The sequence below is a fragment of the Janthinobacterium sp. GW821-FHT03C10 genome (assembly GCF_059420865.1).
Window position 1 is genome coordinate 230,135 of the sequence record NZ_JBWKUN010000007.1, and the last position, 113,109, is coordinate 343,243.

General features: G+C 63.3%; 109 protein-coding genes (2 of these 109 only partly in view). 66 read left to right on the forward strand and 43 right to left on the reverse strand.

The features are described 5' to 3' along the window. Positions 1-314, forward strand: partial view of a methyl-accepting chemotaxis protein gene (locus AC07VH_RS23025; protein WP_494787691.1) — the 3' end only. It extends 1,435 nt beyond the left edge of the window; the window shows 314 of its 1,749 coding nt (coding positions 1,436-1,749); the start codon falls outside the window, past its left edge; the stop codon is at positions 312-314. Between the two features lie 142 nt (positions 315-456). Continuing rightward, on the forward strand, positions 457-1,632 hold the full coding sequence (locus AC07VH_RS23030) for a tetratricopeptide repeat protein (RefSeq protein WP_475416858.1): 1,176 nt from the start codon (positions 457-459) through the stop codon (positions 1,630-1,632). Here AC07VH_RS23030 and hemW read toward each other — a convergent pair. The 3 genes from hemW to rph form a co-directional block, all read right to left on the reverse strand. Next, on the reverse strand, positions 1,629-2,903 hold the full coding sequence (hemW, locus tag AC07VH_RS23035) for a radical SAM family heme chaperone HemW (RefSeq protein WP_494787692.1): 1,275 nt from the start codon (positions 2,901-2,903) through the stop codon (positions 1,629-1,631). The genes AC07VH_RS23030 and hemW overlap by 4 nt on opposite strands. Beyond that, positions 2,900-3,484, reverse strand: coding sequence for an RdgB/HAM1 family non-canonical purine NTP pyrophosphatase (rdgB, locus tag AC07VH_RS23040; RefSeq protein WP_475416856.1), 585 nt, complete (start codon positions 3,482-3,484; stop codon positions 2,900-2,902). Before rdgB ends, hemW begins: the two co-directional genes overlap by 4 nt. 138 nt (positions 3,485-3,622) lie before the next feature. Next, positions 3,623-4,351, reverse strand: coding sequence for a ribonuclease PH (gene rph / locus AC07VH_RS23045; protein ID WP_046685905.1), 729 nt, complete (start codon positions 4,349-4,351; stop codon positions 3,623-3,625). Positions 4,352-4,653: 302 nt separating this feature from the next. Between rph and AC07VH_RS23050 the strand changes: the two genes are divergently transcribed. Further along, positions 4,654-5,544, forward strand: a complete 891-nt coding sequence (locus AC07VH_RS23050; RefSeq protein WP_494787693.1) for a YicC/YloC family endoribonuclease — start codon at positions 4,654-4,656, stop codon at positions 5,542-5,544. An 11-nt stretch (positions 5,545-5,555) separates the two neighbouring features. On the opposite strand, the gene AC07VH_RS23055 is transcribed toward AC07VH_RS23050, so the two are convergent. After that, positions 5,556-5,966: a DoxX family protein gene (locus tag AC07VH_RS23055; protein WP_475416855.1), complete on the reverse strand. Its 411-nt coding sequence runs from the start codon at positions 5,964-5,966 to the stop codon at positions 5,556-5,558. A gap of 211 nt (positions 5,967-6,177) precedes the next feature. Between AC07VH_RS23055 and gmk the strand changes: the two genes are divergently transcribed. The 3 genes from gmk to AC07VH_RS23070 all read left to right on the forward strand — a co-directional run bounded on the left by gmk (position 6,178) and on the right by AC07VH_RS23070 (position 9,443). Next, positions 6,178-6,816, forward strand: a complete 639-nt coding sequence (gene gmk, locus AC07VH_RS23060) for a guanylate kinase (RefSeq protein WP_080753685.1) — start codon at positions 6,178-6,180, stop codon at positions 6,814-6,816. A gap of 58 nt (positions 6,817-6,874) precedes the next feature. Further along, positions 6,875-7,078 (forward strand): DNA-directed RNA polymerase subunit omega, encoded by a 204-nt coding sequence (gene rpoZ, locus AC07VH_RS23065; RefSeq protein ID WP_010400723.1) that lies wholly within the window; start codon positions 6,875-6,877, stop codon positions 7,076-7,078. A gap of 82 nt (positions 7,079-7,160) precedes the next feature. Beyond that, the gene (locus AC07VH_RS23070) at positions 7,161-9,443 is read left to right on the forward strand and encodes a RelA/SpoT family protein (RefSeq protein ID WP_494787694.1); all 2,283 of its coding nucleotides are present in this window, start codon (positions 7,161-7,163) and stop codon (positions 9,441-9,443) included. Between the two features lie 49 nt (positions 9,444-9,492). Here the strand turns inward: AC07VH_RS23070 and AC07VH_RS23075 are convergent, their stop codons facing one another. Then, complete coding sequence (locus AC07VH_RS23075; RefSeq protein ID WP_494787695.1) at positions 9,493-10,134, reverse strand: transposase; 642 nt, start codon at positions 10,132-10,134, stop codon at positions 9,493-9,495. A 70-nt stretch (positions 10,135-10,204) separates the two neighbouring features. Continuing rightward, on the reverse strand, positions 10,205-10,771 hold the full coding sequence (gene greB / locus AC07VH_RS23080) for a transcription elongation factor GreB (RefSeq protein WP_475416853.1): 567 nt from the start codon (positions 10,769-10,771) through the stop codon (positions 10,205-10,207). A gap of 95 nt (positions 10,772-10,866) precedes the next feature. On the opposite strand from greB, the gene AC07VH_RS23085 reads away from it, so the two are divergent. The 13 genes from AC07VH_RS23085 (at position 10,867) to AC07VH_RS23145 (ending at position 24,722) form a co-directional block, all read left to right on the forward strand. Then, positions 10,867-11,454, forward strand: a complete 588-nt coding sequence (locus AC07VH_RS23085; RefSeq protein ID WP_099408922.1) for a hypothetical protein — start codon at positions 10,867-10,869, stop codon at positions 11,452-11,454. A 17-nt stretch (positions 11,455-11,471) separates the two neighbouring features. Next, positions 11,472-12,962, forward strand: a complete 1,491-nt coding sequence (locus tag AC07VH_RS23090) for a sensor histidine kinase (protein ID WP_494787696.1) — start codon at positions 11,472-11,474, stop codon at positions 12,960-12,962. Between the two features lie 52 nt (positions 12,963-13,014). After that, positions 13,015-13,662, forward strand: coding sequence for a response regulator (locus AC07VH_RS23095; protein WP_034753998.1), 648 nt, complete (start codon positions 13,015-13,017; stop codon positions 13,660-13,662). Between the two features lie 198 nt (positions 13,663-13,860). Then, entirely contained in the window at positions 13,861-15,432 is a 1,572-nt protein-coding gene (locus tag AC07VH_RS23100; protein ID WP_326456714.1) for a diguanylate cyclase, read from the forward strand. A gap of 226 nt (positions 15,433-15,658) precedes the next feature. Beyond that, a complete protein-coding gene (locus tag AC07VH_RS23105) occupies positions 15,659-16,315 on the forward strand; it encodes a PEP-CTERM sorting domain-containing protein (RefSeq protein ID WP_489630065.1) in 657 nt (218 codons plus the stop codon). Positions 16,316-16,795: 480 nt separating this feature from the next. Continuing rightward, positions 16,796-18,265 (forward strand): flagellin N-terminal helical domain-containing protein, encoded by a 1,470-nt coding sequence (locus tag AC07VH_RS23110; RefSeq protein ID WP_475417961.1) that lies wholly within the window; start codon positions 16,796-16,798, stop codon positions 18,263-18,265. Positions 18,266-18,349: 84 nt separating this feature from the next. Further along, positions 18,350-18,721, forward strand: a complete 372-nt coding sequence (locus tag AC07VH_RS23115) for a flagellar protein FlaG (RefSeq protein WP_494787697.1) — start codon at positions 18,350-18,352, stop codon at positions 18,719-18,721. 230 nt (positions 18,722-18,951) lie between these two features. Next, on the forward strand, positions 18,952-21,627 hold the full coding sequence (gene fliD, locus AC07VH_RS23120) for a flagellar filament capping protein FliD (RefSeq protein ID WP_494787698.1): 2,676 nt from the start codon (positions 18,952-18,954) through the stop codon (positions 21,625-21,627). A gap of 22 nt (positions 21,628-21,649) precedes the next feature. Continuing rightward, positions 21,650-22,096 carry a flagellar export chaperone FliS gene (gene fliS / locus AC07VH_RS23125; RefSeq protein WP_489630063.1) on the forward strand — a complete coding sequence of 149 codons (447 nt, stop codon included), beginning with the start codon at positions 21,650-21,652 and terminating at the stop codon, positions 22,094-22,096. Between the two features lie 3 nt (positions 22,097-22,099). Then, the gene (locus AC07VH_RS23130; protein ID WP_475416606.1) at positions 22,100-22,426 is read left to right on the forward strand and encodes a flagellar protein FliT; all 327 of its coding nucleotides are present in this window, start codon (positions 22,100-22,102) and stop codon (positions 22,424-22,426) included. 26 nt (positions 22,427-22,452) lie between these two features. After that, on the forward strand, positions 22,453-23,634 hold the full coding sequence (gene fliK, locus AC07VH_RS23135) for a flagellar hook-length control protein FliK (RefSeq protein WP_494787699.1): 1,182 nt from the start codon (positions 22,453-22,455) through the stop codon (positions 23,632-23,634). Then, positions 23,627-23,950 carry an EscU/YscU/HrcU family type III secretion system export apparatus switch protein gene (locus AC07VH_RS23140; protein ID WP_494787700.1) on the forward strand — a complete coding sequence of 108 codons (324 nt, stop codon included), beginning with the start codon at positions 23,627-23,629 and terminating at the stop codon, positions 23,948-23,950. The genes fliK and AC07VH_RS23140 overlap by 8 nt, the downstream gene beginning before the upstream one ends. A 25-nt stretch (positions 23,951-23,975) precedes the next feature. Beyond that, positions 23,976-24,722, forward strand: a complete 747-nt coding sequence (locus AC07VH_RS23145) for a flagellar brake protein (RefSeq protein ID WP_475416608.1) — start codon at positions 23,976-23,978, stop codon at positions 24,720-24,722. A 143-nt stretch (positions 24,723-24,865) separates the two neighbouring features. Here the strand turns inward: AC07VH_RS23145 and fliE are convergent, their stop codons facing one another. Then, positions 24,866-25,168 (reverse strand): flagellar hook-basal body complex protein FliE, encoded by a 303-nt coding sequence (gene fliE, locus AC07VH_RS23150; protein WP_474295863.1) that lies wholly within the window; start codon positions 25,166-25,168, stop codon positions 24,866-24,868. Between the two features lie 337 nt (positions 25,169-25,505). On the opposite strand from fliE, the gene fliF reads away from it, so the two are divergent. From fliF to fliR, 13 genes are all read left to right on the forward strand, one after another. Beyond that, complete coding sequence (gene fliF, locus AC07VH_RS23155; protein WP_058049019.1) at positions 25,506-27,221, forward strand: flagellar basal-body MS-ring/collar protein FliF; 1,716 nt, start codon at positions 25,506-25,508, stop codon at positions 27,219-27,221. Continuing rightward, positions 27,214-28,212 carry a flagellar motor switch protein FliG gene (fliG, locus tag AC07VH_RS23160; RefSeq protein ID WP_034754023.1) on the forward strand — a complete coding sequence of 333 codons (999 nt, stop codon included), beginning with the start codon at positions 27,214-27,216 and terminating at the stop codon, positions 28,210-28,212. The genes fliF and fliG overlap by 8 nt, the downstream gene beginning before the upstream one ends. 43 nt (positions 28,213-28,255) lie before the next feature. After that, positions 28,256-28,957 (forward strand): flagellar assembly protein FliH, encoded by a 702-nt coding sequence (locus tag AC07VH_RS23165; RefSeq protein ID WP_494787906.1) that lies wholly within the window; start codon positions 28,256-28,258, stop codon positions 28,955-28,957. Between the two features lie 89 nt (positions 28,958-29,046). Beyond that, a complete protein-coding gene (gene fliI, locus AC07VH_RS23170) occupies positions 29,047-30,363 on the forward strand; it encodes a flagellar protein export ATPase FliI (RefSeq protein WP_227742184.1) in 1,317 nt (438 codons plus the stop codon). A gap of 32 nt (positions 30,364-30,395) precedes the next feature. Continuing rightward, complete coding sequence (fliJ, locus tag AC07VH_RS23175) at positions 30,396-30,836, forward strand: flagellar export protein FliJ (protein WP_494787701.1); 441 nt, start codon at positions 30,396-30,398, stop codon at positions 30,834-30,836. Between the two features lie 19 nt (positions 30,837-30,855). Next, complete coding sequence (locus AC07VH_RS23180; RefSeq protein ID WP_494787702.1) at positions 30,856-32,118, forward strand: flagellar hook-length control protein FliK; 1,263 nt, start codon at positions 30,856-30,858, stop codon at positions 32,116-32,118. A 186-nt stretch (positions 32,119-32,304) separates the two neighbouring features. After that, the gene (gene fliL / locus AC07VH_RS23185; protein ID WP_475416610.1) at positions 32,305-32,817 is read left to right on the forward strand and encodes a flagellar basal body-associated protein FliL; all 513 of its coding nucleotides are present in this window, start codon (positions 32,305-32,307) and stop codon (positions 32,815-32,817) included. Between the two features lie 6 nt (positions 32,818-32,823). Further along, positions 32,824-33,810, forward strand: a complete 987-nt coding sequence (gene fliM / locus AC07VH_RS23190; protein ID WP_034754035.1) for a flagellar motor switch protein FliM — start codon at positions 32,824-32,826, stop codon at positions 33,808-33,810. Between the two features lie 50 nt (positions 33,811-33,860). Continuing rightward, positions 33,861-34,295, forward strand: coding sequence for a flagellar motor switch protein FliN (gene fliN, locus AC07VH_RS23195; protein ID WP_034754038.1), 435 nt, complete (start codon positions 33,861-33,863; stop codon positions 34,293-34,295). Beyond that, positions 34,292-34,870, forward strand: coding sequence for a flagellar biosynthetic protein FliO (gene fliO, locus AC07VH_RS23200; protein ID WP_489630059.1), 579 nt, complete (start codon positions 34,292-34,294; stop codon positions 34,868-34,870). Before fliN ends, fliO begins: the two co-directional genes overlap by 4 nt. After that, positions 34,860-35,636, forward strand: a complete 777-nt coding sequence (gene fliP, locus AC07VH_RS23205; protein WP_086140146.1) for a flagellar type III secretion system pore protein FliP — start codon at positions 34,860-34,862, stop codon at positions 35,634-35,636. Before fliO ends, fliP begins: the two co-directional genes overlap by 11 nt. Before the next feature lie 10 nt (positions 35,637-35,646). Continuing rightward, on the forward strand, positions 35,647-35,916 hold the full coding sequence (gene fliQ / locus AC07VH_RS23210; protein WP_034754044.1) for a flagellar biosynthesis protein FliQ: 270 nt from the start codon (positions 35,647-35,649) through the stop codon (positions 35,914-35,916). Between the two features lie 22 nt (positions 35,917-35,938). Next, complete coding sequence (fliR, locus tag AC07VH_RS23215; protein WP_475416612.1) at positions 35,939-36,799, forward strand: flagellar biosynthetic protein FliR; 861 nt, start codon at positions 35,939-35,941, stop codon at positions 36,797-36,799. On the opposite strand, the gene AC07VH_RS23220 is transcribed toward fliR, so the two are convergent. Continuing rightward, complete coding sequence (locus AC07VH_RS23220; RefSeq protein ID WP_494787703.1) at positions 36,800-37,453, reverse strand: LysE/ArgO family amino acid transporter; 654 nt, start codon at positions 37,451-37,453, stop codon at positions 36,800-36,802. A 73-nt stretch (positions 37,454-37,526) separates the two neighbouring features. Between AC07VH_RS23220 and AC07VH_RS23225 the strand changes: the two genes are divergently transcribed. Next, positions 37,527-38,429 carry a LysR family transcriptional regulator ArgP gene (locus AC07VH_RS23225; RefSeq protein WP_494787704.1) on the forward strand — a complete coding sequence of 301 codons (903 nt, stop codon included), beginning with the start codon at positions 37,527-37,529 and terminating at the stop codon, positions 38,427-38,429. A 9-nt stretch (positions 38,430-38,438) separates the two neighbouring features. Here AC07VH_RS23225 and AC07VH_RS23230 read toward each other — a convergent pair whose 3' ends face one another. The 13 genes from AC07VH_RS23230 to flgB all read right to left on the reverse strand — a co-directional run bounded on the left by AC07VH_RS23230 (position 38,439) and on the right by flgB (position 51,429). Then, entirely contained in the window at positions 38,439-39,698 is a 1,260-nt protein-coding gene (locus AC07VH_RS23230; protein ID WP_494787705.1) for an MFS transporter, read from the reverse strand. A 48-nt stretch (positions 39,699-39,746) separates the two neighbouring features. Continuing rightward, the gene (locus AC07VH_RS23235) at positions 39,747-40,208 is read right to left on the reverse strand and encodes a MarR family winged helix-turn-helix transcriptional regulator (protein WP_494787706.1); all 462 of its coding nucleotides are present in this window, start codon (positions 40,206-40,208) and stop codon (positions 39,747-39,749) included. 168 nt (positions 40,209-40,376) lie between these two features. Further along, positions 40,377-41,618 carry a flagellar hook-associated protein FlgL gene (gene flgL / locus AC07VH_RS23240; protein ID WP_494787707.1) on the reverse strand — a complete coding sequence of 414 codons (1,242 nt, stop codon included), beginning with the start codon at positions 41,616-41,618 and terminating at the stop codon, positions 40,377-40,379. Between the two features lie 51 nt (positions 41,619-41,669). Beyond that, entirely contained in the window at positions 41,670-43,637 is a 1,968-nt protein-coding gene (flgK, locus tag AC07VH_RS23245; protein WP_494787708.1) for a flagellar hook-associated protein FlgK, read from the reverse strand. 87 nt (positions 43,638-43,724) lie between these two features. Beyond that, positions 43,725-44,651, reverse strand: a complete 927-nt coding sequence (flgJ, locus tag AC07VH_RS23250; protein WP_494787709.1) for a flagellar assembly peptidoglycan hydrolase FlgJ — start codon at positions 44,649-44,651, stop codon at positions 43,725-43,727. 10 nt (positions 44,652-44,661) lie between these two features. Then, positions 44,662-45,777, reverse strand: a complete 1,116-nt coding sequence (locus AC07VH_RS23255; RefSeq protein ID WP_475416620.1) for a flagellar basal body P-ring protein FlgI — start codon at positions 45,775-45,777, stop codon at positions 44,662-44,664. Between the two features lie 2 nt (positions 45,778-45,779). Beyond that, entirely contained in the window at positions 45,780-46,430 is a 651-nt protein-coding gene (locus AC07VH_RS23260; protein WP_494787710.1) for a flagellar basal body L-ring protein FlgH, read from the reverse strand. Between the two features lie 50 nt (positions 46,431-46,480). Beyond that, positions 46,481-47,263 carry a flagellar basal-body rod protein FlgG gene (flgG, locus tag AC07VH_RS23265; RefSeq protein WP_071322383.1) on the reverse strand — a complete coding sequence of 261 codons (783 nt, stop codon included), beginning with the start codon at positions 47,261-47,263 and terminating at the stop codon, positions 46,481-46,483. A gap of 72 nt (positions 47,264-47,335) precedes the next feature. Next, positions 47,336-48,079: a flagellar basal body rod protein FlgF gene (locus AC07VH_RS23270; protein WP_046685936.1), complete on the reverse strand. Its 744-nt coding sequence runs from the start codon at positions 48,077-48,079 to the stop codon at positions 47,336-47,338. A gap of 182 nt (positions 48,080-48,261) precedes the next feature. Next, a complete protein-coding gene (locus tag AC07VH_RS23275) occupies positions 48,262-49,809 on the reverse strand; it encodes a flagellar hook protein FlgE (RefSeq protein ID WP_475416622.1) in 1,548 nt (515 codons plus the stop codon). Between the two features lie 52 nt (positions 49,810-49,861). Then, positions 49,862-50,557: a flagellar hook assembly protein FlgD gene (locus tag AC07VH_RS23280; protein ID WP_475416623.1), complete on the reverse strand. Its 696-nt coding sequence runs from the start codon at positions 50,555-50,557 to the stop codon at positions 49,862-49,864. Positions 50,558-50,572: 15 nt separating this feature from the next. After that, positions 50,573-50,974: a flagellar basal body rod protein FlgC gene (flgC, locus tag AC07VH_RS23285; RefSeq protein WP_071075845.1), complete on the reverse strand. Its 402-nt coding sequence runs from the start codon at positions 50,972-50,974 to the stop codon at positions 50,573-50,575. Between the two features lie 2 nt (positions 50,975-50,976). After that, positions 50,977-51,429, reverse strand: coding sequence for a flagellar basal body rod protein FlgB (gene flgB / locus AC07VH_RS23290; protein ID WP_152254610.1), 453 nt, complete (start codon positions 51,427-51,429; stop codon positions 50,977-50,979). A gap of 191 nt (positions 51,430-51,620) precedes the next feature. Here flgB and flgA point away from each other — a divergent pair, with 191 nt between their 5' ends. From flgA to AC07VH_RS23310, 4 genes are all read left to right on the forward strand, one after another. Next, positions 51,621-52,328 (forward strand): flagellar basal body P-ring formation chaperone FlgA, encoded by a 708-nt coding sequence (flgA, locus tag AC07VH_RS23295; protein WP_489630050.1) that lies wholly within the window; start codon positions 51,621-51,623, stop codon positions 52,326-52,328. Positions 52,329-52,439: 111 nt separating this feature from the next. After that, entirely contained in the window at positions 52,440-52,748 is a 309-nt protein-coding gene (gene flgM, locus AC07VH_RS23300) for a flagellar biosynthesis anti-sigma factor FlgM (RefSeq protein WP_034787161.1), read from the forward strand. A gap of 8 nt (positions 52,749-52,756) precedes the next feature. After that, positions 52,757-53,224, forward strand: a complete 468-nt coding sequence (locus AC07VH_RS23305; protein WP_494787711.1) for a flagella synthesis protein FlgN — start codon at positions 52,757-52,759, stop codon at positions 53,222-53,224. 363 nt (positions 53,225-53,587) lie between these two features. Continuing rightward, complete coding sequence (locus AC07VH_RS23310; RefSeq protein ID WP_475414556.1) at positions 53,588-54,151, forward strand: FxDxF family PEP-CTERM protein; 564 nt, start codon at positions 53,588-53,590, stop codon at positions 54,149-54,151. A 59-nt stretch (positions 54,152-54,210) separates the two neighbouring features. Here AC07VH_RS23310 and AC07VH_RS23315 read toward each other — a convergent pair whose 3' ends face one another. The 12 genes from AC07VH_RS23315 to AC07VH_RS23370 form a co-directional block, all read right to left on the reverse strand. Further along, positions 54,211-55,068: a hypothetical protein gene (locus AC07VH_RS23315; protein ID WP_494787712.1), complete on the reverse strand. Its 858-nt coding sequence runs from the start codon at positions 55,066-55,068 to the stop codon at positions 54,211-54,213. Between the two features lie 72 nt (positions 55,069-55,140). After that, the gene (locus AC07VH_RS23320) at positions 55,141-55,503 is read right to left on the reverse strand and encodes a translation initiation factor Sui1 (RefSeq protein WP_489630048.1); all 363 of its coding nucleotides are present in this window, start codon (positions 55,501-55,503) and stop codon (positions 55,141-55,143) included. Positions 55,504-55,608: 105 nt separating this feature from the next. Next, positions 55,609-57,219 carry a CehA/McbA family metallohydrolase domain-containing protein gene (locus tag AC07VH_RS23325; protein WP_494787713.1) on the reverse strand — a complete coding sequence of 537 codons (1,611 nt, stop codon included), beginning with the start codon at positions 57,217-57,219 and terminating at the stop codon, positions 55,609-55,611. 99 nt (positions 57,220-57,318) lie between these two features. Then, positions 57,319-58,089, reverse strand: coding sequence for a flagellar motor protein MotD (gene motD, locus AC07VH_RS23330; protein WP_475414606.1), 771 nt, complete (start codon positions 58,087-58,089; stop codon positions 57,319-57,321). A gap of 16 nt (positions 58,090-58,105) precedes the next feature. Next, a complete protein-coding gene (locus tag AC07VH_RS23335) occupies positions 58,106-58,852 on the reverse strand; it encodes a flagellar motor protein (RefSeq protein WP_494787714.1) in 747 nt (248 codons plus the stop codon). Next, entirely contained in the window at positions 58,834-59,565 is a 732-nt protein-coding gene (locus AC07VH_RS23340; RefSeq protein ID WP_010400804.1) for an RNA polymerase sigma factor FliA, read from the reverse strand. Before AC07VH_RS23340 ends, AC07VH_RS23335 begins: the two co-directional genes overlap by 19 nt. Before the next feature lie 45 nt (positions 59,566-59,610). Then, entirely contained in the window at positions 59,611-60,471 is an 861-nt protein-coding gene (locus tag AC07VH_RS23345; RefSeq protein ID WP_494787715.1) for a MinD/ParA family ATP-binding protein, read from the reverse strand. Beyond that, on the reverse strand, positions 60,464-61,792 hold the full coding sequence (flhF, locus tag AC07VH_RS23350; RefSeq protein ID WP_475414562.1) for a flagellar biosynthesis GTPase FlhF: 1,329 nt from the start codon (positions 61,790-61,792) through the stop codon (positions 60,464-60,466). Before flhF ends, AC07VH_RS23345 begins: the two co-directional genes overlap by 8 nt. A 304-nt stretch (positions 61,793-62,096) precedes the next feature. Further along, the gene (gene flhA / locus AC07VH_RS23355; RefSeq protein ID WP_475414563.1) at positions 62,097-64,193 is read right to left on the reverse strand and encodes a flagellar biosynthesis protein FlhA; all 2,097 of its coding nucleotides are present in this window, start codon (positions 64,191-64,193) and stop codon (positions 62,097-62,099) included. Continuing rightward, positions 64,190-65,383, reverse strand: coding sequence for a flagellar biosynthesis protein FlhB (flhB, locus tag AC07VH_RS23360; RefSeq protein WP_493042504.1), 1,194 nt, complete (start codon positions 65,381-65,383; stop codon positions 64,190-64,192). The genes flhA and flhB overlap by 4 nt, the downstream gene beginning before the upstream one ends. A 263-nt stretch (positions 65,384-65,646) precedes the next feature. Beyond that, positions 65,647-66,645 carry a fumarylacetoacetate hydrolase family protein gene (locus tag AC07VH_RS23365; protein ID WP_494787716.1) on the reverse strand — a complete coding sequence of 333 codons (999 nt, stop codon included), beginning with the start codon at positions 66,643-66,645 and terminating at the stop codon, positions 65,647-65,649. An 86-nt stretch (positions 66,646-66,731) separates the two neighbouring features. Then, complete coding sequence (locus tag AC07VH_RS23370; protein ID WP_070289165.1) at positions 66,732-67,442, reverse strand: pseudouridine synthase; 711 nt, start codon at positions 67,440-67,442, stop codon at positions 66,732-66,734. Between the two features lie 244 nt (positions 67,443-67,686). Between AC07VH_RS23370 and AC07VH_RS23375 the strand changes: the two genes are divergently transcribed. Then, positions 67,687-68,052, forward strand: coding sequence for a hypothetical protein (locus AC07VH_RS23375; protein WP_475414566.1), 366 nt, complete (start codon positions 67,687-67,689; stop codon positions 68,050-68,052). 377 nt (positions 68,053-68,429) lie between these two features. Here the strand turns inward: AC07VH_RS23375 and AC07VH_RS23380 are convergent, their stop codons facing one another. The 4 genes from AC07VH_RS23380 to AC07VH_RS23395 all read right to left on the reverse strand — a co-directional run bounded on the left by AC07VH_RS23380 (position 68,430) and on the right by AC07VH_RS23395 (position 71,591). Further along, positions 68,430-69,431, reverse strand: a complete 1,002-nt coding sequence (locus AC07VH_RS23380; protein ID WP_489630043.1) for a S49 family peptidase — start codon at positions 69,429-69,431, stop codon at positions 68,430-68,432. Between the two features lie 41 nt (positions 69,432-69,472). After that, the gene (locus AC07VH_RS23385; RefSeq protein WP_475414568.1) at positions 69,473-69,850 is read right to left on the reverse strand and encodes a Rieske (2Fe-2S) protein; all 378 of its coding nucleotides are present in this window, start codon (positions 69,848-69,850) and stop codon (positions 69,473-69,475) included. Then, a complete protein-coding gene (locus AC07VH_RS23390; RefSeq protein WP_475414569.1) occupies positions 69,847-70,506 on the reverse strand; it encodes an HAD-IA family hydrolase in 660 nt (219 codons plus the stop codon). The genes AC07VH_RS23385 and AC07VH_RS23390 overlap by 4 nt, the downstream gene beginning before the upstream one ends. A gap of 89 nt (positions 70,507-70,595) precedes the next feature. Next, entirely contained in the window at positions 70,596-71,591 is a 996-nt protein-coding gene (locus AC07VH_RS23395; protein ID WP_034785281.1) for an RluA family pseudouridine synthase, read from the reverse strand. 696 nt (positions 71,592-72,287) lie between these two features. Between AC07VH_RS23395 and AC07VH_RS23400 the strand changes: the two genes are divergently transcribed. The 6 genes from AC07VH_RS23400 to AC07VH_RS23425 all read left to right on the forward strand — a co-directional run bounded on the left by AC07VH_RS23400 (position 72,288) and on the right by AC07VH_RS23425 (position 81,942). Continuing rightward, the gene (locus tag AC07VH_RS23400) at positions 72,288-75,452 is read left to right on the forward strand and encodes an Rne/Rng family ribonuclease (RefSeq protein ID WP_494787717.1); all 3,165 of its coding nucleotides are present in this window, start codon (positions 72,288-72,290) and stop codon (positions 75,450-75,452) included. An 89-nt stretch (positions 75,453-75,541) separates the two neighbouring features. Then, positions 75,542-76,882, forward strand: coding sequence for a chromate efflux transporter (chrA, locus tag AC07VH_RS23405; RefSeq protein WP_494787718.1), 1,341 nt, complete (start codon positions 75,542-75,544; stop codon positions 76,880-76,882). 29 nt (positions 76,883-76,911) lie between these two features. After that, positions 76,912-78,033, forward strand: a complete 1,122-nt coding sequence (gene moaA / locus AC07VH_RS23410) for a GTP 3',8-cyclase MoaA (RefSeq protein WP_494787719.1) — start codon at positions 76,912-76,914, stop codon at positions 78,031-78,033. 62 nt (positions 78,034-78,095) lie between these two features. Then, entirely contained in the window at positions 78,096-79,943 is a 1,848-nt protein-coding gene (gene moeA / locus AC07VH_RS23415; protein WP_494787720.1) for a molybdopterin molybdotransferase MoeA, read from the forward strand. After that, the gene (locus tag AC07VH_RS23420) at positions 79,943-80,731 is read left to right on the forward strand and encodes a hypothetical protein (RefSeq protein WP_494787721.1); all 789 of its coding nucleotides are present in this window, start codon (positions 79,943-79,945) and stop codon (positions 80,729-80,731) included. The genes moeA and AC07VH_RS23420 overlap by 1 nt, the downstream gene beginning before the upstream one ends. A 299-nt stretch (positions 80,732-81,030) precedes the next feature. Then, on the forward strand, positions 81,031-81,942 hold the full coding sequence (locus AC07VH_RS23425) for an MHFG family PEP-CTERM protein (protein ID WP_494787722.1): 912 nt from the start codon (positions 81,031-81,033) through the stop codon (positions 81,940-81,942). Between the two features lie 9 nt (positions 81,943-81,951). Here the strand turns inward: AC07VH_RS23425 and AC07VH_RS23430 are convergent, their stop codons facing one another. Continuing rightward, positions 81,952-83,328 carry a DNA recombination protein RmuC gene (locus AC07VH_RS23430; RefSeq protein WP_494787723.1) on the reverse strand — a complete coding sequence of 459 codons (1,377 nt, stop codon included), beginning with the start codon at positions 83,326-83,328 and terminating at the stop codon, positions 81,952-81,954. Between the two features lie 5 nt (positions 83,329-83,333). Next, the gene (locus AC07VH_RS23435) at positions 83,334-83,729 is read right to left on the reverse strand and encodes a group II truncated hemoglobin (RefSeq protein ID WP_034785429.1); all 396 of its coding nucleotides are present in this window, start codon (positions 83,727-83,729) and stop codon (positions 83,334-83,336) included. 132 nt (positions 83,730-83,861) lie between these two features. Between AC07VH_RS23435 and AC07VH_RS23440 the strand changes: the two genes are divergently transcribed. Genes AC07VH_RS23440 through AC07VH_RS23455 form a run of 4 tightly spaced genes read left to right on the forward strand, consistent with a single transcriptional unit; the run spans position 83,862 to position 86,543 of the window. Continuing rightward, on the forward strand, positions 83,862-85,130 hold the full coding sequence (locus AC07VH_RS23440; protein WP_494787724.1) for an MFS transporter: 1,269 nt from the start codon (positions 83,862-83,864) through the stop codon (positions 85,128-85,130). A 12-nt stretch (positions 85,131-85,142) separates the two neighbouring features. Next, positions 85,143-85,490: a GIY-YIG nuclease family protein gene (locus AC07VH_RS23445; RefSeq protein WP_475414578.1), complete on the forward strand. Its 348-nt coding sequence runs from the start codon at positions 85,143-85,145 to the stop codon at positions 85,488-85,490. Between the two features lie 57 nt (positions 85,491-85,547). After that, positions 85,548-86,018: a GIY-YIG nuclease family protein gene (locus tag AC07VH_RS23450; RefSeq protein ID WP_494787725.1), complete on the forward strand. Its 471-nt coding sequence runs from the start codon at positions 85,548-85,550 to the stop codon at positions 86,016-86,018. A gap of 57 nt (positions 86,019-86,075) precedes the next feature. Next, positions 86,076-86,543 (forward strand): MarR family winged helix-turn-helix transcriptional regulator, encoded by a 468-nt coding sequence (locus AC07VH_RS23455; RefSeq protein ID WP_475414579.1) that lies wholly within the window; start codon positions 86,076-86,078, stop codon positions 86,541-86,543. Between the two features lie 6 nt (positions 86,544-86,549). Here the strand turns inward: AC07VH_RS23455 and cqsA are convergent, their stop codons facing one another. Beyond that, positions 86,550-87,794: an alpha-hydroxyketone-type quorum-sensing autoinducer synthase gene (cqsA, locus tag AC07VH_RS23460; RefSeq protein ID WP_494787726.1), complete on the reverse strand. Its 1,245-nt coding sequence runs from the start codon at positions 87,792-87,794 to the stop codon at positions 86,550-86,552. Between the two features lie 164 nt (positions 87,795-87,958). Here cqsA and AC07VH_RS23465 point away from each other — a divergent pair, with 164 nt between their 5' ends. Together AC07VH_RS23465 and AC07VH_RS23470 are read left to right on the forward strand one after the other, a co-directional pair. Beyond that, on the forward strand, positions 87,959-89,314 hold the full coding sequence (locus AC07VH_RS23465) for a sensor histidine kinase (protein WP_475414581.1): 1,356 nt from the start codon (positions 87,959-87,961) through the stop codon (positions 89,312-89,314). Between the two features lie 3 nt (positions 89,315-89,317). Then, positions 89,318-90,325 (forward strand): response regulator, encoded by a 1,008-nt coding sequence (locus AC07VH_RS23470; protein WP_475414582.1) that lies wholly within the window; start codon positions 89,318-89,320, stop codon positions 90,323-90,325. Here AC07VH_RS23470 and AC07VH_RS23475 read toward each other — a convergent pair. Together AC07VH_RS23475 and AC07VH_RS23480 are read right to left on the reverse strand one after the other, a co-directional pair. Continuing rightward, the gene (locus AC07VH_RS23475; protein ID WP_494787727.1) at positions 90,322-92,853 is read right to left on the reverse strand and encodes an ABC transporter permease; all 2,532 of its coding nucleotides are present in this window, start codon (positions 92,851-92,853) and stop codon (positions 90,322-90,324) included. The two genes, AC07VH_RS23470 and AC07VH_RS23475, sit on opposite strands and share 4 nt — an antisense overlap. A 22-nt stretch (positions 92,854-92,875) precedes the next feature. Continuing rightward, positions 92,876-93,907, reverse strand: a complete 1,032-nt coding sequence (locus AC07VH_RS23480; protein ID WP_494787728.1) for an adenosine deaminase — start codon at positions 93,905-93,907, stop codon at positions 92,876-92,878. Between the two features lie 569 nt (positions 93,908-94,476). Here AC07VH_RS23480 and AC07VH_RS23485 point away from each other — a divergent pair. From AC07VH_RS23485 to AC07VH_RS23550, 14 genes are all read left to right on the forward strand, one after another. Further along, the gene (locus AC07VH_RS23485) at positions 94,477-96,399 is read left to right on the forward strand and encodes a PrkA family serine protein kinase (RefSeq protein ID WP_034754154.1); all 1,923 of its coding nucleotides are present in this window, start codon (positions 94,477-94,479) and stop codon (positions 96,397-96,399) included. Between the two features lie 72 nt (positions 96,400-96,471). After that, positions 96,472-97,740, forward strand: coding sequence for a YeaH/YhbH family protein (locus AC07VH_RS23490; RefSeq protein ID WP_326456430.1), 1,269 nt, complete (start codon positions 96,472-96,474; stop codon positions 97,738-97,740). Next, a complete protein-coding gene (locus tag AC07VH_RS23495; RefSeq protein WP_475414585.1) occupies positions 97,740-99,341 on the forward strand; it encodes a SpoVR family protein in 1,602 nt (533 codons plus the stop codon). The genes AC07VH_RS23490 and AC07VH_RS23495 overlap by 1 nt, the downstream gene beginning before the upstream one ends. Before the next feature lie 539 nt (positions 99,342-99,880). Beyond that, positions 99,881-100,537: an energy transducer TonB gene (locus tag AC07VH_RS23500; protein ID WP_034754161.1), complete on the forward strand. Its 657-nt coding sequence runs from the start codon at positions 99,881-99,883 to the stop codon at positions 100,535-100,537. Positions 100,538-100,623: 86 nt separating this feature from the next. Beyond that, the gene (locus AC07VH_RS23505) at positions 100,624-101,553 is read left to right on the forward strand and encodes a MotA/TolQ/ExbB proton channel family protein (RefSeq protein ID WP_232251050.1); all 930 of its coding nucleotides are present in this window, start codon (positions 100,624-100,626) and stop codon (positions 101,551-101,553) included. 5 nt (positions 101,554-101,558) lie between these two features. After that, positions 101,559-101,987: an ExbD/TolR family protein gene (locus tag AC07VH_RS23510; RefSeq protein ID WP_034754165.1), complete on the forward strand. Its 429-nt coding sequence runs from the start codon at positions 101,559-101,561 to the stop codon at positions 101,985-101,987. 105 nt (positions 101,988-102,092) lie between these two features. Next, positions 102,093-102,524: an ExbD/TolR family protein gene (locus tag AC07VH_RS23515; RefSeq protein WP_176741207.1), complete on the forward strand. Its 432-nt coding sequence runs from the start codon at positions 102,093-102,095 to the stop codon at positions 102,522-102,524. A gap of 78 nt (positions 102,525-102,602) precedes the next feature. Next, positions 102,603-103,814, forward strand: coding sequence for a tetratricopeptide repeat protein (locus tag AC07VH_RS23520; protein WP_076568168.1), 1,212 nt, complete (start codon positions 102,603-102,605; stop codon positions 103,812-103,814). A 190-nt stretch (positions 103,815-104,004) separates the two neighbouring features. Beyond that, positions 104,005-104,976, forward strand: coding sequence for a bifunctional riboflavin kinase/FAD synthetase (locus AC07VH_RS23525; protein ID WP_494787729.1), 972 nt, complete (start codon positions 104,005-104,007; stop codon positions 104,974-104,976). Positions 104,977-105,043: 67 nt separating this feature from the next. Next, complete coding sequence (ileS, locus tag AC07VH_RS23530; protein WP_494787730.1) at positions 105,044-107,944, forward strand: isoleucine--tRNA ligase; 2,901 nt, start codon at positions 105,044-105,046, stop codon at positions 107,942-107,944. 183 nt (positions 107,945-108,127) lie between these two features. Further along, the gene (gene lspA, locus AC07VH_RS23535; protein WP_034754175.1) at positions 108,128-108,637 is read left to right on the forward strand and encodes a signal peptidase II; all 510 of its coding nucleotides are present in this window, start codon (positions 108,128-108,130) and stop codon (positions 108,635-108,637) included. A gap of 17 nt (positions 108,638-108,654) precedes the next feature. Then, positions 108,655-109,875 carry a bifunctional phosphopantothenoylcysteine decarboxylase/phosphopantothenate--cysteine ligase CoaBC gene (gene coaBC, locus AC07VH_RS23540; RefSeq protein ID WP_494787731.1) on the forward strand — a complete coding sequence of 407 codons (1,221 nt, stop codon included), beginning with the start codon at positions 108,655-108,657 and terminating at the stop codon, positions 109,873-109,875. Between the two features lie 34 nt (positions 109,876-109,909). Beyond that, positions 109,910-110,359: a dUTP diphosphatase gene (gene dut / locus AC07VH_RS23545; RefSeq protein WP_489630027.1), complete on the forward strand. Its 450-nt coding sequence runs from the start codon at positions 109,910-109,912 to the stop codon at positions 110,357-110,359. 12 nt (positions 110,360-110,371) lie between these two features. Beyond that, positions 110,372-111,475 carry a M48 family metalloprotease gene (locus tag AC07VH_RS23550; RefSeq protein WP_494787732.1) on the forward strand — a complete coding sequence of 368 codons (1,104 nt, stop codon included), beginning with the start codon at positions 110,372-110,374 and terminating at the stop codon, positions 111,473-111,475. A gap of 146 nt (positions 111,476-111,621) precedes the next feature. Here AC07VH_RS23550 and AC07VH_RS23555 read toward each other — a convergent pair whose 3' ends face one another. Further along, positions 111,622-111,762 carry a hypothetical protein gene (locus AC07VH_RS23555; protein WP_162835767.1) on the reverse strand — a complete coding sequence of 47 codons (141 nt, stop codon included), beginning with the start codon at positions 111,760-111,762 and terminating at the stop codon, positions 111,622-111,624. 99 nt (positions 111,763-111,861) lie between these two features. Between AC07VH_RS23555 and AC07VH_RS23560 the strand changes: the two genes are divergently transcribed. Together AC07VH_RS23560 and AC07VH_RS23565 are read left to right on the forward strand one after the other, a co-directional pair. Further along, on the forward strand, positions 111,862-112,869 hold the full coding sequence (locus AC07VH_RS23560; RefSeq protein WP_494787733.1) for an XdhC family protein: 1,008 nt from the start codon (positions 111,862-111,864) through the stop codon (positions 112,867-112,869). A 66-nt stretch (positions 112,870-112,935) separates the two neighbouring features. After that, positions 112,936-113,109 carry the start of a DNA-3-methyladenine glycosylase family protein gene (locus AC07VH_RS23565; RefSeq protein ID WP_494787734.1) on the forward strand. Its footprint extends 744 nt past the window's final position, so the window shows 174 of its 918 coding nt (coding positions 1-174); its start codon is at positions 112,936-112,938; the stop codon falls past the right edge of the window.

Here is a 113,109-nt window from a genome sequence, read left to right on the forward strand (position 1 = left end):
AGGTGACGCAGCAAAATGCGGCCCTGGTGGAAGAAGCGGCAGCGGCAGCCGAAAGCATGCAGGACCAGGCGGCGCGCCTGGCGCAGGTGGCGGCAGGCTTCCAGCTCGAGCACGTGGCCACGGCGGCGCCGGTGCGCGCCGCGCGGCCGGCCAAGGCCGCCATTGTCACCACGAAAAAACTCGCGCCACGCCCATCCCTGGCCGCAGCCGGCAAGGCCACGGCCGACAAGCCGGCGGCCCCCAAGACAGCCGGCGCCGCGGCGCACAAAACGCCATCGCACATCGCCGGCGAGCAGGACTGGGAGGAGTTTTAAGCGCGATGATCGCCGCCGCCGATACGCCCGCCGCGGGCCGCTGAAAGTATTTGACAGCGGCGGCCGGCGCGCCGATACTGGTTTCAGGTGGGACTGGCGCGCCACCGCGACATGAGACAGCCGGCGCCTCCAGGGAGAGACCATGCGCCCCTATCTTGTTTTCGCCCCTTGCTTCAAGCGCCTGGGCGCCGCCCTGCTCTGCGGCGCTTTGGCGGCCTGCAGCGTAGCACCGCCCGTCAGCCTGCCCCCCATCTTCAACGACAGCGATTTCGCGCCCGCCGCCGCCATCGACGCCAGCCAGGTCTTTGCCATCGACGAAACCATGCGCCAGTATGTGCGCACGCAAGTGCGGCGCGAAGCGCGCAACAAGAATGACCGCGCGGCCCTGTATGACGCCCTGTACGACAAGAGCAGGCTGAAACTCGAGTACGATGCGGCCATGACCCGCAATGCGCGCGAAACGTTCGCCGCGCGTCAGGGCAACTGCCTGTCGCTGGTGATCATGACGGCGGCGCTGGCACATGAAATGGGCTTGCAGGTGCGCTACCAGGAGGTGCTCGGTGAAGAAAGCTGGAGCCGCAGCGGCGACATGTATTTTGTCGCCGGACACGTCAATCTGGTACTGGGCCAGCGGCTGGACGACAAATCCGGCAGGTACGATGCCAAGGGCATGATGGTGATCGATTTCCTGCCGTCCGCGGAAATGGGCGGCTACCGCACGCGAGAACTCGACGAAGCGACCGTGCGCGCCATGTACATGAACAACCGCGCCGCCGAAACCATGAGCGAGGGCCAGCTGAACCAGGCGTACTGGTGGGCCCGGGCAGCGCTGCTGCAAGACCCCTCGTTCAGCGGCGCCTACAACACCCTGGGCGTAATCCAGTTCCGCCATGGCGACCTGGCGCAAGCGCGACGCACTTTCGCCCATGCGCTGACGCGCGCGCCGGACAACACGGTGCTGCTGTCGAACCTGGCGCAGGCGCTGGAAGCATCCGGCCTGCCCGAAGAAGCACTGCCGCTGCGCCGGCGCCTGCTGGCGCTGCAGCCGCAGCCGCCCTTCCACTACTTCAACCTGGGCAAGGCGGCCATGCAGCGCAACGATTACGTCCAGGCGATACAGCTGTTTTCACGCGAAATCGCGCGCGACCCGTACTACCACGAATTCCACTTCTGGCTGGCGCAAGCCTATGCGCGCCTGGGCCAGATGGAGCAGGCCGGCAAGCAGCTGGAACTGGCGATGAACAACAGCACCACGCGCGGCGACCATACTCTGTATGCGGCCAAGCTGCAGCGCCTGCGCGCCGTCACCACGCATTAATCTTCCAGGAACATCTGCTGCAGGTCGTTCAGGAAGCACAATCCCCGTTCCGTCGGACGGATGAGCTGGTGGTCGCGGTACAGCAAGCCTTTCGCTTCGGCCGCATTCAGCGGCTGCTCGATGGCATTGAGGGCCAGGCCCGTGCGCTCGGCGAACAGGTTCGGCGCAAAGCCCTGCGTCAGGCGCAAGGTATTGAGCATGAACTCAAAGCCCATTTCCTCGCGCGCCAATTCACGCTCTTCCTGCACCGGATTACCGGCCAGTACCGCGTCCATGTAGGCGCGCGGCTGCTTGTAGCGGGCCTGGCGCAGCACGCGGTGCGGGAACGAAATCTTCGAGTGCGCGCCCGCGCCGATGCCGAGATAATCGCCAAATTCCCAGTAATTGCGGTTGTGGCGTGCCTGGCGGCCCGGCTGCGCATACGCCGACACTTCGTAGCGGCCGTAGCCCGCCTGCGCGGCGCGCGCGGCCACCATATCGGCGATATCGGCGCTCTCGTCGTCGTCCGGCAGCACGGGCGGATACTTGGCGAACAGGGTGTTCGGTTCCAGCGTCAGGTGGTACAGCGACAGGTGCGGCGGCGCGAACGACAGCGCCGTTTCCAGGTCCTGCCGCGCCTCGTCCAGCGTTTGCGTGGGCAGCGCGTACATCAGGTCGAGGTTGAAATTGTCGAAGTTGGCGTGCGCGATCTCCACCGCGCGGCGCGCCTCGCTGTCGTCATGGATGCGCCCCAGCGCCTGCAGGTGGCGGCCATTGAAGCTCTGGATGCCGATCGACAGGCGGTTGATGCCGCTAGCCCGGTAAGACTTGAATTTTTCCGCCTCGAAGGTGCCCGGATTGGCTTCCATGGTGATTTCGCAATCGGGCTCCAATGGCAGCAGGGTGCGCACGTCCGACATCAGCCGGTCCAGGCCCGCCGCCGACATCAGGCTGGGCGTGCCGCCGCCGATGAAAATCGTGTGGATCTTGCGGCCCCAGATCAGCGGCAGCGCCATTTCCAGGTCCAGCCGCAGGGCCGCCAGGTATTCGGCTTCCGGCAAGTCGCCGCGCACCTCGTGCGAATTGAAGTCGCAATACGGGCACTTTTTCACGCACCACGGGAAATGGATGTACAGCGACAGCGGCGGCAGCGCCGTCAGGTTCAGCGCGCCCGGCTGCAGGTACTTCAGGGCCGCCCCGGCCGCGCCGGAAAGGCCTTCCTGCGGCGCGGGGGCGGCTCCGGGCCTGGCTGCGGACTTGGCAACGGCGCCCACCAGTTTGATCGGGATCATCGCAGCTTTTCCACCAGCGCGCGCAGGGCCTGGCCGCGGTGCGACAGCGCGTTCTTTTCATCGGACGTCAGTTCGGCCGCGCACTTGCCCAGCGCGGGAATGAAGAAATGCGGATCGTAGCCGAAGCCGCCATTGCCGCGTGGCGTGGCGATCATCTCGCCGTTCCAGCGACCGTCGGCGATCACGGGCTGCGGGTCGTCCGCATGGCGCACATACACCAGCACGCAGTAGTAATACGCGGACTTGTCGGCATGCGCCTCGAGGTCGGCGATCAGCCTGGCGCTGTTGGCTGCGTCCGATTTCGGCTCGCCCGCATAGCGGGCCGAGTACACGCCCGGCGCGCCGCCCAGCGCATTGACGCACACGCCGGAATCGTCGGCCAGCGCCGGCAAGCCCGTCAGGCGCGACGCGTGGCGCGCCTTTTGCAGGGCGTTTTCAACGAAGGTGTGGAACGGTTCCTCGCTTTCCGGTACGTCGTACTCGCCCTGGGCGTGGACGGAAAAACCGATGGTCGAGAGCAGCTCGTTGAATTCCTTGAGCTTGCCGGCGTTGTTGGAGGCGAGGATGAGGCGTTGGGTCATGTCAGTAGTCCGGTTGAAGTGCCGACATTGTAAACCTTTTGCGCTCCCCTCACCTTCGCCCGCCGCCGCGCTCAACGGCGGCAGGTGTGGGCTTTTTGCCCGGCGCGGCGGGCAATGACATGTAAATCCAGGTAAAGATTACATGCCGAGAGCTTGCTTTTGCAGGGCGATCAGGTCGGCGATGCCGCCCTGCGCCAGGTCCAGCAGGCGGTTCATGCCGGCGCGGTCGAACGCCGCGCCTTCGGCCGTGCCCTGCACTTCGATGAAGTGGCCCGCTTCCGTCATCACCACGTTCATGTCCGTGTCGCAGCCGGAGTCTTCGACGTAGTCCAGGTCCAGCACCGGCATGCCCTGGTAGACGCCCACCGAGATGGCGGCGACGAAGCTTTTCACGGGGATGGCGGCGATCGCGCCGCGTGCCTGCAGCTGGGAAAACGCGTCATACGCGGCCACCATGGCGCCCGTGATCGAGGCCGTGCGCGTGCCGCCGTCGGCCTGGATCACGTCGCAATCGAGGTGCAGGGTGCGTTCGCCGAACGCCTGCAGATCGAAGGCGGCGCGCAGCGAGCGGCCGATCAGGCGCTGGATTTCCTGCGTGCGGCCCGACTGCTTGCCGCGCGCCGCTTCGCGGTCCATGCGCGTATGCGTCGAGCGCGGCAGCATGCCGTACTCGGCCGTCAACCAGCCCTGGCCCTTGCCCTTCAGGAAACCCGGCACCTTGTCTTCGATGCTGGCGGTGCAGATGACCTTGGTGTCGCCGCACTCGATCAGCACCGAGCCTTCGGCATGCTTGGTGTACTGGCGGGTGATGCGGATGGCGCGCAGCGCGTCGACGGCGCGGCCGCTCGGGCGGGATTCGAATGTCATGGGGATGTCCTGTGTGATTGGGGTTGCGGCAGCGATTCTACCACCGTGCGCCCGTCTATTTGCAGTCATGCAACAGCGCCGGGCCCAATGGCGGGCGGTGCACACATGATCCCTACAATCCTGCCCCGCCAAACACAATTTTCTTTACAATGCCGTAAAACGCACACTATTCAGCAATTTTCAGGCCATCGGGCACTTCGGTCCTGTTTTGCGGCGCGGGCGGTATTGCCTGCGCTGGCTGATTAAGTGTATAAGTGACTGTATACAAGATCAAATCGGGGAATCCTTTGAGCATTTCAAGCATGACAGGCTACGCGGTTGCCACCAGCGAAGGTGCTGCAGGCACACTGACAATTGAAATCAAGAGCGTCAACTCACGCTTTCTCGACCTGCAATTCCGGATCAACGACGATCTGCGGGCCCTGGAGCCTGACTTGCGCGCTGCCGTCATGTCCGCCATCACGCGCGGCAAAGTCGAGGTACGCCTGAGCTTTGGCCGCAAGGCCGCCACAAACGGCACGCAGGCGCTGAACGTGCCCCTGCTGGCGGAACTGGCGCGCCTGCAAAACGAAGTGGGCCAGCATTTTGTCTCCGCCCCCGTCATGACGGTGGCTGAACTGCTGCGCTGGCCTGGCGTCATCGAAGAAGCGCAAGTGGGACAGGAGTCGCTGCAGGCGGACGTGGGCGCGCTGACCAAGCGCACCGTGGCCGCCTTCGTCGACAGCCGCAAGCGCGAAGGCGCGGCGCTCGAAGCGGTGCTGGTGTCGCGCATTGAGGCGATGGAAGCCATCGTCAAGCGCATCACCCCCTTGATTCCGCAAGTGGTGGCGGCCTTCCAGCAAAAAGCCATCGAGCGCATGCAGGATGCGCTGGGCCTGGCCAGCCAGGGCTCGAATTCGGCCCTGTCGCGCCAGGACGCCATGGAACGCATCCGCCAGGAAGTGATCCTGTACGGCATCCGCATCGACGTATCGGAGGAACTGGCGCGCCTGTCGGCCCACCTGGGCGAAACGCGCCACATCCTCGCCAAGGGCGGCCAAGTGGGCAAGCGCCTCGACTTCATGATGCAGGAACTCAACCGTGAAGCCAATACCTTGGGCGCCAAGGCCTCCGTCAAGGAGCTGGCCGATGCCTCGATGGACTTGAAGCTGCTGATTGAGCAGATGCGCGAACAGGTGCAGAACCTGGAGTAAGCGCTCCGATCTCAGGCCAGGCGCGTTGCGGCGCGCCCCCTGTCGCTGGCGGCGATGACGACGCAGGCGACAAACAGCACGATGCTGTATTCGACGCCGCCGGCGCCATGCTCGCCCACGAACCAGCCCTTGGCCGCATGTACGATGACGATGCCGCCGATGCAGATCAGCATCAGTCCGGCCGCCGCCCAGCGCATGTATTTGCCGGCGATGAGCAAACTGCCGCAAACGATCTCGACGGCGGTAATCGCCCACACCACGGCCAGGCCATAGATAAATCCCTTGTCTTCCAGGAAACCGGCAAAACGGGGAATGGTGCCGTTGGCGATGCGCGTGACGGCGTGCGCCATGAACATCACGGCGATGGCCACGCGCAGCAACAGCATGGCCTGGGCAACACTGAGGAACGGGAAATTTTTCATGCGCGCATCCTGTCGATAAAATAGTTATCAAGAAAAAAGCATTCCAAATTAAATAACTATTTCCTCAAGATAACAAGCAAAATATGCGCAGGCGCGGCGGCCAGGCGCATCGCGGGGCTGGCTCGCCGCCTTGCCTCTTGGTAAAATACCGAATTGGGCGGCGCCCATGCAAGCGCACACGCCGCCATCACACGCATATGGAAAGATCCGCATGAGCCACCCTACCGCCTTCTCCGGCAGCCTGTTCGTGGTCGCCGCGCCATCGGGCGCCGGCAAATCGACACTGGTCAATGCATTGCTGGCGCAAGAGCCCGGCATCAAATTGTCGATCTCGACCACCACCCGCGCGCCACGCCCGGGCGAGCAGCACGGCCGCGAGTACTATTTCACGACGGCGGAAGACTTTGTCGCGCGCGCCGACCAGGGCGAATTCCTGGAATGGGCGGAAGTGCATGGCAATTACTACGGCACCTCGCGCATCATGGTGGAACAGCAAATGGCCGCCGGCACCGATATCCTGCTGGAAATCGACTGGCAGGGCGCGCGCCAGGTGCGCAAGCAATTCCCCCGCGCGGCCGGCATTTTCATCCTGCCGCCATCGATCGACGCACTGGAAGAACGCCTGAACAAGCGCGGCCAGGACGAGCCGCACGTGATCACGCGCCGCCTGCTGGCGGCCGGCGGCGAAATCGCACACGCTCCCGAGTTCGAGTATGTTATTATCAATGAAGAGTTTACGGTCGCTTTGTCCGAACTGAGCGCGATCGTGAGAGCGGCCCGTTGCCGGTTTGCGCAACAAGCGGCCCGCAACGCATCGCTATTCGCCCAGCTGGGCCTGCACGCAGAGTAAAAACGCTGCAACGGCACGCCAGTTCACACAGCACCACGCAAAAATTTTAGGAGTTACTATGGCCCGTATCACAATCGAAGATTGCCTGAAGCAGATCCCTAACCGTTTCCAGCTGACCCTGGCTGCGACCTATCGCGCACGTCAGTTGCTGCAAGGCCACACCCCCAAGGTGGAAGCCAAGGACAAGCCTACCGTCGTCGCACTGCGCGAAATCGCTGCCGGTAAAGTCGGCATCGAAATGCTGAAAAAGGTCCCGATGTAAGTGGGAACCCGCGTGCCGGAACAGTGCTGACCCCTGGTTCTACCGTATCCTTTATTCACACTGTGAAGCAACGCGACGTTTTATGAGTCTGACCCCAGCCGACACGACTTCCGCAGCACTGCCGCCCTTGGCCCCGCGCCAGGCGGCAAAATCGCAGGGCGCTTCCGCGCCCGGTGTCGGCACGTCCGGCGGCAACACCCCCGCAGTACCGCCAGCGCCCGCCCTCGGCGTGGCCTCCGTCAGCCACCTGGCCGACAAGCTGGCCGAATACCTGTCTCCCGCCGACCTGAAAAAAGTCAAGGAAGCCTACCGCTTCTCCGACGAAATGCACCTGGGCCAGATGCGCCGCTCGGGCGAGCCGTATATCTCGCACCCGATCGCCGTCGCCGAAATCTGCTCCGACTGGAAGCTCGACGCGCAAGCCATCATGGCCGCCCTGCTGCACGACGTGATGGAAGACCAGGACGTCAAGAAGGAAGAATTGATCGAGCGCTTCGGCGCTCCGGTAGCGCACCTGGTCGACGGCCTGTCGAAACTGGAAAAGATCGAATTCCAGAGCCAGATCGAAGCGCAGGCGGAAAACTTCCGCAAGATGCTGCTGGCCATGGCGTCCGACGTGCGCGTGATCCTGATCAAGCTGGCCGACCGCCTGCACAATATGCGCACCCTGGATTTCATGACGGCGGCGAAAAAACGCCGCATCGCCAGCGAGACCATGGAAGTGTACGTGCCGATCGCGCACCGCCTCGGCCTGAACAACATCTACCACGAACTGCAGGACCTGTCGTTCTCGCACCTGTACCCGATGCGCTACCGCACCCTGGCGAAAGCCGTCAAGGCGGCGCGCGGCAACCGGCGCGAAGTGGTCAACAAGATCATGGAAGCAGTGAAAAGCACCTTGTCCATGGCCGAACTCGAGGCCGACGTCACGGGCCGCGAAAAGACCCTGTACGACATCTATAAAAAGATGCGCAGCAAGCATTTGTCGTTCTCGCAAGTGCTGGACGTGTACGGTTTCCGCGTGGTGGTGGGCAGCTTTGCCGACTGTTACGTGACCCTGGGCACCCTGCACAGCCTGTACAAGCCCATGCCGGGCAAGTTCAAGGATTACATCGCGATCCGCAAGCTGAACGGCTACCAGTCGCTGCACACGACCGTCATCGGCCCGTACGGCACGCCCGTGGAATTCCAGATCCGCACGCAGGAAATGCACCGCACGGCCGAATCGGGCGTGGCGGCGCACTGGCTGTACAAGAGCGGCGAATCGAACCCGTCCGACCTGCAGCAGCGCACCCATGCGTGGCTGCAATCGCTGCTCGACATCCAGCAGCAGACGGGCGACTCGGCCGAATTCCTCGAACACGTCAAGGTCGACCTGTTCCCCGATTCCGTCTACGTGTTTACGCCGAAGTCGAAGATCATCGCCCTGCCGCGCGGCGCCACGGCCATCGACTTTGCCTATTCGATCCACACGGGCATCGGCGACCAGACCGTGGCCGTGAAAATCAACAACGAAACCTCGCCCTTGCGCACCGAACTGCACAATGGCGACATCGTCGAGATCATCACCGATTCCTCGTCGCGCCCCAGCCCGACCTGGCTGTCGTTCGTGCGCACCGGCAAGGCCCGTTCGGCCATCCGCCACCATCTGCGCACGATCAACCTGCCCGAATCGATCGCCCTGGGCCAGCAATTGCTGTCGCAGGCGCTGCACACCCTGAACATCGACGCCGACCTGCAAGCGCCATTGGTCGAACGCCTGCTCAACGAATCGAGCGCCAATTCCATGGACGAGCTGTACGCGGACATCGGCATCGGCAAGCGCATGGCCACGCTGGTGGCGCGCCACATCTTCGGCTTGATCGGCGGCGAAGCGGCCAGCATGCCGGTGGAACACAACAGCGGCAGCGAACTGGACCCCGTCACCATCTGCGGCAGCGAAGGCGTCTCGGTGCAGCTGGCGCCCTGCTGCCTGCCGATTCCCGGCGACCAGATCATCGGCCAGCTGCGCCGCGACCAGGGCTTGCTCGTGCACACGAGCGACTGCTCGCAAGCGAAACGCCAGCGCGCCAAGGAACCGGACCGCTGGATCGCCGTGCGCTGGGGAACCGAACTGAACCGCCGCTTCGATTGCCGCATCAAGGTCTTGATCAACAGCGAACGGGGCATTTTGGCCAGAGTCGCCGCTGAAATCGGCGAGTCCGACGCCAACATCATCTATGTGGGCATGGACGAAGACAAGGACAACGTGCTCGACCAGTTGCGCTTCACCGTGCAAGTCAAGGACAGGGTCCACCTGGCCGCGCTGCTGCGCAATGTGCGCCGGGTGGCTGGCGTGAACCGTATCTTGCGCGAACGTAACTAAAACCCAGAACGAAGACTGGGGTCGGACCCTGAGGGTCCGACCCCGGCCCTTATGCTTTGCGGGTTTGCAGTTCTTTCACGAATTCGACACTCCCTACCACTGTATTGCCACGACTGGCGACACGCAACGCCTGGAAAGCCATTTCCTCATCAGCATGAAATAAGGCAGCATAGGCCTGCTGCCGCTCCCCTCTGTTTCTGCCCATGCTTAAATAGAGCGGATGTGGGTGTATCAAGACATTCTCGCGCCCCTCCGCATTGCACCGATAACTGGACCAGCGGTAATGTCCCGGATAGCGCACCATGCCGGCTCGCACGGGATTGAGTTCGATATAGCGCTGGCATACCAGCAAATAGGTTTCATCCTGCACGACACAAGACTTGTAGCGCCCGTCCCATAGCGGCCCGGTACGATGGTGGCGCCAGTTGATGTAGTGTGCGTACTCTTGCCCCAAGGCCTTCATCATGCGCGAAACTGCCAGAACACTACCTGCGGAGAGCAGCAAATGCACATGGTTTGCCATCAGGACATAGGCATGCAGGAGACAGCTTTGCGCATGTGAGTGCCGCTGCAGTTGCTGCAAATACCAAAGAAAATCAGCCGGTTCAAAAAAGCAGATTTGCCTGTCCGCCCCACGTTGCACCACATGCAAGGGCATTCCATGCATAAACAAACGCTGGACGCGGGCCATGATCGCTCTCCCGTAAAGGAAAATTCCAGCGTGACAGGCTTACCAAGACTAAGTCTGCGTCACCGCAAGCTTACCCCTCCCCCGGCGCCGGATACGTCACTTCCAGCAATTCCAGCTCCTGCTCGCCCTGCGGCGTATTGAGGGTGATCACGTCGCCCTCGCGCGCCTTGGTGATGGTGCGGGCCATGGGCGAGATCCAGCTGATCTTGCCGTTCAGGGGGTCGAATTCGTCGATGCCGACGATGGTGATGGTATGCGTTTCGCCGTCGCTGGTGCGGTAGGTAACCGTGGCGCCGAAGAATACCTGGTCGTTGCCATGGTGCACGCTGGGATCGACGATGGCGGCCAGGTCCATGCGCTTCGTGAGGAAGCGGATGCGGCGGTCGATTTCGCGCAGCCGGCGCTTGCCGTAGATATAGTCGCCATTTTCCGAGCGGTCGCCATTCGACGCCGCCCAATGGACGATGCGCACCACTTCCGGACGGTCGACGTCGATCAGTTGCAGCAGCTCTTCCCTGATGCGCTGGTAGCCGGCCGGCGTGATGTAGTTCTTGGCACCGGCGGGAATGGCCAGCGCCAGCGCCGCCGCCTCTTCATCGTCGTCGTTGTCGGATTCTTTTACAAAGGCTTTATTCATCCGCCTATTGTAGCCCCGTCAAGGACTGCCGGACACACCGATTTATCGTATCATCGAGGCCATGGCAACCATACCGGGGCGCCACACGGAGACGGATGAAAAAATTCTACAGAGTCAGGCGCTGGCTGTTCGCGCCGCTGGTCTACCTGGCCGCCATCTGCCTGCTGATCGAGGAATGGCTGTGGGCGACGGGCGCGCGCATCATGCAGGTGGTGTCGCAGTTTCCGCCCCTGCATGCGCTGGAAGCGTGGATCAAGCGCCTGCCGCCGTACTGGGCGCTGGCCATCTTCGTGCTGCCGGCCGTGCTGCTGTTTCCCGTCAAGCTGCTGGCCCTGCTGGCGATCGCGCGCGGCCATGCGTTTTCCGGCATCGGCGTGATCGTCATCGCCAAGCTGGGCGGTGCGGCCGCCGTCGCCCGCCTGTATTCGCTGACGCGCCCTACCCTGCTCAGTTTGCCGTGGTTCGCCCGCTGGCACGGTTTGTTTATGGAAACCAAGGACCGCTGGATCGCCCGCCTGCGCGCCACGCGCCCGTGGCGCCGCGTTAGCCGCCTGTCGGCCGCGCTGGGCCGCGCCCGCCGCGCCTGGTGGCAGCGCTTGCGCAAGGGCACGCCCGGACGCCATAATTCCCGCCCAGCCAGGGTGCTGCGCCGCTTTGCCGCCTTCTGGCGCGCCCGCCGCTGATGAAGAAAGGCCACTCCATGCACGACACGCCCCGGCTGGCCGCCGCCCTGCGCGCGGCGGCGCCGGAAATCTACCTGTACGACGCGGCCAGCTTGCAATTGCTGGACGCCAACGATGCCGCCTGCGACAACTTGCAGTATGCGCGCAAGGAATTGCTGGCGATGACGCCCTTCACCCTGGCGCCGCAGCTCGAGGCGCAGCAGCTGGCCGCCGTGCTGGCCGCCCTGGACGACAGCATCGGCGCGCAAGCCCGGCTGCACGTGCAGCAACGGCGCCGCGATGGCAGCCTGTATTCGCTCAGCCTGCACCTGTCGCGCACCCAGCGCCAGGGGCGCGCCCTGCTGCTCGCCGAGGGCGAAGACTTGCGCACGCCGCAGGCAACGGCCGCCGCCCTGGCCCAGGTGCAGTCGCGCTTCAATGCCATCGTGTCGAATACGCCGGGCCTCGTGTACCAGTTCTGCCTGCATGCGGATGGACGGGCGTCCTTTGCCTACCTGAGCGACGGCTGCCAGGCCCTGCTGGGCCTGAGTCCGGCACAGCTGCACGCGCGCCCGGAACTGTTCTACCAGTTGATCCTGGCCGACGACCGCGCCTCGTATCTGGAATCGATGCAGGCCTCAAAAAACGCCTTGTGGAGCTGGAACTGGGAAGGCCGCATCTGGATCGATGCCTGGAAGGACGTCAAATGGATCAATCTGCGCTCGACGCCGCGCGCGCTGGCCGGCGGCACGGTGCAGTGGGAAGGCATCATGACGAATATCACGGAAAGCCGGCTGGAACAGATCGAAGTGCGCCAGTCGCGCGCACGCCTGGCCGAGCTGACGGCGCATATCGACAAGGTCAAGGAACACGAACGCACGCGCCTGGCGCGCGAACTGCACGATGACCTGGGCGGCAATTTGACGGCGATCAAGATGGCGCTGGCCATGCTGGCGCGCCGCCTGCCGCCGGACGACCCGCTGCTGCAGGAAAAGGCCGACTATGTCGATGCCCTGGTCGACCGCAGCATCGACGCCGTGCACCGCATTTCGCTGGACTTGCGCCCGTCCATGCTGGACCTGGGCCTGGTCGCCGCGCTGGACTGGCAAGTCAAGGAATTCGCGCGCCAGGCCGGCATCGAGTGCCAGTTCATTTCCAACCGCCAACATATCGAACTGGAACTGGACCAGGCGACCAGCCTGTTCCGCATCGCCCAGGAGGCGCTGACGAATATCGCCAAGCATGCGCAGGCGAGCAAGGTCAGCGTGCGCCTGGCACGGCAGCGCCAACACATCAGCCTGTCGATCGCCGACAATGGCGTCGGCATGCGCCTGTCCGACCGCGCCAAGCCGCAGTCGTTCGGCATCCGCGGCATGGCCGAACGGGCCAGCGCGCTGGGCGGCAGCCTGAGCCTGATGGACGGGCCGGACGGCGGCACCATCCTGAGCATAAAAATCCGGCTGACCACGCCGCGAGAGGCGATAATAGCGGCTGCAGCCAGCGCACCAGCGCAAAGCGGATCGCCATAAGGCCACAGGGCCGCCGCAGGGCGCAGGGATTCAGATAGGAAACAACGCAGTCATGAAAGAAAAAGCCACCATCCGGGTATTCATCGCCGACGATCACGCGATCGTGCGCGAAGGCTTGAAGCAAATCCTCGCCGACACGAAGGACATCATCGTGGCCGGCGAGGCTGAAAATGGCCACGACGCCATCAAACTGTTCCGCGGCTCGAAATGCCAGGTGTTGCTGCTCGACATCTCCCTGCCCGACCGCAGCGGCATCGAGGTACTCAAGCAGATCAAGAAGGAAAAGCCGGAACTGGCCGTGCTCATGCTCTCCATGCACCGCGAAGACCAGTACGCCATCCGCTCGCTCAAGGCGGGTGCGGCCGGCTACCTGACGAAACAGAGCGCGCCGCGCGAACTGGTCACGGCCATCCGCCAGGTAGCGCAGGGATTGAAATACATCAGCGCCTCGCTGGCGCAGGAACTGGCCAACACGGTGGGTGAAGACCACGAAACGGCCTTGCACGACACCTTGTCGGACCGCGAATACCAGACCCTGGTCATGATTGCCTCGGGCAAGGCGGTGGGCGCCATCGCCGAAGAGCTCAAATTGTCCGTGAAAACCGTCAGCGAATACCGCGCCCGTTTACTCGTCAAGATGAAACTCAAGAACAGCGCCGAACTGACGCATTACGCCATCCGCAACCAGCTGGTGGATTGACGGCAAAGCGGCATGCCCGCTGGCATCGGGCGAATTGACAGGACTTCTCCTTGCTTCTCGCACAATAAGTTCTTTGCCAACTCGCATATCATGAGGATAATGAGAAATATCTGAAAAGGCTGTGCCTACATGTCCAGTAAATTGCCATCTTCACCAGCAGGCGCTCCCGCTGGCGCCACGAATACCGCCGCCGCGGCGATGAACCCGGCCGATATCGCCCGCGAAGCGTTTCGCCGCCTGGCCACGCGCCGCATCGCCCCCACGCCGAGCGCCTACCGCGACATCTACAATGAAATCGCGGGCATCAGCGAAGCGGCCGAGACGCCGGCTACGCCGGGAGCCGTGCTGGCCGCCAGCGCACCCACGGAGAGCGGTGCGGAAAACGTCCTCACGCAATTCGCCGCCAAGATGAGCGAATCGGCGGGCGAACTGGGCGACTTTGGCAAGCGTTTTCAGCGCGCCCTGAAAGCGCGCGACTGGGATGGCTATGCACGTACCCTGGCGCAACTGGCCGAGAAACAGGTCAAGAAAAGCGGCGGCATCGAATTGCCGCCCCTGCCGGACGGCGAACAGACGCGCACCCTGCGTGAATTGCTCAGCCGCACCCTGGGTTTTGCCGTCGCCACCTTGCTGACGGGCACGCCCGCGCTCGTGGAAGAGGCAGAGTCCTTGGGCGCGGCCATCAAGCAGGCGCATACGGAAGAAGCGCTGAACGAAGCGGCCCTGCGCCTGAAGCAGCTGTGCTACCAGATCGAACTGAAAAGCGGCGATACGGCCGAGCAGCAGGAATTGCTGCTGCGCCTGTTCAAATTACTGCTGGACAACGTCAGCCAGCTGCTCGACGACGACAGCTGGCTGCGCGGCCAGGTCGACGCCGTGCAAAACCTGATCGCCGGTCCGCTCGACCAGCGCGCGCTGGAAGACGCCACGCGCAGCCTGAAGGAAGTCATCTACAAGCAGAGCCAGCTCAAGCACAGCCTGTCCGACGTCAAGCTGACGGTCAAGAACATGATGATGACCTTCATCGACCGCCTGGGGCAAGTGGCGGCCAGCACGGGCGACTTCCATGAAAAGATCGGCGGCTATTCGGAAAAGATCAGCCAGGCGGAAAATATCAGCGAACTGAACAGCGTTCTCGACGAAGTCTTGCGCGAAACGCGCATGGTGCAGAACGAAGCCTTGCGCGCGCGCGACAAGATGGTGCTGGCGCGCCAGGAAGTGCAGGACGCGGAACAGCGCATCCACACGCTGGAAGCCAAGCTCCAGCATATGAGCGAGCTGGTGCGGGAAGACCAGCTGACGGGCAGCCTGAACCGCCGTGGCCTGGACGACGTGTTCGAGCGCGAGACGGCCCGCTCGGACCGCCGCGGCACGCCGCTGTGCATCGCCATGCTGGACCTGGACGACTTCAAGCGCCTGAACGACACCTATGGCCACCTGGCCGGCGACGCCGCGCTGAAACACCTGGTGAAGATCGTCAAGGAAACCCTGCGCTCGATGGACGTCATCGCCCGCTTCGGCGGCGAGGAATTCCTCATCCTGCTGCCGGAAACCACGGTCGAGGCTGCCTCGTCGACGATGACGCGTTTGCAACGCGAGCTGACCAGGCATTTCTTCTTGCACGACAACGAAAAAGTCTTGATCACCTTCTCCGCCGGCGTGGCCCTGCGCCTGCCCAACGAAGACCAGGCCGAACTTGTCAAGCGCGCCGACCGCGCCATGTACCAGGCCAAGCAGACGGGCAAGAACCGGGTGGTGGTGGCCGACTGAGTTCCTGCAGTGCGGAGCAATGCACTGCATCTCAATCACATTGTTTCGAACACTATCGATAAAACTTATTCGGCCAATTACCAAAAAATTAACCGAAATCGTTTTAATGACTCAATTGCCAATATAAGATAGCAATCCCATTTGTTATGGGAAGAGATTACACACGGCAGTATAATTGCAATTATATCAACATTTTTATTAAATCAACCAATTTAGGGCATGTCATATGAAAAGAGATTTACTTAAGTGCATTAATGATAAAGCATCAAATAAGGTACTCGCACTCGCAATCTGTATGGCTGCAATCATGCCAGCGTCCTCCCAGGCTGCGGTCAAAGAAATTTCCATTTCAAGCAGCACGCATCTATCAACTTTTTACAACAACGGCACCACAAATACCTTCGATAATGGTGGCGTAGGGGCTGTCTTTGGCGGTGGATATACCCGCCTGTATGAGAAATTCATCTTACCCGCCTACGACCCCTCCCTCACCCTGACATCAGGGCTGTTATGGACACCGACGACTGGCCGTAGCATGGAGGTGTATCTTACCGATGGTAATTGGGTATCCTTTAATTATTACACCGCTCCAAAAGCCATCGGAGGATTGGTAGCAAAGACAGCAACCGACAAAAAGCAAAATAAACCCATCGACCTGACAGAATATCTGAACAAGGCTTACAAGAATGGCACGCCTGTGGGATTCATGATGAAGTCCGCCATCGAGGGACAAAACTGGACTGACGCCACCATTTTCCCGTCAGGTGCTCAAAAGTTGTCGCTGACTTTTACCTCCGCAGTTCCCGAACCCGAAACTTATGCCATGTTACTTACCGGTTTAGGCATGATGGGTTTCATCATACGGCGCCGTCGGAAAGCCTGAACGCAACAACTGACGAATAACATGCTATGGATTGGCTACGAACACGGCGTTCGCCCTATTACTTCTTTAAAAAGATCCTGATCACCTTTACCGCAGCGTGTCCCTGCTCCTGCCCAACGAAGGCCCGGATAGTGGCCGATGACGCCCATTCCACGTCACATGCCGTCCCGCCACCCGGCTGGACGGCATTCTCCATTCCAAAACAACAACATTTTCTCCCGTTCCAGCGCTTCGGCAGTATCCCTGCGATATGAAAATAAAACTTTTTCTACCCTCAAGTTTCTCTAAACCATGTCGTCTAGCGCACGGCCAGCGGCAAACTGAAGGGCTAAAAATTAAAATTTAAAGCGTTTTTCGCCATAAATTTTCCCGCAGAGCAACCGTTACCCTAAACAACAGCGGCTTGATTGCCCCGGAACAGCGGGGCAGGCCAAAGTGAATAGCACATAGCGCAATGTAGTACCTGTCTGGAGAATTATCATGGCTGCAGTAATTAACACCAACATCTCGTCCCTGAATTCGCAACGCAACCTGTCGACCTCGCAGTCGGCCCTGAGCACCTCGCTGCAACGCTTGTCCTCAGGTCTGCGTATTAACAGCGCCAAGGATGACGCTGCTGGTCTGGCGATTTCCGACCGTATGACGTCGCAAATCCGCGGCATGACCCAAGCCACCCGCAATGCCAACGACGGCGTCTCGCTGGCTCAAACGGCCGAGGGCGCACTGTCGAGCTCGGGCGACATCCTGCAACGTATCCGCGAACTGGCCGTGCAATCGTCGAACGCCACCAACTCGTCGAGCGACCGCCAGGCGCTGCAAACCGAGGTTGGCCAACTGAGCTCGGAATTGAACCGTATCGCCCAAACCACCTCGTTCAACGGCCAGGCGCTGCTGGATGGCACCATGGGTACGGCCAACTTCCAGGTCGGCGCCGACGCGAATCAGCTGATTTCCGCCAGTGGCGCGAACTTCCTGACGAATACCTACGGGAATAACCGCGTTGCAAACGACTCGGCCGTTGTACTCGCCACCTCGAACGCCGATGCCGCCACCAAGGCCATCAAGATTTCCGGCTCGCTCGGTACGGCAACCTATAACACCACCGCCGCCACTGAAACGGCCAAGGGTATCGCTGCCGGCGTGAACAAACTGACGTCGAGCACCGGCGTGACGGCAACGGCATCCACCGAAGCCAACCTGGCACTGGGTTCGAACGAAGCGTATTCGATCGATGTAAAAGGCGACAACGCCAACGCCGTGACCGTTTCGTTCTCGGTTGGCGCCGGTCAAACGGCCTCGGACTATGCCGCAGGTATCAACGCCTTCAATGCGCAATCGGCAAAAACCGGCATTACCGCCGAATACGATGCCAAAAACGGCGGTATCAAGCTGAACCATGCCACCGGCGCGGACATCAACTTGAAAAACTCCGGCACAGCGGCTAATACGACGTTCGCCGTCGGCAGCTACAACCACACGACCAACGCAGTGGTAGCTGGCGTCACGCCTACGGCAGCAGCTGCCACGGCAGTCGTCAACGGCCACGTGACCTACGATTCGGACAGCAGCTTCGCCGTGACCGATGCTTCCGCATTTGCCACCGGCACGGGCGCCACGGGTGTATCGAAACTGAGCTCCGTTGCTGACATCGACGTCACCACGTTTGATGGCGCACAATCGGCACTGAAAGTTGCTGATGCAGCCCTGGCCCGCGTCAACGGCCAACGCGCCCAGTACGGTGCTTTGCAATCGCGCTTCTCGTCGGCGATTTCGAACCTGCAATCGACCACGGAAAACCTGTCCTCGTCGCGCAGCCGCATCGTCGATACCGACTTTGCTGCGGAAACGGCCAGCCTGACCCGTGGCCAGATCCTGCAACAAGCCGGTACCGCCATGCTGGCGCAAGCGAACTCGCTGCCTAACGGCGTGCTGAGCCTGCTGCGCGGCTAATCTTCGATTAGCCTCGTAACATCGCAGGACTCAGGTTCCCCTGCCGGATTTTTTCGGCAGGGGAATTTTCACTAGGAGAGCACCATGACTATTGAGACGATAGCGGCCGCCCCGGCGAGCCGGATTGATAAAAGTTACACCTCGGCAGACATACCGCCGGCCCGCAGCGCCGCACCGCGCAGCGCCGACACCCATGACGCAGTGACACTGCAGCAACACAGCCCGGAACCAAGCCGTGCCCAGCTGGATCAGGCGGTATCAGAACTGAACCAGTCATCGCAAACCAAGACGCAGGGCCTGGAATTTGCCATCGATGAAGATAGCCAGCGCACGGTGGTCAAAGTGATAGACCAGGAAACCAAGGAAGTGCTGCGGCAGATCCCGACCAAGGAAGCATTGGCGCTGGCCAAGGCCTTCGACTCGGCCAAAGGCTCCCTGATCAGTCAAAGCGTCTGACCGATGAAGCTCCGTCCGTACGCGCAGCAGTGTATCGCCATGCATCGGCACGACATCGGGGTCCGCAGCTTGCCTGCCGGACCCCGTATTATTATTCCAGTTTAACAATCATTTTCACGCGCCAGCCCGCATTCTGGCCCGAATTGAAAACAACGCGGTAAATCCCCCTCTCAAGTCCTGATTGAATCTGCCGATAACAGCTTATATTAGTGTTTTCCTAGGAGCATGCAGTGGCCATCACACCAACCTTATCCTCTCCAGGCATCGGCAACAGCACGCTGGATGTGAATGCCATCATCGAGAAGCTGATGACGGCGGAATCGGTGCCACTGGGTACCTACGACAAAAAAACCGCCTCGTACCAGGCAAAGCTGAGTGCACTCGGCACTCTGAGCGGTACGATCAGCACCTTCCAGAATTCGCTCTCTTCGCTGAGCAAAACGGATAACTTCCGGGCAGTGTCGGCCACGCCGACCGATCCGTTGATCCTGACGGCAACGGCCGGCGCCAAGGCCGTCGCCGGCAGCTACAACATCAATGTCAGCCAGATGGCACAGGCGCAGACACTGACCACGAGCGGCATGTCGAGCAAGCTTTCGAATATTGGCCTGGGTGCCAAAACCACCATTTCCTTCCAGCTTGGCTCGGTTGGCGGCGGCACCTTTGGCCTCGCTGGTACCAAACTCAGCGGCAATACCTTGCTCACCGGCATTAACAACGGTTCGCTGAGCATCAACGGCACGGCCATCCCCACTGACGCCACCACCAAGAGCGCGCGTGCACTGGCCGAAGCCATCAATGCCAAGAGCAGCACCACCGGCGTCACGGCCACGGCACAACCGGTATCGTCCGATCCGGCCATGTTCAGCGTTTTTGGCAATGTCAGCACAGCCGCAGGCAGCAGCTACTCGCTGTCGGTCGGTGGCGTCGAGATCTTCACGCAAGGTGAAAATGTGGCGGCTGGCGCAGGCCTGACTGCTGCCAGCCTCGACACGACGCTGGAGGGACCGAATTCCGTCTCGAATGCCTTGGCGGCGGCCAATATCACGGTCACCGGCAAGGCCGCCGACGGCACCCTGAAATTCACGCGTGCCGACGGTTCCAACCTGAACATTGAAGAAGTCGTCACGGGCGACACCCGCGGCGGCATAGGGCACGCGGCCGGCGCCGTCAATGACGGCTCCAATGTCACCATCGCCAGCTCGATCACACTGGCTTCCAGCAACGCCAGCCCCATCACGATCGGCGGCAGCAACCCTGCCGCCGCTGGCTTGACGGCCGGCTCCGGCGGCGCCTACATGGATACCAACTTCACCCAGGACGGCAACCAGTCGACGGGGTCGGTGGTGATCGATTCGAGCAACAATACCCTGCAAGGTATCCGCGACGCCATCAACAACGCCGGACTAGGCGTAACAGCGAGCATCGTCTCAGACGGCACGGACAAGCCTTTTCACCTGGTGCTTGCGTCGACCAAGACGGGCGCCAGTTCGGCGATGAAAATCACGCTGAGCGGCAGCGACGGTCAGCCAGCCGACAGCGCGTTGACAGCGCTGCTGGCGTATGACCCCTCCGGCGTGCAAAACTTGAAACAGAACAGCGCTGCGCAAAATACGCAGCTCAGCGTCAATGGCATTCCCATCACAAATAGTTCGAACAGCATCGACAGCGCCATCGAGGGCGTGACCATCAACGTGGCGAAGGTAGGTTCAACCAACCTTTCCGTCTCAAAAGACATTTCCACCGTCAAGACCAGCATCAATGCCTTCGTCAAGGCGTACAACGAGTTGAATACGGCAATGGCCAAGCTGACCTCGTACGATCCCGATACCAAGGCAGCCGGCCTGCTGCTGGGAGACTCCACCGCCCTTTCCATCCAGAGCCAGTTGCGCAAACAGATGGGCATGCCGATTACCGGCCTGACGGGTAACCTGACCACCATGAGCCAGGTCGGCATTTCGTTTCAAAAGGATGGCAGCCTGACCTTGGACACGGCCAAGCTGGACAAGGCAATTGGCGCGAACTTTTCCGATGTCGCTGGCCTGTTTGCAGCCTTGGGCAAGACCACCGACAGCACCGTATCCTTCACCAGTTCCACCTCGGCCACCAAGCCCGGCACGTATGCGCTGAACGTGACGAACATGGCCAGCCAGGGCACGCTGAAAGGCAATGCGGCCCTGCCCGCCAGCACCGTGATTGGCAGCGATACCGTGTGGAACGTAACCCTGAATGACAGCACGCCGGCGGTGGCGAAAAATACCGCCAAGGTGATCATTCCTGCCGGCAGCTATACCCCCACTCAACTGGCGAGCCTGATCCAGTCGTCGATCAATGGCATCAAGACCTTTTCCGATACGGGTTCCTCGGTGGCCGCCACTATTGATGGCGACGGCAAGCTCAGCGTGGCATCAGCCCGTTATGGCTCCGTCTCCAATATTGCCATTTCGAATGGCACGGGCACGCCCATTGACGGCCTGTTCGGCGGCGCCACGCCAACCGTCGGCACTGACGTGGCCGGCACCATAGGCGGACAACCGGTCGTCGGGTCCGGCCAGAGTCTGACTGGGGCCGCCGGATCGCCAGCGGAAGGTTTGAAAGTAGAAATTACCGGCGGCACCATCGGTTCACGCGGCAATATTAGTTTTTCGCAAGGCTACGCTTATCAGCTGAACAATCTGGCCACGTCCTTTCTCGGCACGGGCGGCATGATCACCAGCCGCACCAAAGGCATCAACGACAGCATCACGCAAGTGGCCGAGCAACGCCAGCGTTTCTCGGACAAGCTGAGCACGATCGAGGCGCGCTACCGCGCCCAGTATTCGCGCCTTGACGTGACTCTGAGCAGCCTGGCGACCACGCAATCATATTTGACCCAGCAGCTGGCCGCCATCGCCGCCAACCGTTAAGCCCAATCATCAGGAGAATTACATGTTTGGAACCCAACAACGCGGCGTCAACGCCTATGCCAAGGTCGGCCTGGAAACGGGCATCGTCTCGGCCTCGCCGCACAAGCTGATCGTGATGCTGTACGACGGCGCCCTGGTGGCCGTGCTCAGCGCGCAAGTGCACATGAAATCGGGCAATGTGCCGGAAAAAGGCAAGTCCATCTCGAAAGCCATCCAGATCATCGACAATGGCTTGCGCGCCAGCCTGGACAAGGACGCGGGCGGCGAGATCGCCGAAGGCCTCGACGCCCTGTATGAATACATGAGCGCGCGCCTGCTGACGGCCAACCTGAACAACGATATCAGCGTGCTGGAAGAAGTGCAGCGCCTGCTCACCGACTTGCGTGAAACCTGGAACGCCATTGGTTCCACCCCCGCCGCCATTCCCGGCGCCGATCTGAAACGTATGCCCAGCCTTGCGAGCGCCTGATCCATGATGACCCATCAAGAAGTCCTGACCACCTACGAAACCATGCAGTCCCTGACGGGCCGGATGGTGACCGCCGCCGGCAACGCCGACTGGGACGCGCTCGAAGCGCTGGAGCAGCAAGTCAGCGCGCATGTGGCCGCGCTGAAGGCGAATGAAGCAAAAATCGTGCTGGAAAGCGCCGGCCGCCAGCGCAAGGTCGCCCTGATCAAGCAGATCCTGGAAGACGACCGCAAGATCCGCGACCTGACCATGCCGTGGATGGCGCAACTGTCCAAGCTGATCAGCAGCACGGGCACCGAGCGGCGCCTGGTCAACGCCTACGGCGTCTAAACGCCCACGGGGCAAGGTCAGCTATCATGTTGCCGAAGATGGATGCGATCGGCATGACACCCTTGACCCCGGTCAAGGTCACGCGTCCGGCCGATGCCGTGGCCGACCCGCGCCAGGCCGAGTTCCAGCGCTCGCTGCAGGGACTGATCGGCAAATCCATGCAGGGACAGGTGCTGGCCCGCATGGGCGACGGCAGCTTTCTCGTGCGCGTGGCCGGCACGCCGGCCCGCATGCAGCTGCCGGCCGGCGCCCAGGCGGGCACGGAAATCCCGCTGACCTTGATCGGCATCAATCCCCGCCCCTCTTTTCAAATCGGCAATAACCGCGACCAGCCCGCCGGCACCCTGCTGACGTATGCGGACGCGGAAGCCGAGCCCGAGGCAGCCGACCTGCGCGGCCCCCAGGCAGGCGCCGCCCAGGCCGGCACGCGCGCCAGCAGCACGGCCGCCACCCTGCTCAGCCGCGCACCCCTGACGCCGGCCAATCTGCTGCCCGCCCTGGCCGGCGACACGCCGGCGCCCGAACTGAGCACCACCGCGCGCGCCATCAGCAGCGTGCTCAGCCAGGCGGAAAGCGTGCCCGGCGCGCCCCTGGCGCTGGTCGGCAAGACGCCGCTGATGACCACGCCGGGCGCCAATCCCGCCCAGGTGGCGCAGAAACTGCAGGATGCCGTCGGCAGCAGCGGCCTGTTCTACGAATCGCACGTGGCCGAATGGGCCGAAGGCAAGCGGCCGCTGGCCTCGCTGCTGCTGGAGCCGCAAATGCAGAAGGCGGCACAGGGCGACATCCCAAGGACGGGCACCGACCTGGCATCGGCGCAACTGATCAATCTGCAGCTGCATACGCACGAACAGGCGCGCGTGCAGTGGCAAGGCGAAGCATGGCCCGGCCAGAAGATGCAGTGGGATATCAGCCGCGATGCGCCGGAGGGACAGCAGCACGAGGGCCGTGACGGAGACGAGGAAGCGACGGCCTGGCGCAGCAATGTGCGCTTCCAGTTCCCGCTGCTGGGCGACTTGGCGGCGCACGTGGTGTTGCAGGGCGGCAGCGTGGCCATACAGATGCAGGCCGGCAGCGAAGCCAGCGCCGACACCCTGCGCCAGCATGCGGCGCGCCTGGAAGCGTCGCTAGCCGCGGCCGGCTGGCCATTGTCATCGTTGACGATCGCCGGCAAGCCGCAGGCAGCGGCTGGAGAAGACGATGCTTGACGACACCAAGCGCAAGGTGCCGCAGACGGCCGTCGCCCTCGCCTACCAGAGCGGCACGCCGGCGCCCAAGGTGGTGGCCAAGGGCAGCGGCCTGATCGCGGACCAGATCATCAGCACGGCGCGCGAACACGGCGTCTTCGTGCATGAATCGAAGGAATTGGTGGCCTTGCTGATGGATGTCGACCTGGACCGCCAGATTCCGCCGGGCCTGTATCGGGCGATTGCGGAACTGCTGGCCTGGTTATATCATATTGAATCTGCGAATGGCGGGCCCATCCCGCCGCCCGACACCAGCGTCAACCTCACCGATACATAGACAGGCATCAATGCAAGCACATATTATGGATTCCGGCCTCGAAAACTGGCATGATTTTGAAGTGGAATCGCGGCGGGAAATCATCGCCTTGCTGCGTGGCATCAGCGAAAAGAACCAGCTGATCCGCATGCTGATCCACGGTGAATCCGATGTGTGCGTCACTTCCATCCTGGAAGTCGATGCCGAACGCAATACCGTCATCCTCGACCGTTCCGTGAACGCCGACCAGAACCGGCGCATGGTGGCCGCCACGGGCATCTCGTTTGAAACCTCGCTCGACAAGATCCGCATCCTGTTTGCCAGCGCCCTGGTGGAAGAGTGCAACTACGGCGGCACGCCCGCCTTGAAAATTGCCATTCCAGAAACATTGATCCGCTTGCAGCGGCGCGAGTATTACCGCATGACGACGCCCGTGAGCAATCCCGTGCGCGTGGCGATTCCCCTGCCCCCCTCGCTGGGCGGCGCCGACACGCTGTTCCCGCTGGCCGACATCAGCTGCGGCGGCATCGCCATCCTCGACAATAAACTGATGCTGGGCGAGACCATCGGCAGGGACTATCCCGGCTGCCGCATCGACTTGCCCGACGTCGGCATCGTCACCGCAACTTTGCAAATTCGCAATTCGCTGGACATGACCCTGCTGAACAACAAGCTGAACCGCCGCCTGGGCTGCCAGTTCGTCGACCTGCCGCGCAGCATGCTGGCGCACGTGCAGCGCTATATCACGCGGCTTGAACGAGAACGCAACGCCCGCATGGCGGGGTTAGGTTAACACCTTACAAACCTACTGCGCGTCGCCATTTGCGGCCTGCGATGCTCACTGTACTAGAGTACAGTTCCGCTTCTCGGCCACAACTGGCTTCCGCTCGCTACGGTTTGTAAGGCGTTCGTTACATACCAATACACTTGCCTATATCAAACTTGCATGTTCATGATCTCATGATACGCAGAAACTAATTTATTGCGCACCTGCACGGTCGCCTGGAATTCGATGCTCGACTTCTGCATCGACACCATCACGTCCGACAGGCTGACCTTTTCGTCGCCCATGGTAAAGCGCTGGCCCAGCGCCGACGAGGCCTTCTGCGCGCCGCTCACGGAATCGAGCGCGCTCTTGAAGGCGTCGGCAAAATTCACCTTCGCCGCCGGAGCCTCGGTCTGGATCGCCGGTATTTTCGCCTCCGGCCGCGTGGCCGCCGACTTCAGTTGCGCGATCATCGCCTCGATCCTGCTGCTATCGATACCGCCTGTTTTCACTTCGCCTCCCGATTCTGGTCTGCTGCATAACTGTTCCTTGCCTGTTGCACCCAGAGAACAAAACTCCAGCCTGCAAGGCAACGACGGGTACAATAACTTCCGTCACATGTTGCCAGGGTTCCACAATACCAGCGCCAACGCCAGCCGCTCGGCCGAGCAGGCGGCAAAAGCGCCTTCTATTTGGACGATTGAAGCGCGTGACAGTGGCGGATAATTCTGCATATCGCCCCTCCTCCAGTGGAAGCGGCCCCCACGCACTACCTAACATACGTAAATACACGCGCCCCGGAAGGCAATCATGGCTGTAGCCGAAGAAATCGATGTGAACCGCATACCGCCGGAACCGGCGCCTGCCCGCTCGCCCGTGGAATCCGTGCAAGCCTTCGCCAAGACGCCGATGGGCAAGAATTTCCTGCGCGGCCTGGGCGTGGCGGCGCTGATCGCCATCGGCGTGGCCCTGTACATGTGGAACCAGCCGCCCGAGTACAAGGTGCTGTTTTCCAACTACACGGACCGCGACGGCGGCGCCATCACCGCATCGCTGGACCAGCTGGGCATCAAGCACAAGTTTTCCGAAGGCGGCGGCGCCATTCTCGTGCCGTCCGAGCAAGTCCACGACGCGCGCCTGAAGCTGGCGGCGCAAGGCTTGCCGAAGGGCGGCAACGTGGGCTTCGAGCTGATGGAAAACCAGAAGCTCGGTGTCTCGCAATTCCTGGAACAGGTCAATTTCCAGCGCGCGCTCGAGGGCGAGCTGGCGAAATCGATCGAATCCGTGTCCGCCGTCGATACGGCCAGAGTCCACCTGGCCCTGCCCAAACCATCCGTCTTCGTGCGCGAACAGCAAAAACCGACGGCTTCGGTGCTGCTGAACCTGCATCCGGGCCGCGGCCTGGACCAGCTGCAGGTGAGCGCCATCGTGCACCTGGTGGCGTCCAGCGTGCCGGAATTGCTGCCGATCAATGTCACCGTGGTCGACCAGGCCGGCACCTTGCTGTCGAACCAGGAAAAGGATAAGGACCGCGCCAACGGCATCAAGAGCCTGGATCCGAACCAGCTGAAGTACGTGCAGCAATTGCAGCAAAGCGTGATCAAGCAGGTCGAATCGATCCTGCTGCCCATCGTCGGCGAAGGCAATGTGCGCGCCGAAGCGACGGCCGATGTTGATTTTTCGCAAAGCGAGCAGGCGGCCGAAACCTACAAGCCGAACTCGCCGCCGGAAGCGTCCACCATCCGCAGCCAGCAAACGAGCGAATCGACGGGCGCCGGCAATGCTAACCCGTCCGGCGTGCCGGGCGCGCTGTCGAACCAGCCGCCGGGCGTAGCCACGGCGCCATTGACGGCCGAGGCGCCGGGCGCCCCGGGCGGCGCACCGACGGCGCCGACGCAAAAGGAATCGACGACGAATTACGAAGTCGACAAGACCGTGCGCTACGAACAGAAATCCATGGGCGGCCTGCGCCGCCTGTCGGTGGCCGTCGTCGTCAACTACCGCCGCAGCTTCGACAAGGATGGCAAGGTCACGGTCAAGCCGATTTCCCCTGCCGAAATGGTCCAGATCAATAATCTGGTCAAGGAAGCGATGGGCTACAACAAGGAACGCGGCGACAGCTTCAGCGTGGCCAACTCGCCGTTCGACGGCATCGACCGCGCGCCGGAAGGCAAGCTGGAGTGGTGGCGCGACCCGGCCAACTTGCCGCTGGCCAAGGAACTGGCAAAATTCCTCATCACGGCCCTGATCCTGCTGTATATCTTCATCAAGATCGTGCGCCCGATGCTGCGCCCCGTGATGCGCAAGATCGACGATTTCGGCGCCCCGCCGCCCGTCATCGAGCCGGAACTGGCCAAGGACGGCGAAGAAAACGAGGTCCTGCTCAGCGAAGCGGAGCTGGAAGAACTGGAAGAAGACACGGCGCGCGGCTACCGCGAAAACCTGGCGATGGCCCGGAAACTGGCGCAGGAAGACCCGCGCGTGGTGGCCAACGTCATCAAAGCATGGATAGGCAATAATGACTGAGACAACGGGACTGCAAAAAGCATCGATCCTGATGCTGGCACTGGGCGAGAGCGAAGCGGCCGAGGTGATGAAATTCCTCGGCCCGCGCGAAGTGCTGAAACTGGGCGCCGCCATGGCCACCATGAAGGGCATCGCGCACGAACAGGTGGTCGAGGTGCTCGGCGACTTCCGCGCGCAGACGGAACTCAATTCCACCGTCGGCCTCGATTCGGACGAATACATCCGACAAGTCCTCACCAAGGCGCTGGGCGACGACAAGGCGTCCGTGCTGCTGTCGCGCATACTGGGCGGCAAGGATGCGTCCGGCATCGAATCGCTGAAGTGGATGGATTCGCAATCCGTGTCCGAGCTGATCCGCAACGAGCACCCGCAGATCATCGCCACCATCCTGGTCCACCTGGAACGCGACCAGGCCTGCGAAATCCTCGGCCATTTCACGGACCGCCTGCGCAACGACGTGGTGCTGCGCATCGCCACCCTGGACGGCGTGCAGCCGGCCGCCTTGCGCGAACTCAACGACGTGCTGACGAAACTGCTGTCGGGTAACGAAAACATCAAGAAATCGTCGCTGGGCGGCGTGCGCGCGGCGGCCGAGATCCTGAACTTCATGAGCGGCGAGCAGGAAGGCTCCGTCATGGACAATATCAAGAATTACGACAATGACATGGCGCAAAAGATCATGGACGAAATGTTCGTGTTCGACAACGTGATCGATATCGACGACCGCGGCATCCAGCTGCTGCTGCGCGAAGTGCAGTCGGAAATGCTGATCATCGCCCTGAAAGGCGCCTCGCAGGAGTTGCGCGACAAGATCTTCAAGAACATGTCGCAGCGCGCCGGCGAGATGATGCGCGAAGACCTCGAGTCGAAAGGCCCCGTGCGCCTGTCGGAAGTGGAATCGCAGCAGAAACAGATCCTGCAGATCGTGCGCCGCCTGGCGGACGAGGGGCAGATTGTCTTAGGCGGAAAAGGCGAGGATTCGTTTGTCTAATCTGATTCCCAAAGAGCAGCAAACCGCCTACCAGCGCTGGGAAATGACCTCGTTTGGCGACGAGCGTCCCAGCGTGGTGGCGGCGCGCAAGCTGCTCGAACCGGAACCCGAGCCCGAGTTCGACCCATTTGCCGAGCTGCAAGAGGAAGAGCCGGCCCCGCCGCTCGAATACCCGACGCAGGAAGAACTCGACGCCATCCGCGAAGAGGCGCGTGCCACGGCCTTCGAGGAAGGCCGCGCAGCCGGCTATGCGGAAGGCCACGCGGCCGGGCACGCCGACGGCCATGCGCAATCGTACGCGGAAGGCAAGGCGACGTCCGCCGTGGAGCTGGCGCACCTGCAGACCATCGCCGTCGACTTCGGCACGGCCGTGCAGCACGCCGACGAGCTGATCGCCAACGACGTCATGGAACTGGCCTTGCAGCTGGCCAAGGGCATGCTGAAGACGGCCTTGCCCGTGCGTCCCGAACTGATGCTGCCGATGGTGCGCGAAGCCATCGAATACTTGCCTGTGCTACAACAACCTGCCTTGCTGATGCTCAACCCGGAAGACGCGCAAGTCGTGCGCGACGGTATCGGCGATGAGCTCGACAAAGGTGGCTGGCGCGTCATCGAAGATCCGTCCGTGGAACGCGGCGGTTGCAAGATCGATACGGCCAGCAACCAGATCGACGCGCAGACGTCCACCCGCTGGCAGCGCCTGACGCATGCGCTGGGCAAAGACCTGGACTGGCTGGCGCCGTGAGCGAGCCCGTCAAAGGCCCCACGGCCCATGCGGCGCGCTGGCGCGCCTACCTGAGCGACTGTTCGGCCGTGGTCGGCTTTGTCGAGCCGATGCAGATTTCAGGCCGGGTCACGCGCGTGGCCGGCCTGGTGATGGAAGCCGTGGGCCTGCGCCTGGCCGTCGGCGCCGCCTGTACCGTGCCGCTGCCGAATGGCGGCCGGGTCGAGGCGGAAGTGGTGGGTTTTGAAGGCGACCGCCTGTTCCTGATGCCGCAAAGCGACGTCGAGGGCATCGTGCCCGGCACGCGCGTATTTTCCGTCGAACCGGCCATTCCCCGCCCCGGCAGCGTGGCGCACCCGCGCCGCCGCCCCAGCGACCGCGCGCGCCACCTGCCCGTCGGACCGCAGCTGCTGGGCCGCGTGCTCGACGGCGCGGGCCGTCCGCTGGACCAGCTCGGTCCGCTGCACACGACCGACAGCGCCCCCATCAACGTGCGCCCCGCCAATCCCCTGGGCCGCGCGCCCATCGTCGACACGCTCGACGTGGGCGTGCGCTCGATCAATGCCATGCTGACCGTGGGCCGTGGCCAGCGCATGGGCCTGTTCGCCGGTTCCGGCGTGGGCAAGAGCGTGCTGCTGGGCATGATGGCCCGCTACACGGAGGCTGACGTCATCGTCGTCGGCCTGATTGGCGAACGGGGCCGCGAAGTCAAGGAATTCATCGAGCAAATCCTCGGCCCCGAAGGTCTGGCCCGTTCCGTCGTCGTGGCCGCGCCGGCCGACACGCCGCCGCTGATGCGCCTGCAAGGGGCCGCGTATGCGACGGCGATTGCCGAACATTTCCGCGACCAGGGGCAAAACGTGCTGTTGATCATGGATTCGCTGACACGCTACGCCATGGCGCAGCGCGAAATCGCCCTGGCCATCGGCGAACCGCCCGCCACCAAGGGCTATCCGCCGTCCGTCTTCGCCAAGCTGCCCGTGCTGGTGGAACGGGCCGGCAATGGCGAGGAAGGCGGCGGCTCGATCACCGCGTTCTACACCGTGCTGACCGAAGGCGACGACCAGCAGGACCCGATCGCCGACTCGGCGCGCGCCATCCTGGACGGGCATATCGTGCTGAACCGGCGCCTGGCCGAGGCGGGCCACTACCCCGCCATCGACATCGAGCAATCGATTTCGCGCGCCGCCCACTCGATCACCACGCATGAACACCAGCAGCAGGCGCGCAAGCTGAAACAGCTGTATTCGCGCTACGAACGCAGCCGCGACCTGATCAGCGTGGGCGCCTACAGCGCCGGCACCGACCCCGTGCTGGACCAGGCCATCGCGCTGCATGAAAAGATCGAAGCGTTTTTACAGCAGCAAATCACGGAACGGGTCAGCATGGACGAGAGCTTGGGGCAACTTACCGCTCTATTCGACTGATTAGGACTTGCATAGCGGGAATATAATCAGCCATGGCTTCTCCTTCCCAACTTGCAACCCTGATCGACCTCGCCCAGCGCGAAACGGACGATTGCGCCAAGCGCCTGGGCGCGGCCCTGAAAGCGCTCGACGATTGCCGCCAGAAGCTCGACATGCTGTCCGGCTACCGCGACGACTATGCCAAGCGTTTCGAGACGAGCATGAGCAGCGGCATCACGCCCATGGCTTACCGCAACTTCCAGGCCTTCATGGTCAAGCTCGACAGCGCCATCCTGGGCCAGCAGCAAGTGGTCGAACATGCGCAAGCGCGCAGCGAGAATGAAAAGATGCGCTGGCAGCAGGCCGAACGCAAGCGCATGTCGTACACCACCCTGAACAACCGGGCGCAGGAACAGGCGCTGAAGCTGGAAAACAAGCGCGACCAGAAAGCAATGGATGAGCACGCGGCGCGACAAGCCTATTACAAACGCTAAGCAACACTGAGGCAGCATCATGCAAACCCAGCCAACACCGATTTCCCAGATCGTCTCGCCGAACGCCACGCCGGGCGCCGCCAACCGCAGCCAGCCGTCCACCAGCGGCACGGCGGGCGACTTCCAACGCACCCTGAACCGCCAGATCGAGCAGCGCCAGGCCAGCCGCAATACGGCGCAAGTCCAAGCGCCGGCGGCCCGTCCCGCCAGCCCTCCCGCCGCCGCGCCGTCCACCGCGGCCCAGGCGCCGGCGAACGAAGCGAAGCCGGCGCAAGCGGACACCGAACCGGCCGCCAACGGCGGCCAGCCGGCAGCGCCAGTTGCCGAGGCAGCCGCACAAGCGACCGGCGACAACGCGCCGGCCGAGGCCAGCGTCCCCGCCGAGGCAGCACCGCCAGCCGATCCGGCCGCCGACATGCTGGCCCTCGTGGGCAGCATCCAGCTGGCCATCCAGCCGCCAGCGGCCAAGGCCGTGCCGGAACTGCCCGCGCGCGCCAGCGGCAAGGCCGACGGCAAGGGCCCGGCAAGCGGCCCCTTGCTGGCAGCCGGCCAGGGCAGCGGCAAGGCCATCGCCGCCGCGCCAGCGGACGACGGCGACTTTGCCGGCAGCCTGGGCCAGGCCCAAGGCAAGACAACAGCCACGCCAGGCGCCAGCGTCCCAAGCGGCAAGACCGAGCCGGGCAAGCTGGCCATCGACGCGCAACTGGCCGCCAGCGCCAAGGCGGGCGCCGCCGTGGCCGAACCGGTCATCAAGGAAACGCCTGCCGACCTGAGCCGCCTGGCGGCCCAGTTGCAGCCGGGTGCGCTGCAGCAGGCCGCGGCCGCCGTGGCCGTGCCGGCCGACAAGCTGACGGGCCGGGTCGGCTCGCCGGCCTGGGACCAGCAGCTGGGGCAGAAAGTCGTGTGGATGGCGGCCGGCGGCGACCAGAGCGCCACCCTGACCCTGAATCCGCCCGATCTGGGACCCGTGCAAGTGGTCTTGACGGTCACTAATGACCAGGCCGACGCGGCCTTCATGTCGGCCCAGCCGGAAGTACGCCAGGCGCTGGAAGCGGCCATGCCGCGCCTGCGCGAAATGATGAGCGAAGCGGGCATCGCCTTCGGCAGCGCCACCGTCTCGGCGGGCACGCCGGAACAGCAAAACAATGGAGAACGCGCCGCCCCGGGCGAACGCCGTGGCAATGGCCAGGGCGGCGGCGTTTCCGGTGGCGAGATCGCCATCGCGCCGGCGACCGGTACGCGCGGCCGGCCCAGCCTGAGTGCCGTGGATACTTTTGCCTGAGGACAATTCGTCGTCCGCAGGCCACAGGCGCGCCCCACGGCATAACTTTTCGTATAAAAACAGCGAGTTGAGGGCGCTTCCGCCCTCTTTTCACTGCATCCTTCTGCGCAGAATTTGCCGATAATGACATAATGGCGTCGTGATCCACTTCCATGCACCCGAGTACCATTGAAAGCAAATCCAAAAATGAAAGCAGATCCGAAAGCAGATGCAGGCCTGGCCCCCGCCGGCGCCTCGAAAAAGAAGCTTCTGATCATCGTGCTGGCCTCGGTGCTGGTGGCCGGCGGCCTTGGCGGCGGTGCCGCCTGGTACTTCCTGCATGGCAAGGCCGATAAGGAAGAAGCGGCGCCCAACAAGAAAAAACATGCCGCTTCCAAGGCAGGTCCGCCCGTTTTCGTGCCCGTCGATGCCTTCACCGTCAACTTGCAGCCGGAAAATGGCGAGCAATATCTGCAGATCGCGTTTACCCTGCAGGTGGCCAGTCCGGAAGAAATGGATACGATCAAGCTGAACATGCCGAAGGTGCGCAGCCGCTTGCTGTTGCTGCTGTCCGGCAAGAAGGCTTCCGAACTCAATACCGTGGAAGGCAAGCAGCAGCTGGCGGCCGAAATCATCAATCAGGTGAACCAGCCGTTCGAGGACAAAGGGCCGGAGCAGGACGTGACGGACGTATTATTTACCGCATTCATCATTCAATAAGCAGCCATGGCCGATAATTTCCTCTCCCAGGAAGAAGTCGATGCCCTTCTGAAGGGCGTCAACGGAGACCAGGACGACGCGCAGGCGCCGGAAGATGTCACGGGAGTTCGTACCTACAACCTGGCAACCCAGGAGCGCATCGTGCGCGGCCGGATGCCAACGTTGGAAATTATCAACGAGCGTTTCGCCCGGCTGCTGCGCGTGGGCCTGTTCAACTTCCTGCGCCGCAGCGCCGAAGTGTCGGTCGGTTCCGTGCGCGTCTCGAAATACAGCGAGTTCATCCGTAACCTGGTGGTGCCGACCAACCTGAACCTGGTACACATGAAGCCGCTGCGCGGCACGGCCCTGATGGTCTTCGATCCAGGCCTCGTGTTCCTGCTGGTCGACAATCTGTTCGGCGGCGACGGACGCTTTCATACGCGCGTCGAAGGGCGCGACTTTACGCAGACGGAGCAGCGCATCATCCTGCGCATCCTCGACATCGTCTTCGAGGCGTACACCAAGTCGTGGGAGCCGGTCTTCCCCGTCGAGTTCGAATATATCCGTTCAGAAATGAACACGCAGTTCGCCAACATCGCCACGCCGAACGAGGTCGTAGTCGCCTCCACGTTTACGGTGGAACTGGGCTCCGTTTCCGGACAAATCCACTTCTGCATGCCGTATTCGATGATCGAGCCGATCCGCGATTCGCTGACCTCGAGCCTGCAGGGCGAGGCGCTGGAAGTGGACAAGCGCTGGATCCGCCTGATGACGCAGCAGATCCAGATCGCCGAAGTGGAGCTGGTCGCCTCGCTGGGCACGGCGCGGGTGTCGTTCGACGAAATCCTGAACATGAAGGTGGGCGACATCATCCCCCTGAATATCCCTGAACTGATCGCCGCCACCGTCGACGGCGTGCCCGTGATGGATTGCACGTATGGCGTGTTGAACGGACAATATGCGCTCAAAGTCGAAAAGTTGCTGGCTAACGCCGACAATATGAATAACCATTAAGAAATACCCGGGCCGCGCTGCGGCCCGCATCTGTACAACAGGAGAAACACATGTCTGACAACCAAGACGACCAAAGCGCGGAAGACGATTGGGGCGCGGCCATTGCCGAGCAGGCCAAGGCGGAAGCCGAAGCGCTGCAGAATCAGGCCGCCAATACGGCCAGCGCGGCCAGCGCCGCCGTGTTCAAGGACTTTTCCAAGCAGGCATCGAAGTCGGAAACGCACAACGATATCGATTTCATCCTCGACATCCCGGTGCAGCTGACTGTCGAACTGGGCCGCACCAAGATCGCCATCAAGAACCTGCTGCAACTGGCGCAGGGTTCCGTGGTCGAGCTCGACGGCCTGGCCGGCGAACCGATGGACGTGCTGGTGAACGGCTGCCTGATCGCCCAGGGCGAAGTGGTGGTGGTCAATGACAAGTTCGGCATCCGCCTGACCGACATCATCACGCCTTCCGAACGCATCCGAAAATTGAATAAATGAAGCCTGGCCTGTTGATTTCCACCCTGCTGCCGCTGCTGGCGGCATGCAGCATTGCCCACGCGGAACCGGCAGCCGCATCGGCACCGGCGGCCAGCGCCGCCAGCGCTTCCGTCGCGGCAGCAAGCGAGACACCGCCTGTTGCCGCAGCAACGGTGCCGGCCACTTCGCCTGCCGCCGCCCTGCCCGCCATGCCCCCCGGCGCGCCCATGACGATGGCGCCGACAAGCTCGGCCGGCAGCCTGCTGCAAACCATCTTCGCGCTGGTGTTCGTGCTGGCCCTCTTGATCGGCCTGGCCTGGTTCATGAAACGCTATGGCCCCAAGGTCATGGGCGGCAACAGCAAGATGCGCGTCGTCAGCTCGCTCAACCTGGGCGGACGCGAACGCATCGTCCTCGTCGAAGTGGCCGACCAGTGGATCGTCGTCGGCGCCTCGCCCGGCAGGATCAACGCGCTGGCCACCATGCCACGCCAGGAAGGCGAATTGCCGCAACTGGCGACGGCGCAAAACGGCCCCGCGGCCGCCAATTTTTCCGAGTGGCTGAAACAGACCATCGAAAAACGCAATGGGAAATAAGCAGCAGATGGCGTGGTCCACCTTGAAGACTCCCCTGACCTGGCTGCTGGCGGCCGCCGCCCTGGCATTGCCGCTGTGGGCGCTGGCCGAACCGGGCATTCCTGCGTTCAACAGCACGCCGGCGCCGGGCGGCGGCCAGAATTACTCGCTGCCGGTGCAGACGCTCATCCTGATGACGTCGCTCACCTTCCTGCCGGCGGCCTTGCTGATGATGACCTGCTTTACGCGCATCATCATCGTGCTGTCCCTGCTGCGCCAGGCCATCGGCACGCAATCGGCGCCGCCGAACCAGGTACTGGTGGGGCTGGCCCTGTTCCTGACCCTGTTCGTCATGGGGCCCGTGTTCGACAAGATCTATACGGATGCGTATCAACCGTATCAGGAAAACAAGATCACCATGCAGCAGGCGATGGACAAGGGCGTCGATCCCCTGAAAACCTTCATGCTCAAGCAGACGCGCCAGGCCGACCTGGCCCTGTTCGCCAAGATGTCGCGCTCGGCCGCCCTGCAAGGTCCGGAAGACGTGCCGCTGCGCATCCTCGTACCCGCCTTCGTCACCAGCGAACTGAAGACGGCGTTCCAGATCGGCTTTGCCATCTTCATCCCGTTCTTGATCATCGACATGGTGGTCGCCAGCGTGCTGATGTCGATGGGCATGATGATGATGTCGCCCGCGACGATCTCGCTGCCGTTCAAGCTGATGCTGTTCGTGCTGGTCGATGGCTGGCAGTTGCTGCTGGGCTCGCTGTCCCAGAGTTTTTACTAGGGGAATTACGATGACACCCGAAAGCGTCATGACCCTGGGCCGCCATGCGATGGAAATCACGCTGATGGTGGCCGCGCCCATGCTGCTGGTCGCCCTCATCATCGGCTTGATCGTGAGTATTTTCCAGGCGGCCACGCAGATCAACGAGGCGACCCTGTCCTTCATTCCCAAGCTGGTCGGCATCTTCGTCGCAATCGTCGTGGCCGGTCCATGGATGCTCTCCGTCATGCTCGACTACATGCGCCAGGTATTCACCGGCATCCCGAACCTGGTCGGCTAGGCATGGTGCCGCGGCATACGCCATGCTGACCCTGTCGAGCATCGAACTGAACACGTGGATCGCAGCACTGCTGTGGCCGCTTAGTCGCATCCTCGGCCTGATCGCGGCCGCGCCCCTGTTCGGCAACGCGGCCTTGCCCGCCAGCGTGAAGGTGACCCTGGGCGCGCTGCTGGCCATGATCATCGCCCCCACCGTACCGGCCTTGCCTGCCGTCAATCCGATGTCCCTGCCCGGTCTGCTGATCCTCACGCAAGAGATGCTGGTCGGGCTGGCCATGGGCTTTTCCATCCGCATCGTGTTTTCCGCCATTGAAATGGCCGGTGAACTCAGCAGTCTGACCATGGGCCTGGGCTTCGCCTCGTTCTTCGACCCGCAAACCAAGGGCAGGTCGTCCGCCATCAGCCAGTTCCTCGTCATGCTGGCCACGTTGATGTTTTTGACTGTCAACGGCCACCTGGTCTTGCTGGCGGCGCTGGCGGAAAGCTTCGTCAGCCTGCCGATTTCATCGAGTCCCATCAGCGGCGGCGGTTTCCAGCAATTGGCGGCCTGGGGCGGGGAAATCTTCCGTTCCGGCCTGCAGATTTCGCTGCCCATCATCGCCGCCCTGCTGCTGACCAACGTGGCCCTGGGCATCTTGACGCGGGCCGCGCCGCAGCTGAACATCTTCGGTATCGGCTTTCCCGTCACCCTGGGCGTGGGCTTGCTGGTGATCGGCATGGTCCTGCCCTATCTGGCCACGCCGTTCCAGAACATGTTCCTGCGCGGCATAGAAACGGCGCGGCTGCTGCCGCGCGGCTTTGCCACGCGCGACCGGCCGCCCCCGCCCGCGCCGCCGAATCCCCTGCGTCCCGCGCCACCGGCGCCGCTGCCGCCTGCGCGCTGATCAGGGCTGCCAGCCCAGCGCATGGCGCAACAACAGCGCCGACAGTACGAACATGGTGACGCCGATCAAGCCATCGAGCACTTGCCAGGCCCGGGGCCGCGCAAACCACGGCGCCAGCCAGCGCGCGCCATAGCCCAGCGATGCAAACCACAGCAGGCTGGCCGCGCTGGCGCCGGCGATGAAGCAGCCGCGCAGCGCGCCCGGCTGCTGGGCGCCGATGCTTCCCACCAGCAATACCGTATCCAGATAGACATGCGGATTGAGCAAGGTAAATGCGGCCGCCTGGGCCAGGATGGCGCCCAGGCCCAGTCCGCCCCCGCCTTCGGCCGCGCGCAGCTGCTGCGGCCGGCGGGCGCGCCGCAGGGCTTGCCAACCGTAGACGGCCAGAAAAACGGCACCGCCCAGCGCCAGCGCGCTGGCCAGCAAGGGGCGCTGCCCCAGCGCATGGGCCATGCCCAGCACGCCGGCGGCAATCAGCGCCGCGTCGGCCAGGGCGCAAAACAGCACGATGGCACCCACATGTTCGCGGCGCAAGCCTTGCCGCAAGACAAAGGCATTTTGCGAGCCGATGGCAACGATGAGTCCCAGGCCCAGGGTCAAGCCCTGGAGAAAGACGGAAAAGACGGGTGGGGTGGCGGCGGTCAAGAGTGTCATGCACGCATCTTGCCTGCCGCACGCAATGAAGGCAAACTACCTTTTCTGTTGCCAATTAAGGAAAACTTCATCCATGCTCGACTATGCATCGCTCAGCGCCCTGGCCGCAGTGATCCGTGAAGGCAGTTTCGAGCGCGCGGCGCGCGCCTTGCACGTGACGCCATCGGCCATTTCGCAGCGCGTCCGCCTGCTGGAAGAGCGCGTCGGCTGCGCGCTGGTGATACGCGACCAGCCCTGCCGCGCCACGGACACGGGCCGGCGCCTGTGCCAGCACGTGGACCAGGTGCAACTGCTCGAACAGGATTTGCAGGGCGCCTTGCCGGCGCTGGCGCAGACAGCACTGGGCGTGTCGCGCGCCAGCGTGCCCGTCGCCGTGAATGCCGACAGCCTGGCCACCTGGCTGGCGCCCGCCATCGCCGCCTTCGCGGCCGCCCAACCGGTGCTGCTGCAAGTGGCCGTCGACGACCAGGACCATACGGCCGACTGGCTGCGCAGCGGCGCCGTGCTGGCCGCCGTCAGCGCCACGGCCCGGCCCGCATCGGGCTGCAACAGCCGCCCGCTGGGCGCCATGCGCTACCTGGCCGCCGCCAGCCCCGCCTTCCTGCAACGGTACTTTGCCCATGGCGTGGGCGCCGCCAGCCTGGCCTTGGCGCCCAGCCTCGTGTTCAATGCCAAGGACGAGCTGCAAGCGCGCTGGGTGCGGCGCCTGTGCCACCGGCACGTGGAGCTGCCGCGCCATGCCCTGCCCTCGCCGCATGCCTTCGTCACGGCCGGCCTGGCCGGCATGGGCTGGGGCTTGCACCCGCAGGCGCTGATCCAGCCGCATCTCGACAATGGCAGCCTGGTCGAACTGCTGCCGGACACCCCGCTCGACGTCGCGCTGCACTGGCATACGGCACGCGCCGCGTCGAGCCTGCTCGACGGCTTGAGCGGCGCCATCCTGGCCGCCGCCCGCACGGGCCTGCTGCCGCCCTGAGTGACCGCTTCAGGGCTGGTCGCTGCTGAATGCAAAGCGCCAGCGCCGCAGGTCGACATTCAAACGCAACTGGTGATGCCTGACCAGGTAGCGCACGCCGACGAGGGCGGCCGCCAGGCCCGACAGGGCACCGATGCCCAGCGCCCAGCGCGGGCCGAAGGTGTCGGCGACCCAGCCCACGACGGGCGCCCCCAGCGGCGTGCCGCCCGCCGAGATGGCCAGGACTATCGCCATCACGCGGCCCCGCATGGCGGGCGCCGTCGACAGTTGCACGCTGCTGTTGACGCTGGTGGTAAAGGTTTGCGCGGCGATGCCGATGACCACCAGCATCATGCCGAACAGCCAGTAATTGGGCATCACGGCGGCCAGCGCGCAAGCCAGGCCGAACAGCGCCGCCGCCCCCAGCAGCAAGGCCAGCGTCGGCTGGCCGCGGCCCGCCGCCAGCAGGGCGCCGGCCACGGAGCCGCACGCCATCACGGAGCTGAGCACGCCGTACTGGCTGGCGCCCGCATGGAAGGCCGTCACCGACATGGTCGACAGGAAAATCGGGAAATTCAAGCCGAAGGTGCCGATCAGGAACAGCATCAGCAGGATGGCCATCAAGTCGGGCCGCTGGCGCACGTAGCGGAAACCTTCGCCCAGGCTGGCGCGCGTGGCTTTCAGGCGCGGCGCTCGGCGCAGCAATTCCACGCGCAGCAGCAACAGCGAACCGATCACGGCCGCAAACGAGACGGCATTGATGATGAAGACCCAGCCGCTGCCGACGCTGCTGATCAGCAAGCCAGCGACGGCCGGGCCCAGCATGCGCGCCGCATTGAACGAGGTGGAATTGAGCGCCACGGCATTCGTCAAGTCTTCCTCGCCGACGATCTCGGCCACGAAAGTCTGGCGCACGGGCGCATCGAAGGCCGTCACGCAGCCCAGCAGGAAAGCAAACACATACACGTGCCACAGTTGTACCAGGCCGCTGATGCACAGCATGCCCAGTCCCAGCGCCAGCAAGCCCATGGCCGCCTGCGTGCACAGCAGCAATTTCCTGCGGTCGAGCAAGTCGGCCGCCATGCCCGTCAGGGGCAGCAACAGCAGCTGCGGGCCGAATTGCAAGGCCATGACGATGCCGACGGCGCTGGCATTGTGCTGCGTCAGTTCGCTCAGCACCAGCCAATCCTGCGCCGTGCGCTGCATCCACGTGCCGATATTCGACACGAGGGCGCCGCCGGCCCAGATACGGTAATTGGGAATGCGTAGCGAACGGAATGTGTTGTTCATCTGGGCGTGCGGGCTCCTTGCCGGGGTCGTGGTGAAAAATTCAGCGGATCACTCCGCCAAGCGTTTGAGTAGGGCCACCGCTTTGTCCAGCTCGGTGACTTCGGCCGGCGTGAGCCGGGTTTCGATGGTCCGCGCCAGCCAGTCTTCGCGCGCGGCGCGGCTGGCCGCGATCCAGGCGCGGCAGCTGTCCGTCAGGGTCAAGATCGTCTGCCGGCCATCGCGCGGATCGGGCGAGCCCGTCACCAGCTGCGCCTCGGTCAGCGCCAGCACCGTGGCGGCCATCGACTGGGGCCGCATGCCTTCGGCGCGCGCCAGACTGCTGGCCGTGGCCGGGCCGTCGCGCTCAAGACGGCTGAGCACGGATGCCTGCGACATGCTGACGTCGCCCAGATGCGCTTCCTCGCGCAGGCGGCGGCGTAGTTTGCCGATGAGAATGCGCAATTCGCCGGCCAACTGCAGCACCTGCTCGTGATCTTCGTGATCTTCGTGGTCTTCTTGTGGGGTGCTCATGGGGAACGCTGGTGGATCAACAGACTCAAGTATAACAGATACACAGGTAGACTGCACAGTTTGCCTGCATATCTTGTCCAAGTAGCCAGAATGCGGACGCAAAAAAGCCGGGGCGCGAGGTATGCATCCTCGCCGCCCCGGCTTGCCGGTCATCCTGCGGCTGGCCGCTTAGCTGATGTAGTTGAACAGCGACAGGCCCGAGATCGACGTGAAGGACTTCTGCGCCGCCTGCAGGGTGATCTGCTGCTGGCTGAACAGCGAAATCGCCTTCACCATGTCCAGGTCCTGCAAGCCCGACAGGGTGCTCGCATATTGCAGGTCGAGGTCGTCGCCGGCGCTGTCGAGCGTGTCGATCTCCTTCAGGCGCGAACCGACTTCCGCGCGCACGGACAGCACGTTGTCGTAGGCCGTGTCGAGCAGATCGTGCGCCGCGTTCAGGCTGGCCGTCAGGCGCGCCTGCCCCGCGTCGCCCGAGGCCGGCTGGCCCAGTGCGCCGATCAGGTTGGTAATCGTGGTAAAGATCGATTCCTTGCCGCTGGGCTCCAGGGTGAACTTGTCCAGGTCGGCCGGCTTGCCCGCGACATTGACTTGCTGGCCGTCAAAGTTGATGGCGTCGCCCGATTTATAGGCCACCGGCACGGCGGGATTCGGGATGGTCTGGCCCAGGGTCACGTCCGTCACGGTATAGGTCGTCTTGGCATCCGTACCCGTGCCCGTCACCTGGAAATCGATCGAGTACTTGTGCCCCGTCAACTTGGTGGGATCGGTGACAGTGCCGCCGGAAATGATGCCGGCGCCGCCGCGCGCAAAGTTGCCCGGGTCGGCTGCCGTGGTGAACTTGCCGTTGCCCGTCAAGATGTTCTCGAACACGGCCGCGCCCGAGTCGCTGGTGGCCAGGTAGCGGGCCGAGCCCACTTGCAGCTCGCGCTGGCCCTGGTCGCCCACGTAGGTGGCGCCGCCCGGCGTCTGGCTGAACGGCTGCGTCGTCGACTTGTAGCCGCCGAACAGGTAGCCGCCCGCGTTGTCGGACGTGTTGGCGATGCCCATCAGGTCGGTCAAGCGCCCCTTCAGCTCCGTGGCCAGGCTCTGGCGGTCGATATCCTTCAAGGCCGGATTACCGGCCTTCAGCACCAGCTCCTGCACGTCGGCGATCAGCGAGGTGGTGCTGGCCAGCGCCAGCTCTTCCTGCGACAGGAAATTCTTGGCGTTCGAGCGGTTCGTCACGAATTGCGTATTGATCGATTGCGACTGCGTCACTTCCAGCGCGCGCGCCGAGGCGATCGGATCGTCGGCCGGCGTCAGGTTGCGGCGGTTCGCCGACAGCTGCATCTGGGTGCGGTTCAACGCGCCCTGCAGATTGTTCAGCTGCGTGCTGCCCGCGTCATAGATCATTTTGGTACTGATGCGCATGATGCTGCCCTTCCTGATGGCGGCGGACGCCAGGCGCCGCCGCTTGAATAATTAACGTCCGAGGCCGATGACCACGTCGAACAGGGTGCTGGCGATCTGCATGACCTTGCCGCAAGCCTGGTAGGCTTGCTGGTAGCGCAGCAGGTTGGCGGCCTCTTCATCGAGGTTGACGCCGGAAACGGCCTGCTGCTGCGTGCTGGTCTGCTGCAGCAAGGCCAGACTGGCCAGGCCGCTGACCTGCACTTCGCGCGTCTTGTTGCCCACATAGCTGACGGTTTCCGCGTACGAACCCTGGAACGTCGCCTTGCCGCCATCGAGAATGTTTTTCGTTTGCAAGCCCGCCAGCAAGCTGGCATTGCGGTTGTCGCCCACGCCGCCCGAGTTCGGCGCGATGGTGAATTTATCGCCCTGCGCCGGCGCGCCCGTCATGTTGACGTTGATGCCGCCAAAGCTGAAGCTGTCGCCTTCCGTGTACGGAATGTTCGCCGTGCCGGCCGGATACGTGGTGGTGGCGCCGTTCAAGCCTTTCACCGTCACGGCCTGGCCCGCGGGAAATCCCGACAGCGAGGTGGTCGCCTTGTCGTACGTCAAGGTGACGGTACCCGTCAAGGCATTGCCCGGCGTTAAATAGGCTTTGTCCACGCTACCTGCGCCGAGCTTGCCGCTGCCCGTGTTGCTGACGGGTGCGCCTGTGGCGATCGGCGCGCCGGCGGCCAGCTTGTTGCGGTCGGTAATCGCCACGGCCAGGTCGGACGCGCCGTGGGCCGTCGGCCTGACCATGAAGTTGTCGCCCTCGGCAGCCGTGCCCGAGATCGAGAAATCCACGCCGTCGATGGTTTGCGGCACGGTTTGCGGATACGGGTTGATGGTCGTTTTGGCGCCGTCGCTCTGGCGCGTCACCACATAGTTTGTGCCGTCGTACTTCACGGCATAATCGCTGGCCGTCAGCTTGGTCGGATCGCTGACCTTGGCCGACAGCGCGGTCGTGCTGGTCGCGTTGTTGCGGTAGTCGGCGCCAATGACGGGATCGGGCAACTTGAAGAAGTCGGTCCCCATGTCGCCATTCAAGTCCTGGCCCAGCTTGTGCTGTTCATTGAAGGTGAACGCGAGCGCGATGGCCACCTTGCCCAGCGAATTCTGGATGCGGTCCAGGCTGCCGCTGCGGAACTCCAGCAAGCCGCCCAGCGCGCCGCCGCTGAGGGAACTTTCCGACAGCTTGGTGACGCTCGTACCCGTCACATAGCCCACGTCCAGCCGGTTCGGGTCCGTCGGCGACGGCGTGACGGCCAGTTCAAAGTTCTTGTTGCCCACCACCAGCGGCTGGCCCGAGCCGATCGAGACGGTAATCGAGTTGCCGGCACCAGGCTGAACCGTTGCCTTGACGTATTTGTTCAGCTCCGTGATCAGCTGGTCGCGCTGGTCCAGCAAATCGTTGGGCTGATTGCTTTCATTCACGGTCAGGTTGGTAATCGCCGTATTCAGTTCCGCGATCTGCTTGGCGTAGGAATTGATCACCTTCACGTTCGAGGTGATCTGCGAATTGACGCCGTCGCCGATTTCCGTCAGGCGCGCGCTGAGGCCCTGGAAGCGCGCCGTCAGCGAGTTTGCGCTCGACAGCAATGCCTGGCGCGACGACACGGACGAGGCATTCGAGCTGAAATCCTGCACGCCCTTGAAGAAATCGGCCATCGCCGGCGACAGCCCGGCCGTGGGATCGGCCAGCATATTGTCGATCTGGCTGATCTGCGTGTAGTACGCGTCGAGCGAGCTGGTGGCCGATTGCGCGCCATTCACCTGGGCCGCCATGAAGCCGTCGTACTGGCGCTTGACTTGCGATACCTCGGTACCATTGCCAACAAAACCATAACCGGCATTGTTGAACTGCGCCGTCTGCTGCAGCACCACCTGGCGGTTGTAACCGTCCACGTTGGCATTGGTGATGTTATGCCCGGTCGTCGACAGGCCCACCTGCGCTGCAAGCAAACCGCTCTTACCAATGCTGAGGAGATTCGAAGTCATGGTGTCTTATTGGTTACTGTCATGAGTATTAACGGCATCCGCGGACAAAACTTGAAGCACCCGCGCTGCCTCAGGGTCAGGCGGGGATTAGCCGACCAGCGAATGCTTGATGATTTTTGTCAGTTTGGCAGCGTAATTCGGGTCCGTCGCATAGCCGGCCTTTTGCAAGCCCTGGGCAAAGGTGCTGGCGTCGCCCGCGCTGGCCAGGACTTTTTCATAGCGTTTATTGTTGGTAATCAACTGCGCATAATCCTTGAAACTGTCCGCGTAGCTGTCGTAGGCGCGGAATTTTTCCACCTTGCGTTGCGCCTTGCCATTCACATATTCCGTGGTGACGGCTTCCGTGACCTTGCCCTTCCAGTCGGCCGACGCCTTGATGCCGAACAGGTTGTGGCTGCTGCTGCCGTCGCGGCTGATGATTTCGCGCTTGCCCCAGCCCGTTTCCAGCGCCGCCTGGCCCAGCATGAACTTGGCCGGGATGCCGGTGGCGCGGCTCGCCTCTTCCGCATGCACGCCCAGCTTTTCCTGGAAGGCGCGCACGTGCGGCGCCTGCGTGGCGTTGGCCTTGTCGCTCAGAGTCTTGCCGGTGCCGGCGGCGCTGCCGGCGCCGTCCGTGAGGGCGCCCTGCTGCTGGCGGAACGCGGCCAGCGCCTGCGCCATGCTCGACGAGCGGGGCGACGGCGCTTCGGCGCCATCGGCGGCCAGCGCCTGGTTCGACGATGACAACTGGCGGATCAGCACGTCCGCCAGGCCCGTGCCCCGCTTGGCCAGGTTCTGGCTCGTCTGCTGGTCCAGCATCGAGGTGTACATCTTGCTTTGCTGGCTATCCATGATGCCGTCCTGCGGCGTGGCTTCCCGCATGCTTTTCATCATCATGTTGATGAACATGGCTTCGAATTGCGTGGCCGCCTCTTTCAGGGCGGCGGGATCCTTCGCCTTGGCGGACTGGCGCAAGCCATCCATGCCCTTGACGTCATAGGCGGCGGTTTTGCTGAGGTCGGTTTGGCTGATCATGGCGTGTCCATCAAATGATTTCGAGTTCGGCGCGCAGCGAGCCTGCCGCCTTCATCGCCTGCAGGATGGCCAGCAAGTCCTGCGGCGAGGCGCCGATGGCGTTGAGGGCCTTGACCACGTCGGACAGCGAGGCGCCGCCCTTGACCAGCATGACCTTGCCCGGTTCCTTCTTGATATCGATCTGCGCCGTCTGCGTGACCACCGTGCGCCCGCCCGACAGGGGCGCCGGCTGGCTCACCTGCGGCTCGACATTGATGGTGACGGACAGGTTGCCGTGCGAAATGGCGCACGTTTCCAGGGTCACGGACTGGTTCATGACGACGGAACCGGTGCGCGCATTCATGATGACCTTGGCCGCCAGACGGGCCGGGTTGACTTCGATGCTTTCCAGCTGGCCCAGGAAGGACACGCGCTGGTCGCTGCCGCCCGGCGACTGCACCTGGATCACGCGCCCGTCCAGCGCGGCCGCCGTGCCGGCGCCGTAGCGGCTGTTGATGGCGTCGACCACGCGGCTGGCGGTGGCGAAATCGGTGGCGTTCAATTCCAGGCGGATCGTGTTGTTGGCGCCCAGCGCCGAAGGCACGCTGCGCTCGACGGTGGCGCCGCCCGAGATGCGGCCCACGCTCAGGTGATTGATGACGACGGAGCTGCCGGCCGCCTGCGCGCCCACGCCGCCCACCAGCACGTTGCCCTGCGCCATGCCGTACACCTGGCCATCGGCGCCCTTCAGCGGCGTCATCAATAAAGTGCCGCCGCGCAAGCTTTTCGCATTGCCCATCGACGACACCGTCACGTCGAGCAGCTGGCCCGGCTGGGCAAACGCGGGCAAGGCCGTCGTCACCATCACGGCGGCCACGTTTTTCAGCTGCAAACTGGTGCCTTGCGGCAAGTTGATGCCCTGCTGCTGCAGCATCGCCGCCACGCTCTGGATGGTAAATGGCGTTTGCGTGGTCTGGTCGCCGCTGCCGTCGAGGCCGACGACGAGGCCATAGCCCATCAGCTGATTCTGGCGCACGCCGGCGATGCTGGCCAGGTCCTTGATGCGCTCGGCCTGCGCCACGGGCGCCAGCAGAGAAATGGCCAGGCCGAAAACAGCTGCAAAGCGGGGGAAAGTAAAGGTGGCCATGATCAGAACGGCAGCAGGCTGAGGAAGAAGCGCGAGGCCATCGAGGCCATTTCGGCGCGGTCGATCTGGCTGTTGGTGCGGTACTCGACGCGCGCGTCGGCCACCTGGGTCGACGGCACGACGTTGCCCGTGCCGATGGTGTCCGGATTGACCATGCCCGAGAAGCGGATGAATTCCGTGCCCTTGTTCATGGCGATCTGTTTCTCGCCCGCAACGATCAGGTTGCCGTTCGGCAGCACTTCAATCACCGTCACGCCGATTACGCCGGAAAAGGTGTTGCTGGCGGACTGGTTGTCGCCATCGGCAAACTTGGTCGCGCCACTCGCCGAGACGGTGCCGCCCAGGCGGCCCTGCAGCATGCCCGGCGTGCTGAAGCCCACGCTGCCGGACTTGTTGCCGGAACTGGCGCCTGCCTTGACGGCATTCGTGCGCTCGGTGATGGCGATCGTCATGGTGTCGCCCACGTGGCGCGCGCGGCGGTCTTCGAAGGCGGGACGGTAGGTCGACGGCTGGTAGATGGAACCGTTGTTGACGACCACCGGTTCCGGCATCGGCGCGCGCGTGGTGGTGGGATATTGCACGATGGACGTAGGCGTGATGGCGCAGCCGGACAGCAGGACTGCGGACAACAGGGCGATGATGGGGTATTGCATGGCGAACCTCCGCTGCCATCCGGCGGCGGATGGCATGACGACTATGAAAATTAAAGTTGCGACAATTTCTGCAGCATTTGATCGGATGTGGTGATGGCCTTGCTGTTGATCTCGTAGGCGCGCTGCGTCTGGATCATGTTGACCATTTCCTCGGCCACGTTGACGTTCGACGTCTCGATATAGCCCTGCATCAGCACGCCGGCGCCGTTCGTGCCCGGGGTGTTGGTCTGCGCCACGCCGGAGGCGCCCGTTTCCATGTACAGGTTTTCGCCCTTCGACTCCAGGCCGGCCGGATTGACGAAGGTGGTCAGCTGCAGCGAGCCGATCTGCGATGGCGCGACCGTGTCGGGCAAGGTGACGGACACGGTGCCGTCGCGCGCCACGGTCAGGCTCAGCGCATTCGTCGGCACGGTGATGGCGGGCTGGATGACGAAACCTTCGGACGTCACCAGCTGGCCGTTGGAATCGGTCTGGAAGGAGCCGTCGCGCGTGTAGGCGGTGGCGCCGTCCGGCATCAGCACCTGGAAGAAACCCGTGCCGTTGACCATCACGTCGCGCGAATTGCCCGATGCCTGGGGATTGCCCTGCGTATGGATGCGTTCGGTGGCCACGGTGCGCACGCCCGTGCCGATCTGCAAGCCCGATGGCAGCTGGGTTTGCTGCGACGATTGCGCGCCCGGCTGGCGCACATTTTGATACAGCAAGTCTTCAAACACGGCGCGCGACTTCTTGAAGCCCGTGGTGCTGACGTTGGCCAGGTTATTGGCGATCACGTCCATCTGCGTCTGCTGCGCTTCCAGGCCGGTCTTGGCAATCCAAAGGGAACGAATCATGATTTTTCTCCAATAACAGCGCTAACCAGCCCTGTAGACTATTTCTATGTGACCATTATGCGGGCGCCCCCATCAATTCAAAGCGAGGATCTGGGTGGCTTTCGCCGCGTTATTCTCGGCATTCTTCAGCAAGCTCATTTGCGTTTCGAACTGGCGCGCCAGGGCGATCATGCTGACCATGGAGTCGACGGGGCTGACATTGCTGCCCTCGAGCGCACCGGTGGTCAGCTTGACGGCCTGGTCGGCCTGCGCCACCGTGCCATCCTTCAGGCGGAACAGGCCGTCGTCGCCGCGCACCAGCTGCTGCTCGGGCGGGTTGACCAGCTTGATGCGTCCCAGCACCGTCGATGGGCCTGGAGGCACGTCGGTGGAAATGGTGCCCACCGTGCCGTCGCTGGCGATGGCCACCGTCACGCCCGGCGGAATCGCCATGGGGCCCGTGTCGCCCTGCACCATCAGGCCCGACTGCGTCTGCAGCATGCCGTTTTCATTGAGCTTCAGGGCGCCGTTGCGCGTGTAGGCTTCGGAGCCGTCGGCCGACTGCACCGCGATCCAGCCCGCGTTTTCCACGGCCACGTCGAGCGCGCGGCCCGTGTGCTGCATCGGGCCTTGCGTGAAATCGGAACCGACCGTCGAATCGACGACGAAGGCGCGCGTCGGCATCATGCCGTCGGCCACCACGGGCACGGCGCGGAACGAATCGAGCTGGGCACGGAAACCCGTGCTGGTGGCGTTCGCCAGATTGTTCGCCGTGGTCGCCTGCTTGTCCAGGATATGCTTGGCGCCCGAGCCGGCGGTGTAGATGAGACGGTCCATGTGTTTCTCCTGCCTGTATCGCAACTGATGGGGTTACTGCAAAAATATTGCAACATCACGGGTGCCTCGGAAAGCGTAGCGAGCGGTTCAATACCGGGTTGAGTAGCGCAGCTGTACGGAGGTACAGCGAGCAACGCCGGCCCGGCAGTGAGACGCGCAGTAGCTTAACGAGGCGCCCCAAGTTAGCGCAGGTTGACCAGGGTCTGTAAAACAGAATCCTGCGTCTTGATGGTCTGCGCATTCGCCTGGTAGGCGCGCTGGGCCGTGATCATGTTGACCAGTTCCGCCGTCAGGTCGACGTTCGACACTTCCACGGCCGAAGCGCGCAAGTTGCCCAGGGTGCCCGTCTTCGGTTCGCCCGTGATGGGTTTGCCCGAGGCCGAGCTTTCCACCCAGGCGTTGTTGCCCAGCGGCTCCAGGCCGTTCGGGTTGGTAAAGTTGCTCAACACCACCTGGCCCAGGCTGCGCGTCTTGCCGTTGTTGTACTGGCCCTGGATGACGCCGTCGTCGCCCACGATGAACTGGCTCAGCTGGCCCGCCTTGTAGCCGTCCGCTTCCGTTTTCTTTTCCGCCGTGGCGGTGCCCAGCTGGGTCGATTTGCTGAAATCGACCTGGACCGACAGGGTCGGATTGGCGCCCGTGGCCGGGAAGATCGGCAGGTTGACGGTGACGGGCAAGGTTTGCGGCGGCGTCAGGGCCAGCATGGCGGCCCGGTCCAGGCTGCCGACCGTGTTGAAGACCAGCGAACCGGTCTTGACGGCCGGCACCATGGTCACGGCGCGGATGGCCGCGTCGATCTGGTCGGGCGTGCGGCTCGAGTTGATGCCATTCGGCACGGCACTGCCGTAGGTGGCGGCGATGGCGGCCAGTTGCGCCGGCGTGGCGCCCGCGGCGGCGGCGGCAGCCGAGACGGCGGCGCCGACCGCATTGCCATAGGCGACGGCGGCCGTCGTCACATTGGCCGGCACCAGCGGCACGGCCGTGGCGGCAGCCTGGTAGGCGGCGCGCGCGGCCAGCGAGGCAGGGTCCGTCTGCAGGGCGGCCGCGACCTTCATGCTGGTCACTTCCGTGCCGTCAACGGCCGAGTAGACGTCCCAGGTGTTGGTGCCCGTCTTGACATAGAAATTCGACATGATGTGGGAGTTGCCCAGCGAATCGAAGACTTCGACGGGGAACTGCTTGCTGTAGGTGGTGTCGTCACCGATCTTGAACGGCACCGTGGTCGGCATGGCCGTGTTCGAATTGAGGTTGACTTGCGTGTCGACCTTGGTCGTCGCCTGGGGCTTCATGTCCGACTGGTCGATCTGCAGGGGCACGACGGCGCCGGCGACGATCTTGCCGTTGGCATCGGCCGCATAGCCGGTCAGCTGCGCCAGCTGGGCGTTGACGATGAAGCCGCTCTTGTCGACCTGGAACTGGCCATTGCGCGAGTACTGGACGGCGCCGTTGACGCTGGTACGGAAGAAGCCGCCGCCATTGATGGCGATGTCGAGGGGGTTCGACGACGTTTCCAGGTTACCCTGGTTAAATTGCTGGGCGATTTGCGAGACGGAGACGCCGATCCCCGCCTGGTTGCCGCCCACGCCATACAGCGAGTTGGCATAAATGTCGGCGAACTGGGCCTGCGACTGCTTGAAACCGACGGTGGACGAGTTGGCGATGTTGTTGCCGATGACGTCCAGCGATTTGGCGGCGCCATTCAAGCCGCTCAAGCCTTGTTGGAAAGACATTGTGTTCTCCTGGTAGAAATTAGGGGTAGAGGGTCACGCTAGGGTCAGCGGCTTACAGAATCTGTTTCACGTCGGCCATGGTGATGCTGCCCACGCCCGGGACATTCAATTTCACGCCATTCGCGCCCGTCGACACGCTGGCGACCGAACCGAACATCAGCGCCGTCGCATCCTTGAGCTTGGTGCCGCCGCGCGTGGCTTCCACCGTGAAGGTGTAGGCGCCGTCGGCCAGCACGACCGGCTTGCCGTCCTTGTCGAGGTCGGCGGTGGAACCGTTCCAGCCCAGCGGCAAGGTGCCCGCTTCCTGTGCGCCCAGGTCGATGGAATGGACTTCCTTGCCATCCTTGTAGATGATGACCTTGACCTTGTCGGCCGCCGTGGCCAGGTCCACGCCCAGCAGCGCGGCGCTCTTGCTCAGGTTGATATCCTTACCCGCAGTCAACACACCATGGCCGATGATGTTGGCCGCCTGCATCGATTCGGCTTGCTGATAGCTGGTCTTCAGGGTTTCCAGGGTCGTGTTGAGCTTGTTGACGCCCGTCACCGTGGACAACTGCGCCAGCTGGCTGGTCAATTGCGCATTGTCCAGCGGGTTCATCGGATCCTGGTTTTTCAGCTGGGTGACCAGCAGGGTGAGGAATTTGTTCGTTTCCGCTTCGACACTGCCTGCCGCGGCCGTCGTCTTCTTCGGATTCATCGTCGCCATCAGGTCGGTGGTGACGGAGGTCGTGGTATCGATGGTTGCCATAATGATCAGTCAGCCTTACTGGCCGAGGGTAAGGGTTTTCAGGAGCAGCGACTTGGCCGCGTTCATGGTTTCCACGTTGGTCTGGTACGAGCGCGAAGCGGACAGCATGTTGACCATCTCGTCGACCGTATTCACGTTGGGCATGGTGACGTAGCCCTTCTCGTCGGCCAGCGGGTTCTTCGGGTCGTAGACCAGCTTCATCGGCGACGGGTCCTCGATCACCTTCTGCACCTTGACGGCCGTGGCGCCGTTGGCCATGGGCACGGCTTCGAACACCACCTGCTTGGCGCGGTAGGCTTCGCCCGTGGCGCTGGTGGCGCTGTCGGCATTGGCCAGGTTGCTGGCCACCGTGTTCAGGCGCTGCGCCTGGGCGCTCATGGCCGAACCGGACACATTGAAGATATTAAATAGCGACATGATTATTGTCCTCCCTGGATGGCCGTCAGCATGCCCTTGATCTGCGAGTTGAGGAACGTCACGGCCGCCTCGTAGCGGATGGCGTTGTCGGCAAAGGCATTGCGCTCGAGGTCCATGTCGACCGTGTTGCCGTCGACGGCGCCCTGGGCCGGTGCGCGGTACAACAGCGGCGTGCCGTCGGCCAGGGTCTCGACCTTGCCGCCTGTGCTGCCGCCCGCTGCGGCGGCCACGCCCTTGCCCGGCATATGCTGCGGCGCCGTGCCCTTCAGGGCCGGCGGCACGCCATCCTTACGCGCCATCGCCCCCTTCAGGGCGGCGGCGAAATCGACGTCGCGCGCCTTGTAGTTGGGCGTGTCCGCATTGGCGATATTCGAGGCGAGCAATTCCTGGCGCGTCGAGCGCAGGCTCAGCGCCGTCTCGTTGAAGCGCATGTAATCGTCGAGTTTCCCTATCATGTCAGGCTCCGGAAAGATCTGCCACTGGCGCCTGAGATGGCGGAAGGATGGCGGTATAGTGATGACAGGAAACATAGTACGGCGCCCGCCGGCAAGGCCATCGCCGGATCAGACCGTACTTTTACCCCTTAATCGGCGCTTCGAACGGGGCGGCGCGCACTATCATGGCAATATTCCAGAGGCCTATCACCATGAAAACACCGCTCGCTTTCCTCCTTGCCCTAGCCATCCCGCTTGCCGCCCTGCCAGTATTGGCGCAGGCGCAAAACGCCGGCCGGCAGACGCCGGAAGCGCTGCGCAACAGCGTGGAACAATTCCTGCAGGTGCAAAGCAACGGCTTGCCGGGCAAGGTGACGATCACCGTCGGCGCCGTCGATCCGCGCCTGAACCTGGCCGCCTGCCCCGCGCCGCAAGCGTTCATGGCGCCGGGCGCGCGCGCCTGGGGCAAGACCACCGTGGGCGTGCGCTGCACGGCCCCGTCCAGCTGGACCATCTATCTGCAAGCGAACGTGGCCGTCGTGGGCGACTACGTGGCCAGCGCCGTGCCGCTGGCGCAAGGGCAAGCCATCGACGCCAGCCAGCTGGTGACGATGCAGGGCGACCTGGCCGCATTGCCCGCAGGCATCGCCACCGACATGGCCCAGGTGGTAGGCGCCAGCACGAATATATCCTTGCCGCCAGGCACGCCGATGCGCCTCGACACCCTGCGCCGCAAACCCGTGGTGATGCAGGGCCAGCTGGTACGTGTCGTTTCCAGTGGCAACGGTTTCCAGGTAGCATCAGAAGGGCGCGCCATCGGCAGCGCCGGCGATGGCCAGACGGTGCAGGTACGCACGCAGAGCGGCCAGCAGATCAGCGGCGTGGCGCGGGCTGGCGGCATGGTGGAGGTGGCGTTCTAAACACGGATGGGCAGCGATATTGTGGTCTGGCGCACTAAAGTTTCGGAAGAAGGTGCCGATAATGACACATATCCCGGAGTTTCTTGACTTCGACCAGACGAGGATCACGCTGTGAAAATTACCGATAACACCATTAAAAGCAATCCCGGCCTGCCGGTGGCGCCCGCCAGCACCTCCGGCGCCCGGAATGCCGAGAAAGCCCAGGCAACGCCGACGACGTCGGACAATGTACGCCTGTCGCCGCAAGGACAGGCATTAGCGGCCAGTGCAACTGCCGGCAGCGGCGCCGTGTTCGACACGAAAAAAGTCGAACGCATCAAGCTGGCGATCGCCGACGGCCAGTTCCAGGTCAACTCTGAAAAAGTGGCGGACGGTCTCCTCGACACGGTCAAGGACTTGCTGCACTCACGAAATAGATAGGTTTCCCCATGCAATCAGTGACTCCGTTTTCCAGCCTGCGCGACGAGCAACAGCTCATGACCACATTGCTGGCATTGATGAAAGAAGAACAGCGGCATCTGGTTGCCGCTGACATCGATGCAATCACGGAGCTCACGGCGCGCAAGACGGCACTCGTCGGACAATTGAGCCAGCTGGCGGCGCAACGCCACCAGGCGCTGGCGGCAGCCGGTTTCACGGCCGCCGAAGCGGGCATGGAAGACTGGCTGGTCGGCGCCAGCGAAGCCGAGGCGGCGCCCCTGTGGAAAGCCCTGCTCGAGACGACGCGCGAAGCGAAGGAACAGAATCGCCTGAACAGCCTGCTGGTCAACAAGCACATGCTGCACACGCAAGGCGCCCTGAACGCCATGCGCCCCCCGGCCCAGAGCGGCAATTTCTACGGTCCCAGCGGCCAGCCGACGACGAACACGGCCAGCCGGCGCGTCGTGATCGGCTAAGCCCCCCCCAGCGCGGGAAACGGCGGCCCCCATACCACGCCCATCCAGCACATCACCGCCGTGTCGCCCCCCTCCAGGGACACTGCGGCGTAGCCGGCGTGCCCGCACTCCCTGCAGAACGCCGCGCGCAGAAACAACAGCGGCGCCCTCTCGAAGCCGCACCTTTGAGCGCGCTCAAACTTGAGACAAGTGATAACGATATGCTAATCACTAGCGTACGCCGCACATCTCCAGGTGGGACTTTCCTCACCGACACGAACATTTTCCCGCAGGCATAGCTAATCCATTCTGACGCGTCAGCCTGCGCATTCGCGCTGCGCCATGACGCACGCCATTCAATCGCAAGACCATCTGGAGCACGATATGAACGCTATCTCAATATCCAAGGCTGGCGCGGCGCTGCTGCTCGGCAGCGCCCTGCTGGCGCCGGGCGCGCAGGCGGACACGCAAGCCGTGTTTTATAACCATCTCGTCTCGACTGCCGTGGTGGCTACACCGCTGCTGGCGCAAGACACGCTGTTCATCGACACCTTCACGACGGAGCGTGGTTCGCTGCTGCAAACGACCACGTTTACGGTCGGCAGCGGCGTGCAATCGTTCACGGGCAACGCCGCCTGGCTGGTCACGGGCGCCAACGACTTCGGTCCCCGTCTGACCGGAGTCAACATCGACTTGTTCGACTCCAGCAACAACCTGGTGCAATCGGATACGTTCACGGGCGTACTGGGCAGCTTCGCCCATTCCACCTTCAGCGGACTGCTGGGAGCAGGCACCTACACCATGGTGGCGACGGGCGTCGGCGTGCGTGATTCCGTGCTGGACATTTCCATCACCACGGCCGTGCCCGAACCGGAAACCTATGCCATGCTGCTGGCGGGACTGGGGCTGGTGGGGTATGGCATACGGCGCCGCAAGACGCTGGCCTGACGGGTCCTGACACGCCGCGCCGGAATTGAAGCGCCGCGTGCGCAGCGCATGGTCGCCCCTCAGCCGTGCGCGGGGCGGCCCGTATGCTGGCGGAACTTCGCCGCGATGGCCTGCGCCTTGGCGCTGGCGGCGGCTTGCTGCTCCGGCGTCAGCTCGTCTTGCAGCCAGTGCCAGTAGTCATCCTGGTAGGGATTGGTAACGCCGGGGGCGAGGATGTCGTCGTACACGAGGCGCAGGGCCAGCAGGTAGCCATACGCCTGCGGCGCGTCTTTCCGCACCACGTCGCCATCGCGCAAATACGCCATCATCAGGGTAGCCACGCTGGTCAGTTCCGCCTCATCCGCCTGCGCCGTCAGCTGGGCGATGGCTTGCCGCTTCCACGCCTGCACCAGCGGGTCGTCTGGACGGTTGCGCAGCGCGCTGCGGTCGCCAAACGGGCCTTCCGACAGGAACAGGGTGGCCGCGCCCGGCACGCCCGCCTTCGCGGCCGTGGCCAGATAGCCCAAGCGGTCCTCGCGCTGGCGCTGCGTCAGGCCCGCGCACAGCTGCCGCTGGCCGGCTTTTTCTTCCGCCGTCATCTCGCGTCCCAGCTCGAATTCCAGCCCCGGCAACCGGCCATCTTTCTCAAAAGAAATACAGTCATCGAGCAGATTGTAGGCCGCATACGCGTCTTCCGGCTTGCCGCTGGCGCCCAGGCGCGCAAGCTGCTGCGCGAGCGTCACGGGAACGGGCGCGGCACCGGCGGCCGGGGCGGCATCGATATTCAGATACGATGCCAGGCTGCGTCCCGGCGGCGCGCCGGCGGCAGCGGTGGCAGCAGCGTCCGGCGTGCCGCCGTCGGGCGCGGGCCAGTACACGAGCGCCAGCACTGCCACGATGGCAGCGGCGATGGCGATGCCGGTCAGTTTGCTGTTCATAGGAGGTGGCACATAAAAGGAAACGCACGTTACCACAGGCGCGCGGCACAGTGCCGCACGCACGCGCCCCGGCTAGCCGCCGGCCTTTTTCGGCTGGTGGCCCAGCTTCACCAGCGCGGCCAGGATGGCGTCCACATGGTCACCCTGCACTTCGACCACGCCATCCTTGACCGTGCCGCCCGAGCCGCACTGCGTGCGCAACTGCTTGCCCAGCAGGGCCAGGGCGATGGCGTCCAGCGGCAAGCCCTTGACCACGGTGACGCTCTTGCCGCCGCGCCCCTTGGTCTGGCGCGACACGCGCACCACGCCGTCGCCCGCCGGCACCGCCTTCGATTGCGCCTTGCATGCGCATTGCGCCAGCGGCAGGCGGCAGGCGGGACACATGCGGCCCGTTTCGGTAGAGTAGACGAGACCGCCCTGGGAACTGCTTTTCATAATGAGGTGATAAAAAGGAAGAAGGCGCGATTGTACCAAGCGCAGGGAGGGCGAGTGCAGGATCAAGCCCGCTCCCGCCCCGCCCGGTGGCGCGCCGGCTGACGTCTAACGCAAGGTCACGAACACGGGATTCGAATAGAACCACAGGCTGCGGTAATTGCGGTCGTTGATGTCGTTAAAACGCTGGGTGCTGTCCGTCGTGCCCGTGCGCTGGTCGGCCAGCGGCTCGCCGCCCTGCGTCAGGCCGGCGACATCGGTGCCCAGATTGGTGCCGCGCAGGCGGAAATACTGGTTCTTCGCCGCCGTCGTTTCGTAGCTCACGCTGGCGTAGCCGTCGGCCCCGATTTTCCAGTCCGCGCTGGTGAAGCGCTTGAGCACGCGCGTGCTGGCATTGCCGGCAACATTGTAGGCCGGCGTGCCCGCCACCGCCTTCGCGCCCACATCGCCGACGATCAGGTCGACATGGTCGACCACGGGCTTGACGTTGGCGGCCACGCCGCTGTCGACGGGCTTTTCGTAGTTGTTTTTGGCCGGGCTCTTGAAGCGGATGGTGATCGTGACTTTCTCGCCGCTGGCGACCTTCAGCTCGCCGCCCATCTCCTTGCGGTCGTCCTTGCTGGCCAGGTTGAAATCAAGCGCATTGATCAGGTCGCCATAAGTGGAGAACATCTTGCCCGAACGCAAGCCGGCCAGCAAGTCCTTCGCCAGCGGCGCGCCCTGCGCGCTGTTGAACACGTAGTTCTTCGCATACTCGCCGGGGAAATAACCGCTGCTGTTGCCGCCGACAATCTTGAAGTGCGTATCCGAATCGGTCAGGTTCCAGATGCGGCGCCCCTCGCCCAGCAGCGCATCCCATGGCCCGCCCAGCTTGGCCACCACGTAGTCGACGCCGCCATACACGCGCAGCGGCGCATTCTCGTCCGTGTAGGCGGCCGTGTAGCCGCCCCGGTCCGGTTCCATCTGGTTGCCGACCATGCCCTCGATGGCGAACATGATGTTCGGCGCGGCATCGTTGAAGGCGCGCAAGTCGGCGATGCTGTAGCTGCCCTTGTTGCGCGACGGATGGTTGATGACGGCGTAGCTGGTTTCCGGGTAATTCTGTTTCAGCCAGTTGATCGCTTGCAGCGCATCGGCAGCCGTCTTGTTGTAGCGGGTGTCGCCGTATTTCGCTTTCCATGCCGCGACGTCGGCGGCGTCGAACATGGCCGCGTCGCGCGTGGTAAACAGGTATTCGAACTCCTTCATGCCCCGCGTGCTGGCGGTCAGTTTGTCCGCCCCTTCGAACAGGCCGATGCCGACGTGGTCGTGGGTCGGCATGTCCCACTCGAAGCCCGAGAAGATCAGCTTGTCGGCGTAGCTGCCGCCCGCCTGCAAAGCCTGCACGCGCGGGATTTCATAGCGCCCGGCGCCGATGGACATGGGAATCGGCGCCGCCAGCGGCGCGCCCAGCGCGTCGCGCGTGGAGACGCGCAAATGGTTTGACAGCGCCATCCAGTCGAGTCCATACGTGGCAAAGGCCTTGGCCAGCACCTTGTCCAAGGTCTGGCTGACATCGGCGTCGGCCGATTGGGTCGTGTGGGTGTGCAGGTCGCCGGCGATCCAGCGGCCGGCGGGGAGCGGCGGCACGCTGCCGGCCGGGTTGCTGTCGCCGCCGCAGGCAGCAACACTCAACACGATGACGATGGCCGAAGCAAGCAATGTTCTGGAGTAAGACATGGGATGGACCTGGAAGCTGAAAAGAAGGGCGTCAGCCTAGCATTCCAGTATGACCAGCAAATGACATGCCCCACGCCCTGCCGGCCCGAAAAACCCGTCCTAGTTGGCCGGCGGCGGCGTCGGCACTTCCGTCACCGTCTCGGGGATGCCGGACAAGATCGTCACGGCCACGCGGCGGTTGCGCGCCCGTCCTTCCGGCGTGGCGTTCGGCGCCACGGGGATGTTGTCGGCGTGGCCCACGGCCGTCAGGCGCGAAGCCTGCACGCCGCTGGCGATGAACAGGCGCACCACGGCGCTGGCGCGGGCGGCCGACAATTCCCAGTTCGAGGCAAAGGTCGAATTGCTGATCGGCTGGACGTCCGTATGCCCTTCCACCTGCACATCGTGCGTGTCGTCCTTGAGCAGCACGGCGACGGCGCGCAGGGCCTGGTCCGATTCCGCCGTCAGGCGCGCCGCGCCCGGGTCGAACAGCACGCTGGCATTGATTTCCACGCTGACGCCGCGGCTCGTCTGCGTCACGCGGACCTTGCCTTCCTTCACCAGCGGCGCCAGGGTGGATGTGAGGTCCTGCGCCAGGCGCGTCATGTGTTCGCGCTCGCGGCGGATGGCTTCCGTGCGGCGCTTCAGGGCGGGGTTCGGCAGCGGGATCGCCTGCGGCGCTTCCATGATGATGGGCGGCGCGCCCTTTTCCAGGCTGAAGGCCTGGCCGATGGCGTTCTGGAAGACGCGGTATTTGCCTTCATTGACTTGCGAGATCGCATACATGACGACGAAAAACGCGAACAGCAAAGTGATGAAGTCGGCATACGAGATCAGCCAGCGGTCCTGGTTGTCCGGTTCCTCGTCATACTTCCTGCGCGCGCGCCGCATCATGCTCAGTGCTCGCTCAGTGCTCGTGAAGCAGGCTGGAGACGCGCTCTTCGATGATGCGCGTATGGTCGCCCGTGGCGATGTCGTACAGCACGGCGGCCGTGATTTCATACTGCACCACGCGGCGCGAGACGATGGCCTTGAGTTTATTGGCCACCGGCAGGAACAGCAGATTGGCCAGGCCGACGCCATAAATCGTCGAGACAAACGCGACGGCGATGCCGCTGCCCAGTTTGCTCGGGTCGGTAAGGTTTTCCATCACGTGGATCAAGCCCAGCACGGCGCCCAGGATGCCGATGGTGGGCGAATAGCCGGCCGCCGATTCCCACACCTTGACGGCCTGGCGCTCGGCCAGTTCGTAGGCGGAGATTTCCACGTCGAGCAGCTGGCGCAGCTTGTCGGGCGCGATGCCGTCGACGATCATGCGCAAGCCCTTGGCGTTGAAGCGGTCGGCCGTGTTTTCCATCAGGCGCTCGAGCGCCAGCGGGCCGTCGCGGCGCGCCGTCAGGCTCCATTGCCCGATGTCGCGCGCCAGCGCGGCGCGCGTGTCGGCCGGCGGCAGGAAGACCCAGCGCAGCATTTCCAGCCCGCGGACAAAAGTGCGCAGCCGCGTCTGCAGCAGCACGGCGCCGAAGGTGCCGATGATGACGATGGCGAAGGCAGCCGGCTGCAGCAGGGAGGCCATCTTGCCGCCTTCCAGTGCCTGGCCGACCAAGAGGCCCGCCAGCGCCAGCGCCAGCCCGATTACGCTGGACCAGTCCACGCCTGCTCCCTCAAGGTTGCGCGCAGGCGCGCGACGGCCTGGGTATGCAGCTGCGAGACGCGTGATTCGGACACGCCCATCACCGCGCCGATCTCCTTCAGGTTCAGCTCTTCTTCGTAATACAGGCCCATGAGTATTTTCTCGCGTGGCGGCAGCGCGTCGATGGCATCGATCACGGATTGCCGGAAATCGGTATCGAGCAGGGAACGCAAGGGGTCGCTGTCCTCGTCCACGCAGTGGCGGTCGAGGAAGCTGTCATTGCCGTCCGGGTCATGAAAGTCTTCGTAGTACACCAACTGGTGGCCGCCGCCGTCGCCCAGCATTTCCTGGTAGTCGGCCAGCGACATTTTCAGCAGCTTGGCCACTTCCGACTCGGTCGGCGGATGGCCGAGGCGCTGCTGCAAGGTGCTCATCGCCTCTTCGATCTTGCGCATGTTCTGGCGCATGCTGCGCGGCAGCCAGTCGCTGGTGCGCAATTCGTCGAGCATGGCGCCGCGGATGCGCAGCACGGCATACGTCTCGAACTGCGCGCCATGCGTCTCTTCATAGCGGCTAATGGCATCGAGCAGGCCGATCATGCCGGCCTGGATCAGGTCATCGACCTCGACCGAAGGCGGCAATTTCGCCTTCATATGGTGCGCCAGACGCTTCACCAGCGGAATGTGCTCCGTCAGCAAATAGTCCTTGTTCGATTTCCCTTTGACCGTGTACATAGGCTGCTTATTGTTTTCTCGTCTTATCTGGTGCTACGGTTGGTGTCAGGCGCTGAACTGGTGCGGGCTCCCCGTCTGGTACAAGGTGCCGCCAAGCACCGGCGCCGCCGAACGGGCCAGCCGCTCGGCCAGTCCGCGAAACGCCACCGAGGCGCCCGCCAGCGGAAACGCATCGACCACGCTGCGGCCCAGGCGCGCCGCGCGGTGCAGATATTCATCGGCAGGCACCGAACCCATCGAGGTCAGCTTCACGGCCAGGTAGCGGCTCGCCGCCTGCGCCATATTATCGTATACCACTTTTGCCTCGGATTCGGAAGCGCCGGTGACGAGAATGCCGAACGGCCGGCGTCCCAGTTCCTGGCTCAGGCGCTTGATCAGGCAGTACGCGGCCTTGATCGAGGTGGCGCTGGTCGACACTTGCACCACGATATCCGACGAAGCCATCAAGGGCACGGGGAAGCAATCGCCCTCGTCTGCCACGACGCCGTCGACCAGCACGATGCCGCTCTGGCGCGCCAGCACCTCGAAGGTCTTGCCCAGCCGGCGCAGTTCGTCCTCGCCCGCATAGTCCATGCTGTCCATCAGGTGGTTGCGCGCGCCCAGGCTGGCCACGCCGAAGCCTTGCGGCACCTGGTGGATGACCTGGTTCAAGCCGCACTGCTGGCGCGCCACGTCGCGCAGGCTGGCGCCGTGGGCCAATCCCAGACGCGCAGCGACGCCATCGCCGCCGCTGGCGTCGAGCAGCAGCACGTCATTGCCGCCGTAGACGAGCGAAGCGCCCAGGTTGACCAGCATGGCGCCCTTGTCGTCCTGCGGCGTGGCCGAGAGGAACGTCATGACGCGCGGCTGCGGGCCGGCCAGCATGCGGCGCAAGCCCTCGGCCTGGTCGAAATCGAAATTAGCCAAGGTGCACCCCGCGCGCTTCGTGGTTGCGGGCGGCCGCCTGCGCCATCAGCAGCGGCAGTTCGGCATCGGAAAACTGCGTCGCCGCCGCATCGCGCTTGAGCTTGAAGGCGCGGTCGATCAGGTAGCCGCGGTCGGCCAGGTACAGGTCTTCCGGCACGCGCTGGCCGTTCGACACATAAAACAGGTTCAGCTTCTGGCGGATCACCACGTCGAGCACATTGCCGATCGAGGCCGCTTCATCGAGCTTGGTCATGATGCAGCCGGCCAGGCCGCTGCCCTGGTAGGCGCGCACCACTTCGTTCAGCGTTTCCTGCGTCGCCGTGGAGTTCAGGCACAGCAAACGCTTGACGTCGGCGCCGGCGCCCGACAGCATGGCCACCTGCTCCGTCACCATCTGGTCGCGCTGGCTCACGCCCACCGTATCGATCAGCACCGTGTGCTTGTTCTTGAGTTCCTTCAGGGCGATGCGCAAGTCCGCCTCATCCTTCACCGAATGCACCATCACGCCGAGGATCTTGCCGTAGATGCGCAGCTGTTCGTGCGCGCCGATACGGTAGGCGTCCGTGGTGATCAGGGCCAGTTTTTCCGGACCGTGGCGCATCACGCAGCGGGCCGCCAGTTTGGCCGTGCTGGTGGTCTTGCCGACGCCGGTCGGACCGACCAGCGCGAATACGCCGCCCTGCTCCAGCATCGCGTCTTCGTTGGCGACCGTGTTCAGGTTGCGGCTCAAAACCGTCTTGATCCAGCGCATGCTTTGCGCGCCGTCGAGACCGGCGGGCAGCTTGTCGATCAGGTAGCGCGCCAAGCTGGCCGAGAAACCGGCGGCCAGCATCTCGCGCAGCACGACGGCTTTTTGCGGCTCGCGCTGCTGGGTCGAACCCCACGAGATTTCCGCCAACTGGGTTTCCATCATGCCGCGCATGGCGCGGATTTCATTCATCATGCCGCTCATCTCGGCGGCGGCGTTTTCCTTGACGTGCGCCAGCGCGCTGGCCATCATCTGCTGCATGCGGGCCATGTCCACTGGCTCGCCGGCTGCCTGGCGCGGTGCGGCAGGACGCGGCGCGGCCGGGCGCTGGGCCGGGGCGGCAGGACGCTGCGGCGTGGCGAACTGGGTCTGCAACTGGGGACGGGGCTGGGCCATTTCGGACGCGGCCGGCGGCGAGGCCAGCGAAGCGGCATCGTCGTTGGCCAGCGCGAGGATTTCCACCACGCCATCGGCCTGGCGGTTCGACAGGATCACGGCGTCGGGGCCCAATGCTTCGCGCACCTTGCGCAGCGCATCGCGCGACGAGGCGCCCGTAAATTTCTTCACATTCATGACCGGCCTCCCAGGGCGGGGGTGGCGCAATATGGGCTGAACTGTGTGACCATCATCGACTCCTGTTGCTTGAGTGCTGTCTTCCACATGGACACAGATCACCCGGACAGTTTCCATTATTAGCGATGCTTGGAGGAAATGATCGAAGGAACAGGACGGGAAAGTACCCGTTATTCAGTTTGCCGGGAGGAAATTGATGTTTATTTGACCAAGAGCAAGGGCTGGGGTCAGACCCACTCGCACGTTGGCGATGACCTTCATGTTGGCGGTCTTGAGGGTCTGACCCCGGCATTAACTATGCCAACTACTGCGCGCCCACCAGGCTGGTGACGCGAATGGTCTTGGTTTCCGGCACTTCCGCATGCGACAGCACTTTGAGCTGCGGCAAGGCGCGGCGCAGGAAGCGCGACAGCAGGGCGCGCAGCGGCGCCGGCACCAGCAGCACGGGCGTCAGGCCCAGCGCTTCCTGCTGCTGCGCGGCCAGGCCCGCCTGGTGCGCGATGGTGTCGGCCAGGCCCGGCTCGATGCCGGCACCGTCGCCGCCATTGCCCATCGCCTGCATCAGCAGGCGCTCCAGGCGGCTGTCCAGGGTCATCACGGACAGTTCGGCCGCGCCGGGGAACAGCTGCTGCACGATGGCGCGGCCCAGGGCCACGCGCACCAGCGCCGTGAGGTCGTTCGGGTCTTGCGTCTGCACCGTATGCTCGGCCAGGGTTTCGATGATGGTGCGCATGTCGCGGATGTGCACGCCCTCGGCCAGCAGGTTCTGCAGCACCTTCTGCAGGGTCGACAGCGACAGCATCTTCGGCACCAGGTCCTCCACCAGGCGCGGCGACTCCTTGCCCAGGTGATCGAGCAGCGACTGCACTTCCGCGCGGCCCAGCAACTCGGAAGCGTGCGAGGTGATCAGGTGGTTCAAATGCGTGGCCACCACGGTGCCCGCGTCGACGACCGTGTAGCCCATCGATTGCGCCTGGTCGCGCAAGCTGGCGTCGATCCAGGTGGCGGGCAAGCCGAAGGCGGGGTCGTTGGTGGCCAAGCCCGGCAAGGTGCCGCTGGCCATGCCGGGATTGATCGCCAGGAACTGGCCGTTGAACGCTTCGCCCACGCCCACTTCCACGCCCTTGAGCGTGATGCGGTAGGCCGACGGTTTCAACTCCAGGTTGTCGCGGATATGCACGGGCGGCGCCAAAAAGCCCACTTCCTGGGCAAATTTCTTGCGGATGCCTTTGATACGCTTGAGCAATTCGCCACCCTGCGTCTTGTCGACCAAGGGAATCAAACGGTAGCCCACTTCCAGGCCCAGGGTGTCGACGGGCATGATGTCTTGCCAGCTGGCCTCTTCCTGCTCGGGCGCCACGGTCGCTTGCGGCGCCTCGGCCGGCTTTTCGGCCGCCGCTTTTTCCTGCGTGCGTTTCTTGCTGATCAGATAGGCGGAGCCGGCCAGCAATGACGCCAGCAGGATGAAGACCATGTTCGGCATGCCGGGAATCAAGCCCATGCCGCCGATGATGCCGGCGGTAATGTACAACACTTGCGGTTTCGCAAACAGTTGCCCGACCAGCTGGGTGCCGATGTCCTGTTCGCTGGCCACGCGCGAGACGACGATACCGGCCGCCGTGGAAATGATCAGCGAAGGAATCTGCGCCACCAGGCCGTCACCGATGGCCAGCAAGGTGTAGTTCTTGAGTGCATCGGCAAAGCCCATGTCGTGCTGCAGCAAGCCCACCAGCAGGCCACCAACGATATTGATGACGGTGACCATGATGCCGGCGATGGCGTCGCCGCGCACATATTTGCTGGCACCGTCCATGGCGCCATAGAATTCCGCTTCCTGCGCCACTTCCGTGCGGCGGCGGCGCGCTTCATCTTCGCCGATCAGGCCGGCGTTCAGGTCGGCATCGATGGCCATCTGTTTACCAGGCATGGCGTCCAGCGCAAAGCGGGCGCCCACCTCGGCGATACGGCCCGCGCCCTTGGTCACGACGGTAAAGTTGATGATCGTCAAAATGATAAACACCACGATACCGACCGTGTAATTGCCGCCAATCAAGAAGTGACCGAACGCTTCGATCACCTTGCCGGCCGCGTCGGCGCCCGTATGGCCTTCCGTCAGCACGACGCGCGTGGACGCCACGTTCAGCGACAGGCGCAGCATGGTCGACACGAGCAGGATGGTGGGAAACGCCATGAAGTCGAGCGGCTTGACCGTGTACAGCGCCGTCAGCAGCACGATGATGGACAACGCGATATTAAAGCTGAAGAAAATGTCGAGGATGAAGGCCGGCAGCGGCAGCACCATCATCGCCAGCAGCATGATGATGATGACCGGCGCGGCGATGCCCTTGCTGGCGTTGTTGCCCATTCCGCTGAGCCAGGCTGGCAATCTCAGGCCGTTCATGGTGTACTTCCTTTATTCTTGTCTGCCGCGTCTGCCGCGGGTTTGGTCTGCGATGCGGGGTCGAGCGGATCGAGCTCGGGCGGCACGTCGAGTTTTTTCGGCTTGTCGGGGCGCTCGCCCTGGCCCTTGCCGTAGCTGCGCAGCTGGAACACATATGCCAGCACTTCGGCCACGGCGCCATACAGCGCCTCGGGAATCTCGTCGCCGATGTCCGTGTGCTGGTACAGCGCGCGCGCCAGGGCGGGCGCTTCCAGGATGGCGACCTTGTGTTCGCCCGCCAGTTCGCGGATCTTCGCCGCCACCTCGTCGATGCCCTTGGCCACCACCTGCGGCGCGCCGCGCGAATTCTCGCCGTACTTCAGGGCCACCGCGTAGTGGGTCGGATTGGTCACCACCACGTCGGCCGTGGGCACGTCGGCCATCATGCGGCGGCGCGACATTTCATGCTGCATCTGGCGGATCTTCGCCTTGATCTGCGGATTGCCGTCCGACTCCTTCGCCTCTTGCTTGACTTCCTGCAAGGACATTTTCATCTTGTTGGCGTAGTGCCACATCTGGTAGGGGCCATCGATGGCGGCGATCAGGCCCAGCGCGCCCACGATCAGCAAAAAGGCCGTGATCAGCAGGCTGATCAGATGAGCCGAACCGGCGCGCAGGGATTCCACCGACAGGCCCAGCACGGCGTCCTTTTGATGCTGCATCACCATCCAGGCGACGACGCCGACGACGAGGGTCTTGGCGATAGCCTTGAGCAACTCCACCAGCGCATTCTTCGAAAACATATTGCCCAGGCCGCGAATCGGGTTGAGCTTGCCAAAATTGGGGGTAAACGCCTTGGAACTGAACAGCCAGCCGCCCACCAGCACGGGCGAGGCCAGCGCGACGAGCATGATGGCCGCGGCGTACGGCAGGCAAGTGAGCAGGACGGAGCCCACGTCGTAGCCGATGCGCAACATCATCGCGTCGGGATTGAGGATTTGCTCCCGGTCCAGGGTCAGCCCGGAAACCATGACGGCCGTCAGCCGCCGCACGATGGCGTCGCCGGCAAACCACAGACAGCAGCCGGACGCCATCAGCACCGTAAACGTGGCCACTTCACGCGATCGCGGAACATCGCCTTCCTCACGCGCCTGCTCGAGGCGCTTCGGTGACGCGGCTTCGGTCTTTTCTGCGTCGCTGTCTTCCGACATCAATCAACTCCGGTGAAGTCCTGCAGCCTGGCTAGGCGCAATACGGACTGGGCATGGAGCATTATCGGTTGAATCGGCACAACGCCATCAAGGGAAAAGGGGGGCGAATCCCCTGCTTTTCCTTTGCCGGGATGAAACAAGGCGCCGCAGGCGCCCATTTCAGAGGGGACCGAAAAATGGTCAGGACAAGGCGCAGCCCCGAAGACAGTACGAATTATACGGCGAGGGGCTGCAACGCAGTCATGGCCATTTTCTCGGGGACCCTAGCGACTTTTTCGTGCCTCGGCCTGCTTCACGGTCTGCTCTATCGCACCGAACAAGGATTTTCCGTCATCGCCCAGCATCTCCAGGCGGACGACGTCGCCGAAAAGCAGGAATGGCGTGCTGGCGACGCCATCGGCAATCATCTCCTGGTTACGTCGCTCAACGATGCTGGAAAATCCCTTCTTGACTTCCTTGTTGGCGACCCCGCCCGCGCTGACCACGCTGCCGGCGCGCGCGTTGCGCGTCTGGCACAGATGGGCGAGCAATTGCGGGTAATTGAACGCCATGTCGGCGCCCGCGTGGGGCTGGCCCGTCAACTTGCCGTTCAGGCTGCAACGCAAGGCGTAATGCACCTTGCCGCCGCGCCAGGCGTCGCCCAGCTCGTCGGGCGTGATGGCGACGGGCGAGCACGCCATCGCCGGTTTCGCCTGCAGGAAGCCATAGCCGCCGGCCTGCTCGTCCGGCGCCAGGTTGCGCAGGGTGACGTCGTTGACCAGCATCAACAGCTTGATGTTCAGGTGCGCCTGGTCGGGCGTGGAGCCCATGGCCACGTCGTCCGTGATGGCGGCGATGCCCGCTTCGTAGTCGATGCCCCACTGTTCGTGCGCCAGAGTGATCTCATCGTGGGCGCCGAGGAAATCGTCGCTGGCGCCCTGGTACATGCGCGGCGCGTCGCGCAGATTCGCGGGCACTTCAGTTCCCGCCGCCTTGCAGGCCCGCTCGATCTGCTGCAGGTAGGAAGCGCCGGCCACGCGCAGGCTGCTGCGCGGCAAGGGCGCCATGCAATTGGCGGGATCGAACTCGAAGGCGCGATGACCGCGGCCGCTATTGATGGTCTGGTACAGTAAATCCAGCTGGGGCGCGATGAAACTCCAGTCGTCGAGCGCCTTTTGCAGGGTCGAGGCGATGCCGTCGGCCAGATGGGCCGTTTTCAGGTCGCGCGAGACGACCGCCAGCTGGCCGTCGCGCGTGCCATCCTTCAGTGTAGCTAATTTCATGTACGGAAAACTTCGTCAAATGCGGGCAATAGGAGGCCAAATACGCCAAAAAGCCGGGAAAACCCGGCTTCGGTGCTCAGGGGGAGTTAGGCCAGGAGGGCGATCTGTTCGGGGGTCAGATAACACCACTCGCCTTCGGCGATGCCCAGCGATTCCAGGGTCAGGCTGCCGATGGCGGAACGGTGCAGCGCGCTGCAATGGTTGCCGGCGGCAGCCAGCATGCGCTTGACCTGGTGATATTTGCCTTGCTCGAGCACGATTTCCAGCTGGTGCTCTCCCCGCTTGACACAGACGAGGGCCGCCAGCGGGGCAGGTTCGTCATGCAATTGCACGCCAGCCAGCAGCAGGGCCACCAGTTCATCGGTCACGGGTTCTTGCGTGGTGGCCTGGTAAATTTTGGGAACGTGGCGCTTCGGCGACGATTGCGCATGGATAAAGGGTCCATCGTCGGACATCAGCAGCATGCCGGTCGTATCGTGGTCGAGCCGGCCGACGGGCTGAACTTCGCGCCAGGTGAACTGTTCCGGCAGCAGGGTCAGCACGCCGGGATGATGGCTGGGCTTGCGCGAGCATTCAAAGTTGGCGGGCTTGTTCAGCGCCAGGTACAGGTGCGCGCGGTACACCCACTCTTCTTCGAACACGTGCAGCACCAGGCCGTCGGTCTCGACGGTGGTGCGGTAATTGGTCTGGGTGACGCCATCGATGACGACATCGCCATCCTCGATGAGGGAACGGCAATATTTACGGGTGCCAAAACCCTGCGATTGCAGGATGCGGTCTAGGGATAATTTACTCATGGGCGTGACTTTACCAGAAGCGGCTGGCAGCGTGAAGCGGCCCTGCGCCGGGCCGCGGAGGCGCACCAGCCTTGCGCAGGCACAGATAAGTTGAAGTACAAGGTGAGATTTCGATATAAATGGCCGATTCCTTTGAGATAGATCAAGCGCTCGGAATATCGCATTGATAGACTGAAACTTCGTTAGGAATCCGCCTAACGGACTTTAGGAATAATAACCAGGCAACGACTCATAAGGACATTGTATGAAGCATACCGATACCATCGCCTTACAAGGCAGCGTCGCTGACATGCGCTCGCGCATCGCCGCGGAACAAGCGGCCATGCACAAGGTCAGACTCGGCGTGGCGCGCTGGCGCAACGCCCCTGCGCCGCAGGAGACGGACACGCCGCCAGCGCCAGCAAAGCAGACGCATTGGCATGCCGAGGCGCAATGCCATTTCATGTGCTGGCTGGAACTGGGCGGTTTTGCGCACGCGGATGCGAACGCGGAAACCGACACCGCGCCCGCCATGGCGGACATGCCGCCCGAGGTCAGCACCAGTGCAGTGGCAGCCCTGCTGGCAAGCGCTCCGCCCCTGCCCGCGCACTGCAACGGCTGCGCCGTCTGAGCGCGGCCCATCCGACCAGCCATGCCCTGCCTTCGCATGCCTGCCTTGCCAGCACTCCCAGACACAACATCCGGCAACACCGGTCCATCGAGCACGCACGACGCACAAAAGGAAACGGCGGCATTGCGCCGCCGTTCCCAAGCCCCATCGGGACTTTAGTGAGGAATGTAAATTCACTCAAAACCACATCTGCGATGCGGCGAGTAGTTCCAAGACCTGCCAATCAAGTTAGTACTGACAACATAGTTGATATATCGCCCCTCCTTGAAAAGAACTACGCCTTTACTATAGCCCAAGCCGCCCCTTTTTCAAGCCAATTTACCACCTTATTGAAAATCATTCTCGACTGGCTTGCCTGCCAGCCAAGAGTCATGTCATCAGCGCAACGCCGGTTGTGACTGCTGTACGGCCGCCTTCATGGCGCCGGCACCCATGGCGGCGCCGAACTTCTTCAGCACCCGTTCCGGCAAGCCTTCATGCTGCGTATAGTCGACGATGTCCTCCGCCTTGACGACGTCGCGGGCCACGCTGTCGACCGTGCCGAAATCGTCGGCCAGCCCCATTTCCACGGCTTTCGCGCCCGTCCAGTACAGACCCGAGAACGTGTCCGGCGTTTCCTTCAGCCGCTTGCCCCGTCCCGCGCGCACCACCTCGATGAATTGCTGGTGGATTTCATTGAGCATGCTCTGCGCATACGCCTTGTGCTTGTCCGTCAGGGGGCTGAACGGGTCCATGAACCCCTTGTTCTCGCCCGCCGTCAGCAGCCGGCGCTCGACGCCCACCTTTTCCATCACGCCCGTGAAGCCGAAGCCATCCATCAGCACGCCGATGGAGCCGACCACGCTGGCCTTGTTGACGTAGATGCGGTCGGCGGCGGCCGCGATGTAATAGCCGCCCGAGGCGCACATTTCATCGACCACCACATACAGGGGCTTGTCCGGATAGCCCTTGCGCAGGCGCTGCATCTCGTCGACGATCATGCCGGCCTGCACGGGACTGCCGCCCGGGCTATTAATATGCAGCACCACGGCCACGGAGCCGGCGTCGGAAAACGCCTTGTCCAGCGCGGGAATGACGACGGCGGCCGAGCCGCTGCCTTCGGACTCGATGGCGCCGCTGATGTCGATCAGGGCCGTATGACGCCCCAGGGTCTCGCCGTCGTCGGCCGTGTTGTAGTCATAAAACACCCACAGGGCGAATAACACGATCAGCAGGCCGAAGACCTTGAAGAAGATGCTCCAGCGGCGGTGCGCGCGTTGTTCTTGCAAAGTGGCAAATACCAGCTTTTCCAGCACGTCGCGCTCCCAGTTCCCCGCAGGGGCGCCGTGGCCGGCGGCTGGCGCGCTGCTGTCCAGCTTGTCATTCGTGTTTTCGCTCATGGTTCACTTTGTTTAAATTACAATAATGCCTGCACCGGGCTTCAGGCCGGCAGCGGCTGGACATACTCGTCGGGCTGCCAGTACAGCTGGCCATCGCGCTCGGCCACGGAAATCGGCCGCAAGCGCCCGCCCTTGCAGGGGCCGCCCGCGCAATAGCCGCTCTCCGGCACATAGATGGCGCCATGCGTCGAGCACATCAGGTACAAGCCGCTGGACTCGAAAAACTCGCCCTCGGCCCAGTCCAGCTCGATCGGTACGTGGGCGCAGCGGTTCAGGTAGCCATACGCCTTGCCGCCATGGCGCACGACAAAGCCCGTGGTCGCCTCGCCGCCGGCCGAGACGGGAAAGCGCACGCCCTTGCCGCCGTCGGCCACGGCGTCGGCGGCGCAAATCAGGATTTCCACGACATCGCCCATCATGCGTGCTCGCTCAGCCATTGGTGCAGGTCGGCCACCGTGGCGGCCGAATACAGGGGATTGCAAGCCTGTAACTGCTCGACCGGATGCGCTCCGTACTCTACGGCAATACCGGCCGCGCCGGCATTGCTTGCCATCAACAAATCATGGCTGGTGTCGCCAATCATCACGGTACGGCGCATATCCTGCCCCAGTTCGCGCGTCAGTTCCTGCAGCATGGCCGGATGGGGCTTGGAAAACGTTTCATCGGCGCAGCGCGTCGCATCGAACAGGGACAGCAGCTTGACGGCATTCAGCGAACGGTTCAGGCCGACACGACTCTTGCCCGTGGCGACGGCGAGAAAGTACGCTTGCTGCGAGAGTTCGAGCAGCATCTCTTGTACGCCGGGAAACAGGGTCAGCTCATGGTCGCGCGACAGATAGTGATAACGGTAGCGTTCGGCCATGCGCGCATGGAATTTCGGCTCCACATCGGGCATCACCAGCTGCATCGCCTCCTGCAAGCCCAGGCCGATCACGTGCGAGGCCAGCAACTCGGTGGGAATGGGCAAGCCCAGGTCTTTGGCCGATGCCTGGATGCATTTGACGATGGTCGAGGTACTGTCTATCAGGGTACCGTCCCAATCGAAGACGATCAGATCAAATTGCTTTCTTGCCATGTTTCCCGACGGCATAGCCGCCGGCTCCTTGAGAATGAATGATGGCGACTGACTACCTTGTGGGTAGCGTCCCCGCACGCGTTTGATAACTATCGTGCGGCAACGGCCAATGGTTTGCCCAAGCTTACCAAGAAACGCTCGCATTCGGCAGCCAGCGGCGCGTTCAGGGTCATCGTCTTGCCCGTTTCAGGGTGCGTAAACGTGATCTGGTGCGCGTGCAGGAACATGCGCTTCAGGGCGCCGCGCGTGCTATCGGCTTTCAACAGGGCACGGTTGAGGGCAAAGTCGCCATATTTATCGTCGCCGGCGATGGGGAAACCGGACGACGACAGGTGCACGCGGATCTGATGCGTGCGTCCCGTCTTCAATTCCGCTTCCAGCAAGGCGAAGTTGTGATATTTATGCAACAGTGAAAACACTGTGTGCGATGCCAGGCCATCGGCCTGCACGGCCACCCGGCGTTCGCCTTCGGCCGTCGTATATTTATGCAGCGGCAACTTGATATGCTGACGCGCATTCTTCCAGTCGCCGGCCACCAGCACCAGATAACGCTTGTCGGTGACGCCGTCGCGCATCTGTTCGTGCAGGTTCGTCAACGCGGAACGTTTCTTTGCCAGCAACAGCAAGCCGGACGTGTCGCGGTCCAGGCGGTGCACCAGTTCCAAAAACTTGGCGTCGGGGCGCGAGGCGCGCAATTGCTCGATCACGCCGAACGACACGCCCGAGCCGCCATGCACGGCCACGCCGGCCGGCTTGTCGATGACGAGCAGTTGCGCATCTTCGAAGATGATCTTGAATTCGGCGGCCGGCGCGCCCGTGGGCGCCTTTTCGGCCACGCGCACGGGTGGAATGCGCACCACGTCGCCGGCGGCGAGACGGTACAGCTGATCGATACGGCCTTTATTTACCCGCACTTCTCCCGATCGCAAGATCCGGTAGATGTGGCTTTTAGGCACTCCCTTGCACACTCTTAATAAGTAGTTGTCGATACGCTGGCCTGCTTCTTCCTCGGCGATCGTGACGAATTGGGCTTGCGGCTGAACCGGGGGTGTTGAAGGGGGAACAACATCATTTTGACTCTTCATTTACTATGTCTTCCCAGAAATCTCTCTAAGTCCTTCATTTTGAATATATAATTGTTTTTGCTGCGGCCCTGGCTGCTGCGAGTGTAAGAATAAAAGCACATTTTACACAGGGGCGTCTCCACCGGCCTCGCCAAATTGCAAATTCGGTGGAAAAAAATGTATATGCACCATCCCCGCGCGAATCAAGGTTGCACCGTAGTTGTAATCGGATAAGGCGTGGAGATGCTGAAGTGAGTGTGGGATTATAAGGATAAGTACCCGTTAGCGCGACTTATCGAGTCGGGCTCGCGGGTTGATGAAGTTGATAACGCTTGCCGTTTTCGCCAAACCCCGTATGTGGCCAAATACTGAGGGTTGTCGATGATAGGCTGAGGCCAAGCCTCGCCATCGCGATCCCTGTAATGAGCCGGCTAACGATTTTGGCTCTGAATTTGCTGACCACTTGCATTCTCTGCCCCCGATGCAGTTCATTCTCATCCGGGCTGTTTCAGATGAGTTGCAAGTGTCCTGTGCACTCGGCATGACGATTGACCTCACCGCGCCTGTTGCGGCCGTAACGTATACCTCGTACGCGTTGTTGCTCCGCACGCTAAGGCATTTCCCCCGCCAGCACTCCCGTTCTCGCATATATCCCTGTACTTCGCCGCTTCCCCGGAAGCGGCTTTGAGATGGCCTACGGGTCGCGGAGTTATAAAAATGAAACGCATGTTGTTTAATGCCACGCAGCAAGAAGAACTGCGCGTAGCGATTGTCGACGGACAAAAACTGATCGACATCGATATCGAGACAGCCGGGCGCGAACAGCGCAAATCCAACATCTACAAGGGCGTGATCACGCGCATCGAGCCATCGCTCGAAGCGTGCTTCGTCAGCTATGGCGAAGACCGCCACGGCTTCCTGCCTTTCAAGGAAGTTGCCCGCACGTATTTCCGCGAAGGCGTCGACGTACGTAACGCCTCCGTCAAGGAAGCGCTGCGCGAAGGCCAGGAAATCATGGTGCAGGTGGAAAAGGAAGAGCGCGGCAACAAGGGCGCCGCCCTGACCTCGTTCGTCTCGCTGGCCGGCCGTTACCTGGTATTGATGCCGAACAACCCGCGTGGCGGTGGCGTATCGCGCCGCGTGGAAGGGGAAGAGCGCCAGGAATTGCGCGAAACCATGGATAAACTGGACTTGCCTGCTGGCATGTCCGTGATTGCCCGCACCGCCGGCATCGGCCGCAACGTCGATGAACTGCAGTGGGACTTGAATTACCTGATGCAACTGTGGCGCGCCATCGAAGGCGCCGGCAAGTCGGCCAACGGCGCGTTCCTGATCTACCAGGAATCGTCGCTCGTCATCCGCGCCATCCGCGACTACTTCCAGCCCGACATCGGCGAGATCCTGATCGACACCGACGAGATCTACGACCAGGCGCACCAGTTCATGAGCCACGTGATGCCCGACATGGTGCACCGCGTAAAACGCTACAGCGACGACGTGCCGCTGTTCTCGCGCTTCCAGATCGAACACCAGATCGAAACGGCCTACAGCCGCACCGTGCCGCTGCCATCGGGCGGCGCCATCGTCATCGACCACACGGAAGCGCTGGTCTCCGTCGACGTCAACTCGGCCCGCGCCACGCGCGGCTCGGACATCGAGACGACCGCCTTCAACACCAACTGCGAAGCGGCCGAAGAAGTGGCCCGCCAGCTGCGTTTGCGCGACCTGGGCGGCTTGATCGTCATCGACTTCATCGACATGGAAGTGGCAAAAAACCAGCGCGAAGTGGAACAGCGCCTGAAAGATGCGCTGCACCATGACCGTGCCCGTGTACAAATGGGCAAGATTTCCCGCTTCGGCCTGATGGAACTGTCGCGCCAGCGCCTGCGCCCTTCGCTGTCCGAAGGCTCGCACGTGACGTGCCCGCGCTGCTCCGGCACCGGCCACATCCGCGATACGGAATCGTCCGCCCTGCAGGTGCTGCGCATCATCCAGGAAGAAGCGATGAAGGAAAACTCGGCCACCATCCACGTGCAAGTGCCCGTGGACGTGGGCGCCTTCCTGCTGAACGAAAAACGCGGCGAAGTGCTGAAGATCGAGAACCGCCACCGCATCGCCGTGATCCTGATCCCGAACAAGCATCTGGAAACGCCGCACTACAAGCTCGAACGCATCAAGCACGACGATCCGCGTCTGGAAGACAGCCAGGCCAGCTACAACCTGGCCGAAAGCGCTGAAACCGACATGGCGTACAGCAAGCGTCAGAAGGAAGAAGCCAAGCCGCGCCAGGAAGCCGTCGTCAAGACGATCACGCCTGACCAGCCGGCACCGCTGGTCGAGCGCAAGCCCGTCGAAGCGAAACCGGCTCCGGTGGCCGCGCCTGCCGCACCGCAAGGCCTGATCGCCAAGATCATCAGCTTCTTCACCGGCGCCCCGGCACCGGTGGCGCCAGCGCCCGCCCCTGTCGCACCGGCCAAGCCGGCCGGCACCGACCGCGGCGACCGCAACAGCCGTGGCCCGCGTGGCCGTGGCCGCAACGGCAAGCCTGGCCGCGAAGAGCGCGAACCAGGCCAGGGCCGCCCAGCCCAGGACGATGCAGCGAAAGAAGCGGAAGCACTGGAAAAGGCGGCCCGTCCGCCACGCCCGCCGCGTCCGCCACGCGAACCGCGTGAAGCCCGCGAGAACGGCGATACGGCAGCGGCACCACGCGAACGCGGTGAACGTCCTGAACGCGCGGAACGTCCCGAGCGCGCAGAGCGTCCGGAACGTGCCGAACGTCCGCCACGCCAGCCACGCGAAGGCCGCGAACCACGCGCCGACAAGGCGGTTGTTGCTGAAGTGAAAGCTGACGAACTGGCATTGGTTGGCGCCAGCGCCAGCGCAATCAACGTGGTCGTGGCCTCAAACGGCCCTGAATCCGATGCCGCACCAACGAGCTTGCTGAAAGTGCCGGCGAATGCCGGTCCTGAAGGCGAAGAGACGGAAAACGACGTGGAAGGCGAAGAACCGCGCCGCCGCCGCCGTCGTGGTGGCCGCAACCGCAACCGCCGCGACCGCGAAACGGGCGAGCTGATCGAATCGGCAAACGGCGAGAACGAAGGCCAGGACGCGCCAGTGATCAGCTTTACGGTCGCTCCGGCGCCGGAAGCTGCAACTGATGCCGCTCCAGTCGCCGTCGTGGCTGCCGCCGCGGTCGTCGCCGTCGCTGCGCCGGTGGAAGCTGCCGTCGTGGAAGTGGTCGAAGTGGTGGAAGTAGCCAAGGTGGTGGAGATCGCCAAGGCCGAAGAAGCCGCTCCTGCCGCTGCAGCCGCGCCAGTTGCTGAAGTGATCGTGCCGCAAGCCCCTGTGGAAGCCGTCGTTGCTGCAGCGCAAGCTGAACCAGCCGCTGCCGAACCGGCGCCAGCCGCCGAGTACAGCTTTGCCGAGAAAGCGGAAGCCGCACCAGCGCCAGCGCCAGCGGAAGTCATCGTCGAAGCGGCGCCAGTCGTGGAAACGGTTGCGGTCGTGGAAACCGTCACCGTGGCTGAAGAAGCGCCAGTCGCCGAAGCGGCACCGGCCGTGGCGGAAGCCGCCCCGGTGGTTGCCGAAGTTGCTCCTGCGCCAGCACCTGTCGCTGCTCCTGCACCGGTCGTTGCTGCTGCTCCTGCACCGGTCGCTGCTCCCGCCCCGGCACCTGCCGCGCCAGCGGCGGCGCCGCTGGACTTGAGCGCGGTGCTCGGTTCGGCCGGCCTGACCCTGGCTGCCACCGATCCGGAAAAACTGCGTCTGGCGCAGGAAGCGGCCGCCAAGGCAGTCGCTCCCGTGCGCAAGCCGCGCGAACGCAAGCCATTGCCGCCGCAATCGGATGAGCCGTTGATCCAGGTCAACACGCAACGTCCATAAGCGCGCCGGGTTCGCCCAGCCGCCAATGATGAAAGGGGGAGCTCAGGCTTCCCCTTTTTTATGTCTACTCTCCTTGCCAGCCAGCCGCCATGCACGAGAACGTCAACCTGCCCCGTCCCGCCCCCGTCAGCCTGCGCAGCGCCTTCTGGTACTGGCTCAAGCTGGGCTGCGTCAGCTTTGGCGGCCCGGCCGGGCAAATCGCCATGATGCATGCGGAACTGGTGGAAAAGCGGCGCTGGATTTCCGAGCAGCGTTTCCTGCACGCCCTCAATTACTGCATGCTGCTGCCGGGGCCGGAAGCGACCCAGCTGGCCATCTACATCGGCTGGCTGATGCACCGCACGCGCGGCGCGCTGGTGGCGGGCCTGCTATTCCTGCTGCCCTCGCTGCTGCTGCTGATCGTCCTGTCCTGGCTGTACATGGCGTATGGCCATGTGGCCGCCATCGCCGGCATCCTGTACGGCATCAAGCCGGCCGTCGTCGCCATCGTGCTGGCGGCCGCCTGGCGCCTGGGACGGCGCACCTTGCGCAGCCCCGGCCTGATGGCCATCGCGGCAGCCGCATTTGTCGCCATCGCCGTGCTACGGCTGCCATTTCCCGTGATCGTGCTCGCCGCCGCCCTGCTGGGCATGGCGGGCGGGCGCTGGCTGCCGGCGCATTTTCATGCCAAAAACACCTCGCATGGCGGTGCGGCCCGCTACGGCGCCGCCCTGATCGATGACCACACGCCCACGCCGGACCACGCGCGCTTCCGCTGGCCGCGCCTGCTTGGCACGGCCGCCGTGGGTCTGGCGCTGACCTTCTTCGCCTGGCTGGGTTTGGCGCTGGCGGGCGGGGCCGACCGGCCGCTGGCGCAGATGGGCGTGTTTTTCAGCAAGGCGGCCCTGCTGACGTTCGGCGGCGCGTATGCCGTGCTGCCCTATCTGGTGCAGGGCGCCGCCGACCACTACCACTGGATCACGAGCGCGCAGATGATGGATGGCCTGGCCCTGGGCGAAACGACGCCCGGCCCCCTGATCATGATCGTCGCCTTCATCGGCTTTGTCGGCGGCTGGAGCCATGCCGTGCTGGGCAGCAACCTGTGGCTGGCGGGCGTGTGCGGCGCGCTGGTCGCCAGCTGGTTTACCTTCCTGCCCTCGTTCATCTTCATCCTGGCCGGCGCGCCCATGGTGGAAGCGTCGCGCGGCAATTTGCGCCTGAGCGCACCCCTGAGCGCCATCTCGGCGGCCGTGGTGGGCGTCATCGCCAGCCTGGCCCTGTTCTTTGGCCGCCATGTGTTCTGGCAAGAAAATCCGCTGCCCCACTGGGACTGGCTGGCCATCGTCATCGCGCTGGCGGCCGGCGTAGCGCTGATCAGGTTTCAAATGGGAACCATCAAATTGCTGCTCGCCTGTGCCATCTTCGGCCTCGTGCTATCGTATCTGCCTTGAACGACTTAACGTAAGCGGTATCACCTTTCATGGCTGACAAGATTATCTACCTCGCCGAGGCCCGCAATGGGGCACCGGCGATACCCGACCGGCTGGAAAGCCCCAGCGGCAGCGTGGCCGACAGCCTGGGCCGGCCCCTGCACGATCTGCGCATCTCGATTACCGACCGCTGCAATTTCCGTTGCGTGTACTGCATGCCCAAGGACGTGTTCGACAAGAACCACGTGTATCTGCCGCACACGGATTTGCTGTCGTTCGAGGAAATCACGCGCGTGGCGCGCCTGTTCGTCGCGCACGGCGTGGAAAAGATCCGCCTGACGGGCGGCGAGCCGCTGCTGCGCAAGAATATCGAAAAACTCATCGCCATGCTGGCCGCACTGCGCACGCCGTCGGGCCAGCCGCTGGACCTGACCCTGACGACCAACGGTTCCTTGCTGGCCAGAAAGGCGCAAGCACTCAAGGACGCGGGCCTGAACCGCGTCACCGTCTCGCTCGACTCGCTCGACGACGCCACCTTCAAGCGCATGAACGACGTCGATTTCGCCGTGGCCGACGTGCTGCACGGCATAGCTGCCGCCCACGCGGCGGGCCTGGGCCCGATCAAGATCAATATGGTCGTCAAGGCCGGCATGAACGAGCAGGAAATCGTGCCCATGGCGCGCCACTTCAAGGGCACGCCCTACATCCTGCGCTTCATCGAATACATGGACGTGGGCGCCTCGAACGGCTGGAACTTGCAGGAAGTCATCCCGTCCGCCGAGGTGGTGCGCCGTATCGGCGAACACATGCCCTTGCTGCCCATCGACCCGAACTACACGGGCGAGACGGCGGCGCGCTGGCGTTATGCCGATGGCGGCGGCGAAATCGGCCTCATTTCCAGCGTCACGCAAGCGTTCTGCGCCGACTGCAGCCGCGCCCGCCTCTCGACCGAGGGCAAGCTGTACACGTGTCTGTTCGCCAGCAGCGGCCACGACTTGCGCAGCCTGCTGCGCGGCGGCCGCAGCGACGCGGAAATTTCCTCGGCCGTGGCGCAGCTGTGGCGCGGCCGCGCCGACCGCTATTCGCAATTGCGCACCAGCCAGACGGATTTGACGGGCGGCGCGCTTGAGCACGGTAAAAAGAAAGTGGAAATGTCGTATATCGGCGGCTGATTCGGGCGCGACACACGCCCGCCGCTGCTACCATGGCGCATGCACCCATTTTCCTCCCTGACATGATCAATACACACGACATTACCGGCCTGATCCTGGCCGGCGGCTTGGGCACGCGCATGGGCCAGCGCGACAAGGGCATGCTGCCCCTGCATGGCCAGCCCCTGGCGCGCCACGTGCTGCAGCGCCTGGCGCCGCAAGTGGGCCAGCTGGCCATCAGCGTCCACGCCGATGCGGGAGATTACGCGCGCTTCGGCGTGCCCGTGTGGCCGGACGCGCTGCCGGGCCAGCTGGGTCCGCTGGCAGGTTTACACAGCGGCATGCAACATGCCGGCACGCCCTACCTGCTGACGGTGCCGTGCGACTCGCCCCTGCTGCCGCCCGACCTGGCGGCGCGCCTGGCGGCCGGCTTGACGCAGGACAATGCCGACCTGGCCATCGCCGTGACCGAAGAGCTCGATCCGGCGACGGGATCGACGGTGCGCCGCCCCCATCCCGTCTTTTGCCTGGTGAAAACATCCGCCCTGCCCCAGCTGGACGCCTACCTGGCGGCCGGCGAACGCCGCATGCGCACCTGGCACGGCCCCTTGAAGCTGGCCGAAGTGCTGTTCGAAGACAGCGCCGCGTTCGGCAACATCAATACCCCGGACGAGCTGGCCGCCCTGCAGGCGCGGGGCCTGTCCGTGCCGCTGGCGCAAGCCATCCTGGCCGATGCCGTCGCGCCCGTGGCCGACATCGAGGAACTGCCGCTGCCGCAGGCGTTAGAGCGCATGCTGGCGGCCGACATCATCTCGCCCATCAGCGTGCCCGCGCACGACAATTCCGCCATGGATGGCTATGCGCTGCACGGTGCCAACCTGGGCGGCGACACGCCCGTGACTCTGGCCGTGGTCGATACCATCCTGGCGGGCCGTCCCGGCACGGTGGCCGTGCAGCGAGGACAATGCGCGCGCATCATGACGGGCGCCGTCATGCCCGACGGCTGCGACAGCGTGGTGCCGCAGGAACTCGTGCTGCAAGCCGATGAAACCAGTATCACGCTGGCGCCGGACTGCATCCGTCCCGGCGACAACCGCCGTTTCAAGGGCGAAGACTTGATGCAGGGCCAGCCGGCCCTGCTGCAGGGCAAGCGCCTGGGCCCGGCCGAGCTGGGTCTGCTGGCCTCTCTGGGCATCGCCACGGTGCCCGTGCGCCGCCGGCTGCGCGTGGCCTTCTTTTCCACGGGCGACGAATTGCGCTCGCTCGGCGAACAACTCGACGCCGGCTGCATCTACGACAGCAACCGCTACACGCTGCTGGGCATGCTGAGCCGCCTCGGCTGCGACGTGCTCGACATGGGCATCGTCAAGGACAATCCGCAAGCGCTGGAAGCGGCCCTGCGCGGCGCCTGCGCCAAGGCCGACGTCATCATCACCTCAGGCGGCGTGTCCAGCGGCGCGGCCGATTTTACGCGCGCCATCCTCGCGCGCCTGGGCGACGTGGCCTTTTGGCAGATCAACATGCGCCCGGGCCGCCCCATGGCCTTTGGCCGGATTGCCAGCGAGGGCGACACGGCCTTGCTGCTGGGCCTGCCCGGCAACCCCGTGGCCGTGATGGCGGCGTTTTATTTCCTCGCCCGCCCCACCCTGCTGCGCCTGATGGGCGCCGACGCGGACACGGCCGCCCTGCCCCTGCTGCAGGTGGCGGCGCAGGCACCGATCCGCAAGAAGCGGGGCCGCACGGAATACCAGCGCGGCATCGTCGAGCGGGGCGCGGACGGGTGCCAGCACGTGCGCGTGACGGGCGCGCAAGGCTCGGGCATCCTGCGCTCGATGACGCAAGCCAATTGCATGATCGTGCTGCATGAGGCGCAAGACAACGTGGCGGCCGGCGACCTCGTCGATATCGTCCTATTCCATGGGTTGACCTGATGAAACATCTACTTCTGACGCTGGCCCTGCTGCAGGGCATGGCGGCGTACGCTGGCGGAGTCCACAGCAATGGCTACACGGTGCGCTTCGACGAGCGCATCGAAATGGCGCCGGGCGACTTGCATGGCGCCACCGTGGGCCGCATCAGCATCGTGCGCGACGCCGATCAAAGTCTTGCGTGGCAGGAAAACACGCCCTTGCAGCCGGGCTGCGGCGCGATTGCGGCCGTCACCGTCCTCAACGACAGCTATGTGGCCCTGTGCGGCCACTTGGGCGGGCGCCATTACACGCAAAAGATCATCTTCATGCAAGGCAACTCGCCCGCCATGGTGAGCGTGGACCAGTTCGATTCGCCCAGCGCCGTGCGCGTGGAGCGCGACGGATCGCTGTCCATCGACGTCCTGCGGCGCGACCTGTTTCCAGGCGAGCTGACGGGTCCGCATTATTTTCCCACCGTGTACCGCTTGCACCACGACGACGCCACGTTCGGTTTCGTCCCCAGCTTTGATGGCGATGCCGCCGAGCGCTACTGGCAACACTATCGCGCCAAGCGCCAGGCGGCGCCGGAGGCGGAGGTACTACCGGAACTGCTGGCATCGCTGCTGGCCGCGCAGGCTGGCAAGCAGCCCATCTGCACCGAGCTGGCCACGCTCGCCGCGGATCTGCAGCGTGGCGCCCAGCAGCACGATGCACAAGGTGCACGCACAGTGGTGCTCGCCTGGCTGCACAAGTTGCCGGCCATCGGCTATCCCCGCTTCGACGCACCTGCCTGCGCTGGCACTTTCTAGCGCGACAGGCGATCGGCGCTGAAGCGCCAGCTTACTCAACAGCCTTCCTCAAGCACCACCACGGCCCGCCCTGCGCGGGCCGTTTGCATTTCCCCTTCGCAATCAATTTCACCCTGTGCGGCAGCCGTTCGCCCATCGAGATAAAAAAATTAATCTTTTCCCATCAAAACAAATCAATAAACACAACACTAATTGTAATAATTTTATTTATTAGTTGATATTGAAGTTTCTTCGGTGATAACATTCGAACTTACACAGAAAAGTTCAATTTTGATATTGTTTTCACGAGGAAACTACCAATGAAACACGGCCCATGGATAGCGGGCACCTGCATGCTGGGTGCGGCAGTCATATTCGGCATGTTGTCCCTGGCGCCCCTGCCCGCCAGCGCGAAAGGCGTGGCCCGCGCCGACGTGCTCGACAACTGCAGTTGGAACCGTCCCGGCGTCGATCCGTTCATGGGCGATGTGGTCGCGGCAGTGGACCGCTATACGGATATCGCGCCGCAGGTGCGCGAACAATTGAAGGAGCGCATGCGCGCGCGCCAGTACGACGAGATCGTGGTGATCAGCCGCGACGCCATCCGCGGCAAGGGCAATTACAACGCGCGCATCAGCGAGATGCATTTCGGCCCGGGCCGCGTTTGCCGCAATGTCACGCGCGCAGGCTGGAGCGAACAGATGCAGGAACGGGGACTCGTGTATTGCGTGCAGGGCCAGTGCATCCTGGTGCCGACGATCTGCCGCAACGTCAGCCGCATCACGCAGGCGCCCGCATCGGCGCCGCCGGCGGCCGGTGCTGCCGCTCCCGGCGGTGCCGCACCCGTTGCCGCCGCGCCCGCCTCTCCGGAAGCGGCAGGCGTGCCCGTGATCGACAATCCCGACGCCTTGCGCGGCGGCTCGTTCACGGGCGGCGCCATGCCGCCCGAGGTGGCCAGCATTCCTTTCCTGCCCTTCGATTATGTGCGTACCGTCAGCGACATCGGCCCGCCGGCCGGCACGGGCGGCGGCGGAGGAGGTGGTGGCGGCGGCAGGCCGCCAGACCAGGGCAGCAGCATCATCGTTCCGCCCACCGTGATCCTGCCGACCCTGCCTCCCACCGGCCCGACAGTCCTGCCGGCCGTGCCGGAACCGCAAACCTGGGGCATGCTGCTGGCCGGTCTGGGGCTGATCGTCTACAGCGTGCGCCGCCGCATAGCGCGGGCGGCCTGAGGCGGCGCGCTACTCGCCGTCGCCGGCACCGCCGTCCGCCTTGCCCAGCAGCAAGGCCGCCGCCTCGCCGGGCAAGGCTTCCACGGATTTCAGCTTGCGCGCCATCTGCCGGCTGCGCACTTCCGCGCTTTCGATATTCTTCGCCGCCTTTTCCAGGGTCAGCCGGGTTTGCGACAGCACGTCGCCGAACTTGCCGAATTCCGTCTTGACGGCGCCCAGCACCTGCCACACTTCGGACGAGCGCTTTTCCAGTGCCAGGGTGCGGAAACCCATCTGCAGGCTGTTGAGCAAGGCCGTCAGGGTGGACGGTCCGGCGATGCTGACCCGGTGCACGCGCTGCAATTCGTCGGCCAGGCCCGGGCGGCGCAGCACTTCCGCATACAGGCCTTCCGTGGGCAGGAAGAGGATGGCAAAGTCGGTGGTCTGCGGCGGCGCCAGGTATTTCTCGGCGATGGTTTTCGCCTCGCCCCGCACGGCCCGTTCCAGCTCGCGGCCGGCCAGGGCCACGCCGTCGGCATCGGCCCGCTCGGCCGCCTCGACCAGGCGTTCGTATTGTTCCTTGGGGAATTTCGCGTCGATGGGCATCCACACGGGCGCGCCGCCATCGACCATGCCCGGCAACTTCAAGGCGAACTCCACGCGCGCGCCGGTCCCAGGCACCGTTTCCACGTTCTTCGCATACTGGTCGACAGTGAGTACCTGCTCCAGCAGCATTTCCAGCTGCACCTCGCCCCAGGTGCCCCGCGTCTTGACGTTGGTGAGCACCCGCTTCAGGTCGCCCACACCGAGCGCCAGCTGCTGCATCTCGCCGAGTCCCTGGTGGACCTTTTCCAGCCGCTCCGACACTTGCTGGAACGAGGCGGAAAGCCGCGTTTCCAGGGTGGCGTGCAGTTTCTCGTCGACCGTCTTGCGCATTTCTTCCAGCCGCGCGCCATTGTCGGCCTGCAAGTCGCGGATCTTGTTTTCCAGGGTGGCGCGCACTTCCAGCATGCGCTGCGCATTCGATTCCGTCAGCTGGGCCAGGGTCTGGTTGGTGCTCTCGGCAAAGCGCGCCAGGCTTTGCGCCTGCTCCTCGCGCCCGACCTTGCCCTGCGCCTGCATCTGCGTGCGCAGGCTGTCGAGCTGTTGCAGGGTCGCCGCCTGAAATTGCGCCAGGCCGGCCGCCAGGTCTTGCCGCGTCGCTTGCGCCGATGCCTGCAATTGCAGCCGCACTTCGCGCTCGACCCGGTCGATGCGTTCCAGGCTTTGCTGCTGGTGCTGCTGCACCAGCGCCAGGGTGGTGGCGCCATCGCCGGCCGCGCCACGGGGGCGCAGCAGCAGCAAGAGCAACAAGGCGATGGCGGCGATGGCGGCGCCCAGCAGGCTGTAGAACTCGATAGGACTCATGGGTGTCAGTCAGGTTTGTTGCGCATCCAGTCGGCCGTCTGATAGAACGATTCCATCAGGCGCACGCGCAAGGATTCTTCGATGCCCGTGTCTTCCATGGCCCAGGCCATGGCGCGCAACCACTGGTCGCGCTCGCTGGTGCCGATGGCATACGGCAAGTGACGGGCACGCAGGCGCGGGTGGCCGAATTTCTCGATATACAAATCCGGCCCGCCCATCCAGCCCGTCAGGAAGAAATACAGCTTGTCGCGCGAACCGTCCGTCGAGGGCGGATGCATGACGCGGATGCCGGCGAACTCGGCTTCGAGTTCCATCAGGTCATAAAAACGGTCGACCATTTCGCGCAGCACGGGGGCGCCGCCGATGGTCTCGTACAGGGTGGGGGCAGTGGTATCAGTCATGGCCGCCATGATAGCGCAAGCATCGGCGCGCCATGCGGCACCAGTGCTCCCTGCCGCAATAAACGGCAATATACTTGACTACTCAAGCTTTTATCAACTACTATGCAATTTTTAAACATGGACAAGACGAACATGCCAACCGCCACAGACACTGATTTGCTGCGCAATACCAACTTCCGCTGGCTGCTGGGCGGCGGCCTCGTTTCCATGCTGGGCGACCAGTTCAGCCTGCTGGCCCTGCCCTGGCTCGTACTGAGCCTGACGGGCGATAGCCTCAGCTTGGGCATCGCCGTGGCCCTGATGGGCGCCCCGCGCGCCGTGCTCATCTTGCTGGGCGGCACCATCGCCGACCGCTACTCGCCCCGGCGCGTACTGCTGATCAGCAAATATGCGAACGCCGCCATCCTGCTGGTACTGGCGGGACTGCTGTGGCTGGACCAGGCCAGCCTGGCGCTCGCGTATGCGGCCGCGCTGGCACTGGGCATCGCATCCGCCTTCGGCATCCCGGCCGGCACGGCCATCCTGCCGCAAGCCGTGCCGGCAGCATCGTTGCAGAAAGCCAATGGCTTGCAGATGGGTGTGCGCCAACTGTCCCTGCTGGCCGGTCCCCTGCTGGCAGCGCTCGTGCTGGGCGCCCACGATGGCGGGCAGCACACCTCCATGGCGGCACTGGCCGCCGCGTTTGCCATCGATGCGCTGACGTTTGTGTTTTCCGCCTGGACCTTGCGCCAAGTCAGGCTGCGGCCCCTGGCTGCGGCTGCCGCGCCGCAAGGCATGTGGCGCGATATGGCGGCGGGCCTGGCCATGGTGTGGCGCGACTTGCCTCTGCGCAGCTGTTATGCCTACTGGGCGGTTGTAGCCTTCTTCGTCATGGGGCCGCTGCAAGTGGCCTTGCCCGTGCTGGCCAGCGAGCGCCTGCACGGCGCCACAGCGCTGGGCTTGCTGCTGGGCACGCACGGCGCCGGCACCTTGGCCGGCATGCTGTCCTCCAGCCTGGGCGGCGTCTGGCTGCGCCGCCATTTCGGCGCCACCTTGCTGCTCGTCGACGCTGTCGTGGGCTGCCTGCTGATGGCGCTGGGACAGATCAGCACGGCCTGGCAGGGCGCGGCCTTGCTGGCCGTCACGGGTCTGCTGTCCGGCTATGTGCAGGTGGCCATCTTTACGTGGATACAGCGGCGCGTGGCGCCCGCCATGCTGGGCCGGGCGATGGCGCTGTTCATGGGCATCTTCCTGGGACTGGCGCCCCTGTCGGCGGCGGCCACGGGCGCGCTGCTGCGCCACCTGAGCGTGGGCGAGCTGTTCTGCGGCGGCGGCGCCCTGCTGCTGGCCGCCGCCATCGCCGCCGCCCTGTTCACGGATATTGCCCACATCGCAACCACCGATTACGTCACCCAAGCTTAAGGAAATCACAACATGGATAAAACACAGCAAGCAGCCTTGAAAGCAGCTTACCGGCAACAAGCGCCCGCGCTGGGCATCCTCGCGCTGCGCCACCTGCCCAGCGGATGCACCCTGCTCGAACGCAGCCGCAACGCGCCCGGCACGCTGAACCGCCACCGCTTCGAACTCACGCTGGGCACGCACCGCAACGCCCGCCTGCAGGCGGACTGGCGGCGCGACGGTGCGGCGGCTTTCCGCTTCGACATCATTGACACCGTCGATCAATCCGACGATCCCGCCTTCGATGCGGACGCCGAGCTGGCCGCCCTGCTGGCCCTGCACCGGGCGCAACTGCTGGAACAAGGGCAATCCCTGTATTGAGCGGCCATGCTTTACACTTGCGCACTCAAGCACTGCGCAGCCAACACAAGGAAACCCATGACCGATCACCCTTCCCCGCCGCCGGACGGCGCCAGCGCGCTGGACTTCTGCCTGCGCCTGGCGCGCGCCCAGGCGCTCATCGTGCGCCGCTTCGACAGCATCCTGGGCAATCTGCATGACATGGATAAAACACAGCAAGCAGCCTTGAAAGCAGCTTACCGGCAACAAGCGCCCGCGCTGGGCATCCTCGCGCTGCGCCACCTGCCCAGCGGATGCACCCTGCTCGAACGCAGCCGCAACGCGCCCGGCACGCTGAACCGCCACCGCTTCGAACTCACGCTGGGCACGCACCGCAACGCCCGCCTGCAGGCGGACTGGCGGCGCGACGGTGCGGCGGCTTTCCGCTTCGACATCATTGACACCGTCGATCAATCCGACGATCCCGCCTTCGATGCGGACGCCGAGCTGGCCGCCCTGCTGGCCCTGCACCGGGCGCAACTGCTGGAACAAGGGCAATCCCTGTATTGAGCGGCCATGCTTTACACTTGCGCACTCAAGCACTGCGCAGCCAACACAAGGAAACCCATGACCGATCACCCTTCCCCGCCGCCGGACGGCGCCAGCGCGCTGGACTTCTGCCTGCGCCTGGCGCGCGCCCAGGCGCTCATCGTGCGCCGCTTCGACAGCATCCTGGGCAATCTGCATGGCCTGAGTTTCAGCGATTACCAATTGCTGTACCACTTGCAGCGGGCGCCCGGCGGGCGCCTGCGCCGCATCGACCTGGCCGAGCGCCTGGCGCTGACGGCGTCCGGCATCACGCGCTCGCTGATGCCGCTGGAAAAGATCGGCCTGGTGGCGCGCCAGGCCGACCAACGCGATGCGCGCGTCGGCTATGCCGCCATCACCGAGGCGGGACTGGCATTGCTGGCGCACGCGCATACGACGGCGCAGGCGCTGGGCCAGGAATTGCTGGGCACCGCCAGCGCGGACCAGCTGGCGCCCCTGTCCATGCTGCTGGGCACGATCGCCGGCAAGCAGCCCGCCAACGGCTGACGCGCGCTACACCAGCGCCAGCTTGCGCAGGCGCCGCGTCGATGGCCAGCGCGCCATGCCCGTCTCGTCACGGATGGCGGCGCAGGCGGCCAGCACCCTTGCGCACTCGTCCTCGCGCAGGCCCGCGTTCAGGGTCAGGCGCACCAGCGAACGGTTCTTCGGCGTGGCCGGCGCACAGAAGACGGCGCCGTAGATGCCGTGCCGTTCCAGCGCCTTGCGCAGGAGCAAGGTATCGGGTTCGCTGCCCGCTTCCAGCGCAATGATCTGCTCGGTGCCATCGCTGACGTTGTAGCCGAGATCCATCAAGCCCTGGCGCAGCTGCACGCTGTGGCGGCGCAGGGCGGCACGACGGGCGTCGGCGGCGCGGATGAAATCGAGCGCCACATCGAACCAGGCCAGCTCATGTTCCAGCAGGCAGGAACTGAAGATGGCGGGCCGTGAGGCGGACAAAAAATATCCCTTGAAACGGGCCGAACAGGTAATCAGCCCCGCCCGGCCCGCGAACGCCTTGGCCAGCGACGCCGTGCGGAAATGCACGCGCCCGGCCAGGCCCAGCTCCACCACCAGGCCCGCGCCCTGCGGCCCGTGCGTGCCCAGCGAGTGCGATTCGTCGACGATCAGCATGCTGCCGCTGCGCTCGGCGATTTCCACCATGTCCAGCAAGGGCGCCACGCTGCCGTTGGTGCTGTACAGCGCATCGACGACGATGATGCCGGGGCCGTGCTTGTCGAGCTGGCGCCGCAGGTGGGCGCCATCGTTGTGCAGGAAGGCGACGGGCACGGCTTGCGCCGATTGCACGCCCTCCCACAGCGAAGCGTGCGCCTGCATGTCCAGGTACACGGGAATGCCGGGCCCGGCCAGGCTTTGCAGCAAGCCCACATTGGCGGCCCAGCCCGACTGCGCCAGCACGCACGCTTCGCTGCCGAGAAAATCCGCCAGCTTGCGTTCGAGCCGGTGCTGGCGGCTGCCTTCCTGCAGGAACACGGACGACATCAGCATGGCGCCGCCGTCCTGCAAGACGCGCGCCTGGGCCGCCAGCAGGGCCGCCTCGCCGGCGATGTTCAGATAGTCATTGCCAGCGAGCATCACGGCACCTGCCGGCATAGCTTGCCATTCGTGCAGGTGTTCGCCGCCAAGCAGCTTCTCGACGCGCTCGACGTAATGCTCATCCATGCGCGCGCGCACGAAGGCAGGCATCAGCTGCTCGGCGTGGATGGCGCGGGACGACAGGGGGGAAATGGCGTGTGACATAGGGACTCCTGATTGGTTGCGGTGGGAACTACCGCGTCCAACATGCGCGAGCCATCCGGCAAGAGATTGATACAGCTCAACAGTTATGCCGATATTCTGCTGATAGGGCGGGAACCCGCCGATGATGTTGTATTGACACGCCTCAACGAACACGCCCCCTGACCATGATGCATGCGCAGTCCCCTTCCGGAATACGGTGGCAAGGCAAGCTGCTCCAGCCTTTCCTGCATTTCCACGACGCCATCGAACACACGCCCGTGCGGCGCGCCCAGGTGCGCGCCCTGGCGCTCATCGGTGCGCTGGGCATGCCCCTGTACTACGCGCTATGGCATTATTTCTTTCCGCAAGAATACGAATCGCTGCTGCTGCGCACCGTGGCGGCGCTGCTGTTCCTGCCCGCGCTATGGCCTGACCGCGTCAGCAACACCTGGTTCAGCGTCTACCTGTTCCTGGGGCTGACCTTCGAACTGCCGTTTTTCTTCACGTATATGTTCCTGATGAACCACGCTTCGGCGCTGTGGGTACATTCGCTGCTGGTGGCGCTGATCGTGCTGTTTCACTTCGATACGCGCATCGCCGTCCTCGCCTACCTGAGCGGCACCGTGCTGGCCTGCCTGGCGTTTGCCGTGGCCGGCGATCCCGCCTTTTTGCTCAGCCGCGACGTCTTGCAGCAATTGCCCGTGCACTGGTTCACGATTGCCGTGCTGTCCGTCGTCAAGGTGGGGCGCCATGTGGGTGCGCAGGAAAAGCTGGCCGGACTGGCTGCCGGGCTGGGCAGCGTGGCGCACGAATTGCGCACGCCCCTCGTCAGCGTCGAGGCGAACGTGCGCGGGCTGCAACGGGGGCTGCAGCAAAGGGGGCCGCAAAGGGGGCAGCATGGGGAGCAGCAAAACCCGCAAGGCCAGCCGCCCGATGCGGACAGCCTGGACGCGCTGGCGCGCATCCGCTTCGAAGTGCGCCATATGCACCATATGATCGATCTGTTCCTGCTCAGCGCCAGCGCCGTCAACCGCAAGCTCGAAGCGAACGAGACGGTCGCCATGCACGACAGCGTGACGGCCGTCCTGCGCCGCTACCCGTTTACCAGCACGGCGCAGCGCGACATCGTCAAGGTCGACGTGCGCGCCGACTTCAGCTTTTCCGGCCAGTCCGAACTGTGCGTGGTCATCCTGCTGAACTTGCTGCGCAATGCCTTGAAAGGCATCCAGCGCGCCGGCAAGGGCCGCGTGCGCATCGTCATCGATGGCGCGCGGCCCGTGCCGCGCCTGCTGTTCATCGATACGGGCTGCGGCATCGCGGCCAGCCGGTTGCCGCTGATCTTCGACCGTTTCTATTCCTATCCCTCGCACAACGGCAGCGGCATCGGCCTGGCCCTGTGCCGGCAAATCATGCAAGCCTGGCATGCGCGCATCAGTTGCGTCGCGCGCGAAGGCGCGTATGCCATCTTCGTGCTGGAGTTTCCGCAGACACACGCCAGCACCAGGCACAGCCGTTTTCCATCCATCCACCGCGCGAGGTGACGCATGCAACTGCCCGTCTACACCCATCCGACCCTGACCGTATTGATCGACGACAGCGATTCCTTCCTGAAAAGCCTGGCGTTCCAGCTCGATCCCGGCCTGGCGCGCAAGACGTTCCACGACACCAGCAGCGCGCTGCACTGGCTGCGCCACAGCACGCAGCCGGGCGAAACGCCGCTGCACGTCAACTTCGACACGCAAAACCTGCCGCCCGACCAGTGCAACGTGGCGCTCGACATCGAACGCATCTGGCGCATCAGCGGCCAGGCGCAGCGCTTTGCCGTGCCCTCCGTGCTGGTGGTCGATTACTCGATGCCGCAGATGAATGGCCTGGAATTTTGCCAGGCCGTGCGCGACTTGCCGTGCAAGAAGATTTTATTTACGGGCGCGGCCGACGAAAAGGTGGCCGTGACGGCCTTCAACCGGGGCTTGATCGACCGCTACATCAAGAAGAGCGACGACGATGCGCTCGACATCCTGGAACAGGAAATCGTCAGCCTGCAAGGCGAATTTTTCCTGCAGCAAACGGAGACCGTGCGCGACCTGCTGATGCTGCACGACTACAGTTTCCTGCAAGACGAGGCGCTGGCCGCCGTGGTGCACGAGCTGTGCAAGCGTCACGGCTTCGTCGAGTTCTATATCTTTCCCAATCCCAGCGGCATCCTGTTCTTCACGCGCGACGGCCACGCCAAGCTGATGATCATCGAGACGGAGCGCAGCCTGCACACGCAGTACGAAATGGCGCGCGACAGCGACGCACCGGGGTCGCTGCTGCTGGCCCTGCTGGAAATGCGCGTGATCCCGTACTTTTCCGACGCCGACAGCGACGGCATGTATGCGGCGCACATCGGCGAAAACTGGTTCCGCTATTGCGCCGCCCCCACCATCTGCCTGGGCCGCGTGACGTATTTCTGGGCCCTGTTCGACGTGCCGGCGCACCAACTGGGGCAGCCGGTCATGTCCTACGCGCAATTTCTACGCGCGGGCGCGGGCGACAGCGTCAGTGTTTAGCCTTCCCGTAAGGTCTGTAGCGGCGGATGTTTCAGGACATTGCGCAAACCCAGCCAGCCTCCGGCGATGGCGCACAGGGCGCCGGCCAGCAGGCCGAAGGCCCACACGCCCGGTGCGAAGCTCCAGGCGAACTTGAACTGGTACGTGGCCAGGGCCCAGCCCATGGCGGCCGCGCCCGAGGCGGCCAGCAGGCCGGCCAGCGCGCCGACGAGGGAAAACTCGATCAGCTGCGACTGGGCCAGCTGGCGCCGCGTGGCGCCCAGGGCGCGCAGCAGGCCCGCTTCGCGCGTACGCTCGTCCTGCGAACCCATCAAGGCCGCATACAGCACCAGCAAACCCGAGGCCAGGGTAAAGGCAAACAGGAATTCGACGGCCGTCACCACCTGGTCCAGCACGCCCTGGATCTGTTTCAGCACGCCGCCCACGTCGACCACCGTCAGGTTCGGATACTCGCGCAGCAGGGCGTTGCCCAGGTCCGCCTGCGCTGGCGGCAGGTGAAACGCCGTGATCCACGTCTGCGGCGTGTCCGCCATGGCGGCCGGATTGATGATGACAAAGAAGTTGACGCGCATCGAGCCCCATTCCAGCTTGCGCAAACTCGTGATCGCCGCTTCCACGGGCTGACCGGCGATGTCGAAGCGCAGCTTGTCGCCCAGTTTCAGCTTCAAGGTCTTGGCGATGCCCTCTTCCACCGACGCCTCCGCCGATGCGCCGGGCTTGTCGCTGAACCACTTGCCGGCCACGAGCTTGTTTTCTTCCTGCATGGCGGCCATCGTCGACAGATTGAATTCGCGGTCGGCCAGGCCCTTGGCGCGGTCATCCTCGTACGTGGTTTCCGTGATGGCGTTGCCGTTCACGGCCACCAGCCGGCCCCGTATCATCGGATACAAAGGCGCGTTGGCCACGCCGGCCTGGGCCAGGCGCGCGGCGATCGGGTCTTTCTGCTCGGGCAGGATATTGATCATGAAGCGGTTCGGCGCATCGGGCGGCGTGGCGTTGCGCCAGGCCACCATCAGGTCGCCCCGCACCACCGTCAGCAGCAGCAAGGCCATCAGACCCAGGGCCAGCGACACCACCTGGATGACGGTGGCGCCCGGCCGGCGCTGCAAGGACGTGACGGCGAAGCGCCAGCCCTGGTGCTTGAAGGCGCCGCGCAGGGTTTTCAGCGACTTGATGCCCAGCCAGCCGGCCAGGGCGAACAGGCCGAAGCCGCCGAGGAAACCGGCCGCCGTCAGCAAGGCCAGTTTCACGTCGCCCGCCTGCCACAAGAGCAGCACGACGAAGGCGGCGATGCCGAGCCCGTAGGTGGCCAGGGCCAGCGCCTGCGGCGGCTCCTGTTCGCGGCGGATCACGCGGTTGTGGGGGACATTGCGCAGCTGCAAAATCGGCGGCAAGGCAAAGCCCAGCAACAGCAGGATGCCGGTGGCCACGCCCTGCAGCGCGGGCAGCAGGGACACGGGCGGCAAGTCGCTCTGCACCAGCTTGCCCAGCAGCTCCAGCAGCACCAGGTGGCCGCCGAAGCCCATCAGCACGCCGATCACGCTGCCCGCCAGGCCGACGAGCAGGAATTCGATCACGTACATGGCCGTCACCTGGTTTTGCGTCAGGCCCAGGCAGCGCAGCATGGCGCAGGCATCGAGGTGGCGCAGCATGAAGCGGCGCGCCGCCATGGCCACGGCGACAGCCGCCAGCATGGCCGACAGCAGGCCGACGAGCGACAGGAAACGGTCGGCGCGGTCCAGGGTCGACTGCATCTGCGGGCTGCCCGACTCCAGCGATTCGATGCGCACGCCTTTGATGGATTGCGCCTTGATCTGGCTTTCCAGCCAGGCTTGATATTGCGCAAGCTCGGCCGCCTTGGCGGGCGGCGCCGACAGCAGCAGCCGGTACGACACGCGCGAGCCGTTCTGCACCAGCGCCGTGGCGGCAAGATCACTCAAGGGCAGCATCACTCTCGGGGCGAAATTGAGGAACGATGCGCCGCGATCCGGTTCGCTGGCGATCAGCTGCGTGACGGTGAACGCCTTGTCGCCCAGGGTCACGGTGTCGCCCAGCTTCGCGTTCAGGCTGGAAAGTATCGCCGCATCGACCCACAGCGTGCCGGGCGCCGGCACCTGATCTGTCGGCTGGCCCACGGCATCCTGCGCTTCGCTCGGTTTGGTGGTGATTTTCAGCTTGCCCCGCTGCGGGTAGCCGGGCGAGACGGCCTTGATGGACGCCAGCTGCGAGATCGACTGCTCGCCCTCGCCCGCCTGCGCCATGCTGGGAAACGTCACCGTGTCGGCCAGGATAAAACCGCGCCTCTGCGCTTCGGCGCGCCAGGCCGCATTGACGGGCTGGTCGGCGTTGATGACGAGGTCGGCCCCCAGCAGCTGGTGCGCGTCGCGGTTCAGGCCCGCGCGCAGGCGGTCGACGAAGAAGCCGACGGCCGACAGGGCCGCCACGGCCACGATCAGCGCGACGAGCAGGAAACGCAGTTGCCCGGCGCGCCAGTCGCGGCCGGTCATTTTCAGGGAGAGGCGGAACATGGGCGGCGGGTCTTTATGCTGGTTACTGCGTGGCGCCGTGGGCGGTGGCGTGCTGCGCGAAATACGCATCGACGGTGGCAAGGAAAGCGTCTTTCTGCGCCTGCGGCAGGAAGGCGGCGATGAAACCGTTGCGCGCCAGGCGCTGCGCGTGGGACAAGCCCAGCGGCAAGGCATCGAAGATGGCGTCGAAGTTGTCGTTCATGTAGCCGCCGAAATACGCGGGATCGTCCGAGTTCACCGTCACCAGCAGGCCGGCGTCGAGCAATTGCACCAGGTTATGGTCATGCATCTGGTCGAACACGCGCAGCTTGGTGTTCGACAGGGGGCACACGGTGAGCGCGACCTGTTCGCGCGCCAGGCGGGCCGTCAGTTCCGCGTCTTCCAGGCAGCGCACGCCATGGTCGATGCGTTCGACTTTCAAGTCGTCGAGCGCCGTGCGGATGTAGGCTGGCGGGCCTTCCTCGCCCGCGTGGGCCACCAGATGCAGGCCCAGTTCGCGGCAACGGGCAAACACGCGCGAGAACTTCTCGGGCGGATTGCCCACTTCCGACGAGTCGAGGCCGATGCCGATGAACTTGTCGCGGTGCGGCAGCGCGTCTTCCAGGGTCTCGAACGCCTCTGCCTCGCTCAAATGGCGCAGGAAGCACAGGATCAGGGTCGCGCTGACGGGGCTGTCCTGGCAGGCACGGTGGATGCCGTCGATCACATCGGCCATCGGCACGCCGCGCGCCGTGTGCGTTTGCGGGTCGAAGAAGATTTCCGTGTGCAAGACGTTATCGGCTTCGGCGCGGCGCAGGTAGGCTTGCGTCATGTCATAGAAATCCTGCTCCTTCAAGAGCACGCTTGCGCCAGCGTAATAAATGTCGAGAAAGGACTGTAAATCCGTAAAAGCATAGGCGCTGCGCAAGTGTTCCACAGATTCATAGCCCAGCGGCACGCCATTGCGCTCGGCCAGTGCGAAAATCAGTTCTGGCTCCAGCGAGCCTTCGATATGGATATGCAGTTCGGCTTTCGGCATGCCGCGGACGATCGCGCGCAATTGGGAGTTCATCATGGGTGTTCCTTATAGGGTGACGGTAAAAATGCTGGCACGCGCGCGCGGCGCGCAGGGCCATCAGACATGCAGGCATCTTAGCGCAAGATGGCCGGCCTCACCGGCGCCCGGCCGCCACGGCGCTGGCAGCGGCGGCAGCATGGCCCGCACCGGCACGCGCTGGCGAATTGTCGTATGATGATTTAAAAGGGACAAAAAAGTTCATTGAAATGGATGAAAAATTTGATGGTTTATCCAATTAAATCAACAATTTACAAACAAGTATTAAGGATATGCTGACATATCTTTTGACTTCCTGATCCTTTAGAGCAATAATTAATTTCATGGGGTAAGGGTAGGTGCAACAAGCGCTATCAACAGTGAAAAAAAGCCGGCTGGCCACGTCAGCACACGGCATCAAGCGCCAGTTTTTTGGTCCGGGCAATCCGGACTCGCAAAGACAGCCGGGCTTGAAACAACAATAAAAATCGGTACGGGGTACAGGAAAAGTTCAGACGGCAAGCCCAGGCGAGTGCCAGGCGGGCGGCCATGGTGACTGGCAGTTCAGGTTTACATTAAAGGACATTGACATGACCATTTTTGATAACTATGCAGCACGCTACGAGCGCACCCGCGAAGAGGAAATGTCGCTCACCGAGTACCTGGCCCTGTGCAAGAAGGACAAGCTGACGTATGCCAGCGCGCCCGAACGCATGCTGGCCGCCATCGGCGAGCCGCAGCTGGTCGACACGCGCAACGATACGCGCTTGTCGCGCATCTTTGCCAACAAGGTGATCAAGATCTACCCCGCCTTCCGCGAATTCTACGGCACCGAGGAAGTCATCGAACAAGTCGTCTCCTACTTCCGCCACGCGGCGCAAGGTCTGGAAGAACGCAAGCAGATCCTGTATCTGCTGGGGCCAGTCGGCGGCGGCAAGTCGTCCATCGCGGAAAAACTCAAGTCGCTGATGGAACACGTGCCCTTCTATTGCCTGAAAGGCTCGCCCGTCAACGAGTCGCCGCTGGGCCTGTTCAACGAGGAAGAAGACGGCACCATCCTGGAAGAGGATTACGGCATCCCGCGCCGCTACCTGCGCAACATCCCCAGCCCGTGGGCCGTGAAACGCCTGCATGAATACAATGGCGACATCAACCAGTTCCGCGTCGTCAAGCGCTACCCCTCCGTGCTGAAACAGATCGCCATCTCGAAAACCGAGCCGGGCGACGAAAACAACCAGGATATTTCCTCACTGGTGGGCAAGGTCGACATCCGCAAGCTGGAAGACTATGCGCAGGACGACCCGGACGCCTACAGCTATTCGGGCGGCCTGTGCCTGGCCAACCAGGGCCTGATGGAATTCGTGGAAATGTTCAAGGCGCCGATCAAGGTCTTGCATCCGCTGCTGACGGCCACGCAGGAAGGCAACTACAAGGGCACGGAAGGCTTCGGCGCGATACCGTTCGACGGCATCATCCTGGCCCACTCGAACGAGTCGGAGTGGAAGACGTTCAAGAACAACCGCAACAACGAGGCGTTTCTTGACCGTATCTATATAGTCAAGGTGCCGTACTGCCTGCGCGTGTCCGATGAAATCAAGATCTACGACAAGCTGGTGGCCAATTCCTCGCTGGTGAAAGCCCCGTGCGCGCCCGGCACCCTGCGCATGATGGCGCAGTTCGCCATCCTGTCGCGCCTGAAAGACCCGGAAAACTCCAGCATTTTCTCGAAGATGCTCGTCTACGATGGCGAAAACCTCAAGGATACGGACCCGAAAGCCAAGTCCATGCACGAATACGTCGATTACGCGGGCGTGGACGAGGGCATGAACGGGCTGTCGACGCGCTTTGCCTTCAAGATCCTGTCGAAGGTGTTCAACTTTGACAATTCCGAAGTGGCCGCCAATCCCGTGCACTTATTATATGTACTGGAACAGCAGGTCGAGCGCGAGCAGTTCGCGCCGGAACTCGAACAGCGCTACTTCTCCTATATTAAGGAGCACCTGGCGCAGCGCTACGTGGAATTCATCGGCAAGGAGATCCAGACGGCGTACCTGGAAAGCTATTCGGAATACGGCCAGAACATCTTCGACCGCTATGTGACGTTTGCCGATTTCTGGATACAGGACCAGGAATACCGCGATCCGGACACGGGCGAAAGTTTTGACCGCGAATCGCTGAACAATGAGCTGGAAAAGATCGAGAAGCCGGCGGGCATTTCCAATCCGAAGGATTTCCGCAACGAAATCGTCAACTTCGGCTTGCGCGCGCGGGCCTCGAACGGCGGCAAGAATCCCGCCTGGACCAGTTATGAAAAGTTCCGCACCGTGATCGAAAAGAAAATGTTCTCGAATACGGAGGAATTGCTGCCCGTGATTTCCTTCAATGCCAAGGCCAGTGCCGACGATGCCAACAAGCACGCCGACTTCGTGGCCCGCATGGTGGAAAAAGGCTATACGGCCAAGCAGGTACGCCTGTTATGCGAATGGTACTTGCGCGTGCGCAAGTCATCCTAGCGCGGACAGCGGAGGCGCGCTCCCGCCCGGCGACTGGCGGGGCGCGCAAGACGAGAGGCAAGGAGGCACCCTTTGACATACCTCATCGACAGGCGCTTGCAAAGCAAGAATAAATCCGCCGTCAACCGCGAGCGTTTCCTGCGGCGTTACAAGGGCCAGATCAAGGATGCCGTGGGGCGCGCCATCAAGGGGCGCTCGATCACGGACGTCGAGAATGGCGAGAAGGTCAGCATCCCCGTCAAGGACGTGGGCGAACCGTCGTTTGGCCACGCGCACGGCGGCGTGTGGGAAGTGGTCAATCCCGGCAACAAGGAATACCTGAAAGGCGACCAGATCGCCCGGCCGAAAGGCGGCGCCGGCAGCGGACGGGGCAAGGCGGGCAATAGCGACGAGACGACGGAAGACGATTTCATCTTCGAATTGTCGCGCGAAGAATTCATGAATTATTTCTTCGAGGACTTGGAATTGCCGCACATGGTGAAAACCCAGCTGACGGCCACCACGGAATTCAAGAACCAGCGCGCCGGCTACAATATGTCGGGCACGCCATCGAACATCCACGTGCTGCGCTCCCTGCGCGGCGCGCTGGGGCGGCGCATCGCCGTCGGCGGCGGTGCCCGCAAGCAGCTGGCGCAGGCCGAGGAAGACCTGGCCGTCTTGCTGCACGAAGGGGCGCCCGACAGCGACCCGCTGGTCACGGAACTGCGCCGCCTGATCCACCACCTGCACACGCGACTGCTGGCGATTCCCTTCATCGACCCGTTCGACTTGCGCTACAGCAACCGCATCAAGGTGCCCAAGCCGATGACGCAGGCCGTCATGTTCTGCATCATGGACGTCTCCGGCTCCATGGACGAATCGCGCAAGGACACGGCCAAGCGCTTCTTCATCCTGTTATATCTGTTCCTCAAGCGCGTCTACGACAAGATCGAGGTGGTCTTCATCCGCCACCATACGGCGGCGGCGGAGGTGGACGAGCATGAATTCTTCAATTCGCGCGAATCCGGCGGCACCGTCGTGTCGTCCGCGCTGCACTTGCTCAACACCATCATCGACGAACGCTATGGCGCCGGACAATGGAACAGCTATGTGGCGCAGGCATCCGACGGCGACAACTGGGACAACGATTCCGTACAGTGCCGCCAGCTGCTGATCAACACCATCATGCCCAAGGTGCAGTACTACACCTATGTCGAGATCACCGACGGCCCGCAGCAAAACCTGTGGGAGCAATATGCGGGCGTGCTCGACCATCACGCCCATTTCGCCATGCAAAAGATCGTCACGCCGGCCGATATCTACCCGGTCTTCCGCGAACTGTTCAAGAAACAGGTGAAATGATGAGTGCAGCCTTTGACCGCGCCAGCAATACTCCGGGCGAACCGTTCGTGCGCCTGCGCCACCCGAACGCCCTGCCCGAGCAGTCGGAATGGACGTTCGAGCTGATCGAGCAAATCCACGAAGAAATCCGCCGCGTGGCGAAACAGTTTGGCCTCGACACCTATCCGAACCAGCTGGAAATCATCACGGCCGAACAGATGATGGATGCCTACACCTCGGTGGGCATGCCCGTCTCGTACAACCATTGGTCGTTCGGCAAGCATTTCTTGTCGACCGAGAAAAGCTACAAGCGGGGCCAGATGGGCCTGGCCTACGAGATCGTCATCAACTCGAACCCGTGCATCGCCTATTTAATGGAGGAAAACAGCCTGACCATGCAGTCGCTGGTGATCGCGCATGCGGCCTACGGCCACAATTCCTTCTTCAAGGGCAATTACCTGTTCCGCGCCTGGACGGATGCGGACGCCATCATCGACTATATGGTGTTTGCCAAGAATTACATCGCCGAATGCGAACAGCGCCATGGCGTCGATGCCGTGGAATTGCTGCTCGACTCGTGCCACGCCATCCAGAACTATGGCGTGGACCGCTACAAGCGTCCGGCAAAACTGTCGATGGCGAAGGAATATGCGCGCCAGAAAGAGCGCGAAGCCTATGTGCAGTCGCAGATCAACCAGCTGTGGCGCACCCTGCCCCGGCGCGACGAGGACGAGGAAGAGGACGACCAGCGCAAGGCCGCGCCCCGCTTTCCGCCCGAACCCGAGGAAAACCTGCTGTACTTTATCGAGAAGTACGCGCCGCTGCTGGAACCGTGGCAGCGCGAGATGGTGCGCATCGTGCGCAAGATTTCCCAGTACTTCTATCCGCAGCGGCAAACCCAGGTCATGAACGAGGGCTGGGCCACCTTCTGGCACTACACGATATTGAATCAGTTATATGACGAAGGCGTGGTGGGCGACGGCTTCATGATGGAATTTTTGAAAAGCCATACCAACGTGGTCTACCAGCCGCCCATCGACAGCCCGTATTACAGCGGCATCAACCCGTATGCGCTGGGTTTTGCCATGATGAGCGACATCCGCCGCATCTGCGAGCACCCGACGGACGAGGACCGCGCCTGGTTCCCCGACATGGCCGGCACGGACTGGCGCAAGAGCCTGGACTTTGCCATGCGCAATTTCAAGGATGAAAGCTTCATCGCCCAGTATTTGTCGCCGCGGCTGATCCGCGAATTCCACTTCTTTGCCGTACTCGACGACGACAAGAATGAAAAACTGGCCATTTCCGCCATCCACGACGATGCCGGCTACCGCTACGTGCGCCAGCAGCTGGCCGAGCAGTACAACCTGGGCAACCGCGAGCCGAACATCCAGGTCTGGTCCGTCAATACGCGCGACGACCGCGCATTGACCCTGCGCCACACGCAATTCCAGCGCCGCCCGCTGAATCAGCAGGCGGCCGAGGTGCTCAAGCACGTGGCACGGCTGTGGGGCTTCGATGTGCACCTCGATACGGTCGACCCGCAGGGCGTCGTCCTGGGCACCTTGAATTGCCGGCGAGAAAAACGCAACCGGCGCGACGACCCCGTTGTCCGGCCATGAAATGATTTGTTGATAATAATCAATGGCAAGAATATAAGCGTTTCCTATGCCTACATAGGAATTCAGTATGGCCTGGCGGCGTCAAACGGGCCGCCAGGACCGCCTTTTTTGACCTGGATAAAGTGCCTTGCGCACCTGTTTGGTGCGCGCGGGCCGCTAAGTGGTCTGGTTCCGAGCCAAAACATTTCCAAAAAGAAAGATTTTTCTCCAAATTTAGCGGTTTCCATATTGAATATCACGAAATATAATTCCGCCAGATGGGCACATCGGAGAACTTAGCAGTGGTAGCCCAAAACGGCTGTAAAAAACCGATAAGACCGCCTTTTTTTCTGTCCGAAAGCGTGCAAAGATGACATAAGCAAGTACGTTTTCAGGGCGCAAAAGCGCCAAAAATTTAACCGGTTTTAGGCGTTAAAAATCTGTGTAAAATAAAGAATTCGTATGTATAATTCGGCGACGTCCCGGATACGGCTGGAGCTTTGTGTCGTCATTTTGGGGTTCAGTTGCAAGACAAGAGATGGTATTTGGAGAAAGCAGGCATGAATTTTTCGAACGAGAAAAGTCCCAAGAACTACACAGGCATCACTATCGTTGTCCTGCTGCACGTTCTCGCGGCTTACGGGATCGTGACGGGCTTGGGCAAGCGGTTGGTCACCAAAATGATGGAACCGGTTGAAACCAAGATTATCGAGGAAGTCAAACCGCCTCCACCGAAGGATCTTCCACCGCCACCACCGCCGCCAGAAATGAAGGCGCCACCGCCGCCATTCATTCCGCCAGTCGAGGTGAACGTGCAGCAGCCGCCGCCACAACAGAACGTGATTGCAAATACGACTGCTGTGAAGCCAGCCACGAATGTATTGGCACCGCCAGCACCGCCTGCACAGCCTGCGCCAACTCCTGGACCAGCCAAATCGGTGCGTACGCCGGCCGTGGTTGACTTCAGTGTCTGCGAAAAGCCGGCTTATCCGAAGTCGTCGCAGCGCAATGAGGAAACCGGTGTGGTGACACTGTCGTTCCTGATCGGTGTAGACGGCAAGGTCGCTGATTCGAAGATCGTGAAGTCCAGCGGCTTCAGAGACCTGGACAAAGCTGCGGTGCAAGGTATCAGCCGCTGTACATTTAAGCCGGCAACAGTTGACGGCAAGCCGGAACAAGGCTGGCAGCAAATGCAATACGTTTGGTCGCTGGATTAAAACCCGAGGCAGTTATCCCCTGTCTCACACCATGATTTCGTTGTCATTACGTTCAGCGATCTGTTATTTTTAATTTTGGAGGAAGCATGTTTAAGAATACCCGTTTGTCCGCATTTTTTGCCGCGGTTCTGTTGTCCGTTACCGCTACTACCGCTCTGGTAGCAGCTCCGGCATTCGCTGACGCGCCAGCATCGGCTGCCGCCTCGGCTCCTGCGGCAGACGCTGCACCAGCACCAGTTGCCGCAGATGCCGCCGCTCCAGCAGCAGACGCAGCAGCTCCAGCCGCTGACGCAGCCGCTCCAGCCAAAACCGAAGAAGTCCACAACCCGTTCGGCCTGCAAGCAGTGTGGGACGGCGGCTTCGTGCCACGCGCCACCCTGATCATCCTGGCCATCATGTCGATCGGCAGCTGGTACATCATCATCACCAAGCTGATGGATCAAATGAAGATCTTCAAGCAAGCGAAAGAAACCGCTGCCAAATTCTGGAAAGCGCCTTCGATCGCTGCTGGTTCGGCAACCCTGACCGAAGGCTCGCCATTCCGCTTCATCGCTGAATCGGGCACCAAGGCAACGGCTCACCATGACGGCGCCCTGCTGGAACAAATCGACCTGTCGACCTGGGTGACGATGTCGATCCAGCGCGCTTCGGACAAAGTCCAATCGCGTCTGCAAGATGGCCTGTCGTTCCTGGCAACCGTTGGTTCGACCGCACCGTTTATCGGTCTGTTCGGTACCGTTTGGGGTATTTATGGCGCGCTGACCAACATCGGCATGACCGGTAACGCTTCGATCGATAAAGTTGCAGGTCCAGTTGGTGAAGCACTGATCATGACCGCTTTCGGTCTGCTGGTCGCCGTTCCTGCCGTTCTGGGTTACAACTGGCTGGTGCGTCGTAACAAAACCGCGATGGAAGACGTACGCTCGTTCAGCGCCGACGTTCACTCGGTACTGATCTCCGGCGCAATGTCGACCAGCGAAGCTGGCCGTGCTGCCGGCGCTAAAAAGATCGGATAAGAATCATGTCGATGTCCGTCGGCTCCGACAGCGGAGATGAAGATCAAGTAATGTCAGAAATCAACACGACGCCGCTCGTCGACATCATGTTGGTTTTGCTGATCATTTTCTTGATCACCAGTCCGGTTGTCCTCAAATTGCAGAAAATCGATCTGCCGATCGAGGCCAACCAAGCCCTTCAAAGCAAGCCAGAAAACGTCAACATCGTTGTCAACAAGGATGGCGAGATTTATCTGGGCCAGAAGAAACTGAAAGATACGAGCGAACTGTTCGATTATCTGAAAGTTGAAGCAGTGAAAGTACCGCAGCCGGAAGTACACGTTCGTGGCGACCAAGAAACACGCTACGAATCGATCGGCCGGGTTATTTACACGACCCAACGTGCCGGGATCCAGAAGGTCGGCTTCATCACCGAACCACCTGACAAGGGCTGATAGCAACTGGCGGCGGCGCCCCGGCAACACGGGGACGCCACTGCCGGAAGCTGACCGGGCGGCAGTTTCGCCCGGTGCTTCGTTGGACTTCTTAAAGGAAACACTATGAGTATGAATGTCGGTTCGGGAAGCGCTCCAGGCGCGGATCCGGAACCAATGATGGAACTGAACATGACGCCCCTCATCGACGTGATGCTGGTGCTGATTATCATGTTGATCATCACGATTCCTAAGCAAAACCACTCGGTGAACTTGAACATGCCGGTCGGCACCCCGCCGCCACCGACAACCGAACCAGTGGTCGTCACGATCGATGTCGATTTTGACGGTACGATCTTGTGGGACAATCAGGTCGTTCCTGACCGCGCTTCGCTGGAAGCCAAGCTGAGCAACGTTGCTGCGCAAGCAGACCAGCCGGAAGTGCATCTGCGTCCGAACAAGCTGGTGGAATATAAAGTCGTCGCCGGTGTGATGGCGTCGGCGCAGCGTCTGGGCGTGACCAAAATCGGTCTGGTCGGCAACGAGCAATTCCAGTAAGCTGCAGCAATCAGGTTCTCTTTACATCCGAATAGGCAGGACTTCCTGCCTATTCGCTTTTTACTGAAAGACTTTCTTATGTCCAAGTTTCGTCTCGCTCATCTCGGCCTCGTCATGGCCGCTATCGGTTTTACCGCAGCAACTCCCGTAATCGGCCTGGGCTCGCTGGCATACGCCGCGGACACCGTGCGTGCCGAAGTGGGCAAGCCACTGCAAGAAGCGCAAAAACTCGCTAGCAGCGGCAAAAACAAGGAAGCGCTGGCCAAGCTGCGCGAAGCTGACAGCGTCGGCGGCAAGACCGCCTTTGAAAGCTACCAGATCGAGCGCGTGCGCGCCTCGGCCGCTGCCGCCGCCGGCGATAACGGCACTGCCATCAAGGCTTTCGAAGCCGTCATCAATTCCGGCCGCCTGAGCGCCGCCGAAGCCCCCAAATTCACGCAAGCGCTGGCAGGCATGTACTACCGCGCCAAGGACTGGCCGAACACCATCACCTGGATCAAACGTTCGCTGAAAGACCGCGAAGATCCACAGATGCGCGAACTGCTGATCCAGACCTACTACGTCAGCGGCAACTACGCCGAAGCGGCGAAAGAACTGCAAGCGCGCGGCGGCAACTCGGAAGCGAGCCTGCAAATGCTGGCCAACATCCAGTTGAAGCAAAACGACAAGGCCGGCTATGTTGCCACCCTGGAAAAACTGGCCGGCAGCTATCCGAAGACCAGCTACTGGGCCGACCTGCTGAACCGCGTCTCGGGCAAGCCTGGCTTCTCGCAACGCCTGGGCCTGGACGTCCAGCGCCTGCGCCTGGCCAACGGCCTGTTCACCAAGCCGTCCGAATACATGGAAATCAGCCAGTTGGCCTTGCAAGCAGGCAATCCTGGCGAAGCGTTGAGCATCATCGAGCAGGGCTACAAAAAAGGCGTACTGGGCACCGGCGCCGATGCCGCCCGTCACCAGCGCCTGAAAGACCTGGCCCTGAAGACCCAGGCTGACCTGAAGGCCAACGCCGCCAAGTCGGAAGCGGAATACGTCAAGAACAAGGACGCCGACAGCTTGAGCAAGCTGGGCTTCGCCCTGGTCTACGATGGTCAGGCCGACAAGGGCCTGGGCTTGATGAATGACGCCGTGAAGATGGGCACCGCCAAGTATCCGGAAGAAGCCAAGCTGCACCTGGGCATCGCCTACATCCACGCCGGCAAGAAAGCCAACGCATCGACGGCACTCAAAGCCGTCAAGGGCACGGATGGCGCGGCTGACCTGGCACGCTACTGGGCCTTGATGAATAAATAAGATAATATCCCCAAGATATTGTCGGGCAGCTAGTCGAGTGCCCACCACCAAAAGCGTTGCCAGCACCCTTGCCGGCAACGCTTTTTATCATTTCAGCAGGGAAATTGCCCCTGCGGCCGCCCTGCCGGGTGTGCATCCCTGAAACAGTCCGTATAATCCCCCTTTTGGCACAGTTTTTCATCAGATTCCTATGAAGGTATTCCGCGGACTTCCCAATGCCCAGGCACGAGCGCCTTGCGCTCTGACCATCGGCAATTTTGACGGTGTCCACATCGGCCATCAGGCCTTGCTGGCGCGCGTGCGCGAAGCTGCCACCGAACTCGGCATCGAAGCGGCCGTGATGACGTTCGAACCGCACCCGCGCGAATTCTTCGCGCAACGCGCGGGCGACCTGTCGAGAGCGCCGCAGCGCATCGCCAACCTGCGCGACAAGCTGCAGTCGCTGGACGATGCGGGCATCGACCGGGTCGTGGTCGAACACTTCAGCGCCCAGTTCGCCGCCCTGACGCCGCAGGAATTCACGGAAAAAGTCCTCGTCGATGGCTTGCACGTGAAATGGCTGATGGTCGGCGACGACTTTTGCTATGGCGCCCGGCGCGCCGGCGACGTGGCCATGCTGCAGGAAGCGGGCCGCCAATACGGTTTCCATGTAGAAACATTGCCGACGGTGATGAATGGCAGCACGCGCATCTCCTCGTCCGCCGTGCGCCTGGCGCTGGCCGCCGGCGATTTCCCGCTGGCCACCCAGCTGCTGGGCCATCCGTACGCCATATCCGGCCACGTCATCCACGGCCAGAAGCTGGGCCGCACCCTCGGTTTCCCCACCCTGAACCTGCGCGTGGCGCACCGCCCCGCCCTGTCCGGCATCTTCATCGTGCAAGTGCACGGCCTGGGACCAGTACCGCTGCCGGCCGTGGCCAGCCTGGGCGTGCGTCCTACCGTCGACGACAGCGGCCGCGTCTTGCTGGAAGTGCATCTGTTTGATTTCAATCAATCCTGCTACGGCAAGCTGGTACGCGTGGAATTCCTGCAGAAGCTGCGCGACGAAGAAAAGTACAACGACTTGCCCACCCTGACGGCCGCCATCGAGCGCGACTCGAACCAGGCGCGCGCCTATTTTGAGCAGCGCAGCGGCGCCATTACCGCCACCGACCGAATTTGACGCCGGCCAACTCCGTCGCCTGGCGGCCCCTGCCGCCGCAAACCATTCAATATCATTAAAGAAGATTATGTCCGATCAAAACAAGCCAGCCACGCCCAAGCAGAACAAGAAGCCTGAAAGCAAATACCCGGTCAACATGACGGAAACCCCGTTCCCGATGCGCGGCGACATGGCCAAGCGCGAGCCGCAATGGGTACAGCAATGGCAAGACAAGAAGATTTATGAGCGCGTGCGCAAGGCTGCCGCCGGCCGTCCGAAATTCATCCTGCATGACGGCCCGCCGTACGCGAATGGCGACATCCACCTGGGCCACGCCGTCAACAAGATCCTGAAGGACATGGTCGTCAAATCGCGCTCGCTGGCCGGCTTCGACGCACCGTACGTGCCGGGCTGGGATTGCCACGGCATGCCGATCGAGATCCAGATCGAAAAACTGCACGGCAAGAACCTGCCGACGGCCGACGTGCTGGAAAAGGCCCGCGCCTACGCCAATGTGCAGGTCGAGCGCCAGAAGAAGGATTTCATCCGTCTGGGCGTGCTGGGCGAGTGGGACAACCCGTACCTGACCATGGCGCACGGCAATGAAGCCGACGAATTGCGCGCGCTGGGCAAGCTGCTGGAAAAAGGCTATGTCTACCGCGGCCTGAAACCCGTCAACTGGTGTTTTGATTGCCAGTCGGCGCTGGCCGAGGCGGAAGTGGAATACGCGGAAAAACGCGATCCCGCCATCGATGTCGGCTTCAAGTTCGCCGAACCGGCCAAGCTGGCGGCCGCCTTCGGCCTGCCTTCCCTGCCGACCGATAACGGTTTCATCGTCATCTGGACCACCACGCCGTGGACCATCCCGTCGAACCAGGCGCTCAACGTGCACCCGGAAGTGAAATATGCGCTGGTGAAGGCCGAGCGCGATGGCCAGCCGCTGCTGCTGATCCTGGCGCAAGACCTGGTCGTGGCCAGCCTGGCGCGCTTCAAGCTCGAAGGCACGACCATCGCCACCTGCGACGGCGCGGCCCTGGCCGGCATCAGCTTCCGCCACCCGCTGCATGCGGCCGACGCTTTCTATGACCGTTTGTCGCCGCTTTACCTGGCCGAATACGTGACCACGGAAAGCGGCACGGGCGTGGTGCACTCGGCGCCAGCCTACGGCCTGGACGACTTCATCTCGTGCAAGGCGCACGGCATGAAGGACGACGACATCATCAAGCCCGTCATGGGCGACGGCAAGTTCGCCTCGACCCTGCCGCTGTTCGGCGGCATGACCATCTGGGAAGCGTCGAAACCGATCTGCAACGCCTTGCGCGAAGCGGGCGCGCTGTTTGAAGTCAAGATGTTCGACCACAGCTACATGCATTGCTGGCGCCACAAGACGCCGATCATCTACCGCGCCACGTCGCAGTGGTTTGCCGGCATGGACGTGACGCCGAAAGATGGCGGCGCGACCCTGCGCGAGACGGCCTTGCAAGGCATCGCCGACACCGAATTCTTCCCGGACTGGGGCCAGGCGCGCCTGCACGGCATGATCGCCAACCGTCCCGACTGGACCCTGTCGCGCCAGCGCCAGTGGGGCGTGCCGATGGCCTTCATCGTGCACAAGGAAACGGGCGACCTGCATCCGCGCACGCCGGAACTGCTGGAGCAAGTGGCCAAGCTGATCGAAAAGGGCGGCATCGAGGCATGGCAGGCGCTGGACTTGAAAGACCTGATCGGCGACGAAGCGGCCATCTACGCCAAGAACAAGGACACGCTGGACGTGTGGTTCGATTCCGGCGCCACGCATCAGACGGTGCTGGGCGGCCCGCAAGCGCACGGTTCGCACTCGACGCAGCTGCAATTCCCGGCCGACCTGTACCTGGAAGGCTCGGACCAGCATCGCGGCTGGTTCCACTCGTCGCTGCTGGTGTCGTCGATGCTCAATGGCCGTCCGCCATATAAAGCCCTGCTGACGCACGGCTTCACGGTCGATGGCGAAGGCAAGAAAATGTCGAAGTCGCTCGGCAACACCCTGGCGCCGCAGAAGATCTCGGACACCCTGGGCGCCGACATCCTGCGCCTGTGGATCGCCTCGACCGACTACACGGGCGAGCTGTCGATCTCCGACGAGATCCTGAAACGCGTGACGGAATCGTACCGCCGCATCCGCAACACCCTGCGCTTCCTGCTGGCGAACACCTCGGACTTCAATCCGGCCACGGACGCCGTGCCGGTGGCGGAAATGTTCGAGATCGACCGCTATGCGCTGGCCAACATGGCGTCGCTGCAGCAGCAGATCGAGAACAACTATGCGCGCTACGAATTCCACCCGGTCGTGTCGAAGCTGCAGACCTACTGCTCGGAAGACCTGGGCGGCTTCTACCTGGATATCCTGAAGGACCGTCTGTACACCTCGGGCTTGACATCGCACGCGCGCCGTTCGGCGCAGACGGCCCTGTGGCACATCACGCAAAGCCTGCTGCGCCTGATGGCACCGGCCCTGTCGTTCACGGCCGAGGAAGCCTGGGCCGTCTTCGCAGGCAGCGAAGCCTATGCCGCCAGCGATGAAACCATCTTCACGCAAACCTGGTGGCAGCTGCCCGAAGTGTCGGACGCCGCCGACCTGCTGGAGAAGTACACGGCCCTGCGCGCCGTGCGCACGGACGTGACGAAACAGCTGGAAGACTTGCGCACCTCGGGCGCCATCGGCTCCTCGCTGCAGGCGGAACTGACGATCAAGGCCGCGCCAATGAAGTACAAGCTGTTGACCACCCTGGGCGAGGACTTGAAATTCGTCTTCATCACCTCGCAGGCCAGCGTTGTCGAAGTGCCCGAGGAAGCGGCCGAAGAGGTGGTCGTGGCCGCGTCGACGGCGCCGAAGTGCGAGCGCTGCTGGCACTACCGCAGCGACGTGGGCACGGACGCCGCGCATGCCACCCTGTGCGGCCGCTGCGTCAGCAACCTGTTTGGCGCGGGCGAGAAACGCCGCTTCGCCTAAACAACGTCGTCAAAATCTACTGCGCGTCGCGATTTGCGGCCTGCGATGCTCGCTGTACTAAAGTACAGCTGCGCGTCTCGGCCACAACTCGCTGCCGCTCGCTACGATTTTGCCCGCCGTTGTATGCTATGAGTCCAACCGCCGCCTGCCACCAGGCGGCGGCTTTATCTTCCCTGGAAAAATATGGCCACTAAAAACCGTTTTTCATCGAAATCGTCATCCTCGGCGTCGCTGGTGCCCTGGCTGGGCATTGCCGCCATCGTCATCCTGTTCGACCAGATCACCAAGATCACGATCCTGAAGACCTTCCGCTATGCGCAAGAGATGGTCATCACCTCGTATTTCAATCTGGTGCTCGCGTATAACAAGGGCGCCGCGTTCAGCTTCCTGTCCGACCAGGGCGGCTGGCAGCGCTATTTCTTCACCGGCATCGCCCTGGCGGCCGCCATCTACATCATCTATCTGCTGAAAAAGCACGCCGGCCAGCGCATGTTCTGCTGGGCCCTGGCGCTGATCCTCGGCGGCGCGCTGGGCAACGCGATCGACCGCCTGATGTACGGCCACGTGGTCGATTTCCTCGACTTCCACTGGAAAAGCTGGGGCCATTTCCCCGCTTTCAATATTGCCGACAGCGCCATCTGCATCGGCGCGGCCCTGTTCATCATCGATGAACTGCGCCGGGTAAACAAATAAACACGCAGGAGAACGGCATGGAATTGTCCGGCAAAAAAATCGTCCTGGGACTTTCGGGCGGCGTCGCCTGCTACAAGGCGGCGGAACTGTGCCGCGCGCTGACAAAGGCGGGCGCCTCGGTGCAGGTGGTGATGACGGATGCGGCCAGCCACTTCATCACGGCCGTGACCATGCAGGCGCTGTCCGGCCACCCCGTGCACACCAGCCAGTGGGATGCCCGCATAGACAACAACATGGCGCACATCGATTTGACGCGCCATGCGGACGCCATCCTGATCGCGCCGTGTTCGGCCGACTTCATGCGCAAACTCGCGCATGGCGTCTGCGACGACCTGCTGTCGACCCTGTGCCTGGCCCGTCCGGCCCACCTGCCCCTGCTCGTGGCGCCGGCCATGAATGTGGAAATGTGGCAGAACCCCGCCACACAGCGCAACGTGCAGCAGCTGCGCGACGACGGCATCACCCTGTTCGGCCCAGCCGCCGGCGAACAGGCTTGCGGCGAAGTTGGCCTGGGCCGCATGCTGGAACCGGAACAGCTCTTGACGGAGCTGATCGCCGCCTTCCAGCCCAAAGTCCTGGCGGGCAAGCGCGTGCTGGTCACGGCCGGCCCCACTTTTGAGGCCATCGACCCCGTGCGCGGCATCACCAATCTGTCCTCGGGCAAGATGGGCTATGCGGTGGCGCGCGCGGCGCGCGAAGCGGGCGCCGAGGTGCTGCTCATTTCCGGCCCCACGGCCCTGGACGCGCCGTTTGGCGTGCGCCGCATCGACGTGCAAAGCGCGCAGCAGATGCATGATGCGGTGCTGGCCCACGTCGACGGCCAGCATGTCTTCGTCGCCGTGGCCGCCGTGGCCGACTGGCGCGTGGCCAACGCCAGCGACCAGAAGATGAAAAAGCAGGCCGACGGCTCCGTGCCCGAACTGCAGTTCGTGCAAAATCCCGACATCCTGGCCACCGTGGCGGCACGCACCAACCTGGCCGGCTATCCGTACTGCGTGGGCTTTGCCGCCGAATCGGAAAACCTCGTGGAATTCGGCTCGGTCAAGCGCGAGAAAAAAGGCATTCCCCTCCTGGTCGGCAATATCGGCCAGAACACGTTTGGCCAGGACGACAACACCATCATCCTGTTCGACGAGGAAGGTCATACCGTGCTGCCGCGCGCCCCGAAACTGAACCTGGCGCGCCAGCTGATTTCGGAAATCTCGAAGCGGCTCGCCAGGAATTCGCTGCTCAAGTAACCCTTTATACGACTTAGCTTAGTTAGTTAGATTCATGAAAAACATCGACATCAAGATCCTCGACGCCCGCATGCAAGAACTGCTGCCGGCCTACGCCACCCCGGGCAGCGCGGGACTCGACCTGCGCGCCTGCATAACCGAGGCCATCACCATCGAAGCCGGCCAGACCGTGCTCATTCCCACCGGTCTGGCCATCCACATCGGCGACCCGTCGTATGCGGCCATGATTTTGCCGCGCAGCGGCATGGGCCACAAAAACGGCATCGTACTGGGGAATCTGGTAGGCTTGATCGACTCCGATTACCAGGGCCAGCTGATGATATCGACCTGGAACCGGGGCCAGAGCGCCTTCACGCTCAATCCCATGGAACGCCTGGCGCAGCTGATTATCGTGCCGGTGCTGCAAGTGGGCTTTAACGTCGTCGAGGAATTCGGCGACAGCGAACGCGGTGTTGGCGGTTTCGGCAGCACCGGCAAACATTAAGGATTGACACTTATGCCAGGTTTCCGCCATCTGATCCCAGCCCAGACTTCGCTGCGCCGATTGGCCACTCCCTTCCTGTTGGCCGGCGCGGCCGTTCTGGCCGGCTGCACCACGCCGGCGACGAACGTCAGCGGTCCGTTCAACGTCGTGCCGGCGCCCGAAGCCCCTGCCCTGACGGCGCAGCAAAAGGCGGCGCAGGAAGAGCTGGTGAAGATGGTGGCGCTGCAGGACCGCCTGTCGAAAGTCTCGGCGCCCCTGCTGATCAACAATGCGGACCTGTGCAAGACGTACGCGCGTAACCTGCTGGGTTTCACGGCGCAGAACAAGTATTCCTACCCCGGGATCTATGCGGACGCGGCGCAGGCAGCCCTCGGCTACGGCGAACAGATGCAGGTCTCCGGCGTCTTGCCGGGCAGCGGCGCCGCGCGCGCCGGCCTGCGCAAGGGCGACGGCTTGCTGGCCGCCGAAGGCAAGCCACTGCCGGCCGGCCCGAAGGCGGAGGGCCCGTTCGGCGCCATCGTCGGCCCGCTGGCCTCGAAGAACGCGAGCCTGAACATGACCATCGCCCGCGACGGCCAGCAGCAGGACCTCAAAATTCCCGTCACGCGCGCCTGCGCCTTCCGCGTCGCCCTGGGCAATGCGGACAACGTCAACGCGTATTCGGACGGCGCGCGCATCATGCTCACGCGCGGCATGGTCAATGCGGCGCAAAATGACGAAGGCATCGCCTTCGTCATCGCCCGCGAAATGGCGCACAACATCCTCGACCACGCGCGCAGCCAGCGCACGGCAGGTACGGCCGGCGCCATCATCGACAGCCTGGGCGCCGTGCAGCCCGACGTGTCGATGCTGACGGGCGCCGCCGGCATCAAGGCCATGCCGCAGGAACTCGACGTGCAGGCCGACACCCTGGCCATCTACCTGCTGGCGCGCGCCGGCTACAACGTCGACAACGCGGCCCGCTTCTGGCAGCGCATGGCCACGCAAGTGCCGGTGACGGTCGCCAACGGCTACACGGCCCTGCACCCGGGCACCAACTCGCGCATGGCCGCCATCAACCGCGCCGTCACCGACGTGCGCGCCAAGCAGGCGGCGAAGAAACCGCTCAAGCCTTAGAACGCCTACCATAACCTACTGCGCGTCGCGCTTTGCGGTCTGCGATGCTCACTGTGCTCAAGCACAGTTGCGCTTCTCGGCCACAAATCGCTGCCGCTCGCTACGGTTCTGTCAGACGTTCTTCATCCTGATCAAACAGGGTTTGCTCAGGCGCCCGGGAAGTTGGGGAAGTAGGTGCCCATGATCCAGGTCAGGGCGCCGCAAAACACCACGGCCAGAAACAGGACGATGAGCAGCTTGCCGAACTTGGGAATACCCTCTTCTTGCGTCTTGACTTCATTTGACATGAAAATTCTCCGCAGGGTGGTGGAACAGGTAGTATATCCACAATCTTGAATACTTTTCCATACTTTGCCGCAAACTACGGCATGTAAATCGCGCGCGCCATGGACAGCATTGACCTTGAAGTTCTGAAAACCAGCGCCGCCTGGCTCGCCGCCGGGCACCGCTGCGAACTCGTCACCGTCATCAAGACCTGGGGCTCCAGCCCCCGCCCCGTGGGCGCGACCCTGGCCATCTGCGACGATGGCACGGTGGTCGGTTCCGTCTCCGGCGGCTGCATCGAAGATGACTTGATCGACACCGTGCGCGTGCACGGCATCGTGCGCACCTTGCCGGAAATCGTCAGCTACGGCATCAGCGCCGACGAGGCGCACCGCTTCGGCCTGCCCTGCGGCGGCACGATCGAACTGGCCATCGAACCGCTGCATTCGGGCAGCCGTGTGGCCGAACTGCTGGCGCGCCTGGAAGCGCATGAACTGGTCGAGCGCCGCCTCGACCTGCGCAGCGGCGCCGTCAGCCTGCGGCGCGCCGCGCCGGGCGCCGTGCTGGCCCTGGAAGACGCGGTACTCACCACGCAGCATGGCCCCCGCTGGCGATTGCTGATCATCGGCGCCAGCCAGCTGTCGCGCTTCGTGGCGCAAATCGCCATGGCCATGGATTACCACGTCATCGTCTGCGACCCGCGCGAGGAATACCGGGGCGGCTGGAACGTGCCGGGCGTGCCCCTGCTGCACGCCATGCCGGACGACCTCGTGCTGGAATTAAAACTCGACAGCCGCAGCGCCGTCGTCGCCCTCACGCACGACCCCAAGCTCGACGACCTGGCCCTGATGGAAGCATTGAAATCCCCCGCTTTTTATGTCGGCGCCATCGGCTCGCGCGCGAATAACGCCAAGCGCCGCGAGCGGCTGCTGCAGTTCGACGTCAGCGCGGAACAGCTGGCGCGCCTGCATGGTCCCATCGGCCTGTACATCGGCAGCAAGACGCCGGCCGAAATCGCCATTTCCATCCTGGCCGAGCTGACGGCCGTGAAAAATGGCGTGCCCGACGCGCTGCAGATCCAGCACGCTGCAGCCCTGAGCCCGCCCACCACCGATATCTGCGCCCGCTAAGGACCGCAGCAAGAAACGCGGTGCGCCGGCGGCGCGCCCCTGCTACCTTCACTGAATTTGGCCACCATGAACCTGCTGCACTGGACCCTTCCCCTGCCCGCCGGCTACCGCCGCGACGACGTCATCGCCTTTCACAGCCGCGACGGGGAAGCCGTCGCGGAACAAGTCACGCCGACAGGCCTGCGCAAGGGCATCCTGCTTGCCGGCGTGCCCGTGGTGCTGGACGTGGCTTTCACGGAC

Bases quoted from the DNA above. Each gene is read 5' to 3' on its own strand.
- AC07VH_RS23270 (WP_046685936.1), bottom strand. From the start codon at position 48,079: ATGGACCGTCTCATCTACACCGCCGGCTCGGGCGCCAAGCATATCCTG.
- AC07VH_RS23485 (WP_034754154.1), top strand. From the start codon at position 94,477: ATGACCATTTTTGATAACTATGCAGCACGCTACGAGCGCACCCGCGAA.
- flgA (WP_489630050.1), top strand. From the start codon at position 51,621: ATGAAAACACCGCTCGCTTTCCTCCTTGCCCTAGCCATCCCGCTTGCC.
- moaA (WP_494787719.1), top strand. From the start codon at position 76,912: ATGGCTGACAAGATTATCTACCTCGCCGAGGCCCGCAATGGGGCACCG.
- AC07VH_RS23445 (WP_475414578.1), top strand. From the start codon at position 85,143: ATGGATAAAACACAGCAAGCAGCCTTGAAAGCAGCTTACCGGCAACAA.
- AC07VH_RS23110 (WP_475417961.1), top strand. From the start codon at position 16,796: ATGGCTGCAGTAATTAACACCAACATCTCGTCCCTGAATTCGCAACGC.
- fliG (WP_034754023.1), top strand. From the start codon at position 27,214: ATGACTGAGACAACGGGACTGCAAAAAGCATCGATCCTGATGCTGGCA.
- AC07VH_RS23315 (WP_494787712.1), bottom strand. From the start codon at position 55,068: ATGAACAGCAAACTGACCGGCATCGCCATCGCCGCTGCCATCGTGGCA.
- AC07VH_RS23495 (WP_475414585.1), top strand. From the start codon at position 97,740: ATGAGTGCAGCCTTTGACCGCGCCAGCAATACTCCGGGCGAACCGTTC.
- AC07VH_RS23450 (WP_494787725.1), top strand. From the start codon at position 85,548: ATGACCGATCACCCTTCCCCGCCGCCGGACGGCGCCAGCGCGCTGGAC.
- AC07VH_RS23090 (WP_494787696.1), top strand. From the start codon at position 11,472: ATGCACGACACGCCCCGGCTGGCCGCCGCCCTGCGCGCGGCGGCGCCG.
- AC07VH_RS23505 (WP_232251050.1), top strand. From the start codon at position 100,624: ATGTTTAAGAATACCCGTTTGTCCGCATTTTTTGCCGCGGTTCTGTTG.
- AC07VH_RS23520 (WP_076568168.1), top strand. From the start codon at position 102,603: ATGTCCAAGTTTCGTCTCGCTCATCTCGGCCTCGTCATGGCCGCTATC.
- AC07VH_RS23075 (WP_494787695.1), bottom strand. From the start codon at position 10,134: ATGGCCCGCGTCCAGCGTTTGTTTATGCATGGAATGCCCTTGCATGTG.
- AC07VH_RS23550 (WP_494787732.1), top strand. From the start codon at position 110,372: ATGCCAGGTTTCCGCCATCTGATCCCAGCCCAGACTTCGCTGCGCCGA.
- chrA (WP_494787718.1), top strand. From the start codon at position 75,542: ATGCACGAGAACGTCAACCTGCCCCGTCCCGCCCCCGTCAGCCTGCGC.
- AC07VH_RS23100 (WP_326456714.1), top strand. From the start codon at position 13,861: ATGAACCCGGCCGATATCGCCCGCGAAGCGTTTCGCCGCCTGGCCACG.
- AC07VH_RS23145 (WP_475416608.1), top strand. From the start codon at position 23,976: ATGGATTCCGGCCTCGAAAACTGGCATGATTTTGAAGTGGAATCGCGG.
- AC07VH_RS23435 (WP_034785429.1), bottom strand. From the start codon at position 83,729: ATGACTGATACCACTGCCCCCACCCTGTACGAGACCATCGGCGGCGCC.
- fliN (WP_034754038.1), top strand. From the start codon at position 33,861: ATGTCTGACAACCAAGACGACCAAAGCGCGGAAGACGATTGGGGCGCG.
- AC07VH_RS23085 (WP_099408922.1), top strand. From the start codon at position 10,867: ATGAAAAAATTCTACAGAGTCAGGCGCTGGCTGTTCGCGCCGCTGGTC.
- AC07VH_RS23235 (WP_494787706.1), bottom strand. From the start codon at position 40,208: ATGAGCACCCCACAAGAAGACCACGAAGATCACGAAGATCACGAGCAG.
- AC07VH_RS23105 (WP_489630065.1), top strand. From the start codon at position 15,659: ATGAAAAGAGATTTACTTAAGTGCATTAATGATAAAGCATCAAATAAG.
- AC07VH_RS23305 (WP_494787711.1), top strand. From the start codon at position 52,757: ATGCAATCAGTGACTCCGTTTTCCAGCCTGCGCGACGAGCAACAGCTC.
- AC07VH_RS23510 (WP_034754165.1), top strand. From the start codon at position 101,559: ATGTCGATGTCCGTCGGCTCCGACAGCGGAGATGAAGATCAAGTAATG.
- AC07VH_RS23095 (WP_034753998.1), top strand. From the start codon at position 13,015: ATGAAAGAAAAAGCCACCATCCGGGTATTCATCGCCGACGATCACGCG.
- motD (WP_475414606.1), bottom strand. From the start codon at position 58,089: ATGCGGCGCGCGCGCAGGAAGTATGACGAGGAACCGGACAACCAGGAC.
- AC07VH_RS23030 (WP_475416858.1), top strand. From the start codon at position 457: ATGCGCCCCTATCTTGTTTTCGCCCCTTGCTTCAAGCGCCTGGGCGCC.
- fliL (WP_475416610.1), top strand. From the start codon at position 32,305: ATGAAAGCAGATCCGAAAGCAGATGCAGGCCTGGCCCCCGCCGGCGCC.
- AC07VH_RS23340 (WP_010400804.1), bottom strand. From the start codon at position 59,565: ATGTACACGGTCAAAGGGAAATCGAACAAGGACTATTTGCTGACGGAG.
- AC07VH_RS23230 (WP_494787705.1), bottom strand. From the start codon at position 39,698: ATGAACAACACATTCCGTTCGCTACGCATTCCCAATTACCGTATCTGG.
- lspA (WP_034754175.1), top strand. From the start codon at position 108,128: ATGGCCACTAAAAACCGTTTTTCATCGAAATCGTCATCCTCGGCGTCG.
- fliE (WP_474295863.1), bottom strand. From the start codon at position 25,168: ATGATCGCGCAACTGAAGTCGGCGGCCACGCGGCCGGAGGCGAAAATA.
- AC07VH_RS23365 (WP_494787716.1), bottom strand. From the start codon at position 66,645: ATGAAATTAGCTACACTGAAGGATGGCACGCGCGACGGCCAGCTGGCG.
- AC07VH_RS23500 (WP_034754161.1), top strand. From the start codon at position 99,881: ATGAATTTTTCGAACGAGAAAAGTCCCAAGAACTACACAGGCATCACT.
- rph (WP_046685905.1), bottom strand. From the start codon at position 4,351: ATGACATTCGAATCCCGCCCGAGCGGCCGCGCCGTCGACGCGCTGCGC.
- AC07VH_RS23455 (WP_475414579.1), top strand. From the start codon at position 86,076: ATGACCGATCACCCTTCCCCGCCGCCGGACGGCGCCAGCGCGCTGGAC.
- ileS (WP_494787730.1), top strand. From the start codon at position 105,044: ATGTCCGATCAAAACAAGCCAGCCACGCCCAAGCAGAACAAGAAGCCT.
- cqsA (WP_494787726.1), bottom strand. From the start codon at position 87,794: ATGTCACACGCCATTTCCCCCCTGTCGTCCCGCGCCATCCACGCCGAG.
- AC07VH_RS23475 (WP_494787727.1), bottom strand. From the start codon at position 92,853: ATGTTCCGCCTCTCCCTGAAAATGACCGGCCGCGACTGGCGCGCCGGG.
- AC07VH_RS23050 (WP_494787693.1), top strand. From the start codon at position 4,654: ATGACAGGCTACGCGGTTGCCACCAGCGAAGGTGCTGCAGGCACACTG.
- AC07VH_RS23465 (WP_475414581.1), top strand. From the start codon at position 87,959: ATGATGCATGCGCAGTCCCCTTCCGGAATACGGTGGCAAGGCAAGCTG.
- AC07VH_RS23375 (WP_475414566.1), top strand. From the start codon at position 67,687: ATGAAGCATACCGATACCATCGCCTTACAAGGCAGCGTCGCTGACATG.
- AC07VH_RS23140 (WP_494787700.1), top strand. From the start codon at position 23,627: ATGCTTGACGACACCAAGCGCAAGGTGCCGCAGACGGCCGTCGCCCTC.
- moeA (WP_494787720.1), top strand. From the start codon at position 78,096: ATGATCAATACACACGACATTACCGGCCTGATCCTGGCCGGCGGCTTG.
- AC07VH_RS23440 (WP_494787724.1), top strand. From the start codon at position 83,862: ATGCCAACCGCCACAGACACTGATTTGCTGCGCAATACCAACTTCCGC.
- AC07VH_RS23480 (WP_494787728.1), bottom strand. From the start codon at position 93,907: ATGATGAACTCCCAATTGCGCGCGATCGTCCGCGGCATGCCGAAAGCC.
- AC07VH_RS23560 (WP_494787733.1), top strand. From the start codon at position 111,862: ATGGACAGCATTGACCTTGAAGTTCTGAAAACCAGCGCCGCCTGGCTC.
- fliO (WP_489630059.1), top strand. From the start codon at position 34,292: ATGAAGCCTGGCCTGTTGATTTCCACCCTGCTGCCGCTGCTGGCGGCA.
- AC07VH_RS23525 (WP_494787729.1), top strand. From the start codon at position 104,005: ATGAAGGTATTCCGCGGACTTCCCAATGCCCAGGCACGAGCGCCTTGC.
- AC07VH_RS23400 (WP_494787717.1), top strand. From the start codon at position 72,288: ATGAAACGCATGTTGTTTAATGCCACGCAGCAAGAAGAACTGCGCGTA.
- fliM (WP_034754035.1), top strand. From the start codon at position 32,824: ATGGCCGATAATTTCCTCTCCCAGGAAGAAGTCGATGCCCTTCTGAAG.
- gmk (WP_080753685.1), top strand. From the start codon at position 6,178: ATGAGCCACCCTACCGCCTTCTCCGGCAGCCTGTTCGTGGTCGCCGCG.
- flgK (WP_494787708.1), bottom strand. From the start codon at position 43,637: ATGACTTCGAATCTCCTCAGCATTGGTAAGAGCGGTTTGCTTGCAGCG.
- AC07VH_RS23260 (WP_494787710.1), bottom strand. From the start codon at position 46,430: ATGCAATACCCCATCATCGCCCTGTTGTCCGCAGTCCTGCTGTCCGGC.
- AC07VH_RS23070 (WP_494787694.1), top strand. From the start codon at position 7,161: ATGAGTCTGACCCCAGCCGACACGACTTCCGCAGCACTGCCGCCCTTG.
- fliR (WP_475416612.1), top strand. From the start codon at position 35,939: ATGCTGACCCTGTCGAGCATCGAACTGAACACGTGGATCGCAGCACTG.
- greB (WP_475416853.1), bottom strand. From the start codon at position 10,771: ATGAATAAAGCCTTTGTAAAAGAATCCGACAACGACGACGATGAAGAG.
- AC07VH_RS23555 (WP_162835767.1), bottom strand. From the start codon at position 111,762: ATGTCAAATGAAGTCAAGACGCAAGAAGAGGGTATTCCCAAGTTCGGC.
- flgJ (WP_494787709.1), bottom strand. From the start codon at position 44,651: ATGATCAGCCAAACCGACCTCAGCAAAACCGCCGCCTATGACGTCAAG.
- AC07VH_RS23180 (WP_494787702.1), top strand. From the start codon at position 30,856: ATGCAAACCCAGCCAACACCGATTTCCCAGATCGTCTCGCCGAACGCC.
- AC07VH_RS23395 (WP_034785281.1), bottom strand. From the start codon at position 71,591: ATGAAGAGTCAAAATGATGTTGTTCCCCCTTCAACACCCCCGGTTCAG.
- fliS (WP_489630063.1), top strand. From the start codon at position 21,650: ATGTTTGGAACCCAACAACGCGGCGTCAACGCCTATGCCAAGGTCGGC.
- flhA (WP_475414563.1), bottom strand. From the start codon at position 64,193: ATGAACGGCCTGAGATTGCCAGCCTGGCTCAGCGGAATGGGCAACAAC.
- AC07VH_RS23370 (WP_070289165.1), bottom strand. From the start codon at position 67,442: ATGAGTAAATTATCCCTAGACCGCATCCTGCAATCGCAGGGTTTTGGC.
- rpoZ (WP_010400723.1), top strand. From the start codon at position 6,875: ATGGCCCGTATCACAATCGAAGATTGCCTGAAGCAGATCCCTAACCGT.
- AC07VH_RS23320 (WP_489630048.1), bottom strand. From the start codon at position 55,503: ATGAAAAGCAGTTCCCAGGGCGGTCTCGTCTACTCTACCGAAACGGGC.
- AC07VH_RS23390 (WP_475414569.1), bottom strand. From the start codon at position 70,506: ATGGCAAGAAAGCAATTTGATCTGATCGTCTTCGATTGGGACGGTACC.
- AC07VH_RS23255 (WP_475416620.1), bottom strand. From the start codon at position 45,777: ATGGCCACCTTTACTTTCCCCCGCTTTGCAGCTGTTTTCGGCCTGGCC.
- hemW (WP_494787692.1), bottom strand. From the start codon at position 2,903: ATGATCCCGATCAAACTGGTGGGCGCCGTTGCCAAGTCCGCAGCCAGG.
- flgC (WP_071075845.1), bottom strand. From the start codon at position 50,974: ATGTCGCTATTTAATATCTTCAATGTGTCCGGTTCGGCCATGAGCGCC.
- AC07VH_RS23310 (WP_475414556.1), top strand. From the start codon at position 53,588: ATGAACGCTATCTCAATATCCAAGGCTGGCGCGGCGCTGCTGCTCGGC.
- AC07VH_RS23280 (WP_475416623.1), bottom strand. From the start codon at position 50,557: ATGGCAACCATCGATACCACGACCTCCGTCACCACCGACCTGATGGCG.
- AC07VH_RS23275 (WP_475416622.1), bottom strand. From the start codon at position 49,809: ATGTCTTTCCAACAAGGCTTGAGCGGCTTGAATGGCGCCGCCAAATCG.
- AC07VH_RS23055 (WP_475416855.1), bottom strand. From the start codon at position 5,966: ATGAAAAATTTCCCGTTCCTCAGTGTTGCCCAGGCCATGCTGTTGCTG.
- flhF (WP_475414562.1), bottom strand. From the start codon at position 61,792: ATGAATGTGAAGAAATTTACGGGCGCCTCGTCGCGCGATGCGCTGCGC.
- AC07VH_RS23130 (WP_475416606.1), top strand. From the start codon at position 22,100: ATGATGACCCATCAAGAAGTCCTGACCACCTACGAAACCATGCAGTCC.
- AC07VH_RS23325 (WP_494787713.1), bottom strand. From the start codon at position 57,219: ATGTCTTACTCCAGAACATTGCTTGCTTCGGCCATCGTCATCGTGTTG.
- fliQ (WP_034754044.1), top strand. From the start codon at position 35,647: ATGACACCCGAAAGCGTCATGACCCTGGGCCGCCATGCGATGGAAATC.
- AC07VH_RS23425 (WP_494787722.1), top strand. From the start codon at position 81,031: ATGAAACACGGCCCATGGATAGCGGGCACCTGCATGCTGGGTGCGGCA.
- AC07VH_RS23380 (WP_489630043.1), bottom strand. From the start codon at position 69,431: ATGAGCGAAAACACGAATGACAAGCTGGACAGCAGCGCGCCAGCCGCC.
- fliP (WP_086140146.1), top strand. From the start codon at position 34,860: ATGGGAAATAAGCAGCAGATGGCGTGGTCCACCTTGAAGACTCCCCTG.
- fliF (WP_058049019.1), top strand. From the start codon at position 25,506: ATGGCTGTAGCCGAAGAAATCGATGTGAACCGCATACCGCCGGAACCG.
- AC07VH_RS23470 (WP_475414582.1), top strand. From the start codon at position 89,318: ATGCAACTGCCCGTCTACACCCATCCGACCCTGACCGTATTGATCGAC.
- AC07VH_RS23165 (WP_494787906.1), top strand. From the start codon at position 28,256: ATGACCTCGTTTGGCGACGAGCGTCCCAGCGTGGTGGCGGCGCGCAAG.
- fliK (WP_494787699.1), top strand. From the start codon at position 22,453: ATGTTGCCGAAGATGGATGCGATCGGCATGACACCCTTGACCCCGGTC.
- fliJ (WP_494787701.1), top strand. From the start codon at position 30,396: ATGGCTTCTCCTTCCCAACTTGCAACCCTGATCGACCTCGCCCAGCGC.
- dut (WP_489630027.1), top strand. From the start codon at position 109,910: ATGAAAAACATCGACATCAAGATCCTCGACGCCCGCATGCAAGAACTG.
- AC07VH_RS23225 (WP_494787704.1), top strand. From the start codon at position 37,527: ATGCTCGACTATGCATCGCTCAGCGCCCTGGCCGCAGTGATCCGTGAA.
- AC07VH_RS23515 (WP_176741207.1), top strand. From the start codon at position 102,093: ATGAGTATGAATGTCGGTTCGGGAAGCGCTCCAGGCGCGGATCCGGAA.
- flgL (WP_494787707.1), bottom strand. From the start codon at position 41,618: ATGCGCATCAGTACCAAAATGATCTATGACGCGGGCAGCACGCAGCTG.
- flgG (WP_071322383.1), bottom strand. From the start codon at position 47,263: ATGATTCGTTCCCTTTGGATTGCCAAGACCGGCCTGGAAGCGCAGCAG.
- AC07VH_RS23385 (WP_475414568.1), bottom strand. From the start codon at position 69,850: ATGATGGGCGATGTCGTGGAAATCCTGATTTGCGCCGCCGACGCCGTG.
- AC07VH_RS23115 (WP_494787697.1), top strand. From the start codon at position 18,350: ATGACTATTGAGACGATAGCGGCCGCCCCGGCGAGCCGGATTGATAAA.
- coaBC (WP_494787731.1), top strand. From the start codon at position 108,655: ATGGAATTGTCCGGCAAAAAAATCGTCCTGGGACTTTCGGGCGGCGTC.
- AC07VH_RS23220 (WP_494787703.1), bottom strand. From the start codon at position 37,453: ATGACACTCTTGACCGCCGCCACCCCACCCGTCTTTTCCGTCTTTCTC.
- rdgB (WP_475416856.1), bottom strand. From the start codon at position 3,484: ATGACCCAACGCCTCATCCTCGCCTCCAACAACGCCGGCAAGCTCAAG.
- AC07VH_RS23430 (WP_494787723.1), bottom strand. From the start codon at position 83,328: ATGAGTCCTATCGAGTTCTACAGCCTGCTGGGCGCCGCCATCGCCGCC.
- flgB (WP_152254610.1), bottom strand. From the start codon at position 51,429: ATGATAGGGAAACTCGACGATTACATGCGCTTCAACGAGACGGCGCTG.
- fliI (WP_227742184.1), top strand. From the start codon at position 29,047: ATGCAGATTTCAGGCCGGGTCACGCGCGTGGCCGGCCTGGTGATGGAA.
- flhB (WP_493042504.1), bottom strand. From the start codon at position 65,383: ATGTCGGAAGACAGCGACGCAGAAAAGACCGAAGCCGCGTCACCGAAG.
- AC07VH_RS23420 (WP_494787721.1), top strand. From the start codon at position 79,943: ATGAAACATCTACTTCTGACGCTGGCCCTGCTGCAGGGCATGGCGGCG.